Genomic DNA, 115,343 nt, shown 5'->3' with positions numbered 1-115,343 from the left:
ATAAAGTTCAGTTTGTATTAAGTATCAATAATGTCCAGCAGAAACTGGCTTCTACTACTGCATTGAATACCAATACCTGGTATCATGTGGCCGCTACCTATGACGGTGCTGCTATGAAAATTTACATTAACGGTGTATTGGATGCCAGTAAATCACAGACAGGAAGCGTAAGTTCAAACGGTGCATTCAGTGTAGGATATTTATACAATACCTCCAGAAATTTCAATGGCAAAGTAGATGAGGTAAGAGTCTGGAAACGAACATTGAGTCAAACGGAGATCAGCCAGAATATGTGTAATGTATCAGTTCCGGCAACTTCGCTTGCCGCTTACTGGAAGTTTAACGAGGGCAGCGGTTCATCTGTTCAGGATACTTCAGGAAACGGAGTGACACTCACTTTAACTGGGGTTGATGCTTCCAATTGGGGAACAGATATACCATGTACAACAGGAACTTCAAAACTTGCAAGAAATACTGCGGTTCAGAAAGCAATTGGCTCAGCAGAGACCAGTAGTAAAAACCAGATTAAAATGTACCCGAATCCTGCGAGCAAATCTTCATCACTGACGGTTTCAGCTCCGGAAGGATACAGCAGAGGAAAAATGACGGTTTATGATTTTAACGGAAGAATGGTAGACAGCCAGACAATGAAAGGCGGAAACGATCAATATAATGTGTCTGCACTTTCCTCAGGAAACTATATTGTACAGTTTGAATCCCAGGACGGAAGTCTGAAACACACAGAGAAATTAATTGTAAAATAACCAACCAATCACCGGGTCTCGGCCCGGTGGTTTTTCTATTGATAAAAATTAATATATATGAAAAAAAAATCCTTTTTTATTCCCTTTATCGCTATGATGCTTCAGGGAACCCCTTTGTTCAAAGCCCAGCAGCTTAATCCTTTGGGAGTATGCTATGTGGAAGTGAACAATAATAATATGTTGAATGCAGGGTCTTATACTTTGCAGAATACCAACAGACAGCTTTTTGATGTTGCCATTATCTTTGCTGCGAATATCAACTACGATGTTTCCAAAAGCAGGGCTTATATTTCAAGCAATAATAATGTTACCAAAGTACTCAACGATGTCAATACCTATGTAAAACCTTTACAGCAGAAGGGAATCAAGGTATTGTTGGATATTCTTGGAAATCATCAGGGAGCCGGAATTTCCAATTTCCCTAACCGTGAAGCCGCTAAAGATTTTGCCTTACAGGTTGCCAATACGGTTTATACCTATGGATTGGATGGCGTAGACTTGGATGATGAATATGCAGGTTATGGAAATAACGGAACAGGACAGCCGAATAACAGCTCTTTTGTCATGCTTTTGCAGGAATTGAAAGCTGCTATGCCAGATAAACTGGTTACATTCTACTACTATGGTCCGGCAACATCAAGGCAAAGTTATAACGGAGATCAGGCCGGAAATTACATTGATTACAGCTGGAATGCGATGTACGGAACATACGTTGCTCCGAATGTGCCACCGCTTACAAAAACAAAACTTTCTGCTGCGGCAACCTGGATACAAAACAGTAATTCCGGGTCAACTTCCGCTTCTACGCTATCCAGCCTGGCTACCAGTAGCAAAAATGATGGTTATGGAGTATTCATGTGGTATGATCTTGGCGGAACCGATGTGGCGAATTACCTGAGCACGGGATCAAATATTCTTTATAACGAAAATACACTTCTAAGCGGGCAATTGTATTCATGGTCGCAGGGACAGAGCTGTGATCCGCCGCTAGGGCTGGACGTCTCCAATGTAACGGGAACGTCTGCCAAACTGAACTGGACTTCCAATGCATCCCAGACTTATAATATTGATTACAAACCAGCCAATTCAACAACCTGGACGAATGTAGCAAGTAATTATTCAGGAAACAATGTTATCATCAATAATCTGACGATGAATACCGATTATGACTGGAGAATACAGTCTAATTGTTCATCTACATTGACCAGTACCTACTTATTTGCTCCAAGGTTTAATTCAGGAAACGGATGTACAACACCTTCAGGATTAGTATCAGGAAGCTACCTTGGAAACTCCACCCAGCTATCATGGGATGCAGGAACAGCGACCTCTTATACATTGCAGTACAAAACAACGGCTGCCACTGCATGGAATGAAATTCCGAATATTACAACCAATACATATTCACTTCAGAACCTGACACCGAATACCAATTATGTTTGGAAAATACAGGCTGCATGTACCGGAGGAACCACAAGTACCTATTCAGGAGAAGGAGCATTTAACAGCGGTTTCGCTCCTGTTACCAGTCCTGGTCCAAGATCCCTGTCTTTCAACGGAAGTACACAATATCTGAATGCAGGACAGTTTAACCTCAGTGGGAATGCCCTTACATTTGAAGGTTGGGTAAAAGTAAACGCATTCAAAGGAAACTTCCCTTATATTTCATCAATCATCGGAATTGAAGTAGGAGACAGTAATTCTGCAATCCTGAGATTTGGAGATGGAAACCTGGCTAACAACAAACTTCAGTTTACTTTGAGCTTTGGATCATCTCAGGTGAAACTTAATACCAGTACTGCTTTTAACCCAAATACCTGGTATCATGTGGCAGCAACCTACGATGGTGCTGCAATGAAACTCTATGTGAACGGAAGCCTTGATGCCAGTACTCCTGTTACCGGTAATTTTACCGCAAACGGAATTCTTTATTTAGCAAGAAACTATGATAATTCCCGTACCCTTAATGGCTCTCTGGATGAATTCAGAGTATGGAAAAGAGCATTGACTGCACAGGAAATCCTGGATAATAAATGTAATGTAGCCCCGAACGCATCCAATCTTGAAGCTAACTGGAAAATGGATGAAGGAAGCGGCATAGGAGCACTTGATGCAACACCTAACACCCATGCTGCAACGCTTGTGAGCATGACGGATGCCAACTGGAAAACAGAGGTGCCTTGCCCGGCTTCTTTATCAGTAAAAGATACTGAGCTGGTAAAAGAAAGCCACGTTTATCCTAACCCTGTTAAAAGAGGAAACGATATTTATTTCAGAATAGATGACAGCTCGGCAAGTGAAATTTCATTGTATGATGTTTCAGGAAAATTATCCAAAAAACAGCAGATTAATAAAAATAATAATGTAGTGAATACGCAAGATTTGACCACTGGTACTTATCTTTACAAAATTACCGCAGCAGGTAATAAGATCATATCATCCGGAAAAATTATTGTGAAATAAATATAAAATAACAGGATCCTTATCTGGAAAAAGATAAAGTATCAGACCGAAAGCAGGCAGACGGATGACTTCATTGGTTTGCCTGTTTTCCCGGTCATAGAACGGTTTGAAAATTAAATTTAAAGTAAAAAGCTCATGCAAAATATAGTAGGAATAGATATTGGAGGTTCGCATATTACAATGGCTCAGGTAGATCCTGAAAAACGGGAAATCATTTCTTCAACGTATGTAAGAGAACATGTCAATTCATTTGATGATAAAGAAACCATTTTTTCAGCATGGATTTCGGCAATCAGTAAAGTGGTCCATGATCTGGCTAAAGAAGATCTGCTGATAGGCATTGCGATGCCTGGTCCTTTCGATTATGAGAACGGAATATCACTGATGCTTCACGGAAAGTTTCTGGATATATACAATGTGAATATCAAAGAAGACCTGGCGAAAAGATTATCGGTTTCTACACATCAGATTCATTTTGTAAATGATGCGGCTGCCTTTATGGAAGGGGAAGTTTTCGGGGGCTGTGTTCAGGAGTTTAAAAAGGTTTTCGGAGTGACGCTGGGAACAGGATTGGGAACTACGTTCTATGATGGTGAGTTGGCAACCGATGAAGACCTGTGGGATTCTCCGTTTAAAGATTCTATTAGTGAAGACTATCTGGCAACACGCTGGTTTGTGAACCGTTATCAGGAGTTAACTGGCGAGCAGATTTCCGGAACCAAGGATCTGTTGGACAAACCGGCTGAAATACAGACTCAGATATTTGATGAATATGCAGATTCATTTGCAGAGTTTATCGTAAAGTATGTGGATCATTATAAACCGGAAGTTTTAGTTATAGGAGGGAATATTGCGAAAGCCTATCCTCATTTTGAAACACGATTTATTCAGAATTTAACAAAGAATAATATTAACTTGCCGGTTAAAATCTCTGCCATCTTTGAAGATGCTGCCATTTTGGGAGCCGCCAGCTATGCATTAAAAAAGCTTACATAAAATTAATAAACGAAACGATACAATGAAGTCTCTATTTTCTACTTTTTTTCTTGTAGTACAGGCCTGGGCTTTCGGGCAGAGTTTATCTCCGGTGGATTATGTAAATCCGTTGATGGGAACCCAGTCAAAACCTTCACTGTCGAATGGAAATACCTATCCGGCCGTCGGGCTTCCCTGGGGAATGAATATCTGGACTCCACAGACAGGAAAAATGGGTGACGGATGGGCGTATACCTATGATGCAGACAAGATAAAAGGATTCAAACAGACCCATCAGCCTTCTCCATGGATGAATGACTATGGTGCATTTGCCATCATGCCGGGAGTGGGAAAAGTAAAATTTAAAGAAGACGACAGGGCAAGCTGGTTCAGCCATAAAGCTGAGGTTTCTACCCCTTATTTCTATAGCGTATACCTGGCGGATATTAATGTAACCACAGAATTGACCCCTACAGAGAGAGCTTCTTTCTTTAAATTCGATTTCCCGAAGACGGATAGTGCCTATGTAGTGATTGATGCCCTGAACAAAGGGTCTTACGTTAAAATACTTCCTAAGGAAAGAAAAATTTTCGGGTATACCACAAGATATTCTACCGGGAAATATGAAAACTTTAAAAACTATTTTGTCATTCAGTTCGACAAAGATTTTGAACTGACAAAAACCTGGAAAGATGATAAACTGATTAATGATCAATTGGAAATTACCAGTGATCATACGGGAGCTGTAGTTGGTTTTAAACTTAAAAATAAAGAAGCGGTTTATGCAAAAGTAGCCTCTTCATTCATCAGCTTTGAACAGGCAGAACTGAATCTTAAAAGAGAGATCGGAAACAGAAATTTTGACCAAGTAAAAACAGAAGCTAAAAATATCTGGAACAAAACCCTGGGAAAACTGGAGGTAAAAGGAGGAACTGATCAACAGATGCGAACTTTTTATTCCTCTCTATACAGAACATTATTTTTTCCACAGAAATTATACGAAATTGATGCTCAGAACAAAATAAAACACTGGAGTCCTTACAACGGTAAAATTGCAGACGGAAGAATGTTTGCCGGAACAGGTTTCTGGGATACTTTCCGCGCTTTGTATCCGTTCCTGAACCTTGTGTATCCGGGCATCAATGTTGAAATGCAGGAAGGACTGGCCAATGCTTACAAAGAAGGAGGTTTCTTACCGGAATGGAGCAGCCCGGGATATTCTGATATTATGATCGGAAACAATTCCGCATCCGTAGTGGCAGATGCTTATATCAAAGGACTTCGCGGATATGATGTGGAAACGCTTTGGCAGGCTGTAAAACACGGAGCCAATAATGAAGGCCCGATTGAAGCGGTAGGCCGTGCAGGAGTAGAGTATTACAACAAGTTAGGGTATGTGCCTTACGATGTGAAAATTAATGAAAATGCAGCGAGAACGCTAGAATATGCCTATGATGATTTCTCTATCTATCAGCTTGGGAAAGCCTTAGGAAAACCTGCTTCAGAAATTGATATTTACAAAAAAAGAGCGTATAATTACAAAAATCTGTTTGATAAAGAAACAGGTCTTATGCGTGGTAAGAATAAAGACGGGAACTTTCAGAAACCTTTCAATCCGTTCAAATGGGGAGATGCTTTTACAGAAGGAAATAGCTGGCATTATACCTGGTCGGTGTTCCAGGATGTGAATGGTCTGGCAGAGTTGATGGGAGGAAAGAAGAAGTTTGAAGCTAAACTGGATGAGGTGTTTTCGCTTCCACCGGTTTTTGACGACAGTTATTACGGAGGAGTGATCCATGAGATCAGAGAAATGCAGATCATGAATATGGGGCAGTATGCTCACGGAAATCAGCCGATTCAGCATATGATCTATCTGTATAATTATGCCGGAGCACCTTATAAAACGCAGTATTGGGCAAGACAGGTAATGGATAAATTATACCATGCCACTCCTGACGGTTATTGCGGTGATGAAGATAACGGGCAGACTTCCGCCTGGTATATTTTCTCCGCTTTAGGGTTCTATCCGGTAACACCTGCAACGGATCAGTATGTGTTGGGAGCACCATTGTTTAAAGAAGCTACCATTCATCTTGAAAACGGTAAGAAAATTGAAATAAAAGCACCGGAAAACAGTGCTGACAATGTATATGTAAAATCACTGAATGTAAATCAGCAGCCTTACTCCAAAAACTGGTTGAGTCATCAGGAACTTATAAAAGGAGCGGTTTTAGATTTTAAAATGGACAGCAAACCGAATAAGGAAAGAGGTTCACAGGAAAAAGATTTTCCATATTCAATGTCAAAAGAATAATCAGATAATAAAGTTTAATTCAGAAATACAAACTGTATGAGTACAGAAAAAAAAGAAATATTCGATAGAGTAGAGAAGATGCTGCAGACCCAGGGATTTACGATTGCAGCAAAAGATGAAACAAGACCTTGGGGAGGTTTTTTTGTGATTGATGAAACCCAGGCACAGGATTTTGCCAACCAGTATTTTGACGGGATCGATGTGGAAAACCTGAGAATAGGAGGGAAGCTGAGCCCTAAAATTCTTATTGTAGCTCCGGAAGCGAGATTAAGCTGGCAGTATCACCACAGGAGAGCAGAAATCTGGCAGGTAGTGGAAGGAACAGTAGGAATCAAAAGAAGCAGTACCGATGAAGAAGGCGAATTAGCAGAATACAATCCGAAAGATCAGGTAAAACTTCAGCAAGGCGAAAGACACAGATTAATTGGTTTGTCAGGCTGGGGTATCGTTGCAGAAATCTGGCAGCATACCGATGCATCCAATCCTTCAGACGAAGACGATATTGTAAGAGTACAGGATGATTTTGGAAGATAAATAAAAAAATCGGCTTTAATATTAAAGCCGATTTTTTATTGTTAAAAGGATGCTAGAGGCTGGAAGAATGAAGTTTATGTAGGTTACTAGAAGCACTGAATATCATCATTAAAACAATTTTGTTTATTTAGAATTTTTATGCCAGAGGTTTTCCCCATAATAAATTCACTGGCTAATAGCACTTCCGGCTTCATTTTTCCAGCTTCCAGCCTTTAAAATGTCACATCCAGTCCTACGTAGAAATTCGCTTTCATAATTGGTGCATACACCATTCCGCCATCAAAATAATTTCCAAAAGGATTTCTGAAATCAACGATTGCGTTTTTCTGGTAATAAGAAGTAAGGTTCTCTCCACCTACATACGCTCTGATCTTTTTGTTGAAATTTCTTGAAACCTGTGCATTCAATACAGCATATGAATTGGAATAGGTTGGTAATTGAAATTCTGCAGGATTGCTCGAAGTATCAGGAAGCCTTTGTTTCCCTACCCAGTTTAAAGTGGTATCAAAACTCCAGAATCCACCGTTATTATTCTTATTGGTAGAGTAGGCCAGGTTGACAAAACCTCTGTGTTTAGCCATAAAAGGAACCTCTCTTCTTCCACCGATATAATCGGCCTGTACATCATAATATTTATAAGCCATTCTTACCTCAAAGTTTTTAAACGGCATAAAGTCCCACTGGGTCTGGAAAGAGTTGGCAAATGATTTTCCTTCCAGATTATAGAATGTGAGCTGCTGAGGAGATCGGTCTAGATCTACCAGAACCTGATCCTGGAAATCTGTTCTGAAGAAGTCGGCAACAATGCTTGATTTTCTTCCGAATAATTTGAATTCCTGCTGTAAGCTTGCCCCGTAGTTCCATGCAATTTCAGGCTTTAATCCATAAATATTTCCATTGTTGGGAATAATATTAATCGCTCTGTTGGAGGCAAAATACTGCTGGCTTTCAGCAAACACATTCGCTGTTCTGAATCCTCTTCCGGCAGAAAGTCTTAAAATAGTCTGCGGCGTGAAGTCATATTTAAAATTAACCCTTGGGGTAAACTGAGTACCAGCCAGATTATGGAAATCTACCCTTGTACCTGCTACCAATGTATATTTTAAACCTGTTAAAGTATATTCGGCAAAAATACCCGGAACGATTTCATTTCTTCTGAAGTCGTTCGTAAGATAAGTTTCTTGATAACCGTCATATAAAAAGCTTGCCCCTGCTTTATACTTATGGTTGGTATTCCCGATGATGCTCTCAAAAATTAAGTTGGAATAATAGGTATGTTGCTGCCCCGCATAATTTCTCAACCCGAAAAAGCTGTCCTGCTGATGATACACATACTGATTCATCCAGCCAATACTCTGATAAGGTTTTCCTTTGAAAACATAACCGGTCTTATTCCACACCTGAAATCTTGAAATGTCAATTCCTACTCCATAGGCAGGCTGCTTATCCTGAGCCAGTTTTTTATCAAAACCAATCTGTCCCGCTGTTCTCTCATCCCTGATAAAATTAATGCCGAAGTGAGACCCAAACCCGGATTTTTCCAGATCATTATAATTCAGTAAATAAGCTGCATTGATCTGAGTTCCTTTCGGTCTGTCAAGAAAACCGTCATGGTTCATATCGGTGTTCCCGAAAGTTCCGTTCCCGTGAAGAAGGAAAGTCTGTGACCATTTATCGTTGATAGGAGAAACGTTGGTAATGTTAATTTCGGCTCTTCCATTGAAATCAGAAAAAAGATTCAATGAAGTTTCAGGAGTCTTTGCATTTTTCAGAAGCTCAGTGTTGATCTGTCCGGTAATACTTTCGTAGCCATTAGTTACAGTACTTCCCCCTTTCGTCAGCTGAATGCTTTCAATCCATCTTCCGGGAATGAAATTCAGTCCGTATGCCGAAGCCAATCCTCGGATTTCAGGCAATTGTTCCTTGGTCAGGCTCGTATATTTCTGATCCAGACCAAGCATTTTCAATTGTTTTGTTCCTGTAACGGCATTGCTGAAAGAAACGTCAACAGTTGCGTTGGTTTCAAAACTTTCAGACAGATTACAACAGGCTGCTTTTAATAATTCTTTTTTATCAATATTAAAGACAAGCCCGGTTTCTTTTTTACTTAAAGCTGTCGCCGCTTTAGAACCTGTTACAACTACACCTTCAATATTTTTTTCATGTGTAGTGTGGGCTTCATCAGAAGCAGAGGTAGAGGTCTGATGTTCTTTATGTTTGGTCTCTTCCTCATAATGAACTTTTGGATTAGGTTCTCCGAAAGTAAAATCTCTGTCATATAAGCAACACCCTGGAAGACCGTTATAAACAGCATCAGAAGCTTTATATTTTTCATTGTCATGGCCTGCATCAGCAATGGCCTTTAAAATTTTATCTGATGAAGTTTTTGATGCATCGAAATGCAAAGTAACAGTCTGTGTTTCCGCGCTCCACTCTGCTGTATCGGCACCGGCTCCTTTTGCTGCTTTTTCAATTCTGGCTTTACATGAAGCACAGTTTCCTCTTACATAGAATTCGTTTTCTTTTTTAGGGGAAACCTTAGCATCCATATGATGTTCATGATGGGTTTCTGCCTGTGAAGGCTGAAGATCCCTATCGTAGTGACAACATCCGGGAAGTCCTTCATAGGTCGTATCCGAAGCTTTGAATTTCTCATTATCATGACCTGCTTCCGCTACTTTTTTTAGAATGTCATCAGAAGAAACTTTGTCACTTTCTATAGTGAGTGTTTGTAAATCAATAGAGTAAACAGCAGTTTTCGCTCCTGCTTTTTTAGCCGCACTTTCAATTCTGGTTTTGCACATTTCGCAGTTCCCTTTTACTTTGAACTGGTTTTTTGAAAGATTCTGAGCGGCTATAAATTGTGTAAATAAGAATAATGTACCAAGTATGAACCTGGAAATATATAATTTCATTTCGTTTAAAAATTTAGATTAATTAAATAACGGTTCACTACAAGTGTAATGAACTTAGCATGTTTTAATTAACCTATCTTAGGCGGTTGCCAGATCTCCTTTAAACGGTCTGAAAGATGTGGATCTGAGTATTGAAACTGAGCATTCTTATTCGCTTTGTAATAAGAGAGTTCCAGACGCAGATTTTTTGAAAATGGGGTTTCTATAAAAGAATAGCAGGCAACACATGATGAGCAGCAGTCATCACTGCATGATTTTGTCTTGTCATGTTTGCTGTCTTTTTTTGAAGAATGATTTTTGCAGCAGTCGCTTTTTTTCGAAGATTCTGCTTTACAGCATGTTTCCTGCATTGCTTGCGCATAGAAATTATCCTTGGGAATCAAAAAGACACCCAGGCAAAATACTATAGCAAGTAGATGAAACAGCTTCATATCTGCAAAAATAAGAAATTTATGGCAAAGGATCACCAACTTTTAATGAACAGCTGTGCCATGGCTCTCCATGTGCAGGGTTTGTTTTCGGTTTTTCTCCCATTGCAAGATTCTGTGATGCAGGAGCAGGGGTAGGAGGAGGTGTAACCTGTACCGTATTCTGAGCAGGCTGTTGAGCAGGTGCCGGTTTACTGTTTAAAGGTTGTCCTACCGGAATGTCACATCGGTGTCCCGGCTGCCCGTGCGGAGGGTTCATGCCCGGAGCTGTCTTAACCTGTTTTCCGTTATTGTCAATGGTGATTTTCCCTGGAGATACTGCATTGGGATCAATCTGAACGACATTGTTGTTGCCTACATTGATGTTTTGGGTTGCCGGAGCAGCAGCTGGCTGACCGTTTAGCGGTTGTCCTACCGGAATATCACATCGGTGACCCGGCTGTCCGTGAGGTGGGTTCATCCCTGGAGCTGTGGCCATAGGAGCCGGGCTGGGAGACGATTGAACGCCTGCCTGATCCATCAGAGTGGTTTTGGAAGTAGCGCTGGTAAGAGCCACATTAGGTTGTGCAGCTCCTGCTTCTTCTTTCAGATAAGTGGCTTTTTCATCCTTTTTGCAGGATGTCGCTAAAATTGATACGGCAATAAAACCTATAAATGTATTCTTCATGTTCATGGGTATAAAACAAAATTAGCAAAACATTTTTAATTGTTTTGCTAATTTTACATTTATAATAAGATTTTCACCTTAATTTTTTACTAAAAGCCTGAACCCTTCTCCGTGAACGTTGATGATTTCCAATCCTTCGTCATCTTTTAATAATTTACGAAGCTTGGCAATATATACGTCCATACTTCTTGCGGTAAAGTAATTCTCTTTTTTCCAGATCTTTCTCAAAGCCAGATCTCTTGGCATAAAATCGTTTCTGTGGATGCAAAGAAGTTTCAATAATTCGTTTTCTTTTGGAGAAAGTTTGTATTCTTTGTCGCCTACTTTCAGCTGTCTCAGCATAGAATCGAAGAAGATGTTGCTGATCTTGAACTGCTCCTGTTCTTCGTTTTCCAGTGTAGAGCTTCTCTGAAGAATCGCTTTGATCTTATATAAAAGAAGTTCAGTATCAAAAGGTTTGGTGATATAATCATCAGCTCCCAGTTGGTATCCTTTCAGAATATCTTCCCTCATATTTCTTGCGGTAAGGAAAATGATCGGTGTATTTTTATCAATTTTCTTTACGTCTTCAGCCAATGAAAACCCGTCTTTTTTAGGCATCATTACGTCAAATATGCAGATGTCGAATTCATTTTCCGTAAATTCTTTTAAACCCTGCTCTCCATCAGTGGCAAGAGTCACTTCAAAATTATTGATCGTCAAATAATCTTTAAGCACCGCTCCAAAACTCTGATCGTCCTCTACTAATAATATTCTGTTGCTCATAATTTTACTAATTAATAATTAACAATTAAGAATGAACTTCCTCACTCTCTCTTCTATATTTTGATATTTGGTTTTACTTTTATAATTAATAAATGATCGTTGATGTGAAATCTTTTTTTTCTCAGTGATCACTCATTATCCCATCGGCAGCTTGATCGTAAACGTACTTCCTTTTCCTTTATGAGAGTCTACGATGATCTGTCCTTTGTGGAGTTCTACAATCTTTTTTACATACGAAAGACCCAATCCCTGTCCTTTTACGTTGTGAATATTTCCGGTTTCCTCTCTGAAGAATTTTTCGAAAATTTTGGTTTTATTCTGAGTCTCCATTCCCATTCCTTTGTCAGAGATCTCAATCACATACCAGTGTCCTTCATTTCTTGTTTCCACATGAATTTCCGGTGCTTCAGGAGAATATTTGTTGGCATTATCCAGTAAGTTGACCAGCATATTCGAAATATGGAACTCATCTATTTTAAAATTATAATGAGTGGCATTAAATTTCTGGGTAAGTGTTCCGTTTCTCTGCTGAACAATCAGGTTGAAAGACTCTGTTGTTTTCTTGATCAGTTCTCTTACATTGGCTTCTTTTAAAAACAGCTCAACCTCATTTCTTTCAAGCTTCGACATGTTCAGAACATTCTCTACCTGTTTTTTCATCCTTAAATTCTCCTGCTTGATCAGTTCTGAATAATACTTTACTTTATCAGGATTGGTTGCAATTTTATCATTGGCTAAGGAATCTGTAGCTACAGAAATGGTTGCCAGTGGTGTCTTGAATTCATGAGACATATTGTTGATGAAGTCTGTTTTCACCTCTGCAAGTTTCTTCTGCCTCATCATATAATTGATGGAAATGATATAAATTCCCAGAATGGTAAGCAGGGAAAGGAATGTTCCTAAAAGCATCGGCCAGTTATTCATGGCCAGGGAATATTCTTTCTTAGGGAAAACCAGGGCAAGGCTGTATAATGTATTCTTTTTATCAGTAAAAAGAGGGTAGGTGTACGTATTGTTGTCCTTTTTCTCTTTATAGGCCTTATTGGCAATGCTTGTAAGTTTACTGTTTTTATCCACCACTCCATAGCCGAACTTGGCAGTTATGCCTCTTATTTTAAGCTCTTTGGCAATAACGGAGTCAAGGGTTTTAGGATCTACTCTCTGAGTGATGGGAAGGTTGTTTCCATAGATCTTCACAAACTCTTTCATGGAGTAGTCGCCTGTTTCAATATCCTGATTAATGTCGGTCGTCAGAAGTTCACGGTTGGTGGTATCCCGTTTTACCTTGTATGCAGCTTCGTCCGTATATAAGGTGGTCAGCTTTATAGAGTCTCCTTTTTTAGAAATAGGAAGCTGTGTTTTCTCGATAATGTTTTTAGAATAAATAATCTGTCTCTGGCTGCCGGAGTCTTCCACCTGTTGAATGGTAGTGAGGGAAGGCTGTTTGCTGTTGGCAATAATATTTTTTCTGAAATCTTTATAGTCCTGATTCAGGTATTTGTCAACCTCAATTTCTTCAATACTTTTTGAAGTACTTTCCAAAACCGCATACACTTTGTTTGAAAAATCCTGTTCCAGTACGCCGTAATAGCCTTTCAACCAATAAAATTGGAGCGTCACGAAGACAATCAGTGAGATCGTCATAAACACCGAAATTATTGGGATGAATTTGTTATTCATTATTTAATTATATATGTTTTGGAAAAATGAATGTTAAAATTAATTGTTTTAAGACTACATAAACAAAAAACGAGCCAAAAAATTGTTTTTTTTTTCTTAAAAGAGTGTTTTTTAACAATTATTTATGAATTATTGTTTACTTGTCATATGGAAAGTCCGATCAATAAATAAAGACTTAACTTTATTAAAAATAATTATTTATGGAATCTAATATCATTTTCAACAAAGATTTTGACGCAAACAGCGCTTATGTCATGAAAATTTATGATGCGGATGTTTCAACCGTTTGGAAGTATTTTACCCAGTCTGAATTACTGGATCAGTGGTGGGGCCCAAAACCCTGGAGATGTGAAACCCTGAAACAGGAATTCAAAGAAGGCGAAATCTGGCTGTATACTATGATTGGCCCTAATGGAGAAAAAGCAGGATATTCCCGTGCCCGGTATGGTGAAATCATGGAGCACAGAAGTTTTGACTGGATGAGCGCATTCTGTGATGAAAACGGAAATGTAGATGAAGGGGCACCCCAATCCAAATGGCTGTTTGGCTTTACCGGAGTTGAAGAAGGAACCAAAGTTACCATTAATATCCACTACCAGTCTCAGGAAATCATGCAGAAAATGATGGATATGGGATTTGAAGGCGGTTTTACAATGGGGCTGAATCAGCTTGAAGAGATTCTCGTCAACCTGAAAGTGTGATGATTTGAAAATGAAAAAATAATGAGGTTAATGATGCATAAAACCCCAGGATTTTTCTTAGAAAAATCCTGAGGTTTATTTTTCAGATCCTGTTATAATTTTTCAATACTGATAAAAGTTCCGTCGGTAGGAACTATTTTGTAGGTATCTGCTACTGTCAGAATAGAAACGCCTGCTGAAACCTGAACTTTGAGTTTATCGCCTTTGTCAAACATAGAAAGGAACTCCATGGTTCCAACCCTGTTGGCTCCGGCAGTGATAAGGATCGCTTCATTCAAAGGAATGTCATTTCTTGCCAATACATTGCCATTTTTTAATGCTCTGAAAGATAGAGTAGGCGGGCTTACATGGATCCCGGAAGTTTTTACTTTTAAGCTGACCAATACCCTGTAAAAGCCTGATTCTTTAAATGTAAAATTGTTGAAGTCGCTATTCACGGCACCTTGAGGATCAAGAATACCCAGTCTGTCTCCATCCTGAATACTGTCATAGGCTCCGAAAGCAACATCTTTTTCTCCACACCCGATCAGTACGCACGTTACGGTTGGAAACTCTGCTTCAGGTGTAGCCGGATTCATACTGACACGGGTGGTTCTTCCTCCGCTTTCATAAAAAGTAGGTTTCCATTTTTCTCCATCGTAGACCACTACTCGTTTGATGTCTTTTCTGTATAAAATCATTCCCTGCATACTGGGGTCATCATTGAAATGATCAGCCTGGCTGGCGTCATACAGAGGAAGTTCAGATTCATTATTCACCAGAGGAATTATCATTCCTCTGGATTTGGCCGCATTGTCTTCTTTATTCACTACACTGAATATGGAATTGGGGCTTGGGTTGGTATGATGACCTGAGAAAAAGCCATTGTAGCAGAAACTAAAAGTGCTGTGATGTATATTTTCTTTATCATATCAGTTCAATTTTTCTATATATAAAAAAGTATCCTTATCATTCATTTTAAAATTGACGCCGGCTCCTACATTCAGTCCCGAGTCTGCCTGTATTCCTCCTCTTAAACGGATCTGATCCCCGGCATGCAGGTATTTGGTGGTAGAAAAGCTGTTGACAGAATTAGCACTTCCGGCAGTGACAAGCAATCCGGACAATAGGAAGCTGTTTTCATGAATTTTTTGCCATCCGTCTCCTGAAGCCTGTGCATAAAGAGCCTGCAGGGAAATAATAGTTGCGGCATTTCCCACAGAAAGACCTCCGGCACTGCTTGTTTTTACAGAAGGATTGATCCTGTAAAATCCGTCAGAAGGAATGGTGATTTCTCCGTTAGAATTAACAGTAACGCCTAAATTATTGATGATATTTCTGTCTATATCATTTAAAACATTGAACTGAAGGGTAGGGCGTCCTGTAATTCCCAGAACATTGGCTACAGCCTGATCGGCAGTATTAGAACCAAGAATAGTCAGGTTTTTATAGTTTTTTATACTTTTTTCTGTTGCTGCAATCCATTTGTAGCCGTCATATTTCACAACATCCTTGATTTCTTTGCTGTAAAATAACAATCCGTTGTCTTCCGGTTTATTTTCATAGAGATCAGGATGAGCAGCATTATAATTGGGAAGTTCTGTATGGTTTTCCACAACGGGAAGCATGATTCCTTTGGTATTGTGCTCTACCTGCAAAACAGCTCTCGGATGTACTGTTTCAGGATTATTGCCCATTTTTACCTGAGCAGATCCCAGGTTGCCTATGGCTGTTAAAATAAAGAGCTTGAGGGTAATTGTTTTTCTAATCATCTTAATCACTTACTTTGGTAAACATTATTTCTCTTGGATAGTATTTTGCAGTATTGGCATCTGCAGAAGCGGTTAAAGTAACCACTAAAGAGACTGTTGCTAGGGGAGAATGTATCCTTGGGACTATATAATCTCCCGGATTCAGTCGAATTCTGGTGGTGGTAAATGCAGCCGTGTTGGTGTCTCCGCCAATTCCCAGGATTCCATAATAATCAGGGTAGAAGGTGGTCAGCTTTACTTCATTATAACTTCCGTTATCCTGTTTCAGATAAGCTCTCAGCTGGTATTGAGGTCCGCTGGTTAATGAGACGGCTCCGCCGGTTTTTGATGGAATATTCAGGTAGATCTCATAAACACCAGGTTCATTAATCACGAACTTGGCATTATCATAACTTTTATCACCATAGATTCCACCTCCCGGAACGATGGCAGCTTCTCTTGTGATATTAAGATTATTGTAGGATTGTGATCCGTCAACGGGGGCACTGAAGCCTATTCCTGTATGTCGGCCACATCCAAGGAGGACACATACAACACTCGATTCTTCATCTGCGTTAGATAAAAACCGGGCTTGTTTCATTTTAAAATCGGCAGCGGTAGGTTCGTTATTCCATTTTGCTCCGTCGTAAGAATAAAAGGTGGCGTGTGTTTTCTCGAACAGTATCATTCCTGTCATGGCAGGGTCTGTAGGTGAATTGTACAGCGGGAGATTTTCCGGTGAAGAGACTTCAGGAAGCATCATGCCGAAGCTTTTTCCTTCATATTTCCCATCGATCTGTAAAATGGCCTTGTTGTGAATTTCGACAGTCTGATTTTTTGAAATACCTACTTGCGAAAAAGCCAAATTAAGAATGAGCAACATCAAAGAAGTGTTGATTTTTTTCATGGTTTGATTTCTATTTAAATTTTAATCTGTTTATCCAGAAGAATATTCTTTTTCGAAATACATAGTTTTTTCAGTTTTAGTTTTTTTTGTGTTAAGTTTTATGCAAATTCTTATCCTTCCCGGTTCGTATGGTGAACGGGTTTATCATTTGTCGTGTCGTTTTGTTCAGGTGCTCTGCCTGAAGAAATTGACCAAAATATTCTGAGGGAAATTGACTCTGGTATCAGGTCAAAAGAATGTGGTCTGTGTGTGACTAAAATACAAATCTAATGTGGTATCAGCCAATCAAAACATGAAATATTATGTGTATTACATTTGATATTCATGAAATAAATTGATAATGCTTTGGTTGTGATTGGTTTAAAATTTTAATTAGAATGCTATTTTTAAATTATATTTTTAATATCAACCTTTATTTTATTTAAAAAAAATAGAGACAAGTTTTAGCTTGTCTCTATTTTGTTATCGAAATGTTGCTTTCCGGGTGATATTGATAATTTTTACAATGTTTTATTGTTGAATTTTCAAATTATCATATTTTTTAATCAAATCAGTTCTTCTTCCTGAAAATACTGAATAATCGCCTTTTTCATGAGTAAGGTCTGCTCATTGGGCTTTAATTCCGGAAGATCTTCTAATTTTTCAAACTGCGGCCACCCATCTTCATAGTGGGTGAATTTGTAATATCCAAATGGCTCCAGCAATCTGCAAACGGCGATGTGAATAAGATTCACTTTGTCATCTTTCGTATATTTCTGTTGACCGCTTCCCAGTTCCTGCAGCCCTATCAGAAACAGCAGGGTTTCAATGGGTGGGTTCTTTTCGGTCTGGAAGTTGTCTTCAAAGAACTGTTCTATTTTTTTCCAATATTCGGACTCGTTGATCATAATTTATAATTGATTGGGTGAGCGTTTTAATTTGTCACCTGTTTTTTTATAAGATGAAATTGATTTAAAATTTCATCAGTCTTCTTCAGAAGGTTAATTTTTTTCTTTATTCATTTATCTTTAGAAGGAATGCATATTCCAATGCGTCTTCTTTCAAAGATTCAAATCTTCCGCTGGCCCCGCCGTGTCCTGAGCTCATATCTGTTTTAAAAACTAAAATATTATGATCTGTCTTTAGTTCTCTCAGTTTTGCCGTCCATTTTGCAGGTTCCCAATACTGTACCTGAGAATCATGAAATCCTGTGGTAATCAGCATGTGCGGATAGTCTTTAGCTTCTACATTATCATATGGAGAGTAGTCTTTCATATAATGATAATATTCTTCATCGTTTGGATTTCCCCATTCGTCATATTCTCCGGTAGTTAAAGGGATCGTGTCATCCAGCATTGTCGTAACAACATCTACAAACGGAACCTGTGCTACAATTCCGTGGAATAATTGAGGCTCATAATTCACTACGGCACCTACCAGTAATCCTCCGGCACTTCCACCCATTGCATACATATGCTTTGATGAAGTATAGTTTTCCTTGATTAGGTATTTTCCTGCATCAATAAAGTCGAAGAAAGTATTTTTCTTAAAGAGCATTTTTCCGTCTTCATACCATTCTCTTCCCAGGTATTCTCCACCACGGATATGAGCGATAGCATAAATAAAACCTCTGTCCAGGATAGATAACCTTACATTTGAAAAGCTGGCATCAACCGTATGGCCATAGCTTCCGTATCCATAAAGAAGAAGTGGGGTGTCAGCAGATTTTTTTGTATCCTTATGATAAACCAGGGAAATCGGGATTTTGGTTTCTCCGTCTCTGGAGTCTGCCCAGATTCTTTCGGAAATATAGTTTTCTGAGAAGAATTTTCCACCCAAGACTTCCTGTTGTTTCAGAAGCGTGGTTGTTTTTTCTTTCATATTATATTCGTAGGTTGAACTTGGCTGTGTAAGCGAAGTGTAACCGTAGCGTAAAACCTCAGTGTCAAATTCAAGGTTGATACCGATATAAGCAGTATAAGTAGGATCAGAAAAAGGGAGATAGTGAGACTCCTGCGTTTTCTCGTCAATTATTTTGATCTGAAGAAGCCCTCTTTCTCTTTCCTCAAGGACAAGATAATCTTTGAAGATTTCAAACCCTTCCAGCAAAACTTCGGCACGGTGTGGGATCACGTCAACCCAGTTTTCCATACCGCAATTATTGATCTTGGTTTTTACGATTTTGAAATTGATGGCGTCATCTGCATTGGTGATGATGTAGAATTCGTCTTCATAATGTTCTACAGAATATTCAAGATCATCTATTCTCTGTTGTATGATGGTCCAGTCTGCAAAAACATCATCAGAAGGGATGAATCGGTGTTCATCAGAAATAGTGCTTGAGCTGGCAATGAAAATGTACTTTAATGATTTTGTTTTAAAAACATTCACATCAAAAGTATCATCCTCTTCATGGAAGATCAGAACATCTTCAGAAGAATCCGTTCCCAATTGGTGTCGGTACACCTGGAAGGCACGCAGGCTGGAGTCTTTTCGGATGTAGAAGACATGTTGATTATCATTAGCCCAAACAGCTTTTCCCGTTGTATTTGGAATGGTGTCCGGAAGAATTTCTCCGGTTTTTAAATTCTTGAAATTTAAGGTATAAATTCTTCTTCCTACATTATCTGAAGAAAAAGAAGTAAGTTCATTATTCGGGCTTACGGCAACGCTTCCTACTTCAAAGAAGTTCTCTCCTTCAGCTAAGATATTGACGTCAAGTACAATTTCTTCCGGGTTGTCCAGGCTTTTATACTTTCTTGTGAAGATAGGGTATTCTTTCCCTTCTTCATATCTTACGATGTACCAATATTCATTAAAGATGTAAGGCAGAGATTCATCATCTTTTTTATATCGGGCCTTCATTTCTTCGAAAAGCTCTTCCTGAAGAGTTTCGGTATCTTTCATGATGAATTCTTCGTAAGCATTTTCTTCCTCAAGGTACTGTATTACTTCAGGATTTTCTCTTTCATTGAGCCAAAAGTAATTGTCAGTTCTTCGGTCGCCATGAGTTTCTAATATTTTTTCTATTTTTTTTGCCTGTGGAGCTTTCATCTATATTTTAATTTTTGACGGTCTGTATACTTTTTACAGAAACGTTGCATTCAATGTTAATTCTTGTTCAAATATAAGAAAGGCTACCAAATTTTTGATAGCCTTTTCATTAATATTGGATAGCAGGGTTATTTTTTTATGGTTTTAAAGGTTTTTAAGTTTCCGTCTTTCATTTTTAAAGTGATGAAATAAAGTCCTGCTTTTAGATCCCTCAGATGAAGAGAAGGAGAAGGTTTTTCAATGGTTTTGATGAGTCTGCCAGAAATATCCGTAATAGAAACTGATGTTACGTCAGATATATTGGAGAGGGTAAGGATGTCGCTGAATGGATTAGGATATACTTCAATGTTCTTTTTATTATTTGTCGTTTCATGCGTAGACAAGGCTGTATCAGTATAGGCTGAAATCTGGAATGCTCCGTTTTTTGTATTGGAATCATATTTCCATACACTCACATGCAATATATCCCCCGGAGTTTGTCCGGTTAAAGAAACTTTAGAGAAAGCAAGACCCTGATCATCATCGTTACAGCCAATTTCATTCAGCGATCCACATGTTCCGTTATAAACAGTAAGGACGCTGTCGCCAAAATCTGAACCGGAAGTCTCCTTGGTTTCTAGGGTAAGATTTCCACTTGGGGGTACTACCACTGTAAACCATACATTTTCTAAAGCATTGTTATTACAGATAGGTGCAGGTCCATCAGTTGTAGCTTCCTCATTAGTGGAGGTGATTGCTCCTGAAGCAAAATCGGTACCTACTGTTAAAGGAGTCGCTTGGGAGCAGTCATTATTAGCCGGTGGAAAAGGGTCATAGGCTGATATTTGGAATTCTCCGTTGATTACAAGGGGATCGTATTTCCATACACTGATATAGACTGTATTCCCTGGGGTTTGCCCGGTTAAAGTGATTGGTGAAAAACCATTTTCATGACACTCAATTTCATTTAATGATCCACATGTTCCACTATAAACACTAAGTACCGGATAACCAAACAATGATCCGGGAGCTCCTTTAATTTGTATTTTAAGATTTCCACTTTGTGGGATTACTGCTTTAAACCATACATTTTCAACTGAATCCGTATGGCAGGATGCTAAAGGCCCGTCAGTAGTAGCTCTAATATTAGTGGAAATGATTGCTCCTGAAGCAAAATTGGTGCCTACCGTTAAAGAGGTAGCCTGTGAGCAGTCATCATTAGCCGGAGGAAGAGGGTCATAGGCGGATATTTGGAATTCTCCGTTGTCTGTATTGGAATCGTATTTCCATACACTGATATAGACTGTATCCCCTGGATTTTGCCCGGTTAAAGTTATTGGTAACAAACCATCGTAATTACACTTAATTTCAGCTAACGATCCGCATGTTCCACTGTATACGGTAATTGCAGGATATTGAAAAGATGACCCGTTAATTTTTTTAATCCGTATTTCAAGATTTCCACTTTGAGGAATTACTGCCTTAAACCATACGTTTTCAACGGCATCCGGATCGCAGGGAGGTATAGAGCCATCAGTAGTAGCTCCATTATTATGAGCTGTGATTGCCCCTGATGCGAAATCTGTTCCAACAGTTAAGGAGGTAGCTCCTGTGCAATCGTCATTCTGTGCTTTGACCAATGCAATTGCTGATAAAAATAGACAAAATAATAGTTTTTTCATACACAATTTTTTTAATGATTAAGATATTTGGACATGGTTTAAATGTAATCAATTAATCGGTGCGTGATGGAAAATGAAAATATCTTAATTGATTGATTATAAGTAGTTAATGAAGGTTGTTGAAATACTTTTCTTTGTATAAATAAATAGGTTTGAACATCAATAAAGGTTAATTTTTTTTACGAACATTTGTAAGTTTTTAATGTGAAAAATGCTCAAAACAGAAAAAAAGAGCTGTTTTTATGGAATACGAAATGTGAAATATATAAAAGTCAGTATACTTGTTCAGGTATAAGAAAGGCTACCAAATTTTTGATAGCCTTTTCATTAATATTGGATAGCAGGGTTATTTTTTTATGGTTTTAAAGGTTTTTACGTTTCCGTCTTTCATTTTTAAAGTGATGAAATAAAGTCCTGCTTTTAAATCCTTCAGATGAAGAGATGGAGATGGTTTTTCAATGGTTTTGATGAGTCTGCCAGAAATATCCGTAATAGAAACTGATGTTACCTCAGATATATTGGAGAGGGTAAGAATGTCGCTGAATGGATTAGGATATACTTCAATGTTCTTTTTATTATTTGTCGTTTCATGCGTAGACAAGGTAGTATCATTATAGGCTGAAATCTGGAATGCTCCGTTTTTTGTATAAGTACCATATTTCCATACACTCACATGCAATATATCCCCCGGAGTTTGTCCCGTTAAAGAAACTTTAGAGAAAGTAAGGCCCTGATCATCATCGTTGCAGCCAATTTCATTCAGTGATCCACATGTTCCGTTATAAACAGTAAGGACGCTGTCGTCAAAATCTGAACCGGAAGCCTCCTTGGTTTCTAGGGTAAGATTTCCACTTGGGGGTACTGCCACTGTAAACCATACATTTTCTAAAGCACTGTTATTACAGGTAGGTGCAGGTCCATCAGTTGTAGCTTGCTCATTAGTGGAGGTGATTGCTCCTGAAGCAAAATCGGTACCTACTGTTAAAGGAGTCGCTTGGGAGCAGTCATTATTAGCCGGTGGAATAGGGTCATAGGCGGATATTTGGAATGTCCCGTTGTCTTCATTGTTATATTTCCATACACTGATATAGACTGTATTCCCTGGGGTTTGTCCGGTTAAAGTGATTGGTGAAAAACCATCTTCATGACACTCAATTTCAGTTAATGATCCACATGTTCCACTGTAAACACTAAATACCGGATAGCCAAACAATGATCCGGGAGCTAGTTTAATTTGTATTTTAAGATTTCCACTTTGTGGGACTTCTGCTTGAAACCATACATTTTCAGCGGCATCCGTATGGCAGGATGGTAAAGGTCCGTCCGTAGTAGCACTAATATTAGTGGAAGTAATTACTCCTGATGCGAAATCTGTTCCTACTGTTAAAGGAGTCGCCTGTGAGCAGTCATCATTAGCTGGAGGAAGAGGATCATAGGCAGATATTTGGAATTCTCCGTTGCCTGTATTGGAGTCGTATTTCCATACACTGATATAGACTGTATCTCCTGGATTCTGCCCGGTTAAAGTTATTGGTAACAAACCATAATTACATTTAATTTCAGTTAACGATCCGCATGTTCCACCGTAAACGGTAATTGCAGGATATTGAAAAGATGACCCGTTAATTTCTTTAAACTGTATTTTAAGATTTCCGCTTTGAGGAACTACAGCCTTAAACCATACATTTTCAGCGGCATCCGGATCGCAGGATGGCATAGAGCCGTCAGTAGTAGCTCCATTATTATTGGTGGTGATTACTCCTGATGCGAAATCTGTTCCAACAGTTAAGGAGGTAGCTCCTGTGCAATCGTCATTCTGTGCTTTGACCAATGCAATTGCTGATAAAAATAGACAAAATAATAGTTTTTTCATACACAATTTTTTTTAATGATTAAGATATTTGGACATGGTTTAAATGTAATCAATTAATCGTTGCATGATGGAAAATGAAAATATCTTAATTGATTGATTATAAGTAGTTAATGAAGGTTGTTGAAATGCTTTTCTTTGTATAAATAAATAGGTTTGAACATCAATAAAGGTTAATTTTTTTTACGAACATTTGTAAGTTTTTAATGTGAAAAATGCTCAAAACAGAAAAAAAGAGCTGTTTTTATGGAATACGAAATGTGAAATATATAAAAGTCAGTATACTTGTTCAGGTATAAGAAAGGCTACCAAATTTTTGATAGCCTTTTCATTAATATTGGATAGTAGGGTTATTTTTTTATGGTTTTAAAGGTTTTTAAGTTTCCGTCTTTCATTTTTAAAGTGATGAAATAAAGTCCTGCTTTTAAATCCTTCAGATGAAGAGAAGGAGTTGGTTTTTCAATGGTTTTGATGAGTCTGCCAGAAATATCCGTGATAGAAACGGATGTTACCTCAGATATATTGGAGAGGGTAAGGATGTCGCTGAATGGATTAGGATATACTTCAATATTCTTTTTATTATCTGTCGTTTCATGCGTAGACAAGGCTGTATCAGTATAGGCTGAAATCTGGAATTCTCCGTTGCTTGTATAGAGACTATATTTCCATACACTCACATGCAATACATCTCCCGGAGTTTGTCCGGTTAAAGAAACTTTAGAGAAAGTAAGCCCCTGATCATCATCGTTACAGCCAATTTCATTCAGTGATCCACACGTTCCGCTATAAACAGTAAGGACGCTGTCGTTAAAATCAGAACCGGAAATCTCCTTAGTTTCTAGGGTAAGGTTTCCACTTGGGGGTACTACCACTGTAAACCATACATTTTCTAGGGCCCCGTTATTACAGGTAGGTACAGACCCATCAGTTGTAGCTTCCTCATTAGTGGAGGTGATTGCTCCTGAATCGAAATCGGTACCTATTGTTAAAGGAACCGCTTGGGAGCAGTCATTATTAGGCGGTGGAATAGGGTCATAGGCGGATATTTGGAATTCCCCGTTGTCAATATCGGAAGTATATTTCCATACACTGATATAGACTGTATTCCCTGGGGTTTGCCCGGTTAAAGTGATTGGTAAAAAACCATTTTCATGACACTCAATTTCATTTAATGATCCACATGTTCCACTGTAAACACTAAATACCGGATAGCCAAACAATGATCCGGGAGCTAGTTTAATTTGTATTTTAAGATTTCCACTTTGAGGGATTACTGCTTGAAACCATACATTTTCAACGGCATCCGTATGGCAGGATGCTAAAGGCCCGTCCGTAGTAGCGCCAATATTAGTGGAAGTGATTGCTCCTGAAGCAAAATTGGTTCCTACTATTAAAGGAGTTGCCTGTGCGCAGTTATCATCAGCTGGAGGAAGAGGATCATAGGCCGATATTTGGAATTCTCCGTTGCTTGAATTGGAGTCGTATTTCCATACACTGATATAGATTGTATCCCCTGGATTTTGCCCGGTTAAACTTATCGGTAGAAAACCATAATTACATTTAATTTCAGTTAACGATCCGCATGTTCCATTGTAAATGGTAAATAGGCCATAGAATGATGACCCGGAAATTTCTTTCATTTGTATTTTAAGATTTCCGCTTTGAGGAACTACAGCCTTAAACCATACATTTTCAACGGCATTCGGATCGCAGGAAGGTACAGGCCCGTCCGTAGTAGCTCCATTATTATTGGTAGTGATTACTCCTGATGCGAAATCTGTTCCTACGGTTAAAGGAACCGCCTGTGAGCAGTCATCATTAGCCGGAGGAATAGGGTCATAGGCAAATATTTGGAATTCTCCGTTGCTTGTATTGGAATCGTATTTCCATACACTGATATAGATTGTATCCCCTGGATTTTGCCCGGTTAAAGTTGTCGGTAAAAAACCATAATTACATTTAATTTCAGTTAACGATCCGCATGTTCCATTGTAAACGGTAAGTAGGCCATAGAATGATGACCCGGAAATTTCTTTCATTTGTATTTTAAGATTTCCGCTTTGAGGAACTACAGTCTTAAACCATACATTTTCAACGGCATTCGGATTGCAGGAAGGTATAGAGCCATCAGTAGTAGCTGCATTATTATGAGCTGTGATTGCACTTGATGCGAAATCTGTTCCAACAGTTAAGGTGGTTGCCCCTGTGCAATCGTCATTCTGTGCTTTGACCAATGCAATTGCTGATAAAAATAGACAAAATAATAATTTTTTCATACACAATTTTTTTAATGATTAAGATATTTGGACATGGTTTAAATGTAATCAATTAATCGTTGCACGATGGAAAATGAAAATATCTTAATCAATTGATTATAAGCGGTTAATGAAGGTTGTTGGAATATTTTTCTTTGAATAAATAAATGTGTTTGAATATCAATAAAGGTTAATTTTTTTTATAAACATTTTTGGTTTTTTAGTGATAAAAATGCTCAAAAACAGAATAAAAGGAGCTTTTTTATGGGATACTGAAAGGTGAAATATATAAAAGCAGTACACTTTGCTCAAGTATAAGAAAGGCTATCAAATTTTTGATAGCCTTTTCATTAATATTGGATAGCAGAGTTATTTTTTTATGGTTTTAAAGGTTTTTATGTTTCCGTCTTTCATTTTTAAAGTGATGAAATAAAGTCCTGCTTTTAGATCCTTCAGATGAAGAGAAGGAGATGGTTTTTCAATCGTTTTGATGAGTCTGCCAGAAATATCCGTGATAGAAACTGATGTTACATCAGATATATTGGAGAGGGTAAGGATGTCGCTGAATGGATTAGGATATACTTCAATGTTCTTTTTATTATCTGTCGTTTCATGCGTAGACAAAGCAGTATCATTATAGGCTGAAATCTGGAATTCTCCGTTGCCTATATAGGAAGAATATTTCCATACACTGATATAAAGGGTGTCCCCTGGATTTTGCCCGGTTAAAGTTATTGATGAAAAAGCAAAGTCATTACATTTAATTTCATTTAGTGAGCCACATGTTCCTTTATAAATATTAACAATACTGTCGTTAAAATTAGAACCGGTAACCTGCTTTGTTGCTATCTTAAGATTTCCATTGGGAGGTACTACCACTTTAAACCATACATTTTCAATGGCATTGGCGTCGCAGGATGGTATAGGCCCGTCCGTAGTAGCTCCATCATTATTGGAAGTGATTGCCCCTGAAGCAAAATCGGTACCTACCGTTAAAGGGATGGCTTGTAGGCAGTTGTCATTAGCAAGAGGAATAGGGTCATAGGCCGATATTTGAAATTCTCCGCTGTTTGTATAGGACGCATATTTCCATACGCTGATATAGACCGTATTCCCGGGAGTTTGTCCGGTTAAAGTGATTGATGAAAAACTATTTTCAAGACATCCAATTTCATTTAACGATCCACATGTTCCACTGTAAACACTAAATACCGGAGAAACAAGCAATGACCCGAAATCCTTTTTAAGTTGTATTTTAAGATTTCCGCTTTGGGGGATTACAGCTTTAAACCATACATTTTCAATGGCATTGGCGTCGCAGGATGGTGCAGGCCCGTCCGTAGTAGCTCCACTATTAGTAGCAGTGATTGCTCCTGAAGCAAAATCTGTTCCTACCGTTAAAGGAGTTGCTTGTGAGCAGTCATCATTAGCCGGGGAAATAGGATCATAGGCTGATATTTGGAATTCTCCGTTGCCTACAAAGGAATCGTATTTCCATACACTGATATAGAGGGCAGCCCCTGGAGTTTGTCCGGTTAAGATGATCAGTGAAGTACCATAGCCATTACATTGAATTTCATTTAACGATCCACATGTTCCACTGTAAACGTTAAAGATAGGATCATAAAACGGGGATCCGGTAATTTGTTTAACTTGTATTTTAAGATTTCCGCTTTGAGGAACGATTACCTTAAACCATACATTTTCAATGGCATTTGCGTCGCAGGATGGTACAGGCCCGTCCGTAGTAGCTCCACTATTACTGGAAGTGATTGCCCCTGAGGCAAAGTCGGTACCTACCGTTAAAGGGCTAGCCTGTAAGCAATTGTTATTAGCCGGAGGAAGAGAGTCATAAGCAGATATTTGGAATTCTCCATTGCCTGTAAAGGACTCATATTTCCATACACTGATATAGAGGGTGGCCCCTGGAGTTTGCCCGGTTAAGTTGATCAGTGAAAAGCCAGTGATCTTACATTCAATTTCAGTTAATGATCCACATGTTCCACTGTAAACAGTAAGTACAGGATCATAAAACAATGACCCGGAAACTTCTTTCATTTGTATTTTAAGATTTCCGCTTTGAGGAACTACTACCTTAAACCATACATTTTCAACGGCATCCGGATCGCAGGATGGTATAGAGGTATCAGTAGTCGCTCCATTATTATTAGCCGTGATTGCCCCTGATGCGAAATCTGTTCCAACACTTAAAGAGATTGCTTCTGTACAATCGTCATTCTGGGCCTTGACCAATGCAATTGCTGATAAAAATAAACAAAATAATAATTTTTTCATACACAATTTTTTAATGATTAAAATATTTGGACACGGGTTTAAATGTAATCAATTAATCGATGGATGATGAAAAACTAAAATATCTTAATTGATTGATTGTAAGGGGTTAATGAAGGTTGTTGAAATGTTTTTCTTTGAATAAATAAATATGTTTAAATGTTAATAAAAGTTAATTTTTTTTATGAACATTTATGGTTTTTTGTTGGTAGAAATGCTTAAAACAGAAAGAAAATCGCTTTTTTTATGGAATGTTTAAATATAAAACACGTAAAAGCGAGTACTCCTGTTCAAGTATAAAAAAGGCTATCAAAAATTTGATAGCCTTTTCATTAACATGATATCGTAGGGTTATTTTTTTATGGTTTTAATTGTTTTCACACTTCCGTCTTTCATTTTTAAAGAGATGAAGTAAAGTCCTGCTTTTAAATCCTTCATATGAAGAGAAGGAGAAGGTTTTTCAATCGTTTTAATGAGTCTGCCGGAAGTATCTGTAATGGAAACTGATGTTACATCTGATACTTCGGAGAGGGTAAGGGTATCACTGAAAGGATTGGGATGTACTGTGAGCTTCTTGTTGTGGGCAGTTGTCTCTTGAGTCGATAATGTTGTGCTGTTATCATATGCTGAAATCTGGAATTCTCCGCTGCTTGTATAGGAATCATATTTCCAAACGCTTACATAAAGAGTCTTACCTGGAGTTTGTCCTGTTAAAGAAAGTAACGAGAAATAACCCTCACCGCTGTCTTCATCACAGGCAATTGCAGTTAAAGAACCACATGCTCCACTGTATACGGTAAGTACAGAGTCATCAAAAGAAGATCCTGGAACTTCCTTTGTTTCTATTTTAAGGTTGCCACTTTGTGGGACTACCACTTTAAACCATACATTTTCTATAGCTTCGTCATTGCATGTAGGCAAAGTACTATCGGTAGTTGCGTCTGTATTGTTTGAAGTAATTGCCCCGGAAGCGAAATCTGTCCCCACTGTTAATGGAGTTGCACCTGCACAGTTATCATTACCTGGTGGAATAAAGGTATACGCTGAAATCTGGAACTCTCCATTGTCTATGAATGATCTGTATTTCCAAACGCTTATATATAAAGTGTTAAAGAAACTAATGAAAAATAACCTGAGCCATTATCATCATTGCAACCAATTTCAGTTAATGTCCCACATGCTCCACTATATACGGTAAGGGCTGAATCATCAAATAAAGAACCGGCGACTTCCTTGGTTTCTATTTTAATATTTCCACTTTGTGGTACTACCACTTTAAACCAGACGTTTTCTACAGCTTGGTTATTACAGGTAGGCAGATTGCCGTCGGTAGTTGCGCCTGTATTATTTGAAATAAGTGCTCCTGAAGCAAAATCAGTTCCCACAGTTAATGGTATAGCTCCTGAACAGTTGTCGTTTTGGGCATAGATAAAGGAGGCCGTTAATAACAGTAAACAGAATAATAGTTTTTTCATAGGTGTTTTTTTAGTTGTTAGAAATAGATCGAATAATTGTCTTTTTCTAAATATAGTGAATTATTTCTGTTTTAAAGAGTATTTGAAATAATTTAACTATTTGATTGTGAGTGGATAATTTTGTTTTTAGGAATGTGTGATTTTTTGAAAATAACAAGGTTTATAATTGAGAAAAGTGGAAAAAAATTATGAGAAAATCAAAGATTTTCCATCATTATCTTGCTAAAAGAAATACGAAAGAGGATCGTTTTAGGAATTGGGTTAGAAAAATGGAGGATGTCTGAGCTAAAATGTCAGTAAACAAAAAAGCCCCTTTTCATCTGGAAAAAGGGGCTTTTTAATATTGTATTTATAGGAAGGCTTATTTATGAAGAGCCTTAATATATTTTTCAAGAGCCATTGTCATAGAAGGGGTTTCCTTCGTAGGGGCCATTAAATCTACTTTTAATCCTGCTTCTTCTGCGGCAGCTAAAGTGGTGTTTCCAAAAACTCCAATTTTTGTTTCCTCCTGCTTGAAGTCCGGGAAGTTTTGTTGTAACGACTTGATTCCTTGCGGGCTGAAGAAAATCAGCATGTCATAATCTTTAATGGTTATATCTGTAAGATCACTGCATACCGTGCGGTACATAATTGCTCTTGTCCAGTCTACATTAGATGCATCCATGGTTTTCACAATATCCGGACTTAGAACATCTGAAGACGGCAACAGATATTTTTCAGTTGGGAATTTTTTGAAAAGAGGCAACAGGTCTGAGAAGTTTTTCTCCCCAAAGCTGATTTTTCTTTTTCTGTACACAATATGCTTTTGAAGATAGTTAGCGATTGCTTCTGACTGACAGATGTATCTCATTGTATCCGGAACAGCAAAACGCAATTCCTCTGCTAGTCTGAAGTAGTGGTCAATCGCATTCTTACTGGTAAAAATAATACCGGTATACTGCGTCAGATCTATTTTCTGTGTTCTGAGCTCTTTATTGTCAACTCCTTCGACGTGGATAAATGGACGGAAATCAATCTTTATTTTTTCCTTCTTCGCTATATCCAGATATGGAGAAGACTCACTAGGCGCTGGTTGAGAAACCAATATAGACTTTATTCTCATCATTGACATTTATTAAAAAAATAACAGCTTCCAAAGCAATAATAATGGTGCGATTTGGAGGGTGCAAATATACAAAAATTTATAATACCATTTCTCCGGAAGAATCTTGTTCTTGTGAAATAAATAGAAAAAAACTTTGAAAATGAACACAAAAGCGAAGAATAAGAAATAATATACAAACATTTTATTTCTGTCTATTGGGAAGTAATAATGGGCTACACACAGAATTATCAGCAAAAAAGACAGAATAAAATAAAATTTGGTGGAGGTGAAATAAAAAATAGACCATTTTCTTCCATCTCCTATACTTTGATAAAATAAAAACCCTAAAGTAGATTTTGTCAGATAAAAAAACAGAACCGACAGCAGGGTATACCCGAACTTATTCAGCTGGTATCCCAAAAGCTGCAGATCGGCAATGTATTTCGGTACTATAGGAATATACTGTGAGATCAGCACAGATAGGGTAAGGGTCGTTACACAGGAGGTAATGATCCAGCTGGGCAGGTTATTGCTCGCATCAAAATATTTCTGAAGCAGAAAATCCTTAAGGCTGGCATCTCTTTCTATAATGTTCATCATAAAAACATATAAAAATATACAGCCTACGAGTATAAAGATTACCCAGTCGTTGTTCTCAGGTATTCTTACATGATTAAGATAGTTTGATGGTGCCGGCAAAATTTATTTTTTTTATATTTTATTTAACTTCAAAAAAACACAGACTGGCATAGATTTCTTTATCATCTGAGCTGTGAAAATGCAGTTCATTTACTTTACTTCTTTCGATTTTGTAGATGAGTCTGATCTTTTCAATAAAAGTTTCAGCATCATATACTTAATCCCTGAGAAATATTTTTGCAAAATTATAGATTATTTTGTATAAAATAAAAAGGTTAAATAAACTATCTTTGCAAACTGAAATGAAAAAACTCGTCATTATCCCGACCTATAACGAAAAGGAAAATATTGAAAATATTATTTCCGCAGTTTTTGCATTGGAGGACGACTTTCATATTTTAGTAGTGGATGATTCTTCTCCGGATGGTACTGCAGACCTTGTAAGAGAACTGCAGAAGAAATACCCGCATTACCTGCATCTGTCAGTAAGGCATATAAAGGACGGGCTGGGGAAAGCTTACATTCATGGATTCAAATGGGCAATCGAAAACAAATATGATTACATTTTTGAAATGGATGCCGATTTTTCACATAACCCGAATGATTTGCCCAAGCTCTTTGAAGCCTGCAAAGAAGGGGATATGGCGATAGGATCCAGATATTCAAAAGGAGTAAATGTGGTCAATTGGCCTATGGGAAGAGTATTGCTGTCCTATTTTGCCTCGAAATATGTAAGATTCGTATTAGGACTTCCAATTCATGACACAACTGCAGGATTTGTTTGCTTTTCAAGAAAGGTGCTGGAAGAAATAGGATTGGATAATGTGAAACTGAAAGGCTACGGATTTCAGATCGAAATGAAATTCAGAGCCTATAAAAAAGGCTTCAGAATTATAGAAGTACCGATCATATTTACCAACAGGATTTTAGGCGAGAGTAAAATGAACGGTGGTATTATTCATGAGGCCGTGTTTGGAGTTTTAAATTTAAAATGGAAATCTATCATTAACAGATTATGAAACAGCGCATAACCTATTCTTCTCGCCAGGAGGAACATTTATATGCCAAGTTCCATCAGTCCATCAAAAAATATAAAAATAAACTGGTGAAAAAACTGATCTTCATTTTCGTTTTACTGGGACTGTTTTCGTGCGGCGATTACATTGATCAGCCTAAAAATCTGGTTGACGAAGATACGATGGCGGAAATCATTGCAGACCTTGCAATCAACGACCAGGCTGTCTTTACCTATCAGGACAAGAATCTGGAAGCCGGTACACGATTTGTTCTCAACTCCCATCATGTAAAACCTAATGACTTTGCAGAGAGTTTCAAATACTATGTGATCAAAGAAAAAATGGAGGGGATTGCTAACCATGCCCAAGAAATATTATTGAAAAAAGATCCCAAAGCAGAACAATACATAAAGGAAAAAGCAAAACAGAACGGAGTGGTGCCACCTATGGTAAGATAATCATGGTAAAAGGCTATGTTCCGTTCCACAAGAATCACTGGTTATGCAGTGAATAAATAAAGTATACAGATGAAATTTTTTAATATAGAAAAAACCTCTGAGGGAAAAGCAAGAGCAGGGGAGATTACTACAGACCACGGGAAGATACAGACACCTATCTTTATGCCTGTAGGAACTGTGGCCAGTGTAAAGACCGTTCATCAGAGAGAATTAAAAGAAGACATTAAAGCTCAGATTATTCTGGGAAATACCTACCATCTTTACCTTCGTCCGGGAATGGAAACCATGCAGGATGCAGGCGGATTGCACAAATTCATGAACTGGGATCTTCCTATCCTTACCGATTCAGGAGGTTTTCAGGTATTTTCTTTGGCCAGCAACAGAAAGATGACTGAAGAAGGAGCAAGATTCAAATCCCATATCGACGGGAGCTATCACATGTTCTCTCCGGAAAGATCAATGGAGATCCAGAGACAGATCGGAGCTGACATTTTCATGGCTTTTGACGAATGTACTCCTTACCCTTGTGACTACAACCAGGCAAAATCATCAATGGAACTTACGCACCGTTGGTTGAAAAGATGTATTGACTGGACGAATGATAATCCCGAGCTATACGGACATAAGCAAAGACTTTTCCCGATCGTTCAGGGATCTACATACTCAGACTTAAGAAAAATTTCTGCAGAAGTGATTTCTGAAGCAGGAGCTGAAGGAAACGCCATCGGAGGACTTTCCGTTGGAGAACCTGAAGAGGAAATGTACAGAATCACTGATGAAGTGACAGACATCCTTCCGAAAGAAAAACCAAGATACCTGATGGGAGTAGGTACTCCGTGGAATATTCTGGAATCTATCGGTTTGGGAATCGACATGATGGACTGTGTAATGCCTACCAGAAATGCTAGAAATGCAATGCTTTTCACATGGCAGGGGGTGATGAACCTTAAAAATGAAAAATGGAAGCGCGATTTTTCGCCTTTGGACGAATTCGGGACCAGTTTTGTAGATCGTGAATATTCAAAAGCGTATCTTCGTCACTTGTTTGTATCTAAAGAATATCTGGCAAAACAGATTGCTTCTATCCATAACCTGGCTTTCTATCTGGATTTGGTAAAAGTAGCCAGAGAACATATTATTGCAGGAGATTTCTATGAATGGAAAAACTCTGTAGTACCGGTTCTTAGACAAAGACTATAAGAGATTATGCTTAAAATTGTAGACAGATATATCATCAAAAAATACCTTGGAACATTCAGTTTCATGTTGGTACTGTTGTCTATAGTGGTGCTTGTGATTGATGTTCAGCAAAAGATACCAAGGATAGAAAATGCAAAAGCCATAGATCCGAAGCTTGATCTGGTGTATTTCCTGATCCATTTTTATCCTTTCTGGATCATCAATCTTGTAGTGACCTTTCTTTCCATTCTGGTGTTTATTTCGGTGATTTATTTTACATCCCGGATGGCAAACAACACAGAGATTGTTGCCATTATCAGTAGTGGAGCCAGTTTTTACAGATTTTCAAAACCTTACCTGTATACCTCAATTCTCATTGCGCTGGTGTCCATGCTGGTCTATCATATGATACTTCCGTGGGCTAATATCAAAAAGAATGAGCTTGAAGCTTATACCTATAATGCGGCCAATAAAGAAAAGATCTTAGGAACCGCTCCGGCCTCTTCACAGCTGAGTAAAACAGAATACATTTTCGTGGACTCCTGGAATAAAAGAGAAAAAAGAGGCTCCAGCTTTGTTTATCAGAAGTTTGATAAAGACAGAAGGATGGTCTATGAGCTGAAAGCCAGTGATGTATATTGGGATAAAGAAAAAAAGCAATTCGTTTTAAATAACTATTTCGAAAAAACAATCAATAAAGACAATTCTGAAAAACTCAATAACGGAATTGAATTAAGGAAAAACTATGGGCACTCGCCGGAAGAGCTTTTCCCTAACGAGTTATTGGGACAAAATAAAACAACACCGGAACTTTTAAAATTCATCGAAAGAGAAAAAGCAAGAGGAAACAGCAACCTGAATTCTTATCTGAACGAGCTTCACCAAAGAACTTCAATGCCCGTTTCTATCATTATTCTTACTTTTCTGGCACTTTCACTGTCTTCTCAAAAGAAAAGGGGAGGACTGGGAATAAACCTGGCAATAGGAATCTCGCTGGCCTTTCTTTTCGTGTTCTCGTTTGAGGCTTTAAAGGTAGTTTCAGAAAACAAAAGTTTGCCTCCGGCGTTGGCTATGTGGCTTCCTAATCTGGTGTTTCTGCCACTTACCCTTTATTTGTACATCAAAAGAGCCAATCAGTAAAGCAATTTCACTTCTTTATGGTAAAAACGGCGTAGTCCGTCGTTTTCCAGCTCTATCCAGAGCTCACCCAGGTCGTCTGCTTTTCGGATGATGCCATTTTGTCTCTCTTTTTCAATTTCAAAGACGGAGATCTGATCTTTTCTGAAAAGATGCTGGTTGAACCTGTCCAGAATTTCCTGGTCGGAAGGAATGCTTTTCAAATGTTCGGACAAAAAATCATGCAGACCGGATGCGAGTTCTTCCAGGTCAAATGCTCTGCCTGTCTGGGTCAGAAGCGAGCCTGCGTTGGATATTTCATCAAACTTCTCCTGAAGAATATTGATGCCGGTTCCTATGATGAAATAATTATTTTGATTAATTTTTTTCTTTTCTATTAAAATTCCAACGATTTTTTTACCTTTAAGGATAATATCATTCGGCCATTTGATCTTTACCTCTGATTCAGCCAATTTGGCAAGGAAATCCCGGACAAGAATTGCGGTATAATAATTGAATATAAAGTCGGAACACCCAATGTCTTGAGTATTCACTGCCAGCGTATAGGCCAGATTTTTTCCGGCAGTCGGAATCCATACATTTCCATATTGACCACGGCCTTTTGTCTGGTTGAAAGTATGCAAACCTATAAAATCTGAATTTTCGTAAAGTAAAAACTTTGCTATTTCGTCATTAGTAGAAGAACATTCTTTCAGATAGAACAGTTGGCTCATTTAAGAAAAATTTAAGACATTAAGGGGGTAAAAGTAAGGTTAAAGTAAAGAAAAAACAATAAATTTGCAGATTATAGTATTTTTTTAATGAATAAAACAGCAGAAAAACAAGCGTTAATAGATAAAATCGTTGAAGCTATCCAGGATGTAAAAGGAGAAGACATTATGATCTTCGATCTTTCGAACATTGAAAACTCCGTAGCAGAAACGTTCGTGATATGTAGTGGAAACTCAAATACACAGGTGGCTGCATTGGCAGGAAGTGTTGAGAAAAAAGTAAGAAACGAACTGCAGGACAGACCTTGGCACGTAGAAGGTACTGAAAATGCTATGTGGGTATTGGTAGACTACGTTTCAGTGGTTGTTCACATATTCCAGAAACAGGTACGTGAGTACTATGACATAGAAGAGCTTTGGGGTGACGCAGTCATTACCAGAATTGAAAATGAATAATAAAATTTTAAAAAGTATCAATGAATAATAAAGGATTCAACTGGTTCTTTCCTGTTATAATCATAGCTCTTTTGCTGTTCTTTGGCTCCAATTTCCTTGGAGGGGATACAGCAAAAACTATTGATGAAGATGGTTTCTTCAGAGAAATGCAGGCGGGAAAAGTCCAGAATATAATTATATACAAAGACATAGAGAAAGCTGATGTTTTTCTTACCAAAGAGGCAAAGTCAGCGATGGTAAACAAAACAGCCAAAGAGAATAACCCTCTTTCAGCATTCGAAATGGCTCCTAAAGCAGATTATTCTGTGAAGTACGGAGATCTTCAGCTTTTCCTTCAGAAATTTGAACAGATCAAAGCTACGAATCCGGCTATTAAAACAGCTAAAGACTATGGAACCGGAAAAAGTCCTTTCGCTGATATTTTAATATCTGCACTGATCTGGATTGCCATTCTGGGATTATTCTACTTCCTTCTTTTCAGAAAGATGGGTGGTGGCGGAGGTCCTGGCGGACAAATCTTCTCTATCGGAAAATCTAAAGCGAAACTTTTCGACGAAAAAGAAAGAATTCAGGTGACATTTAAAGATGTTGCAGGATTGGAAGGTGCTAAAGAAGAGGTACAGGAAGTTGTGGATTTCTTGAAAAACTCTGAAAAATATACCAAACTGGGAGGTAAAATTCCTAAAGGAGTTCTTTTAGTAGGGCCTCCGGGAACAGGTAAAACTTTGTTGGCAAAAGCAGTTGCCGGTGAAGCTAAAGTACCATTCTTCTCATTGTCAGGTTCTGATTTCGTAGAAATGTTCGTTGGGGTAGGAGCTTCAAGAGTAAGAGACCTTTTTGCCCAGGCAAAAGCAAAATCTCCTGCAATTATCTTTATCGATGAGATCGATGCCATCGGTCGTGCAAGAGGAAAGAACAACTTCTCAGGCGGAAACGATGAAAGAGAAAATACATTGAACCAACTTCTTACCGAGATGGATGGTTTCGGAACAGATGTCAATGTCATTGTAATGGCAGCTACCAACAGAGCAGATATTCTTGATAAGGCCTTAATGAGAGCCGGACGTTTTGACCGTTCGATCTATGTAGACCTTCCGGAATTGCACGAAAGAAGACAAATCTTTGATGTTCATTTGAAGAAGATCAAACTTGATGATAATGTAGACAGAGATTTCCTGGCAAAACAGACTCCGGGATTCAGTGGGGCAGATATTGCAAACGTTTGTAACGAAGCAGCATTGATCGCGGCAAGAAACAGTCATACTTCAGTAACAAAACAGGATTTCCTTGACGCTGTAGACAGAATCATTGGTGGTCTTGAAAAGAAAAATATGGCGATTAAGCCGTCAGAAAAAAGAAGAGTAGCGTTCCACGAAGCAGGACATGCAACGGTAAGCTGGTTGGTAGAGCACGCAGCACCACTTCTGAAAGTAACCATTGTTCCGAGAGGACAGTCTCTAGGGGCAGCGTGGTACTTACCGGAAGAAAGACAGTTGACGACTACCCAGCAAATGCTTGATGAAATGTGTGCTACTTTAGGAGGTAGAGCCGCTGAGCAGGTAATTTTCAACAATATCTCAACAGGAGCATTATCTGACCTTGAAAAAGTAACTAAACGTGCTCAGGCAATGGTAACCATCTATGGACTAAGCGAAAATATAGGAAACATTTCTTATTATGACAGCTCTGGCCAGTCGGAATATAATTTCGGAAAACCTTATTCTGAAGAAACGGCTACCAAGATTGATGCAGAGATCAAAGCGATCATCGAAGATCAATACGAAAGAGCGATCAGAATTCTGACAGAGAATAAGGATAAGCTGGATGCTCTTGCGAACAAGCTTTTGGAGAAAGAAGTAATCTTCCGTGAAGACTTAGAAGAAATCTTCGGAAAAAGAGCTTGGGATCCTGAATTGACAGAGAAACCTGTAACCAATACAATCCCTGAAAAGGATCAGCCGGAAGTATTGGATGTTCCTCAGATCAAAGAGAAAGAGGAAGAAAGTGAAATACAAGCGCCGGAAAGCCCTACACAGCTTTAAAACGCTAAAAAATATAAGATCAATAAAAACCTGACAACCGCAAAATTGTCAGGTTTTTTCATATTTAAACAGATATATTGGACTCGATTGTAATTTATTTTCTATTTTTGTATAAAGTTGACTAAAAATAGATTAAGTTGAATTTATTCAAGAGGATTGTAAGCAAACTTACCAACCAGCCTGAAGAAGAGGAAAAACAGAGCCTGGAGAAGCTTGGGGATTCGCTGAAAAATGCGGATCTTGACTATAAGTTTGCGCAATTATTTACGCATTCGGGGGGATTTTTTAATTATTGTGCAGATGAAGCGGAAGCTCTACAAACTTTAAATCAAATTATCAAAATAGAAGGGATTGGAAACCTTTTCTGTTGGGATAAAGAACTTCAGAACTTTTTGAATGTTGTGAAGACTTCTTATACCTCAGAGCTGGAACCGTCTAATGATGCAGCATTCATTACCTGTGAATATCTGATTGCCTATGACGGCAGAATCATGCTTTCACATAACAATATTCTTCATTATCATTCTTCAAGGCTTCCGGATAGGATTATTATCATTGCCAATGTTTCGCAGATCGTGAATAACCTGAATGATGCCATGGGGAAAATAAAAAGAAACGGAAATATCAAGAACCTTACTTCCATCAGCGGAAGCCAGTCTAAAATGGACAGTTCTTCCAATTCCAATACAAAACTGTTTTTATTGCTGCTTGAAGATTAAGCACCCACTTCTAAATTTTAAATTTTGGACAAAAATCTCATTCAAAGAACCCTTTCAGGTATAGTCTATGTAGCTATCATTATTCTTTGTTCCACTCCGCTGGGAGCTCAACTGATCAACAATATTGCTCCTGGTCTTATCAAACAACAATATCTTTATCATGCACTCATGAGTTTGCTGCTTATCGTAGGAACCTGGGAGTGTGTAAAGATCATGAAATTCGGAAACGGATATGAAAAATGGGTGGTATATCCATTGGTCATTTTTATATTCTATATTTTTTCCAAACGATACTTTAATCACGATTTCTTTTTCGATTTCAGGCTGAGCGAGATTCTTGCGCTGGCGCTTATCGGAATTGCTGTGGTTACCCTATTCAAATATCCTAATGAATTATATTTCGACAGTGGGAAACTGATTTTCACTGTTATTTATGTAGCATTGCCTTTCAGCTTTGCTTTAGGACTGCCTAAGTTTTCCAGCTATAATGATACTTTCTCTCTGGAAGTTCTTTTCCTGTTTATCCTGATCTGGAGTAGTGATACTTTTGCCTATTTGGTAGGGAAATTTTTCGGAAAACATAAAATGGCCCCTAAGATTTCTCCTAAAAAAACCTGGGAAGGCTATATAGGAGGAGTTGTTTTAACATTGGTGCTGTCTTATTTTATAGAACATTATCAGCCAGAGCTCAGAGGAAACTGGATGGTTGTAGGATTTTTGGTGGCTGCTTTTGCTCCGCTGGGAGATTTGGTGGAAAGCCAGCTGAAAAGAAATTTCGGCGTAAAAGACAGTGGGAACATCATTCCCGGGCATGGTGGCGTATTAGACAGGCTGGATAGTTTTATTATCTGTGTTCCTGTCGTATATTTGTACTTTATTTTAGAAAAATTTATTTAGTCTCATGAAATTACATAGAGAATCAAAAGGAACAATTACCGTAGCAACGATACTTTTCCTGGTATTGGGAGCGTTAGCTATTTATTTCCTTAAAATATGGTCCCTGCTGATCATTGTACCTTTGTTGGTTATTTACTGTCTTGTATTCTGGTTTTTCAGAGTGCCTAACCGTACTATTCTTGACCACAAAGAAAACGTAATCGCTCCTGTGGACGGAAAAGTGGTAATGATCAAAGAAGTGGAAGAAAATGAATTTATAAAAGGAAAAGCCATCCAGGTTTCCATTTTCATGTCCCCACTGAACGTACACATCTGCCGTTATCCGGTTTCAGGAAAAGTGATCTATAAAAAATATCACCCTGGAAAGTACCTTGTAGCATGGCATGAAAAGTCTTCAACAGAAAATGAAAGAACAACGGTAGCCGTAGAAACTTTGACTAACCATAAAGTGGTTTTCAGACAAATTGCAGGATATGTAGCCAGAAGGATCGTATTCTACTGTAATGAGGGAGATCAGGCAAAAGCCGGGCATGAGTTCGGATTTATTAAATTCGGGTCCAGAATGGACGTTTTCCTGCCTCTGGATACTGAGATCGTTTGTAAGATCGGAGATATTACGAAAGGAGGTCTGGATGTGATTGCCAAACTGAAACAGAACTAGAGAATAGTTTTTAAATACATACAGAAGAGAGCCGTTATGGTTCTCTTTTTTTTATTAAATATATTGCTGGCTCGTTCCAGGTATAATTTCTAGGATTCATATCCGATGCTCTTATAGAAAAATATTTTCTTTTTAAACCCTATTTTAAGTTAATAATTATAAATCATTAATTAACATAGGAACATTTTTCGAAAACATTCCTTATCTGTTTTTTGAACTCTATACAACGCTGTAATTCGATATTTGCAAAGAAATACTTTATCAGTTATCTGTTTAAAAGTTAAAAAAAACTGCAAAAAACTACAAAATGATTTATAAACTTTTCTTTGGAACAGCGAGTAATAAGTGTGAGGATATAAATGGTGATTTCGAAACAAGTGATCTGAATTTTATGAATAGGAATTGGGTTTTAATATTTTCCTTTTTTCTTATTTATCCTGTTTTTATTATTGTTTCGCATGAAGATGTTTTGACTTCTTTATTTCTTACGCTTATCAATATTCTTTGGTTGTTGCTAATTGGGATTAGAGAAAAGGCTGGACCTTCTGATAATAGGCTGAAGATTACGATTGTTTCAGTATTTATTGTATTGACTTTTATAGTGAGTCTTTTTTCCATTTATACTTATAAAAGCGCCGGTGTAGAGTATTTTTATTTCTGTCTGTTGTTTGCCCTTCCTTTCTTTATGCAATACCGGCAAGATGCTTTCTCTATGATTATTACGGCTTTTATAATCATTATCAGTTGTATAGTATTTCTGCACTTTGACTTTGATTTTTTACCTAGAAGCAGATTTTTAGAGAATAAAGATTTTAAAATAATAAGGATATGGAATATTTTATTTATAATCATTTCTTTTCTGATGGGTATTGCTTTTGTGAGGCAAAAAGATGAGTTGATTAATGGGTTGATGAATGACAGAAAAGTGAAAGATTCCACGATAAGGGATTTGGTCAAAACAAATAATGAACTGATGAAACAGAAAATTCTTATCAATGATCTTTCAGAAGAGAATATTCAGGAGATCTTCACCCTGGCAGAGAACAATTCGCCTTTGTTTTTTGAAAAGTTTCAACTTCTTTTTCCCCATTTTATTCCTGAAATTTTAAATATCAATTCAGATATGATTCATTCTGAGCTGTATTTCTGCGCCTTAATGAAACTTGATTTTGATACGAAAAGAATTGCCCAATGTACCAATGTCAGTACTCGTGCCGTGGAAAGTAAGAAATACAGGATACGGAAAAAACTAGGGATCCCTTCCGAAATCAGCATTAACAGTTTCCTTATTAAAATTTAAAAATATCCAATTCTGAGTTTTACTACTTATACGTAGTGTTGAGTAGTGAAATATACAGGGTATTTATGTGCACGTCTCTATTTTTACCGCAAAAAAAAATACAATAAATGAACATTAAGAATATTCATATTGGAAGTCTGATACAAAACAAAGTAGAAGAATATCAGATTCCTTTGGAAAGAATTTCCAGATTTTTAGAAAAAACCGAACATGATATTGAAAATATGTACGGTGAGAAAAGTATCGATAGTGAAATGCTGTTGAGATGGTGTAAGCTGCTGAAGTTTGATTTCTTTCGTTTTTACAGCGGGCATCTCATTTTATATGCTCCACAGACAAAGTTGGATAATACTTTAAAGCGAAAAGGAGATATAATGATTTTCAGGAAAAATGTTTATACACAGGAAGTAAAAGATTTTGTGCTGGGTAGGATAGAGATGGGGATACTGACCACCAGTGAGGCGGTTCTGAAGTATAAAATTCCGAAAACAACACTTTATAAATGGATGAAAAAAGTTTAGTATGACACCAGATTATAAACAAATTTATACAGATCTTCTTACTGAAAAATTCCCTGAAAAGCTGGCTGAAGATCATATCATCAATAAGCTTGATAACCTGCATTCAGCGATTGATGTTCTGAAACTGAACCAATTGATTTTCGGAGAACAGGAATATAGAGAACAGGTGAATAACCGGAGGCTTCGCTCTTATGATGAAGATTCTATAATCAAAATTCTAAGGTATCAGAGAGAAAACAATCTTTCCAATATTCAGTTGAGTAATCATTTTAAAATGAGCCGGAATACGATTACAAAATGGAAGCTGCTCTTTAAAATATAAAACTCTTTCAAAAATATCATTTTCCCATATGCTGCTCATATATATTGAGTTTTACTACGCATGAGTAGTATTGTGTAGGTGAAATTTCTTTATGATTTTTTGCGAATGATAACTTTGCAACGGTTAAAATTTTAATCATTAAACAATTTAATTTAATAAATGATGAATACAAAATTGACAATGCCACCAATCAAATTTTTGCTGATCGCAATGATCTTTACTTTTGGAAAATTCTATTCTCAGGCTAATAACGGAGCTGTAGGCATTAATACCACTACACCGAATACCAATTCCGTTTTGGATGTAGTTTCAGGAAATAATAATAAAGGAGTTCTTATTCCCCGGCTGACTGAAGTGCAAAGAAATGCAATTGTAATAAACCCTGCCAAGGATAATGGTTTAACGGTATACAATACCACAGAAGACTGTTTAAACTATTGGAGCGTTACCAGTAATGAGTGGAAAAGTATCTGTGGACAGCTAGGGAAGGCCGTTTTTACAGTCGACTGCTCTTCTGCAAAAGCTATGGGAAGCTATTTAAAAGGTAAAGAGCTTAACAGCTCCAACTATTTAAGCATGAATGTCAATATAACAAAGCCAGGCAACTATATTATTTCAGGAACCACCTCAAACGGATACAATTTCTACGGAACCGGAGCTTTTCTGAATACCGGAATACAAACCATACAGATTCCGGGGCAGGGAACTCCTCAGAATGTACAGATCGATAATATCGTATTTAATATTAACGGAATAGAAGTAACCTGTACACCAGCTGTTTCTGTTGCTGTACTTAATCATTCGGGTTCTTACGTGATGAGTTGTGGAAATGCTACGGTAAATGGAGTGTACAAAGTTGGAACCGCTCTAAATGCCTCAAATACCATTACTCTGCCAGTTAATGTTTCTGCGTTGGGAAGTTATACTATTGCCACCAATACTGTGGATGGAATATCCTTCAGCGGTTCAGGAACTTTTACTTCCACAGGAAATCAGAATATAATCTTAAACGGAACAGGCACTCCTTCTTCTACATCTGTGAAAACAATAAATATTACTTCTGACAGCCAGGGAGGCGTAGCAACAACATGTTCTGTGAATATAACCATTGTCATTCCTAAAAAGACGGTAGTGCATATTGGGTATGAAACAGCGTATGGATATAGTGCTTATACCGGACCCTCAAGAAGTCTTATGGATTCTCCGTCTAATTTTGGAACAACGGCTTCAAGTATTGTTAAATATGAAGGATTTACACATATTTCTCTGGGAAATGCTCCTTCATTATCAGCTCTTCAGACGGCGCTTAATAATAAACCTGATATTGTGATTATGGGTTACAATTATACACCCAATGGGGCAGAAATAAATGCTATTTCGTCTTATCTTAATAAAAAAGGAGTTGTCATTGCTTTCACAGATGATGCCAATGTTGCCCAAAATCTATTCAGAGGAATATTTTCTGATCCTGCCATTTCAGCAGGTAACGGAGGTGGAGGGGGATCTGTTTACGCACTTTCCAATTCCGACGATCCGATTCTTAACGGGCCTTTTGGAGATGTAAGAGGAAAGAACTGGGGTGAGGATGCTTCTGCTACTGTCAATATTTCAGGGCTTACCAGCGGCTTTATTCCCTACAGTTATGCGCAGCCAATCAACAGTACAACGGCCAGAACAGGAATTTCAGGGATGAGAAATACCAGCCTGCATTTTATCTGGTTTGGAGACGGAGGTTTTGTGAGTAATGAGAACGCCAATGGAAATCAATATACAAGTAATACTATTGAGCCTTTTGTTGCACCAGGTTCAGGAGGATATTTTCCGGTTCAGAAATCCGCTTACGGATACGCAGGAAACGGATATGCTGCAGGATCAATGCAGGTTCAGAACTCCATACTTTTTGCCAATATGATTGCCTGGGCAGTCAAACAGGCAGAATTCAACGGGATAAACACACAATGATAATAGTTTTTAAGGAGGGCTCCGGTATGATATTCATGCCGGGGTTTTTTATTTTTAAAGGGGAGAGGATTTTAGTACATCATCAATATTGTCGAAAAGAGATTATCTAATTGAACTCATGAAGATGATCGCCGAATTAAAAGATGAAGTAAGATAATAAGGAGAAAATTAAGTTTCTCTTTTTTTTGTTTTTTTAAAACAATGATTGAAAAATATTTTCTATTCTTTATAAATCAATGATTGACATATTGGATTTTTGTATTTTTTAAAAATGATTTAAATTTTATGCTTTTGATTGTCAGTATTTTAAATTATTAAATTTTATCAAAAATATTTTTTTGTCTTAAAAAAAATGCAATCTTTAAGTAGTTTTAAAGAATCAGAAATGAGGGAAATCTTTTTTGTTTTATGTTTGAGTTTATTATTTTGTAATGTGTTTTCACAGAACATATCATTTATATATGATGCAAAATATAAACTCAATTCAAATAAAGCGGATTATAAAAATGAACTTTTTTATCTTGATGTATCGGATAAAGAATCATTATTTCGATCTGAACGGGATCGGTCTTCAGATTCTTTGATAGAAAAGACGGGGTATGGATTAGGTTTTAAGCTATTATATAATCATCAGTACTACACTCAAAAGAAATTGGCGGAAAAAAAAGTTAATAGAATTATCTCAACACCAATTTTTAGTGACCTATATGCTTTGCCGATAGAAAACCTTGCCTGGAAAATACTTCAGAATAAATTGAAAATTGGGGATTTTGACTGCCAGAGAGCAGAACTGGTATATGGAGGAAGAAAGTGGATTGCCTGGTTTACACAGGAAATTCCATTACAGGATGGCCCTTATGTATTCAATGGCTTGCCGGGACTGATTATTAAAATTTCAGATGAGCTGTCAGACTATCGTTTTGAATTGATCAAAATCAAAAAAGATACCCATCAAATAACTCATTTAATCCCCAAAAAAGAAATTACCTGGGATATATTAAAGCAATTGGAGCTCAGCTATTACAAAGACCCTTATGCAGAAGTTAAGACCAGAAATATAGGGTATGTAAATGCTAATGAAAAAGGGGAAAGAATAGAGATGAGTATGAAACAAATGACAGAAAATATGCGGAAAAATATCAGAGATACCTATAATCCGATCGAATTGGATCAGGCGGTGAAATATGATTAGAAAATAAACATATTATTTTATATACTTTTTCACCTCGTCTGTTAATTTCAGAATAAACTCCACAGGCAAATCCTCTTTAGCATCAATGAGTAAAATTTTAAACTTCTTTCGCCCATCCTGAATCAATTCCGGATACTCTAACCTGTCACCATGATAAAAGCTCAGATAGTGCTTTTTGTATTTCTTGCTGTAATAAAAATAGCACAGCATTTTCTTTTTATACTTAAAAAACGGAAGACCGAAGCTTAACGTTTCCGTGATGTTTTCTGGGTCGGAAGCCAGGATCTTTTCCCGTAAAAAAAGAAGAGTACTTCTTTCAGGCTCTTCGATTCTGTAGAAATACTCTTGTATAGGATTCATATTTTAAAATGAATTAAAAAAGATTTAGTCAAAATTTTGAAGCTCAACAAGCTTGTTGTACATCCCTTTTTTGGCAATAAGGTCATGGTGTGTTCCCTGCTCTACAATATCACCTTTTTCCATCACTACAATCCAGTCTGCTTTCTGAATAGTTGAAAGACGGTGGGCAATCACTAGAGACGTTCTGTTTTCCATCATTTTTTCCAGGGCATCCTGTACAAATCTTTCAGATTCTGTATCCAGTGCAGAGGTGGCCTCATCCAGAATCATGATCGGTGGGTTCTTCAATACCGCTCTGGCAATAGAGACCCTTTGTTTCTGTCCTCCGGAAAGCTTATTTCCGTCATCTCCGATGTTGGTGTCATATCCTTCAGAAAGGTTGGATATAAAGTCGTCTGCATTAGCAATTTTAGCAGCAGCAATCACTTCTTCTCTGGTGGCATCGGGTTTACCCATCAGGATATTGTTATACACAGAATCGTTGAATAATACGGATTCCTGTGTTACCATTCCCAGAAGCTGGCGGTATTCCTTTAATTTTAAATGTTTAATATTGGTTCCGTCAATCAGGATTTCTCCTTCCGAAACATCATAGAATCTTGCTAAAAGATTGGCAATCGTTGTTTTTCCGCTTCCACTCTGTCCAACCAGTGCAACGGTTTTTCCTTTTGGAATCGTTAAGTTGAAGTTTTTAAGGATCAGATTGGCTTTATCATAATAAAATCCGATGTCTTTAAATTCAATATTGTTCTGAAGGGATGAAATAGAAACAGGTTCTGCTATTTCTTCGATTTTCACATCAGCTTCCAGAATTTCCAATACTCTTTTCAGAGAAGCTTCACCTTTCTGTACATTAGAAATAGAGGAGGATAAAGTTTTTGCCGGCGGTAAGATCTGGAAGAACATTCCCAGAAATACCAGAAAACCTGCAGGAGATAAACTGTGTTCTACAATAATCTGTTTCCCACCATACCATGCAATAATAAGGAAGGTAATAGATCCTAAAAATTCGCTCATTGGAGATGCCAGTTCTTTTTTTCTTCCTAAACTCATTGAGCTTGAAATCCATTTGTTCATAGATCGCATGAAGCGGTTATCCATGATCTTTTCAGCATTAAATATTTTAATGACTTTGGATGATTTTAGGGTTTCATCTACAATAGAGAAAATGGTCCCCAGCTCATTTTGTGCTTCATGAGAGTCTTTTTTCAGGCTTTTTCCGATCAAAGCAATCATTGTTCCCATAACCGGCAGTACCAATAATGAGAAAAGAGTCATTTCAGGACTTACAATAAATAGAGAGACCAAAGTACTGATCAGCATAAAGGGAGCATTGATTAATTCAACTAAGCTACCCAGAATATTTCCTTCCACTTCTCCTACATCATTAGACATACGGGACATCATATCTCCCTTTCGGCTGTCTGTAAAAAAGGAAACAGGCAACGATAATATTTTTCTATACATCGCACCACGCAGATCTTTGGTAACACCTACCCGGTAATTGATCAAAAGTAATGCTCCTAAATATCTGAAAACATTTCTTAACAGGAACATAAATGCGGTGATGATACAGAGCCATGCAAGTACAGTAAGTGCACCATGTTGATCAACTAAAGTTTGTACATAATAATTGGAATATTCTTTTAGGTAAGGAAAAAAATCAATAATCTCTCCTGAATAAACAGGAGGAGTTTCATATTTCTCGGTTTCAATAGTGCCAAAAAGCATTGCTAAAACCGGAAGAATCGCCCCAAGAGATGCGATCTGAAATACGGAATACAAAATATTGAAAAATAAACTTCCGTAGATATATTTTTGATGGGGCCTTGCGAACCTCAGAATTTTCTTATACTCGTTCATTCAATGAAAAAATTGGATAGCAAAATTACGTAAAATTAAAAGATAAGACGTGCTTAATCCGGTTTTACTTTAATAGATATGTTTTAAAAACTCTGTATTTGTTACAAAACTCTGGCTTTTAAATTCATATTGTAAAAAATGAGAGGAATCTGTGCTATAGAAAAATTTGAAGCATACTGTCTTAATAATAGAATGATGCCACGAATGCAGTAATAAAAATTAGTGCATTCGTGGCCATTAAAATAACTCAAAAAAGCTTTCGGGTATTTTATAAATAGGATGAATTAGAACCTTACCTGATCATTGTATTTCGGTGCAAAATTCTTCGGATTCAGTTTTTCCAGAGTCTTTCCAAAGTTATTGATGATCTGAGTCATATTGTCAACGTCAACGATGTTGATGTCGTCATTTTCATGATGATAATGATTAGCTTTCGTCATATCAACAGTTGAAAAAGAATGGGCAATGATTTTTTTCTTGACAAAGCTTACATTATCTGAACGATAGAACAGCTGTTGCTTTGAGTAAGGATCAGCATTGATCTTTAATCCGTTTACAGCATACTGATTAAAGAGCTCATCCAGATCCGAGAATCCGTCTCCGGTCATGTATAATGAATTTTTACCCCATTGAGATTCTGTGGCTACCATTTCAAAATTGAAAAGAGCCGTCATATTGTTGTAGATTTTATCCAGGCTTTTATCTTCTGATATTGCTTTTGACCCCAGCATTCCTTTTTCTTCACCGTTGAAGGCCATGAAAACCATTGAAAACTCAGGTTTTTTGTTTTTAAAATAGTCAGCAATTCCTACCAGAGTGGTAATGCCGCTGGCATCATCATCTGCTCCATTATAAATATTGTCACCGCTTTTATCACTGGTACCTATGTGGTCGAAGTGGCCGGAGAATCCAAGGTATTTATCCGCTTTTCCTCTTTTTACACCACATACGTTGTAAGCCTTTTTACCTTTATATTCAAAAGGGATCAGATAAGAATTTCCTGTACAGTAATCGAGTTTATTTTCTTTGAAAAGAGAAGCGATATAGTTCGCTGCATTTTCATTTTCGGGAGTCCAGATCTCACGTCCTTTCATTTCGTCTGAGGCAAGAGTGGAAATTACTGTTTTTACTCTTTCTTTTGAAACTTCCTGTGCAAAGGTAAATATTGAGAAAAGTGATAAAGTAAGATAAGTTAGCTTTTTCATTGTCTTTTATTAAAATTATAAGATCTGTCGTTACTTTCATTGAAAAGTTGCAGGAAGTTACATAAATTAATTTTAATTGTCTGTGATAGCCATGTATAGAAAAACTGACTGAGGTTAAACGGTTCTGTCGCCACATTTGTACGGAGCAGGTTCAAAAATTTGGGAAACATTATAGAACAACACTATTTGTTGAATGAAACAATACATTTTAAAAAACGCAAAGAAAGTTCATTTGAATGTTTTATTTTAGGGAGCAAAGAAGAGTGACTTTGTCGCCGAAGAAGCTTAATGGATATGCATTCGCTTAGAAAGAATCAATGAAATTGATTCCATTCTTTGCTTCCTTAAGAATATGGGATAAGATGCTAAAAAACCTTTGCGTCAATTAAATTCCATAAACACAAACAATATTATCCCGCAGCTTTTGCACTTGATCCATGTTATGGTCTTTCTTATTTAATATTTAAGATAAAAAAAACAGCTCCTAAAAAGAAGCTGTTCTCACTCAAAAAATCGTTGTAAGGCTATCGAAGTCTGTCTACAGATTTCACGAGCCTCTCATCTTTACGGATGTAAATGTTTGCTATAAGCAGACAGATGACCGCAATCAATGGGAAAATCGGCTCAATACCCTTCTCAGGAAAATGAATTCCTCCGGATAAGTTTAGTAACCAGTACGCCAATACACCAATCAACAAAGCGTTTATAATGATGCTGATGGTATTCAGCAAAATTTGTCTTTTTCTGTTTTTAAAACTGAAAATACTTAATGCTCCAGTGATGACAAGTACGATGCACCCGATATTAAGTACCGGAATAGCGTCGGAAATGACAACATCCTGTCCCGTTATAAAAAGGAAAACAGCAGCTAAAACTGCTAATAAAGTCCATATAGTTTGTATTCTCTGTAGCATTGAATATTAAATTCTTGGCAAAAATAATATAAATTTTGCACAATTCAAAAATAAGTGTAGATTTGCATTATACAATGTACTTGAAAACCAAAGTCACCGGACTTACTTTTCTTACTCACAATTAATTACATTTTTACATTAAATATGTTTAACATAGAAACGTTAAGGTCAAAATCCGTAACGGAACTGACTAAAATCTTAAAAGATTTGGGCGTTAAAGTTGCAAGAAACAGCAATGAAAATGACAAGATCTTTGCTATTCTTGACTTTCAGGCTTCTAACCCTAAAGTTGCAAAAGATTATTTCAACGCCACAGAAACCACCAGTGTAAATACTGAAGAGGCTCCAGCAGAAAAACCTGCTAAAGCCCCGGCAAAAAAGCCTGCTCCAAAGAAAACGGCAGCAAAGCCAAAAGCAAATACCAAAGCAGCAGCAGAACCAAAAGTAGAGGAAAAAGTAGAAGAAAAGACACCGGTTACTGAAGAAATAAAGCCGGAAGAACCCAAAGCTGAAGTTGTTGCAGTAACAGAAGAAGCTCCAGCCTCTGCCTCAGCTCAGGCCAAAAAGAAAAGAAAAAGGGTTCCTACCAATGCTGCTACTACCGAAGCAACCCAGGAGAAAACAGAAACTCCTAAAAACACAGAATCTCAAGAGCCTGCTCAGGCTGAAGAAAAGCCTAACAACCCTCAACAACAACCTCAGGCTAACAGACCTCAAAAGGGACACAACCATCCACAGAACAGTGGAAACCAACATAAAAACCAAAACCAGAACCAACATCAGCACCAAAATCAAAATCAGAACAGACATTCTGAAAAGACAGAGGAGCAGAACGACCATAAAAAAGAATTCAATTTCGATGGATTGGTAAGTATTGAAGGGGTTTTGGAAATCTTACCGGATAACTACGGATTCTTACGTTCGTCAGACTTTAGTTATATTTCTTCTCCTGATGACGTGTATGTATCTACAGCACAAATCAGAAATTATGGATTAAAAACCGGAGATACTGTAAAAGGTATTGTAAGGCTTCCAAAAGAAGGTGAGAAATATTTTTCATTATTAAAACCTACAGAAGTAAACGGACGTGACCTTGCATTCATCAAGGACCGTGTAGCTTTTGAATATCTTACTCCACTTTTCCCTGAAGAGAAATTCAACCTTGCAGGAAGCGGATCTACAGTATCCACAAGAATTGTAGATTTATTCGCACCTATCGGAAAAGGACAGAGAGCAATGATTGTTGCACAGCCTAAAACAGGTAAGACAATGTTGCTTAAAGATATTGCCAACTCTATTGCAGCCAATCACCCGGAAGTATATATGATGGTTCTTCTTATCGATGAACGTCCGGAAGAGGTTACTGACATGGAAAGAAGCGTAAATGCAGAAGTTATAGCTTCTACATTTGATGAAGCAGCGGAAAAACATGTAAAAGTAGCCAACCTTGTTCTTGCAAAAGCACAGAGAATGGTTGAGTGCGGACATGACGTTGTGATCTTATTAGACTCCATCACGAGACTGGCAAGAGCATACAACACCGTAACCCCTGCATCAGGAAAAGTTCTTTCCGGTGGGGTAGATGCTAATGCTCTTCACAAGCCGAAAAGATTCTTTGGGGCTGCAAGAAAGATTGAAGGGGGCGGATCTCTTACCATTATTGCAACCGCACTTATCGATACAGGTTCTAAAATGGACGAAGTTATCTTTGAGGAATTCAAAGGTACGGGTAACATGGAACTTCAGTTAGACAGAAAGATTGCCAACAGAAGAATTTATCCTGCTATTGACCTGATTTCTTCAAGCACGCGTAGAGATGATCTTCTTCTGGATGAAGTCACTTCTCAGAGAATGTGGATCTTCAGAAAATACCTTTCTGAAATGAATCCTGTAGAAGCTATGGAATTTGTTAATAAAAACATCAAAGGAACTCTTAATAACGAAGAATTCCTGATGTCTATGAATAAATAATAAATTAAATTGTTAATAGCCCGGGCTTCTATATTTTGAAATAAGGATGCAGCAGATCCTCAAATTTATAGAAGCCCGGTTTTTTATTGGCCAGATGTTCCGCCGCAAACAAAGCGCCGTTGCCAAAAGCATCCCGTGATATAGATTCATGAATGAGCCTTACCGTCTGAAACGGAAAACCGAAAATAACTTCATGTTTTCCCACAATCCCACCGGCTCTGATGGTATTTATTTTTTCATCTTTTACCTCTAGAACATCCGCAATACGAATCGCCGTTCCGGAAGTTCCCTGTTTATCCTTAAAATGTTCCTCTACAATTTCAATATCCACTGAAGGAGCAATCTTTTTCAAAAACTGAGCCGCATACAGGAGATAATTAATTCCTAACGTAATATTAGGTGACCAAAATACAGTAGCTTTCTGAGCCAATTTATTAAGGAAACGAACTTCCTTGTCTGAATAATGTGATATAGCAGAGATAATCTTTATTTTCTTGTGGGCTGCCTGTTCTCCATAAGTATAAATTCCTTCCTGAGATGAAAAGTCAATAATGGCATCTACAGGGTGCTCTTCTAATAATTCTTCCACACTTAGTTTTTTCTCTGAATAAAAATGACCCGGATCATCACTTTCCACTCCTAAAAAATCCGCAGCATCTCTGGCTGTTGATTTGTTTGATCTTCTGTAAATCCACTGCAGTGAATGTTCCTTATGCTGAAGAATAACCGATGCTACGGCTTTTCCCGCTTTTCCAAATCCAAATAGTCCAATTTTCATGATAAAAAATATTTAAAGTTAAACATTCAGTGAATGAAGTGTTTTTAGAAATAATTTACTTCATAATGTGTAAGTTACGAAATTGAAAATAAACTATACTTTGAAAAAGATATGGGTAGGTAATGTCGAAGATTATGTTTACTTTTATCAGAATTAAAAATATTTAAAATTTAATTCATTCTAAATCAATATGTCAATGTTAAAGATTTATTAAAGTAATCCCCAATCTTTGATAATACCTTAAATATTGGCTAATTTTGAAGTATAACATTAAAAATAAAGATTATGTCATTTGAATTACCAAAATTAGGATATGCATATGATGCATTAGAGCCAACTATTGATGCAAGAACTATGGAAATCCACTATACGAAGCACCACCAGGCATACATTGACAATTTAAATAAAGCCATTGAAGGAACTGATTTAGCAGGAAAAACGATTGAAGAGATCTGCCAGACAGGAACTGACAAACCAGCAGTAAGAAATAACGGTGGTGGACACTTCAACCACTCTTTATTCTGGGAAATTTTGACTCCAGGCGGAAGCAAAGAGCCTGTAGGAAATGTAAAAGCTGCTATCGAAAACTACGGTGGTCTTGAAAAATTCAAAGCTGATTTTTCTGATGCTGCAAAAACAAGATTCGGTTCAGGATGGGCTTGGTTGGTAAAAAATGCTGACGGTTCTGTATCTGTATCTTCCACTCCAAACCAGGACAACCCATTAATGCCTGTAGCAGACGTTAAAGGAACACCTGTTTTAGGATTAGACGTTTGGGAGCACGCTTATTATTTGAACTACCAGAACAGAAGACCTGACTACGTTTCTGCATTCTTCGATGTAGTAAACTGGGATAAAGTAGAGGAATTATTCAACAAATAATTTTCAGCTATTATAAAAATGAAAGGTTCAGAACATTCTGAACCTTTTTTATTTTGGTCAAGTGATGTTACCGGATGGCATCGCTCCCGGATAGCCCATTCATCTTTAATTTGTACTTCCATTTTACATACACGAAAACCTGGTATAGTTTGTACTCAAACTTGATCCCATAGTTTTCTTTCGGATCATAATCGATGCCGGATTCTATGATGCTCGGGTATTTTCCTGAACGATAATAGCTATTCCATTCGTTAACTAAAAATGTATTTTTGGTCTTCAGGTAAGATTCTGTATACTGGCTGATAGGTCTGGCAACAGCGCTCATAAAGTAATCAAACTGAGTGTCTATGACAGTAAGGTCCCATTCTCCGTCTTCATTTTTAGAAGGTTTCATTTCCTGTTGCTCTTTATCTTTCTTTGTTGTATCCTGAGAAAAACAACTGAAAGGAATGCATGCAATCAATGTGATTAAAACTATATTTTTCATGATTTCGGGTATTGATATAAAAAAAGCACTCAAAATGAGTGCCTAAATTTTTTATGGTTCTTTCTGGAGAACTACAAATGCGGGAAAGTGGTCACTATAGCCGCCTGTGAACTGATCTCCGTTCCAGGATCTGAAAGGGTATCCTTTGTAATTTCCTTCTTTATTCACCAGATAAGCCGGTGCAAAAATTTCTGTCTTGTATATTGAATACTCTTTTGTTACCTGATCAGAAACTACGTTTTTGGAAACGATGATCTGGTCAAACAAGTTAGGAGCATCCTGATAAGCTAATGAAGCTACTCCTTTCTTATATAAAGGATACATCAGGTTAAGATAAGGAGTTTCTTCACTTAAATCTTTAGGACTAGCCTGAGCTTTCAGGTGGTTTTTTAAACTTGGGCTGATAGGATCGTCGTTGAAGTCACCCATTGCAAAAAGTTTTGTGGTAGGATCTGCTGCTCTTACGCTGTCCATTTGTTGCTTCAATAATGCTGCTGCTGCATTTCTTTTAGGTAAAGAAATAGCTTCACCTCCTCTTCTTGAAGGCCAGTGGTTCATAAAGAACGCCACTTTTTCATTATCTAAAAATCCTGTTACTACAAGGATATCTCTCGTATATTCTCTTCTTCCGTTGTCACCGTAGATCTTCAGTTCTTTTTTCAATGAATTGGTAGGGGTAAATCTTCTTTTCTGATAGATCAGTGCCACATCAATTCCTCTGTAATCATAAGAGTTATAATGGATGATTCCGTAATCGTATTTCTTTAAAGCTGGTTCATTGATAAGATCCTGAATAACCTGTCTGTTTTCCACTTCTATCAAACCTACTACTGCAGGAGCTGTCTTCGTATACTGTGCTCCCATTTCGGAAATTACTTTTGCTTCATTAGCCAGTTTAGCCTTATAGATTTTGGTACCATAGTTTTTTGCACTCTTTGGTGTAAATTCTTCAGAGCCGCTTTGTTCTCTTACTACTTTTTTACCGATTAAAGCACCATCACTCCATGGTCCGTCATATTTTTCAGCTTCCAGAAATTTGATAGAATCAATAGGAATGCTTCTGTGGAAAGCAGGATTCTTAATATCCTTGGTCCCATCAATATAATCTGCTGAACGAATCGTATCCCAAAGGTTTTCTACATTCAAAAAACCTACTGTAGCTACTTTTCTCAGTTTTCCCTGTTGTTGTGAGAATGCCATGATCGATAAAATGATGGCAAACAGACTCGAAAATCTCTTCATCCTCTTTAGAGTTATTATTAATATTATTTAATCTGCAAATTTACTTTTATTTTAATTCACTGCATTTTAAATATTTGTAAATTTATATACAGTAATCTGAACATTTTTTATATAATGATTCTTAAAAGTTTGCAATGTTAAGAAAAAATAATGTTAAAAAAGTTGTTAATTACAAAATTTGACTAAATTTGTGCCCCCAACTTTTAAACTGTTGAGAATTAACAAGAAAAGTATTTAAAAAAATAAATATACTCATGATTAAAAAACTATCATTAATCTCTTTATTCACTTTGCTGCCTGCGTCCTATTATTTTGCGCAGACAACTGTGTTTGCGTATCTTAAGGATGCGGACGGGAAACCTGTTGAGCAGGCAAATGTGGATTTAAAAGGAGCAGGAAATGATGTAAAGGCGGACAAAATCGGTTACTTCCAGTTTGCTGATTTGATGCCGGGACATTATCAGATTATGGTTACAAAATCAAATTTTGAAACTAAAATTTTTGAATTTGATGTAACTACTAATGAGAAAAGAAAAGATCTTGGAGTAATCACTCTTTATTCTGCATTGAATGGTGCAGATCAGGGTTTAGCTATCGTTGAAGATTCCGGCGAAAGCGATAGTGGAGGTGCACAGCAGACTGCTACAGTAGGATTGCTTCAGTCTTCACAGGATGTCTTCAACAGAATTGCCAGTTTTGATTTAGGACCATACTGGTTCCGTCCAAGAGGAATTGACAGCAGAACCGGTGAGAACATGATCAACGGGGTTTCTATGGCCGGTGCAGACAATGGAGACGTAGACTTCAGCACATGGGGCGGTTTGAACGAAATTACCCGTTACCCGGAAATCGCTACTAATCATGCCCCTTCCGAATATGCTTTCGGGGGAGCTACTGGTGTATTTTATAAAAATACGAAAGCCAGTGAGTATAGAAAAGGAAGTCAGTTGACTTACTCTCTTACCAACAGAAATTATACCAACAGATTATCTTACAGATTCTCTTCCGGAATGAATAAGAACGGATGGGCATTTACAGGGATGATCGCCAGAAGATGGGCTCAGGAAGGAATCCAGGATGGTACGGCATACGATGCATACAGCGGATACCTTGGAATTGAGAAGAAATTCAGTGACAGACACACAATGACATTCAATGCTATTGGGTCTAAATATGCAAGAAGTTCTTCCAGCCCGAGCACTCAGGAAGTATATGACTTCAGAGGTGTTCATTACAACTCATACTGGGGATGGCAAAACGGAGATAAGAGAAATGAAAGGGTAAAAAGAGGATTCCAGCCAATGTTCCAATTACAGGACTTCTGGAAAATCAATAAAAACTCTCAATTGTGGACCTCTGTTTCTTACCAGTTCGGTAAAGAATACAGCTCAAGGTTAGATTGGTACAGAGCGCCTAACCCGTCACCTACTTATTACCGTAACCTGCCAAGCTGGTTCAAAAATAATCCTAATACACAGGGAGATTTAGACCTACTTACGAATTGGTGGACTAATAATGACCAGGCTCACACTCAGATTAACTGGGATAATCTTTATACAGCCAACAGAAGTGAAAACCTTTACAGACCGGAATTCGGTGGAAAAAGAGCAGCTTACTTCCTTGTGGATGATGTAAAAGATGATAAAGTATTGAATGTAGCAACACATTATACTTATAACTTCAGCGATACTTCGCGTTTTATTTTAAATTTATCTTACCAGAACTACAGATCTGAGCAGTACAGAGAGGTAAATGACCTGTTAGGAGCTGATTTTGCTCTGAACATGGACCCTTTTGCCAATAATCTGACTGGTGGAAACACTTGGGGTAAATTCAATACCAGAGAAAGCGATGCTGATGTAGCGAAAAGAAAAGGAGATAAAATCGGATATGATTATATTTTCAGAAGACAGGAGTTCAAAGTAAATCCTGCGTTCAAATTCTCTACAGGTAAATTTGATGTTTTTGTTTCCGGATTATTCGGATATACAAACAACAATAGAGAAGGTAAGTTCCAACACTATCTGTATGAGTCATCTTACGGAAAAGGTGAAGACAAAAACTTCTGGAATGTTGGGGTTAAAGGTCAGGTTACTTATAGAATCAACGGTAGAAACTTCCTTGTTTATAACGGGGCATACTTCTCACAGTCTCCATTCCTGAATGATATTTATTTCAACACAAGAGTAAGTGGTGTTACCACTCCGGGAATCAAGAATGTAGTGATTGATGCTAATGATTTGAGTTATGTAATCTCAACGCCAATCATTAAACTTAGATTGACGGGATACCTTGTAAATACTCAAAACGAAACCAGCGTACAGAGATATTTTGCACAAGGTGTGAAATTGACAACTCTTGACGAAAACGGTGGCCAGGCTCCTGTTCAGGACGGTGCTTTCATTACTCAGGTATTGGCTGGTGCCAACAAGAGAAATATGGGTGTGGAACTTGGTGCTCAGGTAAAACTGACTCCTACGTTGACGGCTAGTGGATTATTAAGTGTAGGTCAATATACTTATACCAACAACCCTACGGTTTATTTCGCATCTGATGCTGTTGGAACCTTCAGAGAACTTGACGGTAACGGAAATATCGTATCAAGATCTTACACCAACATGGGTGAGGCTACTCTGAAAAACTACAGACAGGGAGGTACTCCTCAGGAAGCATATACTTTAGGTCTTCGATACAGCAGCCCTAAATACTGGTGGTTGGGAGCAACCTGGAACTATTTCGGACACTCATTCTTAGATCCGTCTCCGGTAACCAGAACAGCTAGATTCTATACCAACCCAACTACACCTGGAGTTCCTTATGACGGAGTATCACCAGAAGAATTGGCAAGAGTTCTTACCCCTACAAAACTTCCTAGTGCATTCTTCCTGAATGTAAATGCTGGAAAATCTTGGATGATCGGTAAGTACTATGTATTGGTATCAGGTTCTGTGAATAACCTTCTTAACAACAGAAACTATATCACAGGAGGATTCGAGCAGACCAGAAACGTTAATTATAATGATTACACAAAAGATTATGACAGCGGTAATATGGTATTTGCTCCTAAATACTGGTATAACCAGGGAAGATCTTATTTTGTTAACCTTCAGTTCAGATTCTAATAAATAAATTTAAAAATTGAAAACAATGAAAAATATATATTTTAAAGCGGCTATATTCACAGCCCTGTCCATGCTGACATTTTCGTCTTGTGTAAAGACGGATGATTACGATGTTCCGGAAATCAAATGTACCAACAGATTTGCTGCTGCAAACCATAAATTATCAGACCTTGCAACGATCGCTAAAGCTAAGCCTACTGCAGCTGATATTATTACAGAAGATTACATCGTTGAAGCTTATGTGTCTTCAAGTGATGAATCAGGAAACATCTATAAGATCATGTTCCTTCAGGATAAGCCTGAAAACCCTACACAGGGTATCGAATTGGATATTGATGCTGGAAGCCAGTATTTATCTTTCCCAACAGGAGCTTTACTAAGAATAAACCTTAAAGGGCTTATTGTTCAGGCTTCCAATGGAAATATTAAAGTAGGATCTTATGACCCGAACTATGTAATTGGTAGAATCAGCCAAAATAAAGTTTCTGATTATGTAGCAAGAGTTTGTGACGGGCAGAAGCCGATTGTTGCTGTTATGAAGCCATTAGAATTCAACTCAGTTGCAGACGCTCTTAAAGATGGTGCTCACATCAACCAACTTGTAAAAATTAAAAATGTTCAGTTTGAAGATGCTGAGTTAACGAAAAACTTTGCTGATGATAATGGTACAGGTGACCGTTATATCGTAGATAAAAAAGCAGCAAGATTAGACCTTCGTTTCAGTAACTTTGCAACATTTGCTAAGTCTCCGATCGCTCCTAAATATGAGAAGAGTGGTGATATTGTACTTATTTTGAGCCGTTATACGAGCCCAAGTAACCCAACGACTCCAACGTTTACAGAGCAGGCTTATATCAGAGATCTTTATGACCTGAACTTCCCTAATCCAAGATTCAACCCAGGTGAGCCGGAAGCTCCTTCTGCTTCTGCAGTAAACCTTTTCGCAGGATCTGATTTTGAAGATTGGGCATCTTTCTTATCAAGTGTAAACAGTTTCGGACTTAAGCCTTATGCAACGCAAGGAGTTGGTCTGGGATATAACAATTCAAACTCTCTTCAGATTAAAGGAATACCAGCAGGTAATGATTATGTATTTACATCAAGTGCAGCTACAGGAATTCCAGCTACTCCGAAGAGAATCACAATGCGTATCAAAGGTACTGCAACAGGAAAAACTCTTTCTTTCAACGTGTATAAAGCTGGAGGAGGTTTCTATGTATTCAATTTAGGAACATTCTCTACAGGTGCTACTTTAGGAGTAGAGTCTGCTAACTCATATACAGGATCTATCAACACGAACGGACAATGGAGACTGGTTGAGCTTACTCTTACAGGTCTTCCTGATGTAAACGTTACAGCTGGAAAAGATATGTTTGCTATCAAAACAGGTAGTGGAGGTACTTACGATCTTCAGATTGACAACATCAAAATTGAGTAATCCTTAAACAGATATTGTTAATTTCACTATAACAAAAAAGTTGGCTCATATGGGCCAACTTTTTTGTTGTAAATAATCATTGTTCAGCCAGGAAAAAATATATATCTTTCGAAATAACTATGAAAAATCTTAAAGAAGAACATTATCTGTTAATCATGGGTCTTATCGGGCTTGTTGTGGCAATGGTCTATAAGGGATATGACAACAGGAATGAGCCGAATGAAAAAATGCTTAAAAATACCAAGTATACGGTAGTCAAAATTATATCTGATTTTTATGGCAATAGAGGAGTCAGAAATGGGTATGATTACAGATTTCTATATGAAAACGGATTTAAAGAAGGGCATATAGACGGCGAATTTGTTTTTGGAAGAAAATACCTTGTCGCTTATGATTCCACCAATATTAGAAACGGATATATTCTACTGGATAAGTTTGATGTGACGGACTCATTGTCGAAATATCATATTGAATATACCCAGGGAGGTTATCGTGATGGTTGGTCGCTAGAGAAAATGCCTTTCCAGTATGATAAAAGCGATATTGAATATGCTGTGAGAACGGCTGTACTGGGTTTCCAATAGATCCATAAAAACAAAAACCACCGCATCAGCAGTGGTTTTATTATTTTTAAAATTATTCTTTGTTAAAAAGATACCTCGTTCACTTCTTTTCCCCGTTGAAAATTCATCATTTTCTGGTTGCCTTTGTATCCGATACTCACCAGATTGATCTGCTTAGGAAAAGCGCTTAAAAGGATCGTATTTTTAATCTTTAAGGTGTTGATGTCCGTAATGCCTCCGGTTTCAAAATACACCCATACAGTTTCTCCGCTGACCTGGCTTCCTGTGAAAGTAATCGTCTTGGGAGCCCCATTTACAAATACATCAAAATTATTGTTCACATATTTTTTTACTTCTGCTTCAAATCCGGCTGTATTCGGGTTGATCTTTATAGCATCAGAGATATGGGCTGTATTCATTTTTGTAGTAAACTTCAATGTCTTGCTTCCATCAATATACTCTACTTTGGTCATTGAAGAGAAAAAGTCTACATACATAAAACTCATTAACACAAAAAGTGTTAAAATTCCTGATATATATAAAAGTTTTTTCATCTTAATTAATAGATTTACAATCATGCTTGCTAGTTATAGTTCACAAATAATATGCCAATTAGAAATTTACATTCACAGAATACTTATCATAAAAAGCTTTAATATGAGCCACAGCCTCATCAGCTGTATCTACCACACGATAAAGATCAAGGTCGTCTTCTGCAATCATTCCTTCTTTCAGTAAGGTTGCTTTAAACCAATCCAGCAATCCTCCCCAAAATTCGCTTCCTACTAATACAATCGGAAATTTACCGATTTTATTGGTTTGAATAAGGGTCAATGCTTCAGTAAGCTCATCCAGCGTTCCGAAACCTCCGGGCATTACTACAAATCCCTGAGAATATTTTACAAACATTACTTTTCTCACGAAAAAGTAATCGAAATTCATAGAGTAGGACTTGTTGATGTAAGGATTGAAATGCTGTTCAAAAGGAAGGTCGATGTTAAGGCCTATAGATTTTCCTTTGGCATTGAACGCTCCTTTATTTCCGGCTTCCATGATCCCGGGACCGCCTCCGGTAATGATTCCGAAGCCCAGTTTGGTGATCTTTTCAGCAATTTCCACTGCCATTTCGTAGTACTTGTTCTCCGGTTTCAGCCGTGCCGAGCCAAATATAGATACACATGGGCCGATCTTAGCCAGTTTTTCGTAGCCATCTACAAATTCAGCCATGACCTTGAAGACCATCCAGCTGTCTTTTGTGATTGTTTCATCCCATGTTTTTTGTCTGAAACTGTTGTGCAGTTTTGTTTCGTTAATGTCAAGTTCCGGATTTACTAAACTTTCATCCCTAGTTCCATCAATTTCCATTGCAAAAATTATTTAAAATATTTTTCGGCTTCTATTACAGATTCCGGTCGCCCTACATCTATAAGAATATCCTGATGTAAAAAGCCGTGAATATGCTCGGTTTGCATCAGAGCCAGATACTCTTCCATAATAGAAAATTTGCCTGTTCTTTTTATTTTTTCGAAGATCACAGGATTGATACAATGAACACCGCTGAATGCAAGAGCTTTAAACCCCTTGTTGAACTCAGCCAGTCGCTGTTCTCCCGTCTGTACATTCAGCCAGCCCCTCAAAACACTATCATCATTGAAAAGAAGTTTTCTTGAACTTTCTCTGTCTGAAACTGCTAAAGTAGCAAAATCTTTTATCTTTTTATGATATTCTACTAAAGCATTGATATTTATATTGGTTAAAATATCAGCATTCATGATCAGAAAATCTTCTCCGTGATCAAGAAACTTTCTTGCAAAAATCAAGCCGCCGCCGGTTTCCAGCAATTCATTGGTTTCATCAGAGATCTCGATCTTACATCCGAAATTATCATTTTTATTGAGAAAATCAACGATCTGATCCCCAAAATGATGGATGTTGATGACAAAATCTTTTATTCCGAAGCCTTTCAGATAATTGATATTTCTTTCCAAAAGGGGAACATCATTTACTTTTGCCAGAGCTTTTGGATGATGATCTGTAAACGGTTTAAGCCTGGTGCCTTTTCCTGCTGCGAAAATTAGAGCCTTCATATGGTGATAAATAAGAGATGATAAATAATGAGTGATATAATAAGGATAAGAAATTACTTACCACTCATTACTGATTATCGATGTTGAGTTGGGGTTGTTCATCGTGATGGATGCTTACTTCCGTTCCTTCCGGATATTTTTCTTTGATGAATTCAGCGATTTTTATTGCAGAATATACCGATCTGTGCTGGCCGCCCGTACATCCGAAATTGATCTGCAGATGTTCGAATCCTCTTGCCAGATAATCCTCAATATTGATGGATACCAGAGACTTTATCAATTCAAGAAATGTAGGCATTTCCGTTTTCGTTTCAAGGTATTCCTGAACGCCAATGTCATTTCCGGTCTGGCTTTTATATTCTTCAATTCTTCCGGGATTTAAAATTCCTCTGCAGTCAAAGGCAAAACCTCCGCCGTTTCCTGATGGGTCTTTGGGTATTCCTCCTTTCTTGTACGAAAAACTGTGTATGTCGATGTGTAGCATTTTCTTCTTTTTTTATTTTTTACTATAAGGTATTGTAATTTTTTTAACAGCTTAAAGAATCTTAACGGTTTGAATTTACTATTTCTTCAATTTTTATTTTTGTCTGTTCTAAAGTCAGCTGCCTGATCACTTTATTCAGCTCCGGATAGTCTTTCATCTGCTCCCATGAAGCTGCAAAATCTGTGATATTCTGAATTCCTTTTTCAAGACTTGCCAGGAAGTGCTGTTTTCTCTGGATCAGCCCTCTGAAGCCATAGGCTCCCAGTACCTGAAGGAATCTCATCATCTGAATTGGCTTTACCGAATCTTTTAGTTTATTCCTGGTTTCCTGATCATCAGACAATTGGATATAGTAGTCGAGCATCTCATTTTTAAAATCTTCAGGAAAGTTGGCCTTAGCCTGGAAAAGAAAAGAAATGACATCATACATCAAAGGTCCTTCCATCGCTGACTGATAATCGATAAATGAAACTTCATTTTTTTCATTCACCATAATGTTTCTTGCCTGGAAATCCCGGATCATCATTCCCTTAGGTTCCAGCCCTTCAACAAAGGTTGCAATCCGTTTGAATTCTTTCAGTAAGGTAGATTTGTTGTATTCAAGTTCCAAAACATCGGCAACGAAATTTTTAAAATAATAAAGATCATGAATCACCGGAAGTTCATCATAAGCTTCATATTCAAATGTTCTGGAAAAATCTATTTTCCCCAGAGTCTTCGTCTGGAGCTGGAAAAGTTTCTCTAAAGTTTGTTTTACCAGCAGTCTTACCTTCTGAGAGCCTTTTTCTTCAGCAATAACCTCTGAAAGAGTATGAGCCCCCAAAAATTCCTGTACATACATCTTTCTGTCATCAGAAACAGCCAGTATGTGAGGGGTATTCAGGTTGAGATCAGAAAACAGTCCGGAATAGTAAAGAAAACTTTCATTCTCGGGAATATTTTCATTGTAAGTGATAATGTATTTTTCAGAACCGGCAGAGGCAAGGAAATTTACCCTCGCAGAGCCGCTTTGAGCCAATGTGATGAATTCGGTCGATTCCTTACCTAAATGGTTTTCAAAAAATCGTTTTGCGTTTTCAGAAGTCATAATATGGAAACAAATATACTAATTTAACATGAGTTGGAAACAGGACCGTTTTATTGTTTGGAAATGCAGAACAGAAGCGGAAGGATGAACTGTTTTAATCGATTCTAAAGAGATTCTCTTTCTGTTTTTTGGGATGGAAAATCAGTTAATCAACAGGAAACATTCTTTAAATGGATTACTACACTTATTTGTGATTTAAAATGAAGCTTTCTTCACTCAAAATCAGTGTAGTTTACGGCTAATTTTTATCTTTGTACTATGTTTAAGGATTTTAAGCCTGTTTTAGGAATTTTGCTTCGTTTCATCATCATCTATCTGGTGCTGTTGCTGATTTACCAGTTTTATCTTAATAATGGGAAAGATCTGGGATTAGATCCTTTTTCAAGATGGATTGCCAATCAAGTGAGTTCCCTGCAAAATAGCATAGGCTACCCAACGAAACTTTATAATGATGTAAAGAACGGACAGGTATGGTTCTATGTGAAAAACAATTATGTAACAAGAATGGTGGAAGGGTGTAATGCCATTTCTGTGATGATCCTGTTTGTATCTTTTGTTTTCGCTTTCTACAAAGGGCCAAAAACATTCCTTTTTGTACTAGCCGGGCTTGTTTTACTTTACATCATGAACCTTCTGAGGATTACAGGGCTGAATATCGTGATGGCAGATTATAAGGAATATGGTAAAACATTTCATGATTATATTTTTCCTGCAGTGATTTATGGAAGCGTGGTTTTGCTTTGGATGATCTGGATTAAATTTTTTGCTTTACAACATGAAAATTCTTAATGGGTTATTGGTGATCGCAGGAATTTGTGGTCTGGTAAGTGTCAGGATCTTTGAAGATACGCTTTTCTATGATCCTTTTCTGAATTATTTCCACGAAGCGAATCAGAATATTGCTTTTCCGCCTTTTGAGTGGGGAAAGCTGATGGGAGGGTATCTGTTTAGGTTTGTCTTGAATCTTTTGTGCTCCTGCCTGATCATATACGGCTTATTTAAGAGTAAAGAATGGACGATCCAGGGAGCTGTGATGATGGTTATTGTTTTTGCCATTGCGTTTCCGATCTATTTATACTGTATTCACAATAAATTTGAGATAGGATACCTCTTTTCCTTTTATATGAGGCGGTTTGTGATTCAGCCGCTGATCATTTTGCTGATTGTTCCTATGTTTTATTACAGGAAAAAGATTTCTCAAAAAAACAGTTTTCAATAAAAAATACTGGATATTCTACATTAAGAAACTTGTATTATATAATTTTTTTATCGGAATTTGTTTTTGTGTTTAATGGTTTGGTTTTAAATGGTTTGAAGCGTTTGTGCTTTAGTGTTTAATTCATAGGTTTGTGATAAGTTCTGGGAGGAATTCTGAATTAAAAATTATTAAAATTCTACATACATGGGAAAAGGAATCATTGTATTTATATTGATGATCAATTTGTTTTACAGCCAGAATATAACTTGTTTATATGAATTGAAATTTAAGCCAGATCATCATAAGGATAGTACAACGGTCAATAAATTTTATCTGGATATTTATGGAAAACAGTCTATTTTCAGATCAGAACTGGAGAGGAGATCAGACTCATTAATAACAAAAACGAATTTAGGATTAGGGAGAAATGTATATTTCATTACAGAATTATTTGCTAAAAAAAATTTAGAAACAGGAGATATTCAAAAAGTGATGATTACTCCCACGATGAAAACCCGATTTTTCATAGCTATAGATAAGCTGAACTGGAAAATTGTTGACGAAAAGCAGAAAATTGGGGATCTTTACTGCCAAAAAGCAGAATTAGATTACGGAGGAAGACGTTGGGTAGCATGGTTCACAGAATCAATAAATTTACAGGAAGGACCTTATATTTTTAATGGCCTACCAGGTTTAATCGTTAAAATATCAGATTCGGATTTAGATTATGATTTTAATCTGATACAGCTTAAAAATGTGAAAAATAGTGATTTTTTTGTTCCCCAAAAAGGAAAGCAGATCAGTTGGGCTGATTTTCAAAAGATGATGGAAAATTATTATAATGATCCTTTTTATGAAATGAAAAGCAGTGGAATGAAGTATGTAGTGGGAGATGATAAAGGAAATGTTTCTATTTTGAGCCCTGCGGTTATAGTAAAGAAATTTCAAGCCAAGATGAAAAACTCTGGAAATAATCTTATAGAACTTGATAAAGCACTAATCTTAAAATAAAAAACAAAAGCCTTAGAGAAAATCTGTAAAGCTTTTGTTTTAAGTTCTTGAAATCCGAATTTTGAAAAATTATTCCTGATTACAATTACTTTCTTTGTTATTCAGCTGTATGTTTATCTACACTCGTAACATTCTCAGGAGTCCATTCTACACGTTTAACGAAATCTTTTTCCCGGACCGGGCAGTTTTTGATCTGGCAAACCGGGCATGAAATAGGTTTGCAGTCATCCATGTGGAAATTGAATTCTATATTTCTCTTGATGTTTTTGGCAAGAAGAAGGATTACTTTTTCCATCTCACCATGGGCGTCACGGAGGTCATAATACCAGGGAAGGGTGATATGGGCATCAATATGAAGGTTGGCACCGAACTGCTGTATTTTCATATTGTGTACATCGATCCATTCTGTATGTCTGTTTTCTTCCAGAATCCTGATGACCTGATTGAGTATTTCAGGGTCCTGCTCATCCATAATACCGCTTAATGATTTACGGATGATCTTATAGCCTACAAAGATGATATAAAGCCCGAAAATCAAGGCAACCACAGAATCCAGCCAATAGATTTTAGTAAAATAAACGACCACTAAACTGGCTACTACACCAAGAGTGGTGATGGTGTCGGATTGCAGATGTTTTCCGGATGAGATAAGGACCAGAGAATTCTCTCTTTCGCCCTTTCTGATAGAAATATACCCGAGAAGATAATTAACGACCGCCGTAGCTGCGATGATCCATATTCCGAGATCAATCTTACTTAAGGTTTTCCCCACAATAAGACTGTGAATTCCCTCATAGATAATCATTACCCCTGCAATAGCGATCAGGGCTCCTTCAATCCCCGAAGTAACAAATTCCACTTTCCCATGACCGTAAGGATGGTCTTCATCTTTAGGTTTGGCTGCAAGATGCAGGGAATAAAGTCCCATGAATGCACTGATGACATTCACAATACTTTCCATAGCATCGGAGAATACAGCATCGGAATTGGTAAGTTTCCAGGCAATAATCTTTCCGATGAATAGAATGACTCCAAAGATGGCGATGATCTTTTGGAATCCTATTTTATCTTTGTGGGCGTTTTTCCGGGTATTCATATTTGAGTTTGATAAAAAAAAGAATCTCAATTCTGAGACTCTTTTTTATTTTGTTAGTTTATACTAAGTTGTTTGCTACAAGGTATTCTGCGATTTGTACAGCGTTGGTTGCTGCTCCTTTCCTCAGGTTGTCTGCTACGATCCAGAGGTTGAGCGTTTTGGGCTGTGACAGATCCCGTCTGATTCTTCCTACAAAAACTTCATCTTTCCCTTCGGAATACAGAGGCATAGGGTAGTGGTTGTTTTTCACATCATCCATTACGACTACTCCCGGAGTTTCAGATAAGATTTTTCTTACTTCATCCAGCTCGAATTCATTTTCAAATTCAATGTTTACACTTTCAGAGTGACCTCCCTGTACCGGAACCCTTACAGCAGTTGCTGTTAAGTTGAAGGTATCGTCTCCTAAAATTTTCTTAGGCTCCTTCATCAGTTTGATCTCTTCTTTTGTGTAGTCATCATCAGCAAATACATCACAGTGTGGCAATGCATTTTTGAAGATCTGGTAAGGATATACTTTAGCAGCAGAATCATCACCGCTGATTTCTCCATTTAATTGGTCAACGGCAGCCTTACCTGTTCCTGTTACAGATTGGTAAGTAGAAACAATTACTCTTTTTAAATCATATTTTTTGTTCAAAGGTCCCAGAACCATTACCAACTGAATGGTAGAACAATTCGGGTTTGCAATGATCTTGTCTTCTTTAGTCAATACATCAGCATTGATTTCCGGAACTACCAGTTTTTTATCAGGATCCATTCTCCATGCAGAAGAATTGTCGATTACTGTTACTCCTGCTTCTGCAAATAATGGAGCAAACTCAAGAGAAGTAGAACCTCCGGCAGAGAAGATCGCAATATCCGGTTTGGCAGCTATAGCGTCCTTCATGCTTACAATCGTAAATTCCTTCTGTTTATACTTCACCTTCTTGCCTACAGATTTTTCGGATGCTACCGGAATTAATTCTGTTACAGGGAAGTTTCTCTCCTCCAAAACTTTCAGCATAACTTGTCCAACCATTCCTGTTGAACCTACTACAGCTACTTTCATTGATTTAATTAAAAATTTTAAGATTAAACTATTTATAAATTATAACGCATAATGTATAATTTCTTTTTTCTGTTTTTATGCCCCGAAGACTCTTGTCCAAGGGAAAGCAAAAGCAAATAGACCTACCGCGATCAATCCCATAATGGTAATTCCAAGGGAAATGGTATCGTTTGATTTTACTTTTTTGTTGACGATGGTCATTAATACCGCTGCGATCAGCATAGAAAATGGATGTTCAACATATTGAAATCTTAATGCTGCGTTTTTCATTACTTCCCCCATGTTTAATCCTTTAGAAAAAGTTGTTACCAGCATGATAATTCCTAATAAGAACTGAACGTGGAAAAAGATCATTGTGAATAAAGTTGTTTTCTTTAAAAACTTATTCACTTTTCCACTGAAACCAAACATGGTAGCCAAAAGTGCAATGATAAATAATGCAACCAAAAGAAGTTCAAGATACCCGAATCCTTTGTGGGCATGCAGCAAAATGTTGTAAAAATCCATAATCCTATTTTTTTGTACACAAAGATAACAAAAATCCCGGCTCAAAGCCGGGATTCATATTGAGAATATCTAATATTATGATAGTATTAGAAGTTGAATGATAAGGTTGTAGACCAAGTTCTTCCGAATCCGAAGAATACTCTGTTTCCGTCAGCGATACCTTTGTAAGTTCTTCCTGCTTCCAGGTAAGTTTTACCGTTATCCGGATCTTTAGCGTCTTTAATTTTATCAGTTGCTTTGATATTCGTTACACCATCCTGGATGTAAGTAGTATCAAACAGGTTGTTTACGTTAACTCCAAGCGTGAAATACTGATTTGGGTTTTTAAGCTTAAGTTTATAAGATGCACCAATGTTGAATAGGTTGAAATCTGGTAATTTTAAAGCTTCGTTACCTGGCGTCATGAAGTCAGTCATATTCATTGCAGAATAGATTTTTCCAACATATTGCCAGTTACCATATACTCTTAAATCTGTAACAGGAGTCACTGTAAATCCTAATGATGATGTCATTTGCGGAATACTGTTGTTAGTACCTCCTACTTTTACTTTATCTAAATAAAGGGTAGATGTGTTAGATCCGTTTGTTGCAATTGGAGTATTGTCATCCTGGAAGTTAGACCCTGATGCATTTCCTTTGTATTGGTAATCACCCCAAGAGAACATCCCTTGTAATTCTAAGAATTTGTTTAATCTGTAAGTTGCTTCAGCTTCTACTCCCTGGTGAAGTTGAGTAATTCCACTGATCTCTGAGTAACCTCTTACGTTGTTGTCGAAAATTACACTTCCTCTTCTGTACCATCTGTCTTTCCACTCAGTTCTGTATAAGTTAACTTTCGCGTTGAAGTTAGATGTTTTGAATCCATACCCTAATTCTACAGAGAAGATTTTCTCATTTGTTAAGTTAGGATTTACAACCTGTTGGTTACTTGGATATACGGAGTTCATCAAAGGCTGCTTGCTATAGTATCCAACATTAGCAAATACGTTATGGTTGCTGTTGATGTTATAGTTAGCTCCCCCTTTAATATTGAATCCAAATAGGTTTTTAAATCCTGTTTTTCTGTCAACAGTTTGACCTTGTTGAGTTGATCCTGGTTTTACAAAGTCATCAATTCTCTGATATGCCTGGTTGGATACGGATCCCTGTACATAAGCAGTTAATTTCTCAGTAGAATATTCTACTTGTCCGAAACCACTGTACCAAAGTACCTCACCATCATTACTGAATGAAACTCTGTCCTCCATTGGTGCATTTGAACCACCGAAAGGATTCCAGTTCAGCTTTTGATAATCATAAGTGTTACGAACGATATTATTTGTTGGAAGATTTTTATTGGATCCATCTGTGTAACCAGAAGCTCCATATAAATCAGAAAGTACCTGATAGTGGTATCCATAGTAGTATCTGTCATCAGTACCTATGGAGAAATTCCAGTTGTCATTGATTTTGTGCTGGAAGTTCATCAAGATTCCGTACCAGTTGTGTGAGTTTACACTTGAAGTACGTACCAAAGTGTTTCCTGCTACCCCTAAAGTAGGAGTTACAGCTGCGTTTGCTGCAAAGATTCCATTATAATCGTAATGACCTTCTGCGTCATAGAAGTCAGCCATTCCTTTAGTTCCTAGTTTACCAAGGTTTCTGGCTCCACCACCACGTCCGTTAGACATATAAGCAACTGTACTTAAAGTAGATTTGTCACTGATTGTCCAATCCCAGTTCAACATCATTACAGGCTTAGAATAGTAGTTCATAGCATTCGCTATGTTGGTTCTTCTTCCGTCTGGAGATGTATAGTATCCGTAATCAGAGTTGTATGGTCTGTATGGAGTACCATCGTGATCCGGATTGTATTTGATATAGTTACCCACTGTTGGAGCATAAGATCTCTGATCGTGCCATTGTGGAGAAGAAGTCATCATAAACTGTAAGTTATGCTTCTTGTTTGGCTGGTAACCTAATGCGAAGAAATAAGTATATGATTCGTAGTCTGTATTTTGTACATAAGTAGCTCCTGCTTGTCTTGCCATTAAGAATGAAGCGGCCCATCCATTAGCAGATTTACCAGTATTGTAAGCAAAAGAGGTTTTCAAGAAATCGTTATTACCGATACCTAATCTTACTGCTCCACCTTGCTTCATATCAGCAGCTCGGGTAAGGAAGTTCATTGTACCTCCTACGGAAGCAATGGCTAACTTAGAAGAACCAAGTCCTCTTTGTACCTGCATAGTACTTGTTACATCTGATAAACCAGTCCAGTTAGACATGTATACAGTACCTCCTTCCATGTCATTAACAGGCATACCGTTTACCATTACTGCAATGTTTCTGGATTCGAAACCACGCATGGTAAGCTGGGAGTCTCCAAAACCACCTCCACCTTTTGTTGCATAAACAGAAGGAGTTGTGTTCAATAGTTCAACAAGCTCCTGGTTTCCTTGTCTTTCAAGAATTTGAGCTGCTTTGATTGTAGAGACTGCCACTGGTGTCTTTCTATCTTTAGCGATATCGGTTACACCTCTTAGGATTACCTCTTCAATGTCTTTAGACTTGGTTTTAACCGTGTCTTGAGTTTGTTGAGCATAATAGATACTAGCTGTAGATAAAGTAATTACTGCAGTTAGCATCGTTTTGTTGATTAATTTCATAATCGTTAGTAATAATTAGATTTAATTTTCTGCAAAATTCGCAAAATATATTTTAACTATTATTAACTCAATGTTAATTTTTAATCAGTCTTAATAACGTTAATCTTTTGATTGTCAGTAAAATGGTGAAAAAATGAATTTTTGTATGAAAAAAGTCATGTTATTGAGTTTTTAACAAAGTGGGGGTGTTTTTATTAAAAATATAATGCTATTTCACTGCTTTGAGACTCAAATCGATATTCTCAGCCGAGTGTGTAAGGGCTCCTACAGAGATATATGTAACTCCTGTAGATGCAATTTCTTTGAGCATATCTCGGGTAATTCCTCCTGAAGCTTCAGATTCACATGCACCGTTGATCATCTCTACAGCCTGCTTCATCGTTTTTACATCCATATTATCCAGCATGATTCTGTCCACTTTGGCGTTGATGGCCTCCTGAACTTCCTCCAGATTTCTGGTTTCTACTTCTATTTTTAACTTTTTTTTGTTCTTCTTAACATAGTCCTTTGCCATTTTCACCGCGTTGGTAATGCTTCCGTTGTAGTCAATATGGTTATCCTTCAGCATAATCATATCATAAAGACCATATCTGTGGTTGGTGCCACCGCCTATGGCTACCGCCCATTTTTCACATACCCTGAAGTTGGGGGTCGTTTTTCTTGTATCTAAAAGTTTGGTTTTTGTACCCACCAGTCTTGAATCCCAGTCGTGCGTAAGAGTAGCAATCCCACTCATTCTCTGCATACAGTTGAGAACAAGTCTTTCCGTAGAAAGAATAGATCTCGCGCTTCCGGTTACGATAAGAGCAATATCTCCCACTTTTGCCAGGTCACCGTCTTTTAGAAATCTTTCTATCTTTAAGTTTTTATCAAAAGTTTTGAAAATAATCTCAGCAAGCTCTACACCCGCAAGAATACAGTCCTGCTTTACCAAAAGTTTGGCACTTTGCTCAAGGTCCTCCGGAATGGTAGAAAGCGTAGAGTGATCTCCATCCTGAATGTCTTCTTCAAGAGCAGTTTTTATAAATGTTTTTAATACTTTATCTGTAACGTATGCTGGCCTTTTCATATTTTTGACTTTAGTAATAATAAGATGATCTTTTTCCGAATAATAAATCGTGAATGATGAATAACAAAATTACTTCATTTTCTTTAGCTTTTACTTTTTCAAATTCTATTTTATTTTTTATTCGATTGTTATCCGGATCTGTACCTTCAAACTCTATAACATATTTTCCCTCGCTTTTTCCAGATTTAAAAGTGGGATCAAGAAAATATTTCCAATTGAGATCCTCCCAGCGATATTCGCGATTGTGAAACAAAAGTTTATTTTTTCTGAACTCTAAAATAGGATATTGTGGATTGTTAATATAATAAAGCGTCAGATTCAATTGGTTATCAGTAATAATTTCATCCAGATCAAATTTCTTATTTCCGAAATAGTAAGGTATTCCCAACTTAATAATATTGCATAATAAATTTATTGGTAGTGGGTGTTTCGCTCTGGAAATAACCTTCTTTTTAAAAAATCCAAATATATATTGTGTTAGAAATAGAGAAACACCTAATGCAGTAAGAAATATTAAGTATGAAAGATTATGGAGTTTGAAAAGGAAAAGAATAGACATGGGAATTACTATCATTATTGAGAATATGAATATTCGTAAAAAATATAGAATATTAACAATAGTAAGAATCCTCAGGCTAAATATTTCCATTCCTTTAATTCTGAAATATTTTATGCTAAATCTTTATTGTAAAACGCTCCTTTATTTTCTGTCATTTCCATAGATTGGGTAATGATAAGGTGGGCAACAGTTGTTAAATTCCTTAATTCTGAAAGCTGCGGCGAAAGAATAGAGTAGTGGTATATTTCATCCACGGCTGCTGCAATTTCCTGGTGTTTCTGTAATGCCATATTCAGACGTCTGTTGCTTCTTACAATCCCTACAAGGTCGCTCATCATTTCCTGAAGTTGTTTTCTCAGGTAGCTGACGATAACCATTTCATCCATAATCTTCATTCCTTCTTCATTCCATTCCGGAACGGCTTTAAGATCATCAAAATTGAAATTATTTTCGTTCAGAAGTTCTACTGTTTTCATAGCAGCATTGTGACCGAATACCAGACCTTCAAGCAAAGAGTTTGAAGCAAGTCTATTGGCTCCGTGAAGTCCTGAATTGGTACATTCACCCACGGCAAAAAGATTTTTAATAGAAGATTGGCCGTCTCTGTCTACTTCAATTCCTCCCATTAAGTAATGGCATGCTGGAACAACAGGGATCAATTGGGTGAAAGGATCAATACCTTCGTCTTTACATTTTTTATAGATATTCGGGAAGTGCTCCAGGAATTTTTCATGATTCATTTCCTTGCAATCTAAGCCTACAAATTCATCACCGGTAATTTTCATTTCGGCGTCTATCGCTCTTGCGACAATATCTCTTGATGCAAGTTCTTCACGCTCATCATACTTATGCATGAATTTTTCGCCTCTTTTGGTTCTTAATTTCGCTCCGTCTCCACGTACTGCTTCTGAAATTAAAAACAACATTCCATCCATTTTGCTATACAAAGCTGTAGGATGAAACTGGTAATACTGCATATTGGAAACCTTTCCTTTGGCACGGGCTACGAAAGCAATTCCGTCTCCGGTGGCAATAGTTGGGTTGGTTGTATTTTTATAAACATGTCCAGCGCCTCCTGTGGCAGCCAGTGTTATTTTAGACGTAATCTTTTTAATGGTTTTGGATTTTTCATCCAGAATATAAGCTCCGTAGCAGTGGATGTCCCCTTCGTTCAGTTCCTTGCCGGGAACGTGGTGCTGAGTGATAATGTCGATCACATAATGATGATCCAGGATTTCAATGTTCGGACTGCTGTTGGCAGTTTCAAGCAAAGCTCTTTCAATTTCAAAACCTGTGATGTCTTTATGATGAACAATCCTGTTTTCTGTATGGCCACCTTCTCTTCCCAAAGCAAATTTACCATTCTTCATATCGAACTGGGCTCCCCATTCTACAATCTCATTGAATCTTGCAGGAGCTTCTTTCACCACCATTTCTACAACGTCACGCTGGTTTTCTCCATCTCCGGCACGCATGGTGTCTTCGATATGTTTTTCGAAATTGTCTTTCTGGAAATCAGTGACTACAGCGAGCCCGCCCTGAGCATATTTGGTGTTACTTTCGTCTTCATCAGATTTTGTTACGATGATGATTTTGGCATCAGGGTGCTGTTCAGACACTTTAATGGCATAGGAAAGTCCGGAAATGCCGGAACCAATTACTAATACATCCGCTTTTATCATATGCTTGCTTTAGGTACAATCGTTTAAATAATTAAATAAATTTAAACAATTTTTCGTTTGGTTTTCTTACTTTTTTCATGTGCTGGAAGGGATCTTCCTCAGAGCGGTAGCCTAAAGCGAGGGTAACGGTTACTTTTTCTGTTTCGGGATTGATGTTCAGAATCTCTTCTATCACATCCTGCCTGAATCCTTCCATTGGGCATGAATCTATATTTTCTATAGCAGCAGCGTACATCAGATTGGCTAATACGATATAAGACTGTTTTTCTGCCCAATTGAAAATCTCATCCTGTGTTTTTTGATGAATATGCTGGCTTATACTGTTTTTGAATGGGTCCAGCGTTTCAAGAGGAACTTCTCTTACTTCCGAAATATGCTTAAAATACCCACGGATATAGCTTTCCTCAATGGTTTTCTTTGAGATAATAACGATAAGATGGGAACAGGTGGATATCTGAGAAGGGTTATAAAAAGCAGGAATCATTTTCTGCTTCATCTCTTCACTTTCAACAATCACAATTTTGTACGGCTGAAGTCCCTGTGAACTAGCAGATAATTTTCCTGACTCAAGAATATTATGAAGAGTTTCCTGAGGAATAATTTGATGATTAAATTTCTTTACAGAATATCTTCTGCTTAAAGCTTCCAAATAATTCATAGCACAAATTTAAGCATTGAATATGAATAAAGAGCCTTTAAAATGAAATATCTCGGGCAGGATTATACAAAAAAATCACCCCGTCAGGCGGAGTGATTTCTGTAATGAAATATGGAATGTATGGTTAATCTCTGTTCTTTACAACGATCCAGCCTGAGAACTGTATCGGGGTGCTGTTTCTGTTATTCTCGTTCCATGAAACAGAATACCAGTAATTGCCTGTAGGAACTTTTCTGTTGGTATTGTTGGTTCCTTTCCATTTGTAGCCATTGCTTTTGTCTGCCTGGAATATTTTGTAACCATACCGGTCGAAGATTCCTATTTCAAGATTCTTTTTACCGGCCAATGCGGAATAGTCAACAAAATCATTGATTCCATCGTCATTCGGGGTGATCACATTGATCAGGTTAGGCACAGTGATATTGATTTCGATAGGAGCACAATTGTAGCTGTCTTTTACAAATATTTTAGCTTCACCTCTTGCTACATTGGTGAATGTGTTGGAGTCCTGCCAGTTTACATTATCCATAGAATATTGATAAGGTGGAGTACCGCCGTTAACGTTTACCGTTACAGTGTTGCCTGATATGTCAACATTGGTTACTACCGGGTTTTCGGCAGGATATACCGTTACGGTCTGCGTTGCTGTACAGTCTCCGGTCTTCAGTTTTACCCAATAGGTTCCTACTCCTACATTTTGGATAGATTGTGTTGTAGCTCCGGTACTCCATAAGTAGCTTTTGAAGCCGGCTCCTGCATCTAATGTAGTCTTACTTTCTATACAGATCGTTTTATCGATAAGTATTCTGGATAATACCGGCTGGATTACTGTAAGAGTTACTTTTGCGATTGCATAACAGTTATTTCCATTGAATACTTTTATATAAGCGACTCCATTAGGAGCAATATAAGCTGCCGGGGTAGAGATCTCATTGGTGCCGTTGATAGCGTCAGTTAGAGAAGGATAGTATTTCTTAATGGTTCCATTCTGGGAAACAACAGCTCCTGTCAGATTAAACGATGCTACTGATGGGTTGCTTTCAATGAAGCAGGATTTTATTTCGGTGTCATTTACGGTGACTACCGGATAAATGTTCAGGGTTATTTTTGCGGTACTTAAACATCCCTGGGCAGTGGTTACTTTTACATAAATTGTTGCTGCCCCCGATGCATAATTGTAAGGATTCGTGATCTGGTTTGTTCCGTTGTTCAGATCGTAAAGAGTCGGGTAGAATTCCTTGGTTACCCCTGTAAGTGTTGTGACTGTAGCAGAATTAAGATCAAATGTCCCCGTTCCTGCATTGTTGTTATTACAGGCGGTGAGGCTTGCATTGGTTGCTGCGAATGGAGTAGGGTTGAGCTTGATGATCCCGTCGCCATTGTCGCAAAGAGTTGATGTAGGATCTTTGATGACTACTTTGATGGTGGTATTTCCTGAATATTGAAAACTTGCTGGGTTGGCAATAGGAGTAGAGCTTCCCAATACATAATAGGTGAAGATATAATTTCCAGGATTATTCACAAATTGAGAAGCAAAAGAAGTAAGATCTACGACTCCGGTTCCGGTAGTTGGATTTGTACAGACAAACGGAGTGATCGTTGCATTCAAAATAGGAACTTTATCTACAAATACCTTAGCGTTTTTAATAGAATGTCTTGCGCTGGCTCCTCCCGTTGCTGCAGAAAAACCAAAGTATCCCTGAGACATTCCCACTGCACCGCCGGAAGGAGCAAAAGATTGATCAACAATCAATACTCCGTCTATTTTTACTTTGATGATCCAGTTCGTTGGATTAGAAAGATCGGTTTCTCCATTTACTTCTACGTGTCTGAACGTATCTCCCACAAATGGCTGGGTAGGGTTGAGATCCGGAGAATGGAATGTGCTTCCCGGGGTGTTGTTGAATTCAATATTGTTTCCTGCCGTATTGTTGGTACCATACAGGATATGTACTTTACTCATCTGACCTTCGGTAGTATTGTTGAAAATATCAAATCCTACCATTAATCCTGAGGCGTTAGCAGGAATTCCTAATCCGCCTCCCGATACGAAACCTGTTGGAGGGTTGGCAAGGTACCAGAACGTAAAGCCGTCTCCTCTCCCGAATTGGGTAGTTCCGTTTCCGTCAATTCTGAAATCGAATTCCACTTTCCATTTATCACAATAGCTGAGCGTAATGGGAGTGGCTAATTTTATTGCTCCGTATTTGCTTGTCTGGTCGGTGGTAAGTCTTATAAAGTCTGTACTTACTATAGCATCGGAAACAAGATCCCAGCCCGTTGTGTTGACTGGATTTCCAGCGAGCTGATAGGTTTGGGAAAATAATTTTCCGGGTAAGCAGACTAAGACGGCAAATAAGAAAATGAGTATATGTTTTTTCATAGTGGTTGATTGTGATGTTAATTATTTTACAATTTACGACATTTTATATTTGTAAGTATTTGATTATTAATAAAAAAAGTAGTGAATGTTGTTTTTTGTGAGCCATTGATCAATGGAAGTAGCAGTTGTTTCTATTCCATCGAAAGTATATTTGTTTTTAACCATCAAAACTACCCCATGCGAAGAGGTAGTTTTGAGGTAAGGTGTTTATTCTCTGTTTTTTACAAGTACCCAGCCTGAATATTTGGTTTCGGTATTGTTTTTATTGTCTTCGTTCCATGAGATGGTGTACCAATACGTTCCTGTATGTACTTTTTTGCCAGAGGAGGTTCCGTCCCAAATGAAGTTTCTCATTCTGTTCGCTTCGTAAAGCTTGTTTCCATATCTGTCATACACAATGAATATCAGATTTTTCTTATATGCTAAAGCAGAATAATCGATAACGTCATTCACATTGTCTCCATTAGGGGTGATCGCGTTGATCAGGTTTGGAACAGTGATCTGAACTTCAACAGGAGGGCAGTTATAGAAATCTTTTACAAAAACTCTCACTTCTCCTCTTGCAAGGCCTGTGAAAATATTGGAAGTCTGCCAGTTGTGACCATCCAGAGAATACTGATATGGAGATGTTCCTCCAGATATATTTACCGTAATGGTATTGTTGTCAATATCAATGCTTGAAATAACCGGATTAGGAGATGCTTTTACCTGTACGGTCTGAGTGGTAATACAATTTCCTGTTTTAAGCTTTACCCAATATAAGCCAACTCCCACATCTTTAATAGAGGGTGTAGTCGCTCCGGTGCTCCATTCATAGCCATCAAAGCCAGGTCCTGCATCCAGGTCTGTCTTGTCTCCTATGCATATCGTTTTATCTTTCAGAATAGAAGATGGAGTAGGTGGAAGAACGATGAGGTTGATTTTGGCAATGGCAAAACATCCGTTAGCGTCCGTTACTTTTGCATATACAACAGTGTTTGTTGAAGGGTATTGCAGGAAGTTGACAATTTCATTGGTTCCGTCTAATGCATTGTTAATGGTTGTATAATATTTTTTGGTGGCTCCTGTAAGAGAAGTGACATCAGCAGTAGTCAAATTAAATATTGCGCTGGTAACATTGTTTTCAATGAAACAAGATCTGAGAGTGGCTTCCTTAACGGGGGTGTCCGGATAAAAAGCCAGAGTGATTTTGGCGTTGCCGGTACATCCCTGCGGAGTGGTTACTTTTACATAAACGACCCCAGGCGCAGACAGGTAGGTGTTTGGATTCAGAATTTCGTTGGTGCCTGCATTCAGATCAGTAAGTGTTTTGTAGTATTTTTTTTCAACTCCCGGAACGGTGGTTACGTTGGCGGCATTCAGATTGAATATTGCCGTTCCTATTTTATTATTGTTGCATTCTGTCAGAGTTTTGTCTTGTGCTACAAAAGGCGCCAGTACAAGCTGGATCTTAGCATCAGGATTATCACACAGAACCCCTGCGTTGTCCTTAACGACTACCGTAACCGTTGTGTTGGCATTAAATTGATAATTTGTAGGATTGGCAATAGGGGTGGAGCTTCCAAAAGGGTAATACGTAAAAGTATAGCCGGATGTATTGCTTACAAACTGAGAATTAAATGTCGTCAGATTTACACTTCCATATCCGGTAGATGGATTAGGGCAAAAAGATTGAGTTGCCGAATCTTTTAAAATAGGAACCTTATCCGTATAAATTTTTACATTTTTAATGGAGTGTCTTGATCTCGCTCCGCCTGTAGATGCGGAAAATCCGAAATATCCTACCGTCATTGCAGCAGCAGTTCCTGAAGGGGCAAAAGACTGGTTACAGATGAGATTTCCGTCAATAGTAATTTTTACAATCCAGTTGGTGGGCGCTGCAGGATCAACCTGAGCGGTAACTTCTACATGTTTATAGGTGGTCCCCTGAAAAGGCTGTGTGGTATTAAGATCAGGAGAATGGAATGAGCTGTTGGGAACATTGAAAAACTCAACATTGTTGGTGTCTGTTGTGTTCTGGACCTGTCCGTAAGCCACATGCACTTTGCTCATGGTGGCGGCAGTCGTATTATTATAGGTATCGAACCCTACAATAAAACCAACCGCATTTTGAGAAACTCCCAGCCCGGAACCGAGTACACTCGCAACCGGTGGATTGGCCAGATACCAGAAGGCAATACCATCACCATTGGAAGTTTGGTTGGAATCCATTCTGAAATCAAATTCCACTCTCCATTTGTCGCAATATTTTAAATTGATGGGGTCATTCAGTCTGATGGAACCCGATTGGTTGTTGGTATCCGGGGTGAGCTGAATGAAATCCGTATTTACTTGTGTGGGCGACACCATTGTCCATCCGGTGGTGTTTACCGGGTTTCCGGCAAGCTGATAAGTCTGGGCAAGGGACTTCCCTGCGATACACAATAAAAGAACGGAAAAATAAAACAGTAATTTTTTATTCATTTAACTGGGACTTAGATTAATAAGTAAAGATATTAAATCCCAATCAATAAATATGTATTTAATGTTAATTTTGTTAAAAATTTCAATTATTATTCAGAATATATTATTTCTTATGATAGAATAATGAATCTTGTGCTTGAAATTATATATTAGTGTTAATGGGTTTAGAAAAGAGAATTGTTTTCAATTCCTTCAAAATAAGTATCGATTTCAAGGTCTGAAGATGCGGCGGCAGCTACGGCAAGTTTGTCACAGAGCTCATTTTCGAAATGTCCTGCATGCCCTTTTATCCAGTGCATTTTAGGAGTATGTTTATTGTATAGTTCAACAAATTTTTTCCAAAGATCCGGATTTTTTACATTTTTCCACCCTCTTTTGATCCATCCGGCGATCCACTTTTGATTAATCGCGTCAGATACATATTTGCTGTCTGTATAGACATGGATGTCGTTGTCTGTAGACTTCAGTTTTTCCAATGCTGTAATGACAGCCAGAAGTTCCATCCTGTTGTTGGTGGTTTTTCGAAAGCCTTTGGAAAATGTTTTCTGATAGTTTTTTTCAGGAACACGCATGAGAATTCCATATCCGCCTTTTCCGGGATTTCCGCTGCAAGCTCCGTCTGTATAAATGTCGATCCTCAAATCTGTTTGGGTAAAAGGGTGTTATTTATTTTAAATGAAAAGAAGTCTGAGTTTAAAAAAAATTCTGCGCTCACAATTTAAAATGGAAAATCATCATCGTCGTCAAAATCATTCATCGATGAACCTGAAAGTTTTGAACTGTCCGGAAGGTCAAATGCCGCGCCTGGCTGGATGGTCGTTTTGATCTTGTCGAATCCGCTCTGTTCACCAAAGTTGTATCCACCTCCTCCTGAACCTCCATCCAATGCAGCTTCAATATCCCCGAATTTTGCAAAGTGTTTCAAGAAAGATAATCTTACGTCTGCTGTAGCACCATTCCTGTGCTTGGCAATGATCAGCTCGGCCTGGTTTTCTGTAGAAGTTTCCTGCCCTTCTTCGTCATTATCCCAAACGGTGATTTTATAATATTCCGGTCTGAAGATGAAAGATACAATATCCGCATCCTGCTCAATCGCTCCGGATTCCCTAAGGTCAGAAAGCTGAGGCCTTTTTCCCGGACGGGTTTCCACACTTCGGGAAAGCTGGGAAAGAGCAATTACCGGAACATTAAGTTCTTTAGCAATAGCTTTTAATGAACGAGAAATCATAGAGATCTCCTGTTCACGGTTTCCAACCCCTTTTCCGCCTCCACCTGCTGTCATCAGCTGAAGGTAGTCGACCATGATAAGTCTTACCCCATGTTGCATTACCAGTCTTCGGCATTTGGCCCGGAAGTCGAATATCGAAAGGGAAGGAGTTTCGTCAATATATAAAGGAGCGTTTTCTAATTCCGATACATTGGAGAATAGTCTTTGCCATTCTTCGTCGTCTAGTGTTCCTTTTCTTAGTTTTTCGGACGAAATTCTGGTTTCAGAAGCAATCATCCTGGTGATAAGCTGTACGGAGGCCATCTCGAGAGAGAATAGTGCCATAGGGATTTTGTGGCCCACAGCAATATTTCTTGCCATGGAAAGAAGGAATGCTGTTTTACCCATCGCCGGACGGGCTGCAATAATGATGAGGTCGGAATTCTGCCAGCCCCCTGTTTCCTTATCCACATCTCTGAATCCAGAAGGTACCCCGGAAAGTCCCTGCTTATCTTTTAGAGATTTAATCGTATCAATAGCTTGTTTTACCAATGAGTTGGCGGTATCGAATCCCTTCTTAATCGTTCCGTTGGTGATTTCGAAGAAGGATTGCTCTGCCTTATCCAATAGTTCAAATACATCTGTCGATTCCTTATATGAAGAATCGATTACATTGGCAGAAACATTGATCAGGCTTCTTAAAATATATTTTTCAAGAATGACACGTACATGATATTCAATATGGGCAGATGAACTTACCCCCATGGTAAGGTCAATGATATAATGATCACCACCAGCCTGACTCAGTTTGTCTTCTTTTTTCAGCTCCTGGATGATTGTCATAAGATCCACAGGATGGTTACCTTCATAAAGCTTTAAGATGGTAGAAAAGATGATCTGGTGTCTGGGATCATAAAATACTTCCGAAGTAAGGAGGTCAATAGAGTGGTCCAGACCTTTTTTATCAATTAAAAAAGTTCCGATAACAAGCCTTTCGAAATCCACTGCATTGGGAGGCATTTTTCCATCCGCAATAGACAATTCTTTTGCAAAGTTTCCGTGTGTCAGGGATGATAATGTTTCTTTCTGCGCCATGGTGCAAAGATAGTTTATTTAAAAAATATTTAAAAAATAGTATTCAACAAATTATTAGTAGTCTTTCAGAAAGTCCTGTAAACAGGAGGTTGAGATTGTTGATAAAAAAACACCCCTTATTGAGGTGGTTTTTAAAATGATACGAAAAAGAGTCTTATGTCTGATTATTCGTGGAGAAGGTAAGGTTGAAATGTTATCAATAAATAGTATGTTTCTAAAAAGAAAAAAGCCGCTATTCAGCGGCTTTCAGTATGATGAGAGGTTATTCTCTGTTTTTTACAACGATCCAACCTGAGAATTTGAATGGAGTATTCTTTTTATCATTCTCATTCCATGTTACGGTATACCAGTAAGTACCTGTTGGTATGTTTTTACCGGCTATTTTTCCGTCCCATTTATAACCGTTGGTCTTGTCTCCCTGGTGGATTTTTGTTCCGTATCGGTCAAAGATAGTCAATACAAGATTCTGCTTATCTGCGATTGCGGAATAATCAACCACATCATTCACGCCATCACCATTTGGAGTGATCAGGTTGATTAGGTTAGGAACCACTACGGTCACTGCAATAGGTTCGCAGTCGTAAGCATCTTTTACATATACTTTATAAGTACCTCTGGCGATATTATTGAATACGTTAGAAGGTTGCCATATAATTTTATCTAAAGAGTATTGGTAATCAGGAGTTCCTCCTATAACATTTACGGTAAGTGTAGTGTTGGTAACGTCAATGTTGGTTACAACAGGTTGCTCAGAAGGATATACTGTTACTTTTTGAGTGGCAACACATTCTCCTGTTTTTAGTTTTACCCAGTACGTTCCTACTCCTACATTCTGAATAGATTGTGTTGTAGCTCCAGTGCTCCATTCGTAGCTCTTGAATCCTGGTCCTGCATCCAGAGTAGTCGTGTCTTCTATACAAATAATCTTGTCTACAAGGACGCTTGATGTTACCGGAGCAATTACAGTTAGATTTATTTTTACAATAACATAACATCCTCTGTTATCAGTTACCCTTACATATACTACACCGGTTGGAGCGATATATGTTTTTGGAGCTAAAATTTCATTGGTGCCATCTTTGGCGTCCGTTAATGAAGGGAAATATCTTTTAGTCGTTGTTGCTGTTGGTAAAGTAACACCGGCATTCGTAAGATTGAATAATCCTGTAGATGGATTGGATTCTATAAAGCACGCTCTTATGTCAGCGTCTGTTGCAATTACCTGTCCATAGAACTTTAGGGTAATTTCAGCAATGTCAGAACATCCGAAAGGAGAAGTTACTTTCGCATAAATTTTTCCTTCAGCAGAAACAAACTGATAGATATTCGTGATTTCATTGATCCCGTTATTCAGATCATAAAGCGTGTAATAAAACTTCTTGGTAGCCGTAGGATCTGCAATAATATCAGCTGTGCTGAGATCATAGGTTGCTGTTCCGGCATTGTTGTTATTACACATGGTCAATGTAACGTTCGTGGCCTTAATTTTCCCGTCTTTAAATTTAAACTTACCAGTCTGTTTACACTTGTTGATAGGGTTATTAGGATTGGTAGGGTCAGTATAGCTTATACTGTAATAATAAATACCTGTTGTTGTTACTGTTTGAGGAAGAGTAATAGGGTTATTTGATGTTAAGGCATCATTCTGACTGGTATGATAAGTAACGTTAAAGTTAGGATTACCATTGATTATCCCTGCTGATAATGATGAAAAGTCAAAAGTAGCAGGATTTGAACAGATGATTACCTCTCTTGGGTCCTGTGGATTAGCCGCCGGTTGTCCTGGTGGGTTGAAAGGGTGTGGCTGTACGTTAGGATCAGAGAATGGTGAAGATAGGGAAGAAGTTCCGCCCCATGCCAGTCTGAATCCGTTGGCAGATTCACTCCAGTTGTTTACGCAAAGGTAATACGTTTCACCTGGTAATACATCAATATATTTTGCCCATTTGTCTCCGGTAGCCGGGTCGCAAAGAACGGTAGTGGTCATGTTGAGACCAGTATTTCCTTTTTTGGATGAAAAGGATCCTCGAAGCGGTGTTCCTCTGTTGGCACAGGTTTTATTAGGACCATATACTGAGAAGTCATAGTCATCTTTTACCTGGTCATTTGGGATGATCTCAAAAGTAAGAGTTCCTGCGGTTGCAATGGTGAAAGTGTACCATACTGAATATTTTTCGTCAGATAGACATCCGCCCATATTTTCCAGGGTGTTACCGTAGCCGTTCGGAGTATATGAAATGTCTGAGTTACCACAAACAGCCATAGCCGTTGCGCAGTCAGACTGGGCATAGAAAATATGCGAAAATATAAGTAGAAAAACAAGTAGTGTTTTTTTCATAGGAGGAGATTTAAAAAACATATGTTAAAACGATGATGTCTGAAAGAATACTGATCATGTTTTATGATTTCCGGAAGTATAATGGATATGCTATTGGAACACATTATACAAAATCCTTGTGTATTCTTTCGTTTTTATTGATTAACTAATTGCTTTCCCCAGCTTGGAGAACCGGATGAAAGGTCAGTAGCATTAAATTCATTTACGGCTTTCGAGTGAAACTCTACGGCTTCAGCTTTCTTACTGGAAAGGGCTGCTATTTCAGCTTTCAAAAAGGTAAGTCTTGGATTGTTCTTAGGCTGAGAAGCTGCTTTTGTTGCATACTCATTGGCTGTTTTCAAATCCTTCTGATAATCCGTAGAAGTTACCGTTCTGATTCTTTGGGCATAAATAAGTCCTAGAAGAGTGTTGATTTCTCCATTGTTTTTGTCAGAAGCAAGTGCCTGGGTAGCCAGTTTTTTGGCAAGGTTATTAGACTCGGCCATGGGGCGGTCTGTCGTGTACTGTAATAAGTACTGAGTCTTAAGGTACATCGCTACTGCTGCATAATAATCAGCCTTCCACTTTTCTGAAGTTTTAGCTTCCGAAAATACCTTGTAAAGAGTATCGTAGTCACCGTCTGTTTTAGCATTGTTGAACTGCTGTACAGACTGCTGTAAAGCCTGATCTGAAAAAGTCTGGGCACTTGCCCAAAAACCGGTCACGAAAAAGCTTAAAATAAATAAAAGTTTATTCATAAAGGGGATATTTTGTAGCAAATATATGAAATTATTAACGTTAAATTGAATGTTTTAGTATCTATTTAATGAAAGCATGGAATTGTTTTTTAATATGGTATTTTTTTATTTAACTCTAATTATATGGGATTGTAAATATATAAGTGGTTTGAGTGAATATTTGAAATAAAATTCAGGAAAAAAAAATTGATAAGCAGGTATAAAATTAAAATCAGAATAGAAAACATTCTATTCTGATTTTAAGTATTTCGAATTCTTGTTTTGTTAGGTACTGTTTGAAAGTATTTGGTATATAATGGCTTAGTATTGCATTTTTCTTAATTTAGGATTGGTACTTCCTACAAGAAGTGCAACCAGGACAGTCATGCATCCCCCAAAGACGACAGAAGGTACTACTCCCATGAGTCTCGCCATTCCGCCGCTTTCAAATTGTCCCATTTCGTTGCTGGACATGATGAAGATCGAGTTGACACTAAGAACACGGCCTCTTATATGATCCGGAGTTTTCAGCTGTACAATTGTTCCTCTGATCACGACCGAAATTCCGTCAAGCATTCCGCTCATGACAAGGAAAATAAAAGAGAGCCAGTATAATTTGGAAAGCCCGAATCCAATGATGCAGAGTCCGAATCCGGTCACTACGACAAGAAGTATTTTTCCCTGATTTTTTCTAAGCGGAACAATAGAAAGAATGGTGATGATGAACATGGCTCCTATGTCTGAAGCAGCATTCAGAAGTCCGAATCCTTCGGCTCCCGAGTTGAGAATATCCGTAGCAAATACTGGGATCATCGCAACAGCCCCTCCGAAAAGTACGGCAAACATATCAAGACATAGCGCTCCTAAAATCTCTTTGGTTTTAAAAATATAAGAAATCCCTTCACGCATACTTTCCACAACATTTACCATTTCCTTTTTATGCTCGGAATGTTGTTTCTTAAGCTGCCAGAAAAACAAAGAAGCGAGAAATATTAAGGATAAGATGACTACCAATGTCCATTTTACCCCAACATATCCGATAAGAAGACCACCTATGGCATGGCCACATACTGAAGAGATCAGGAACGTTGCCTGGTTTAGGGTAATGGCATTCGGAAGGTTTTCTTTTTTTACAATCTTAGGGATCATTGATGGTACAATAGGCCCGATAAAAGCTCTTGCAATCCCTGTTAAAAATATAACTCCATAAATGAAATAAGTAATCTGGTATCCTGTAAAATGCATTTCTACATTCAGGAAGGCGGGAATCAGAAGAAGCCCGATCAGGAAAATATAGGCGTAATTACAAATAAGCAGTAATCTCTTTTTTTCGTTCATATCAATGACATGTCCGGCATACAATGCGCAGCTTACAGCAGGAATTACCTCCGAAAATCCGATAAGCCCTATCGAAAAAGGATCTTTTGTCAATTGATACACCCACCATCCTAATAACGTGGCCAGCATTCTGAAAGCTAAAACAATAAAAAATCTCCCGGTAAGAAGATTTCTGAACTCAACATTTTGTAATGTTTGTAACGGGGTCAAGGAAATCATGAACAAAAATAGCCCTAAAAATTTATTTAGGGCTATTCATATGTTGATTTTTAAAAGATATATTAAATATACCTTAAAAGATAAAATCTATTTTAGTCAGCTCTTGATGAACTGATCACGATGGCAGCAACACCCGCAGCTCCAATGATCGTGGCTCCGGTTGCAATTCTTGCTTTTCTGCTGTCTTTTACAGCGGCTACATTAGATTTAGGAATGATTACTTCTGTACTGTCTTTCTTGCCTGCTGTTCCTACCAGGTTGTCTCCAACAATGTTTCTGAAGAAGATTTTCTGTTTTGGTGATCCGTCTCTCATGGTAACCTTATACATTTTTCCGGCTTCCAGATTAGAATAGTTGTTTTTTGAAACATCCTCACTGTATTTTGTAGTGGCACAAGAGGTAATAACAAATAAAGACGTTAATAGTGATGATTTCAACAGTACAGGTGCTTTCATTATTTTCTTTTAGTTTTTCAAATTTATAATTTTTTTCGAATATACGTTTTTGGAATTGAAAAAATGTGATTAAAGTTTGTAAACTTCTAACAAATCTGCAATTTTTCTGTCATTGGCCAATCTTGGGATCTTATTTTGTCCCCCCAATTTCCCTTGAGACCTGGCATATTCCTGAAACGCATTTTTCGCTAGTTTTATTATATGCAGCTTCTGGAGAATATTTCCGGAGATCAGATCATCATAATAGGTGTTTCTGGCTCTGAGCTGCTGGTCCAGCTCATTTCGGAATAATTCAGAATCTGCAGGTTCCTTTTCAAATTCGATCAGCCATTCGTGATAAGGGAGTCCTTCTTCCGGATTCACCTGTGGCGCAAGATGGAATTCCGTAATCTGTGCAGGATACTTTTCAAGCGTTGCCTTCATAGCCTCTTCCACTTCAAAAGCGATCACATGCTCGCCAAAAGCCGAAGTGAAATGCTTGGTTCTGCCGCTTACCAAAACCCTGTACGGATCTTTGCTGATAAACCTGACAACATCCCCGATGGAATAAGCCCATAACCCTGAATTGGTGGTAAGGATCAGTGCATAATCTTTATTGAGTTCAATTTCCTTTAAAGTTAACCTTCTTGCTCCGGGTTTCCCATACTCTTCCAATGGAATGAATTCGTAAAAAATTCCATGATTGGTCAATAATAAGAGACCTTCTTTGGTGTAATCATCCTGAAAAGCGAAAAAGCCTTCAGAAGCAGGAAAGGTCTGGATAATGTCTACGCTGCCGCCAAGAAGATCTTCCATTTTGTCACGATACGGCTCGTAATTGACGCCTCCGGTAACAATAAGCTGCAGGTTCGGAAACAATTGTTTGATTTTTTTACCATGCTTTTCTGTAAGTTTTTCAAAATACATGATCAGCCATGGCGGGATCCCTGAGATCAGGGTCATATTTTCCCGTTCAGTTTCTTCGATGACTTTGTCTACTTTGGCCTCCCAGTCTTCCATGATGTTGGTTTCCCAGCTTGGTAAACGGTTTTTTTGAAGATAATTGGGGATATGATGGGCTACAATGCCGGATAATCTTCCTGTTTTTATTCCGAAAACTTCTTCCAGTTCAGGGCTCCCCTGCAGAAAAATCATTTTTCCGTTCACGAAATCTGCATTGTTCTTTTTGCTGATGTAGTGAAACAGGGCACTTTGAGCACCGGCAATCTGAAAAGGCATTCCTTCCTTAGAAATCGGGATGTATTTCGATCCGGAAGTGGTTCCGGAAGTTTTGGCAAAATACTCAGGAGTTTCTGTCCAGAGAATATTGGCCTGCCCTTTCTTTACCCTTTCGATATAAGGTTTCAGATCTTCATAGTCTGATACAGCAACTTTGTCCTGAAAATCCTTTACAGACCGGATGTTTTCAAAATCGTGTTCCCGGCCGAAAAGGGTCTTTTGAGCCGTATTGACAAGAGAAAGTAATAATTTCTCCTGATCTTTTTCCGCATTTTTTTTGAATTCCTCTGCTTTCTGAACATGTTTCTTAGCCCAGATAAGTGCTGCATTTTTCTTGAAGAAGTTTAACATGGCTCAAATTTATAAATAAGTAAAGAAACTGGAACCATTTTTAGAAAACCTGACATAAAAAAACCGATGAAACAAGTTTCACCGGCTTTTCGAAATTTGATTATGAAAATAACAACTATATGTTAATGTTGTGCTTATTTGTTCTCCTTGTATCTTTTATCCGGAGTTCCGTCTTTTTTCAGATGTTTGTTGTCTTTATATCTTTTGTCCGGAGTGCCATCTTTTTTCATTTTGGCTGCGGGTTGAGCTGGTTTTACCTCTGCCGGCTTGGCTGTTTTTGCTGGTGCAGGTTTAGCCGCCTTTACCTCCATAGGTTTAGTAGCTTTTGTTGCAGTTTTTACAGGTGCATGATTTGCGCTTGTAGCGGGAGCAGTCTGCTGGGCAGTTGCAAGTCCTAATCCTAAGATCAATGACATTGCAGATAATAATTTTTTCATAGGGATTACTGTTTGTTTTTGTTGAATAAAGATATACAAAAAGCAGGCTAGAAAAATGACATTTTTAAACTTAACTAAAGTTTATTACAGCTTAAAAAAAACTTAAAGGCCTGTGCTGTATATAAAAAAGCCTGCTTCCGAAAATGAAAACAGGCTTACTTATTATATGAATTAGAATGTTTACCGTGTACAGTTGGCAGTCCACGTTTTACCGTCTTTTATAAATAGGATTTTCAGTTCATTATTATCAATTCTGATATAAGAAGTCCCTGAAGAACCGATCATGACAAGACTGTGGTCTCCTTTCTGTTCAAACTCAATCCCGTTAAGGTCCGGAATGCTGTTGGAGAATGCGAAATTATATTTGGTACCACTGGCAATCTTTGTTACAAATACACTTCCGTTATCAGTACTGATGTTGGTAGAGCCGCCGTCATTATAGGAAATTTTTCCTTTATACGTTCCTGCAAAAAAATCGTTGTTTACAGGATCATCATCTCTGCTGCACGACGAAAAAGAAAATGCTGTAATCAACAGCATTAAAACGCTTAAAATTTTAATTGCTTTTTTCATAATATTATTTCTTAATGTTTGGTAGAGTAGAAAACCCAAACACTATGCCATGTGGGAATAATAGAATTTTTTTAACGGGTTCTTAAATAAATTTGTAAAAAATTAAGATTTTAAATGCTAAGTTGTTCATTTTAAATTTCTAACTCCTTCAGTTTTTTATCTGAAGAAAAAATATCCGTACCTTTGTATAACATAAAACGGTTTCGGAAAACTCCCGAAATCGCTTTTGTCGTTTATACCATTACTATTTATGCAGTTAAAATCCATCAACGAAAAGTTTCTTCCTGACCTTCTGCAAAAAGAATTTGGGAAAGAAATTTTTACCCGTTTAGAAGACAGTCAGCACATTGCCGTAAAAGGAAGTGCCGGATCTTCGGTTTCCATTTTTGTTGCTGAACTCTTTTTGGTTCAGAAGAAGAATATCCTTTATCTGGTAGATGATAAAGAAGATGCGCTGTATGCGAATACAGAAATGGAAGATCTGCTGGGGAAAGATAAAGTATTGTATTTCCCGGCTACGCATCTGGAACCGTATCAGGTAGAAAAAACACAGAATGCCAATCTGGTTTTAAGAACTGAGGTACTGAATAAGATCAATTCCGGGAGATCTCCGAAGGTGATTGTGGCCTATGCCGGAGCTTTGTCAGAAAAAGTACTGAAGAAAGAAGACTTTAAAGCGATTTCACATCATATAAAAGTAGGTGATCAGCTGGATTTTGATTTTGTAGATGAGCTGCTCAATCATTACCACTTCCAGCAGGCAGATTTCGTTTCGGAACCGGGTGAATTTTCTGTTCGGGGAGGAATTGTAGATGTGTTTTCATATTCTTACGAAAAGCCTTACAGAATCACATTTTTCGGGAATGAGGTAGAAAGCATTAAGACTTTTGATATAGAAACACAGCTTTCGGTAGAGAAGGTAAAAGAATTTCAGCTCGTTTCCAATATGAATTTTTCCGTGACGGGAAGCAGGGTTTCTCTGTTGCAGCTGTTGCCTAAAGAAAGTTATGTGATTTCCAGAAACGGAATGGTGGGAATGCAGAAGATCAGAACGTTCTACGAGAAATCTCTGGAGAAGTACGATACATTAAATAAAGATATTGCCCACAGAACGCCACAGGAGCTTTTCATTTCCGATCAGGAATTTCTGTTCGATTATAAAAAATTCAAAACGGTTGACTTTGCAGGAGTTTTGATTGAGGGATTGAAAGAAATTACCGAAATTAAAATGGAGCAGTTACCACAGCCTTCATTTCATAAGAACTTTGAGCTGCTGATTGAGGATATTGAAGAAAAACAAAATGCAGGATATGATACCTGGATCTCTTTCTCAACAGAAAAGCAAAAAGAAAGACTGGAATCTATTTTTGAAGAACTGGAACATGAGCTTCCTTTTAAAAGCTTTAAATCTGAACTTCATGAAGGCTTTGTAGACAATGGACACAAGCTGCTGGTCTATACGGATCACCAGATTTTTGACCGTTACCAGAGGTATAAAGCAAAAAATACTTTTGCCAAATCTGAACAACTGACCCTGAAGGACCTGATGTCTCTGAAAATTGGAGACTATATTGCCCATATTGATCATGGAATCGGAAAGTTTATGGGATTGGTGAAGGTGAATAATGATGGAAAGATTCAGGAATGCTTTAAGCTGACGTATAAAAACGGAGATCTGCTGTATGTGAGTATTCATTCACTTCATAAGATCTCAAAATATAACGGTCCGGATGGAAGAGAGATTGTTCTGAGCAAACTTGGATCTCCAACCTGGAAGTCATTGAAGCAGAAAACCAAAGCTAAAGTAAAACAGATTGCTTTTGACCTTATTAAATTATATGCTCAGCGGAAAACAGCAAAAGGCTTTGCCTATACTCCGGATTCTTATCTGCAGAATGAGCTGGAGGCGAGCTTTATCTATGAAGACACTCCGGATCAGGAAAAAGCAACGCTAGATGTAAAAAAGGATATGGAAGCCGATACAGTGATGGATAGGCTGGTTTGCGGAGATGTAGGATTTGGAAAAACAGAAGTGGCTATCCGTGCTGCATTTAAAGCGGCAACAGATGGGAAACAGGTGGCTGTACTGGTGCCAACGACTATTCTTGCTTTCCAGCATTACAGAAGTTTTAAAGAGAGGCTTAAAGATTTCCCGGTGAATGTTGGCTATGTCAACCGTTTCAGAACGGCAAAACAAAAATCGGAAACTCTGGAAGATCTTAAGAATGGGAAGGTAGATATTATTATCGGTACCCATCAGCTGGCAAGCAGTTCCGTAAAATTCAAAGATCTGGGATTGCTGATTATTGATGAAGAACACAAGTTCGGGGTTTCGGTGAAAGATAAGCTGAAGACTCTGAAAAGTAATGTTGATACGCTTACTCTGACGGCAACTCCAATTCCTAGAACATTACAGTTCTCGTTAATGGCTGCAAGGGATTTATCCGTTATTAAAACACCACCGCCGAACAGACAGCCGGTAGATACGCAACTGATCGGTTTCAACGAGGAAATCTTGAGGGATGCCGTTTCTTATGAGCTGCAAAGAGACGGGCAGGTGTATTTTATCAATAACAGGATTGAAAACCTTAAAGATATTGCCGGGCTTATCCAGCGTTTGGTGCCGGATGCAAGAGTGATTACAGGGCATGGACAGATGGAAGGAAAACAGCTGGAAAAAAATGTGCTGGATTTCATGGAAGGAAAATATGATGTACTGGTTTCTACTACCATCGTAGAAAGTGGGGTAGATGTTCCCAATGCCAATACCATTTTCATCAATGATGCTCAAAGATTCGGAATGGCTGATCTTCACCAGATGCGGGGAAGAGTAGGGCGTAGCAATAGAAAAGCGTTTTGTTACCTGATTACGCCACCTTATGATATGATGACTTCTGATGCCAGGAAGCGTCTTGAAGCGATTGAACAATTTTCAGATCTTGGGAGTGGGTTCCAGATTGCTATGAAAGACCTGGAAATACGTGGAGCAGGAGATTTGTTGGGAGCTGAGCAAAGCGGGTTTATTAATGAGATGGGATTTGAAACCTATCAGAAGCTGATGCAGGAGGCTCTTGAGGAATTGAAAGATGATGCTGATTTTGAGAGCTTATTTGAAAATGAAGAAGACAGACAGAAACTTTTCAAATCTGTAAAAGATGTTAATATCGATACGGATCTGGAATTGATGCTGCCGGATTTCTATATCTCCAATACCGAAGAAAGGCTGTTATTATACCAAAAGATTGCCGAAATCAATAATGAGGCGGAACTTCATCAGTTTGAACTTGAATTGATTGACCGTTTCGGTGCGCTGCCAAAAGAAGCAGTTAACTTATTGAAAAGTGTATCCTTAAAATGGCTGGCTGCTGACATCGGTTTTGAAAAGATCGTGATGAAGAACGGTGTATTTTTAGGATATTTCCCGGGTAATCCTCAGGATAAATTCTATCAGACCGATAGATTCAGACATATTATTAATTATTTAACCAGAAATCCTGCGGAAGCTCAATTGAAAGAAAAATCAGGAAAAGAAGGGAATCAGCTTATGATGAGAAAAGAGAAAGTGAAGAATGTAGATGAGGTCAATATGCTGTTGAAAGCGATTATTGAACATAATTAAAACATAGCCTTTATAAATCGAATAATTTCCTATAAAACCATTATAAAACATGTAAAAAATTAATTTTTTACATGTTTTTTTTGTGATTATTATCAGGTTTTTTTCTTCAAATATTCCTTATAAAGAGAATTAAGGACCTTTTATAAGAGGTGAAATCACTTTTAGTTGAGTAAAAATATTCTGTAATGTTCGGCCCAGTAAGGGTTTGGGGCCCTATATATTTTTTTTTAGATATAAAAATTAGAGTTATGTAGAAATAATTCTACTTTTATGTGTGATTAATTCTAGGTTGTAATATGTTTATTTCTATGGGTTTATAGATATATAACTGGAATTTTATGGGCTTCAATTTGTACCTTTGTCGTCCTTATTATGAAAAAAATTATATATTCTTGCGTGGCTGGTTTTCTTTCATTCTATGCCAACGCACAAGTGGGAATCGGTACTTCAAAGCCAAAAACGACGCTTGATGTAAACGGTAAGACCACTTTACGAAAAGAGCTTAGAGTAGGCGGAACTTCAACTGATGTGGGTAACGCAGGGTTGAACGGCCAGGTATTGGTTTCTCAGGGGGAAGGTTTACCTCCCGTATGGAAATCATTAACGATTCCTTTTATGGAAGAGGGGCAATATAAATTGATCAATTCATATTTGTCTTCAGATCAGGTAGGTGTCAGTGGATTATCCAATGGTGTTGATGGAGATGGAGTTAATAAAAACAGCGTTGGTGATCTTATTACGGATGCTGCCAAAGGGAAGTGGAAGAAGATTGACGGTCTTATGACTAATTTTACGATCAAGAACGGGAAAAACAGGTTGACTTACCAATTCCAGACAGGAATTGAAATGAAAGCACCTACAGCTACCACTTCAGAGACGGTGAGGTTTACATGTGGGGTTTTCAGAAACGATGTACTGGTTGCCGTACGCCCGGATAGAATTGCTTCTAATAATAATAACTTAAAAGCAGGGATTCAGGATTATATCTTTACTCTTAATTATACTGAGCAAAACGTTCCTGTAGGACCTCAGAAAATTGAAATTGCCTGCCGGAAGATCGATACTTCCAATTTACAGTCACAGTTCGCAATAGGACGGGATGTGCAGTCTTCCAATGGGGCGTCAAACGCTTTTACCCTGGAGTCTACAATGAAAATAGATGTAATCGAATACGTGACTTATAAAAACTAATGATGAAAAAAATTATATCAACACTTTTTCTTACAACAGGGTTGCTACTGTCGGCTCAGGTAGGAATCAATACAAATTCTCCAAAGGCACAGCTAGACGTCAACGGAGATCTGAGTTTCAGAGGGAAGATTGCAGTTCTTGATGCTGCCGGTACAGCTTTTGAAGGGAACAATGATCAACTATTGGTTTCCCGTGGAGAAGGATTTGCTCCTGTCTGGAAATCACTTCGTATTCCAGAATATGAGTCGAATAAATTTTACCTGATTTATAATAATTCATTTTCAGATAATGTAGGTATTACCTTTACTACTGCTGATGAACCTAATTTGGGGCAGGCCTCCAGAGGGGCTACTTTTACGAAAGGGAAAACTTTCAGCAGTCTGCAGAATTTCAAGAAAATAAATAATCTTACACAGAAAATCGAAGTATTCAGTCTTCAAAGTAAAGCTTATTTCCAGTTTGAGACGGTTGTGCATACTGATTTTTCTCAAAACGGCTCTCCTGATACCTCAGTAGACTATGCCTGTGGTATTTTTGTAGATGATCAGCTGATCAACCTTAGACAAAGAAATATAAAGGCAAGTAGTGCTTCCAGTACTTTCTTTACCCATACTCAGATCGGAATTGTAGAAAACCTTTCTAAGGGAGAACATACGGTGAGTGTGGCTTGTACAAGATTAGCCTCTTATGGAGAAACAGGAAGAAAAATAACTATCGGTACCTATGCATCTGATAACCTTAATGGTTTTATCACACAATCCTCTCTTAAAGTAGATGTATTTGAAATTCCAGAGGTATTTAAAACGATTATTAACTAAAGCAGATTATGAAAAAAATATTATTTATAGGATCTGTCCTGTTAGCAGTTTTTGGAAATGCTCAGGTGGGTATCAATACTCCTACTCCGACCAATACATTGGATGTTAACGGAGATCTGAATGTCAGAAAAGAAGTAAGAACCGGAGGTACAGATCTTTTGAAAGGCTCAGCAGGGGCACCCGGAGATATTCTGCACAACAATTCAGGATTAGGAGGCAATGACTGGAAGAGTATTAAAATTGCTGACGGACAGGGTAGTATGTCGGTGTTTTCAATGAATACTGTAGAAGATAAGACGGGATTGTCCTTCTCCGGAGGCAACGGGTCTACTTCTCCATATAATGCAGGAGAATCTCTTACGGGGGGCTGGACAGTAATTCCGGGAGCGGTAGATACTTTCTCAATAACAAGTGGTATCAATAAAGTGACTTTTTCATTTCAGACCACAGTTCAGAAGGTCGGGACGAGTTCCACCGGGTATGCTTGCGGGGTATTTGTAGATAATACGCTCAGAGCAGTGCGAACAGATGTAATATTGGGAGAGACGGGAGCTTATAAGATTTTTAATCTGAATGCCACATTGACTAATCTTGGTCAGAAAAATAACTATACAGTGAAAGTAGCCTGTAATAAAAGAAATCTGAACGGAGGAACGCTTGGGATAGGGAGAGCGGTGCATACCGACTTCCTGAATGCAGATATGTCACAATCTGTTCTTACGACTTCTGTATTGCAGCCGTATTAATTTTTGCGATCATACAATAATTGGAAATCTGAAAACGTTATGTTTTTAGATTTTCTTTGTTTAATAAGTCTATTCTTTGTGAATTTATTTAAATAAAGTACAGTATGTTATCGAAAATTAAATTATATTTGGGCAACTAAACAAAAAATTGCGTATGATATAAAACTATTTTCTTATGCTTGCCGGGATTGCTTTTGAAAATGCTGGCGGCATGCATTACCACACTGTATTTTACAGAATTTATCCCTGGCCTGATGGAGACGTTTTTGCTCCGGAAAACTCAGGCAAAGAGCAAACAGATGATATTTATAAGAAAGGATATTCATAATGATTCCTCATTGTTATGGCAATTTCTTTCTCAGTGAACATAGCTTGCTCGTTTTATATTGATGATCATCTGTATTCAAATTTCAGGGAAAATCAGAGTTTGACCTATACCTATAAATATCTATAGGATGATTATAATTGTTAATCTTATCAGAATGTGAATATTAATATAATTTTTAAGCAAAAAAAAAATTATATTTGTCAAAAAAATAATTAATTACCGGGAAATGAAACAAATTTTCTACTTTATTTTATTAATCGCAGGTTTTTCCTCAATACATTCCTGCAAAAGTTTATTAGATGAGGATGGGAATCCTTTATTGGATCTGAACAGTACGGAAGGTTTAAGCGGTCCCAGAGCGCTTTACAGAGAAGTTACAGACAAAGATACCCTGGCAGAATATCACTACAGCGGGCTTCTGGTGACTAAAGTGATCACAGACAGCGCCTCTATTACAGATGTGATGTACAGCGGTGACAAAATAAGCCAAATTAACTTTAACGGATTTTTGGATCTTGACGGAAACGGAAAACTGGATAAAGACAGTGTTTCATATACTCAGCTATTTACGTATGCCAATAATACACTGCAGACGATTTCTGAGAACCGTACGATCTTCAGAAGACCGCCACCAGTGCCACCAGCTACAAAACCTGGCCCACAGACCTTATTGAAAAAAGAAAAATCTCTTTACAGAGTGGTTTACAGTAAGGCTACAGGAAAACTGGATTCTATTATTATGAAGAACGGTCCGGATGTTCCTGGATCTACAGGTTTTACTGATTATTCCAAAACAGCTTATAAATATACAGGAGATAATGTTTCTAATGTAACCAGACATTACGGAACAATGACAGGAAATGCATTTGGAGCCGTTACCAACAAATACAGCTATGATTATTATGCATATGATGATCAGGTAAGCCCTTTCACATTGTTACCACATGTATATAAGATTTCAAGATTATTGTCTACAGTGATCAATGATAAAGAAAGTCTTATCTTGTCTCCGAACAACCCGAAGAGATGGTCGCTGACAGATCTTACCCCTGTGATTCCTACTCCGGTTGTAAAGAGTACCAATTATGTGTATGATCCGCAGACTTATATGACTAAAGGGTACGGAGTAAACTATATTTACAAACCACAATAGAATCATTTTTCAACAATATTTAAACTCAATCTTTATAAGGTTGAGTTTTTTATTTTTTATCTCTTAATTTTGCAAAAAATTTCTGATGAAATATCTGATCGTTGGGCTTGGAAATAAAGGCTCAGAATATGAAAATACACGACATAATATAGGATTTAAAGTAGCGGAAAAAATTGCTGAGGTGCTTGAAGTACCTTTTAACAGTTCCAATTTTGGCTGGCTGGCAGAAGGGAAGTACAAAGGCCGAAAAGTTTTTGTCCTAAAGCCGGATACCTATATGAATCTTTCCGGAAATGCAGTGAAATACTGGATGCAGAAAGAAAATATTCCTTTAGAGAATGTTCTTATTGTAACGGATGATCTGGCACTTCCGTTCGGGACATTAAGAATGAAAGGAAAAGGTTCTGATGCGGGGCACAATGGTCTGAAAAACATTAATGAAGTGTTGCAGACCCAAAACTATGCGAGACTCCGATTCGGAATCTCTGCAGACTTTGCAGCGGGCCGTCAGGTAGACTATGTATTGGGAACCTGGAACGAAGAGGAAACTGAAAAGCTTTCTGAGAGAATTGAAACTTTTTCTAAAGCAAGCCTTTCTTTTGTTTTTGCAGGAATCAATAATACGATGTCTGCGTTCAACGGAAAATAACCGTGAAATAGGAGATCTTTTCCTCTTGCTGAAATGTAAGATCATCATTGATATAGATAAAGGCCATCGGATTCCCGATGGCCTTTTCATGTACTTAGATAATTAATTTCCAATCAATTTATCTGAATTAGATTATATTTTAAATAGGTTTATAAGAGTATACATTTCTTATAACCAGGTTACAGCACCAGTTTCAACGTCGTAGTTAGCGCCTACAATCTTAATTTTACCTTCTTCTTCAAGCTTTTTAAGAGTTGAGCTCTGCTTACGGATGTCTTCAATCGCGCTTTTCACGTTCTGATGGTTAAGTCTTTCCAATAATGAGCTGTTTTTTGATGAACGCTCTTCATTTTCTTCGATCACGTCATTGATGATCGGGTTAAAATGATTGATCAGGTGGTTCAGGTTATCCATTCCCAGTCCTTCAATCTGCGCTGCATCAAGTCCGCCTTTTAAAGCTCCGCATTTGGTGTGTCCTAAAACAACAATAAGCTTGGAACCTGCTACGTTACAACCGAATTCCATAGATCCAAGAATGTCCTGGTTCACAAAGTTACCGGCAATTCTGATACTGAAAACATCTCCCAGTCCCTGGTCAAAGATCAGTTCTGCAGAAGTACGGCTGTCTATACAGCTTAGTACTACGGCAAAAGGCCATTGTCCTTCACGGGTTGCGTTTACCTGCTCCAGAAGGTCTCTGTTAGCTTTAAGGTTGTTCACGAACCTTTGGTTTCCTTCTTTTAAGAAGTCTAACGCTTTTTCAGGAGTAATGGTCGATTGGGTTTCGTATGTATGTGCTTTCATATGATTTACTTGTTTTGATTTTTAAAGTTAAAAAAATAATTGATACACTAAGAGCTTACATGGCTCTTTTGTGTGTGATTAAAATGTGAGAGTCCTGGCTTCTTTCATAATCTCTGTATGAAGTTTTAAAGCCCAGAAGCTCTACGTTGATGTCTTCTTCCTTTGCACGGATGTTGGCAAAATCCTGTATCATCTCCAGTACATCAGTTGCAATATAAGATGTTTCTCTGGCGTCGATGATCACAGTAGAATTCGACTTGATGTTTTTAAGTGTTTTTTTGATGGCTGCTTTATTTAAGAAGGATACTTCTTCAGCCAGCTTGATTTTAATTCCGTCTGCATCGTCCAGTTTTTCTCTGCTCAGATAATAAGCTCTTTTCATATTTCCCTGAAGAATATAGAAAATAGAGATCGCCAGACCAATTCCAACACCTTTTAATAAGTCTGTTGCTACTACGGCTACAACAGTAGCTACGAAAGGGACGAACTGGAATTTTCCAAGATGCCAGAAATGTTTGAATGTTGCAGGCTTAGCCAATTTATATCCTACCAGAATCAAAACAGCAGCAAGCGTTGCCAGAGGGATCAGGTTTAGGATAAAAGGAATCGAAAGTACACAGACTAATAGCAATACGCCATGAATCATGGCAGATAGTTTAGAGGTAGCTCCCGCATTGGCATTTGCCGAACTTCTTACCACTACTGAGGTCATAGGTAGTCCTCCAATGAATGAGCTGATCAGGTTTCCTATTCCCTGAGCTTTAAGTTCAAGGTTAGTATCCGTAATTCTTCTCTGTTTATCTAATCTGTCTGAAGCTTCGATACAAAGTAGGGTTTCAATAGATGCTACAATGGCAATAGTTGCTCCTACGATCCATACTTTAGGGTTGGTAAACCCTCCGAAATCAGGCATTATAATCAGATTTTTGAAATCGTCCAGAGATTGAGGCACCGGTAATGCTACCAGGTGTTCTTTGCCAATGGCCAGTGAGCTTCCTGATAATTTGAATGCTTCATTCAGAAGTATACCAATGACTACGGCTACCAACGCTCCCGGAAGCATTTTCATTCTTCTCAGGGCAGGCGTTTTATCCCATGCAATCAGAATTCCTACAGACACCAGTGTTACAATGATAGCCCCAGGGTGAATAGCTCCGAAGAGTTCTGTAAAATAATTAAAATTGATTCCGTTGCTGAAAAGAGACTGGTTTCCTTCGTAATCTTTATCGAATCCCAATGCATGAGGAATTTGTTTTAAAATAATAATGATACCGATAGCGGCAAGCATTCCTTCAATAACATTGTTGGGAAAATAATTGGAAATACTTCCTGCTCTTGCAAACCCCAGGATCAATTGAAGAAGTCCTGCAATAATCCCGGCACAAAGGAAAAGTTCAAATGCACCAAGATCCGTAATGGCAGTTAAAACAATTGCAGTAAGACCTGCGGCAGGCCCTGAGACGGATATATTTGAATTACTGAGACAGCCTACAACCAGTCCGCCCACAATTCCGGCAATAATCCCGGATAATGGTGGGGCACCGGAAGCTAAAGCGATTCCTAAGCACAAAGGGAGTGCTACTAAGAATACAACGAGCCCTGAAGGGAAATTCTCCTTGATTCCTCCTAATAGTGATGTTTTTTTCATGATTTCTTGAAAAATATTATAACCAGTCGGGTAATCCTTCAATAACCGATTATAAAAGATTGGAAAATTAATTTTAAAGTACATGCATGATATTCATTGCCGGAAATGGCATGAATACCGCAAAAAATAATCTAATTATACTTAAAATTAAGCTTCCGGAGGCGGAGAAAATATAGTGAGTAAAGGAGACAGATGATGAGAATCATCTACCAACACAAAAGATACGGCCTGAGGATCAGGCTCGGAAAACTTCAGATAATCAAAGACATCCAAAGGTTTCGGGATTGTTTTTTCGTATACAATGAATGAGGATGGGTGAGAATGAGGTTCTTCTTCATTGACTATTATATTCGTTCTCAGAATATCCCAGCCTGCAACCGCAGCAATGCTTGGCAGCGCTGTAAAATTCAGAAAAAACGTTAATACAATAATACTCCAGAATTTCATTTTACATTCTTTTTAGAAAGTCTATTTATCCTTTCTGCTCATTACCCAGTCAGAACCTGTAAGATTATAAATTTTCTGGATGTCTTTCAAGATTTTCTCAAAATCAATTTCCAGATCAATGATCTTTCCTGTTCTAAGGTCAAATACCCAGCCGTGTACAACAGGTTGTTCTTCAAGGATATACCTTTCCTGTACACAAGCCATTTTAATCACGTTGATGCATTGCTCCTGAACATTAAGTTCCACAAGCCTGTCATAACGTTTGTCCTCGTCTTCGATAGAATCAAGTTCAGCCTGGTGCAATCTGTAAACATCACGAATGTTTCTCAGCCACGGATTCAATAATCCTAAATCCTGAGGAGTCATCGCTGCTTTTACCCCACCGCAGTTGTAATGCCCACATACCACAATGTGCTTTACTTTCAGATGCTCTACTGCGTATTGGATAACCGCTGTGGAACTCATATCTAGAGTATTGACAACATTGGCAATATTTCTGTGAACGAAAACTTCTCCCGGTTTTGCTCCCATCAGCTCTTCAGCTGTAGCTCTACTGTCTGAACATCCGATGTAAAGATAGTCAGGATGCTGAGTTTTTGCCAGTTCGTGGAAGAAATTCGGATCCTCTGCAACTTTGGATTCTACCCATTTTCTATTGTTTTCAAAAATAACTTCGTACGATTGTGACATAATTTTAAATTTTAAAAGGTTTATAATTATTTATTTCGTTTAAATTATTTTCAAAATCAATAGACCGAATCAATAATCATGCAAAAATATACTTTTTGCTGAAGAATCAACCAGTTTTAACAAAGTTTAATATTAAAATATGCTTAAAATCATGTCTAATATCCCGGTATACTTTGCTTTACAAAAGGCTGCTTCTGTCTGATAATCCAAACGTTTAAAAAACTATGATAAAATTACGAAGTATAAATTATAATTTGAGGGTTGTGAATTAAAATATTTTTAATTTTTTTTGAATGAAATTCTATTGACAGGAAATAGTTGATAATCTGTCGTTTTGTATCAGTAAAAATGAATAAATTAAAACCTGGATTTTAAGCCGTCATTTCAAATGCAGAATGTTGATCTTCAGAGCCTGTCCCCTTTATTTTACTTAGCGGGAATTTTTATTGCCTGTTTTTCTGCCTTCCTGATTATGGGAAAACGCAGGAAAATAATGGCAGATTATCTGTTGGCAGGATGGTTTCTGATTATCGGAATTCATCTCAGCTTTTTTATGCTGTTTTTTTCCGGAAGCTATGTGAAATTTCCTTATTTCCTGGGATATGAAGTGCTTCTTCCTTTCATTCATGGGCCCATGTTGTATTTCTATGTTCTTTGTGTGACAGGAAGAAACCTCAGCAAAAAGATGGGGTTGTTGCATTTGATCCCTGTTTTTATTGTTTTCCTTGTTCTGCTTAAATTTTTGCTCCTGCAGTCTCCCTGGGATAGATTAATGATTTATCAGAAGGGCGCTGATGAGTATAAAACATTGAGTGATATCCTCAAATATCTGATGATCTTCTCCGGAATCCTGTATGTAGGATTAAGTCTTTTTGCTCTCATAAAATATAAGAAGGGACTTTCTGATCAGTATTCCAATACAGAGAAAATGAATATGAACTGGTTATACTGCCTCATTATCGGGATCGCACTGATATGGATTGCTGTCATCATAAGAAATGATATTTTGATTTTTTCTCTGGTTGTTCTGTTTATTCTGGTAGCTGCTTATTTTGGGATCAGCCGTGTCGGTATTCTGAATCTGGCTGTTGCTGAAACTGAAACGCTTGAAGAAAAGACGGTGAATGAGATTGCCGAAGTGATAAAATATCAGAAAACCTCACCTGGAGACGAAGCAATACAGGAGATTTATAAAAAGCTGACTTATAAAATGGAGTACGAAAAACTGTACAAAGATCCGGAACTGAATCTGAATCATGTGGCAAAGCTTCTGGATGTTCATCCCAATATCTTATCTCAGACGATCAATACAATAGAGCAGAAGAACTTTTATGACTACGTCAACAGACAAAGGATTGAAGAGTTCAAGAGGATAGCAGGTCTGCCGGAAAATCGAAAATTTACCATTCTTTCTTTAGCCTTTGAAAGTGGGTTCAATTCCAAAACATCTTTTAACAGGAATTTTAAAAAGTATATGAATTGTTCTCCAAGAGAATTTTTAAAAAGTGAAAGTATTGATCTGGAATAATTGGCTATGATTCAAAGTATTGATGATTACATGCTTATAAATAGGTTTCACCTTTCATTTTGGAACATTTAGAACTTCTGTAATCCTCATTTTTACAGCAAATTTATTGATACCTATGAAAAATCTGTTATTTGTGATCATGAGTGCTTTTGCTCTGCTTATCGGAATATATCCTTTGATCTATGCCTTTGTAGAACATCGTCATACCTTTCTGGGTTCTAAATCTCCTGAGCTCCTTCAGAATCTGATCTGGAAGACTGCATTTTTTGCACATATTATTTTTGGTGGGCTGGCTCTTCTTACAGGTTGGCGTCAGTTTGGAAACTCATTCCGGAATAAATATATCAGGGTGCACAGAAGTATTGGAAAAGTCTATGCAATTGCTGTCATCATAAGTTCTGTATCCGGAATATATTTAGGAATCTATGCGAATGGAGGATTGGTTTCTGCCACGGGATTTGTCTGTTTGGGGCTAATCTGGCTGGTGACTACTGTTCTGGCAGTGGTACAAATAAGAAAAGGGAACATCATATTTCATCAACAGTTAATGGTCTATAGCTATGCCTGTACTTTTGCTGCGGTAACACTCAGGCTATGGTTTCCTTTATTGAAAAACCTGACGCACGATCCTGCCAATTCCTACCTTGTGGTTGCATGGCTGTGCTGGGTTCCTAATGTATTGGTTGGCTATTGCATTAACAGGAATCTTAGACCTGGGAATTAAGATGTTATATAAAAAAGCGGCCCCGAATCGGGGCCGCTCTCATTTTTGAAATAACAGATTGTTATTCTTTGATAATTTTTACTAATGTTTCAGAATTATTGATTCTTACTAAATAAGCTCCGGATATTAAAGAAGATAAATCAGTCTTTTCATTTTCAAACTTACCGGATTTGATCATCTGGCCAGACATATTGTAGATCTGGTAATAATATTCTTTAACCTCATTCGGTTTGATGTAAAGCATATTTTTTACCGGGTTCGGATAAACGGTCAGTTTATCTTTTACCACCATTTCCTCTACTTTAGTTCTTGCCATAGGCGCTGCTGCTTTTTTAAGAGCATCCTTAGGAACTGCAACGGCGTTAGGATCGTATCTGCCTATTTCGTTACCGTTGGCATCGTACTTGATTTCAGCACAACGGCAGGACATAGCTGCCTGAGGACGGAAACCGAACGTAGGAGTTAAGAAATACAGCCCTGTGTTAGCATTAGCGGTTTGCTTGAATAGCATTCCTAAAGCACTTCCACCGGTTCCCTGGCTGGCAGAGGTCCAGATCCCTGAATACTGGAATGTTTTTAAACCTGAGCCGGCAGCGTATGGAAGAACAGATGCATCCATAGTATTGCCTCCGTTAAAACCTCTGATACCCATGTTCGGGAATAAACCAATGTTGTATTCCGGTTTATTTAATGTATATCCGTAAGCTACAGTTCCTCTTCCTGAAAAATAGGCATATAGAGTACCGCCGATATAATTGTATTTGGCCGGATCATAGTTTTCATATTTCACTACGGCATTAATGTCCCCAGGATCTATACCGTAAGCCGTATTAAATTGCTTGTTATAGAACCACGGTGTATTTCCTTTTGAAATAAAATTACCAAGGATAATTCCGGTGGAAACACTTTCAAGATCTACTATTCTCCATCCCGCAGGACATGGGTCATATGAAGATTTTTCGGTAGCGTGCCCCCATCTTTCCGGCATGTTTCCATTTTCGTCAGAAACCCAGTCTGATTTCGCAGCATCGGTCTGATACAGATAACTAAGCGGATTATTAACAGAGTATTTTACTATTTTCTTTAGCTTGTCTGCTTTTGAATCTCCACTTACAATACCTGCATTTGAAGCGTCTGAATAGGTAGCATATGGCTTGGTGAATGAGCTTAAATACTCAGTCTCAGACATACTTGCTGTATAAGGTATTGCTCCTGTAGAAGGATTGGCAGGGTTATTCTGTCTGAATACATTGTAGGTAGCGTAAGGCTTGGTTCCGTAATAATAATATGACCATCCCGGATTGTAGAACACAGGCAATGGATCTTTTCTTCCCCACTGATAGTGCAGACCGCCACTTTCACTGATTTGAGCTAATCTTGCCAATACAGCAGGATTTCCTGTAGGGAAGCTGCCTGTAGCAGGAGCAGCCAGACCTGATGCAAATACGGAACCGGATGGTTCAAAAATATGCTCATTCACTAACTTATCCTTAGCTCCCAGATCCCTGTCCATAAAGGTAGTTTTCAGAGGAACTCCGGCACTGGTCATAGGATCTACAAACTGCTCATTGGCGGGGATAACTCCTCCGTTACTTGCATTTTCAGGATCAAAAGTATATTTTTCAATCACTGATCTAGGTGCCCAGATATGCCAGCTCCAGATGACAGGATCATTATGTTTGTTGGCTGTCCAGCCTCCGTTACCTACATGAAGTGCAACTACAGCATTACCCGTCATATTTTGGTTTAATGTAACTTTTAAGATCGCAGTGTCAATAGAACCATCGATAATCTCCATTTTCTGAATTAAATCCTTATTGCTTGTCCAAACCACCGACGATGATTTTGTAGATTCTGCCGGGAAGCTGAAATCCGTGCTCAGATGAAGTTTATGCATTGCATACGCTTTTCTTAATGGTATTTCAATAATCCTGTCATTGTCTTTATTCGGATCAATGTTACTTCCGTTCGGGTTGGGAGTCACCAAAGTAGGATTGGTATATTCTACATAACTATTTGGAAGTTTAGTCCATGATTTTAATGTTTCAATAGAGTAGGACTCATTGGCAGAAGCAACGAATTCCGTTTCAAATGCTGCCGGCATGAAAGCATTGTTGGGATCCGCTATACAACGAACACCTCCGCCACCAAGATAAGGAGTGCTTGCGAACCTATGCCAGCCCGGTTTTGCATGAGTCGCACTCAATGGATCGGAAATCAGCGTTAATCCTGCTGCTCCATAGGATGGATAGCGTACCTGATTAATCACTTCCGTAGCCGTAGTAAATGTAGTGGTCAGTAATCCTCCGTCTGCACTCTGATCCTGGAACTCCATTACAGGAATAATCCATCCGGTACCGTATTTTACAGCGCTCGTTGTATTAGGATACATCTCATAATTACCGTTAATAGGGAATTTTCCTAAATTCATTCCGGCAACTCCCGCAAAATCAAATCCAAACTGCGGATAGATTTTTATTCCCGGATAACTTGTATTTAAAGCGTTTGCAACGAATTCTGGGTTTGTATTGTTGCCATTTCCGGTATGTTTACCCCAAGGGCTGTATTTGTTTTCATCAGGCATAGGCACTCCGGAATTTCTACCGCCGGAAAAATAGCTGGATGGTACTCTCCAGTTACAAGGACATGGATCGTACGGTGATTTCATGGCATAGCGTGAGCTTGCTTCTCCTACAGCCGGATCATCTATGTCAGAATAATTTCCCTGACGGGTATCTCCCCACAAATCCCATGTCACAATGTTTTCACGCAAAGGCGACGTATATTGTTTGAATTTCTGTTTAGAAAACCAGGTTGTAATTCCTACTGCGACCCAATTGTTATTGTTGTTTTGCTGTAAGAAGTCTTCACCATCATTCAAGAGTGGTTCCCCTTTTTTAGCAACATAAATAGGAGTAGCAATAAAGCTGAAAGGATTTTTTATGGAAAACCTTATATTTCCGTTAGGAGTATCCGTTCCTGTATTCAGTTGAGCGGAGTATTTGCTTCCTCTTACTTTTACAAATTTAGACTGGAAAGCAGGATCATTGTACGTAAGATTAATTTCTCCACTGATTGAGTAAAGGCTTAAATCTTTATGAGAAAACGGAGGAAAAGGATCTTTTCTACCCCATTGGTACTGTAAACCTGCAGATTTATGCCAGTTATTTCCTAAAAAGCTTTCATTAACGGCTCCCAGATTTCTGTCCATCCATTTCCAGTTGGTGACAAGATTGCCATCCTTATCTTTCTCGAAGCCATGATGATAAGTGCTTCCGTTGGTAGGATCATCAGTTGCCCAAATATGCCATGACCAATAAATCTGGTCATTGACTTTATAGGATACTACTGCATTTCCTTTTTTTATCCTGTCAACAAGCACCTTGATCTTAGCGTTTTCTCCTGTTCCCTCAAGGCTGACTGATTTTATCAGACCAGGTTCATCTTCCCAGTAAAGGCTTGCTTTAGCGATTCCTCCATCCGGAATTTTGGTGTAGTTTCCACTATCATCCTTCATGAATTCTCCTCCCTTAGACCACATTTCATAGGCCTTTTTCACAGGGATATAAAGGCCATCTGCATTGCCCCCGCTCTTATTTTTTCCTGTAAAAATATAGCTGTTCGGAGCCTTGGTCCAGTCTACCGGACTGTTGTCAGGAACAACTCCGTTTTTCAATGAGTAGCATGCATTCACGCAACCTTCAACATTGAGCTTTACATCCCCAAAAATACCCACATAGTTGATAAATTTGGCAATCTCAGACTCAATGTCAGGCATTGATCTTACGGTCTGAATACTTGCAGTAGCATCATTCCTCAAAGCTCCCATACCGTATAAGGTCATTTCAGGTGTGTTCGAAATGATTAAGTTTTCAGAACCGGGTCCTCTTCGTGCGCCACCCTGATCATTTCCGTAACCAAAAAATAATGCGCCGTAATTACTGTATCCCGTTGCATTTTTTATGGTGATAGATTGGCCGTTGCTCTTATATACTCTGAACCCTGTGGATAAACTGGATACAATCACAACCGGTTCCTGATCTGCAATGAAGTCAGACAGTTTCTCGGCGAGGGTATTGTATAGATTGAAATATCTGCTTTGAAGCTGATTAGGGTTTTTAAAATTATGATACCCAGGGCCATTTGGTTCGCCTGGCCATTGGCTGAATTTCAACAGCATTCCGCTGATGGAGAATTTTCCTGCAAACATATACACCGGATCATTATAGGTATACAGATAAGGGATGGGATGGCCGGGCATTTCGTGATAAATAAATTCCGGAGTAGCACCTATAGTATCATTAACTGCTCCCTGATTGATCATTTTTACAGATTTGATTCCGTTGTTGTCAAATAGGGTAGCAGGAGTCCTGGGAGAGAATACTACATCATCCTTTTTGTTGTTCATGATCACATTTCCAAGCTTGTTAAAGGCATGGGCAGAAGTTACTCTGTCCTTAATACCTGTAACTTTTCCGTTGGCATCTTTAATCAGAGTCCCTTCTTTTTTGGGTGTCAGAAGAATAGTGTATTCATTTTCATCCAGGTCACAACTGCTGCTGTTATAATCGCCAAATTTGTAGTGATTTACCGTTTTATCCCAGGTGATACTGTTGAAGTTGGTGAGATTGGTGTCTGAACTCAGTTCAACTTTCAGGTTGTAAGCACTTTGGGCTGAAGCAGGTAGCTCAAAAATGGCTTTCAGATCTTCATTATATCTGTTATAAGAATATAATGTTTTGCACCATCCCGTCACCCAATTTCCCTGAGCATCTTTGTACTTGACAGATAATTTTACGTGATCGCTGGTTACAGGCTTAGTGAGTTTTCCACTCATGATGACCAGTCCTTTCTCCTGTACATTCTGATTCATGACGATCAGAGGGTCCAGGTCATACACAAAGGGTGCTACAGGCTGGTGAAGTTTCGAAATAATAGCTTTCTCATGAAGTCCGGGGGTAGGTATTCCCCTTGGGAAAGCATGAACCGATGCAAGGCAGAGAACTGCTGCAAAAATCTTGTACGTCGATTTTCCTTTCATATTTTATGTTTAAAAAGTTTTCAATATTAGTTTTGTGATGGTTCCTAACCTGCTCAGTAAATTTAATGTTTCCTATTATTGAGGGAGAATAATAGGAAACAGTTTCTGTACAGGTATTCTGGTGTTATTCTGTCAGTTTTTCATAATCTATACTTTTCATGTCCAGATTTAAATACTTATTTTCTTCGTTTTTATAATGCTGAGGAGTTTCCAGTCCCATATATTTCATGATCAGCGGATAGATATAGGTGGTCTGGATCAGATTGGGATCTCTTCCTGTAGTTCTGTAGGCAGCAGGTACTTTGTCGCCATACCATACGAAGAAAGGAACCTGAGTAGATTCTTTGGAGTCTACATGCAGTAACTTATCTCCCTGCACCTTAAGGCCATGGTCAGAAGCATAGATCACAACTGAATTGGTATTTTTAAGGGTGCTGAAAATGTCCTTCATGACATAATCTGTATATTTTATAGAATTGTCGTAGCAATCCAGATCTCCGGACTTCCATGTTTCCGGTAGTCTGTTGCAGGGATTGGGGTGGCTTCCCATGATGTGGAAGACAATGAATTTGTTATCCTTGTTCTGAATGACATTCTTTAGTTCCGGGATAATCACTTCATCATAGCCATTCACCCATTTTTTGTTTTTAGCCATTGAAGCAATTGCGGTAATTCCTTTAGCACTTTGTTGTGTGCTGATCCAGAAAGAATTGTAGCCTGCCTGATTGGCAAGATTGATGATATTGTAGGATAATTTATCATAATGATACCTGAATTCGTCCGGATGTATGCTGGAAAGCATAAGCGGAACACTGAGGTTCGTAATCCCTGCGGGAGAAACAGCTTTGTCATAAATCATCATGTTTCCGGCTTCCTGATCAGTATAAGGAGTTGTTTTCTTAGAATAGCCATACAATGACATATTCTGCTTTCTTTCAGATTCTCCGATGATAAAAATAACGTTCTCTATCCCTGGCTGTACTTGTTTGATGTTGAAAACCGGGACATTTTTTTTGATCAGATTAATATCTTCCTGAATTTTCAGAGCCGTATTGAAATCTGACAGATGGTAATACACACTTTTGATCATTTTTCCGCCGCCTTTATTGCTTACATATTTATGTTTAAGGTGAAAAGCAAAGGGCATGATCAGCCATAGTAAGGCGATAATGATATATTTAAAATCAAATTTAACAGTATTTTTCAGGGAATTGACTGAATAAATCAACATCGCCATAAAGATGATGCACAGAATCCCCGGCAGAATAAACATATAAGACATGCTCATGGCTTCGTTCACATTCGACTCCAGTATGCTGATAGCCATTCCTACATTGAACCCCGAATGATAAATAAAATAACAGGATACGGATATAAGAAAGTTAATGCTTAAGAATAAACACAGAAGAACTGCAATGGCAGAGGTATATTTATTTTTAAAGAGAAGAGCATTAAAAACAAGAAATGAAGAAAACATGATTCCATATTCGAAAATATTCCTGATACTTTCAAATTTCTCTGCCCCGAATAGATTATCAAATATATAAGGGAAGGAAAGCAGAAAGCCAGTAATATAGATAATGGTAATAAGAATTGGAATTGTCTTTTTGAGCATGGCTAATAGAGTCTTTGCTGTTAGGATAAACTTTTTTACATGTAATCTGGTTCAGGAGTTTTCTGATCATGATCATCCTATATTGCTGAAAAGAGATTGATATTTCATCAAATAGTATAGATGCCAGTTCACGGAAGAAACTGCTGATAGATTGTTGTCAAAACTTGATGGCAGATCGTTATTTTCTTTCTGCCCGTATTTTCACAATGAAAATGTGTTTACAGAGATGACAGTGCAGGTAATAAAGTGGGGACAAAGAGGAGTGTTTTTTTCATCAAAAATTATTTTTTTAAATTAATAATAAGCTCGGGGTTGTGTTTTTAATATTGTGTGATTTTTTTTCAGAACAAACAGTGTTATAAAATGGTCTATATCCTAACATGAACAGTATCCGGGTCGATAAAAGATTATATCTTACACAGGCTGTGGTTATTGTCTCGATATATGATAATTAAATAATGCTATTTTTACAAATGTACACGAAATAACCAATACATGCAATAGATTTTTTACGATAACTGTTGGATTCACTATACTTTACGGTTGATATAGTCTTTGGTAGCATTGCTGGTAGGGATAATCTTGGCAGGATTCCCTATGACTACAGAGTTGGGAGGCACATCAAAATTGACATAAGAATTGGGAACAATCAATACATTATTACCGATGGTTATTCCTCCTACAACAACAGCATTGGTCCCTATCCATACCTCGTCACCTATGACAGGAGAGCCTTCGTTCTTCCCACGGTTTTGCTGGCCGATGGTGACGCCATGCGCAATATTACAGTTTTTTCCGATGATGGTTTTCGGGTTGATGACCAGACTTCCATAATGTCCCAGATAAAAACCTTCCCCGATTTGGGTCTCAGGATAAATCTGAAATCCGTATTTGATTTGAAAATGCCTTAAAACAACACGCCAGAAAACATTCAGTACAGGTTTCTTCTGATATTTCTGGGCCATCCTTAGAATATAGACAAAATGGAGATTGGGATTAATGCATTTTTTCCAGATTTCAAAGGTGGAAAGCCATTTTCCGCTTTCCCTGTAAAAGTCTTTCTGAATAATTGAGTAATCAGCCATGGTCGTTATTTTTTAAACTTCGTCAATTATTTTCTGAAGATGTTCCACAGACTTTTCTAAAACGAACGGAAGTTCAGTCTCTGCAATCTGTTTTTTATACTGTTCAGAAATATTTTTATCCGTAAGGAATTTTTTCATGCCTTCATAGATCCCTTCTTCAGAGTTCGCCGTGATATTTCCCAGCTTGCCATCCTGAAGAAGATCTCTGATTCCTGAAATATCCGTTGCAGAAATAGGCTTATTGAGAATAAGTGCCTCCGCTATGATTGTAGGAAATCCTTCATGTCGTGAAGACATAATGTAAAAATCGGCTTTCTTCATATAAGGATAAGGGTTGCTGCTGAAACCAAGCATTTTGGCCGTATCCTGAAGTCCTAATTTATTAAGCTGATCCTGAATATTGTTAAAATCATAGCCGTCTCCAATGATCAGAAGCTGATGTTTCAGTCCTTCATCGATCAGTTTTTTGTGAACATTCAATAGTCTGTCATATCCTTTTTGAGGATAAACCGTACCTACCGTCACAAAAGTAGGAAGGTCCTCCGTGAAAGGATAATCATCAACGATAACGTCTGCTTTCTTTAAAGTATCTGCTTTATCGATCGGATTATATATTTTGACAACCGATTGTTTTTCCGCTTCATTTTTGGCAAGGTTGTACATCCCTTCCTGAAGTTTATTCGAAATAACCAGTATTCTGTCGAATTTGAAAAACTGTCTGATCACTTCCGGAGTGTATTCTTTCAGATTGAAAATGTCGTTCTGTACCCAGATGATCTTTTTAGAATCTTTCTGAGGACTGGATAAAATCTCCTGGTGCATGGCATGAATGGCTGCAATCTCTACATCGTATTTTTTGTTTTTTAAAACGAAGCTATAGAGTAGGGAAGGAAACCAAAGAAACATTTTCTGATAAAGAACCCGGTAGGCTTTCACAGGAATATCCTGAGGCCTGTTGGTGGTGATCATTTCTCCTTTTGTTAAATAGTATAGATTGACCCAGGACGGAACCTCCTTGATGTATAACCCTGAATAAAGATTCACCAGAAGGTCTACTTCATACTTATCAGAGGGAAGGTTTTTCAGAAAGTTGATTAAAACTTTTTCAGCGCCGCCATGGCGTAGGGAGCCTATACGAATGAGGAGTTTTTTCTTTTTCAATTTGTCTGTTTTTTTTGCCTTTATAATTTTACAAGATTAAATTTATTTAATTTTTCTTGCTTTTTTATACTTGTGGGGAAGATTTTCTTTGATATAAGCATCCAGTTTTTTTCTGTCCTTTTCCAGCTCACGGGGATATTCCGGGTTGTTTTTCAGAACAATATCTCCATAATCTTCAATGGTACACAGGAACTGAGCAGGGTTTCCAATAAAAACCGTATTGTCCGGCATAGACTGTGATAATACAGAATTGGCTCCCAGAATACAGTTGTTACCGATCTGTACGTCCTGCATGATCACACAGTTCAGACCAATTGTACAGTTATTGCCTATTTTTATTCTTCCGAGAATTCTGGCATCTTCATATCCTGGAAGTCTTCTCAGCAGGGTAGTAGTTCCTCCGTGGTTGACGAATCTTACTCCGCCTGCAATATTCACATGATCTCCAATCTCAATAAGGTAAGGCTCTGTACCGAAATAAATCTTATCCGGCATATTGAAGCTTTTACCCACTTTCATGCCTCTATATTTTGCCACTTCAAGGCTGGCCCTATTCAAAAAAGAATGATAGAGGGAGTCTATTTTTAATAGGATTCTAAATATAAAAATCATCACAGTGTAAATTTGTTTTTCTTTACTTTTGCAAAGAAAGAGAATTTATTAATATGATGAAAATTTCAAAAATAGAATATTATCTTCCTCAGCAGGTACTTACGAATGAAGACCTGGAAAGAGCGTTCCCGGAGTGGAGTTCCGAAAGAATTAAGGAGAAAGTAGGCATCAGCCAGCGCCATATTTCTTCCGATAACGAAACGGTGCTGGATATGGCCGTACAGTCTTCAGAAAAGATTTTTGAAAACTACGACAGAAATAAAGTAGATTTTATCCTGTTCTGTACACAAAGTCCCGAATATTTCCTTCCTACAACGGCCTGTATTTTGCAGGACAGATTAGGGCTCAGAAAAAATATCGGAGCCATTGATTTTAACCTTGGATGCTCAGGTTTTGTATATGGATTAGCTTTTGCCAAAGGATTGATAGCCGCAGGAATTGCTCAAAGTATTCTTTTGGTCACTTCAGAAACATATACCAAACATATTCATCCCGATGATAAAGGAAACCGAAGCATATTCGGGGATGCATCCGCTTCGGCCATTGTTGAAAAAGCAGAAGGCAGAAATGATTATCAGTTCTGTTTAGGGACAGACGGAAGTGGTGCAGAGAATCTTATCGTAAAGAAGGGAGCTTTCAAAAAAGATTTTGAACTGAATCCTGACCATGAATTCAGCCCTGAAAATATATACATGAATGGTCCGGAGATCTTCAATTTCACGATTGAAAATATTCCGGGACTGGTAAGGGAAACCCTCGAAGTAAATGGGATGACGATGGATGATATTGATCATTTTGTGTTTCATCAGGCCAATTCTTTTATGCTGAACTATTTGAGAAAAAAAACGAAGATTCCGGCAGAAAAATTCTATATTGACATGGAAACTACCGGGAACACGGTTTCAGCAACAATTCCTATTGCTCTGAAAAATATGATGGATAAAGGAATGCTGAAAGAAGGAGATAAAGTTCTCATGGCCGGATTTGGAGTAGGATATTCCTGGG

97 protein-coding genes (2 of these 97 running past the window's edge) are annotated in these 115,343 nt (G+C 37.9%); 38 read left to right on the top strand and 59 right to left on the bottom strand.

What is annotated here, in order from left to right; translation table 11 throughout:
* The 5 genes from AC106K_RS16290 to AC106K_RS16270 form a co-directional block, all read left to right on the top strand.
* Window positions 1–764 carry the 3' portion of an endo-beta-N-acetylglucosaminidase H gene (locus AC106K_RS16290; RefSeq protein ID WP_482446523.1) on the top strand. 1,393 nt of this gene lie to the left of the window's left edge, so only the last 764 of its 2,157 coding nucleotides appear in the window; its start codon lies beyond the left edge, outside the window; it ends in the stop codon at window positions 762–764.
* A gap of 57 nt (window positions 765–821) precedes the next feature.
* Window positions 822–3,227 (top strand): endo-beta-N-acetylglucosaminidase H, encoded by a 2,406-nt coding sequence (locus AC106K_RS16285; RefSeq protein ID WP_482446522.1) that lies wholly within the window; start codon window positions 822–824, stop codon window positions 3,225–3,227.
* A gap of 135 nt (window positions 3,228–3,362) precedes the next feature.
* On the top strand, window positions 3,363–4,223 hold the full coding sequence (locus AC106K_RS16280; RefSeq protein ID WP_482446521.1) for an ROK family protein: 861 nt from the start codon (window positions 3,363–3,365) through the stop codon (window positions 4,221–4,223).
* Between the two features lie 22 nt (window positions 4,224–4,245).
* Window positions 4,246–6,516, top strand: coding sequence for a GH92 family glycosyl hydrolase (locus tag AC106K_RS16275; RefSeq protein ID WP_482446520.1), 2,271 nt, complete (start codon window positions 4,246–4,248; stop codon window positions 6,514–6,516).
* A gap of 36 nt (window positions 6,517–6,552) precedes the next feature.
* Window positions 6,553–7,050 (top strand): cupin domain-containing protein, encoded by a 498-nt coding sequence (locus AC106K_RS16270; protein WP_482446519.1) that lies wholly within the window; start codon window positions 6,553–6,555, stop codon window positions 7,048–7,050.
* Between the two features lie 212 nt (window positions 7,051–7,262).
* Here AC106K_RS16270 and AC106K_RS16265 read toward each other — a convergent pair whose 3' ends face one another.
* From AC106K_RS16265 to AC106K_RS16245, 5 genes are all read right to left on the bottom strand, one after another.
* The gene (locus AC106K_RS16265) at window positions 7,263–9,965 is read right to left on the bottom strand and encodes a TonB-dependent receptor domain-containing protein (protein ID WP_482446518.1); all 2,703 of its coding nucleotides are present in this window, start codon (window positions 9,963–9,965) and stop codon (window positions 7,263–7,265) included.
* A gap of 68 nt (window positions 9,966–10,033) precedes the next feature.
* Window positions 10,034–10,396, bottom strand: coding sequence for a hypothetical protein (locus AC106K_RS16260; RefSeq protein ID WP_482446517.1), 363 nt, complete (start codon window positions 10,394–10,396; stop codon window positions 10,034–10,036).
* A gap of 19 nt (window positions 10,397–10,415) precedes the next feature.
* Window positions 10,416–11,060, bottom strand: coding sequence for a hypothetical protein (locus tag AC106K_RS16255; protein WP_482446516.1), 645 nt, complete (start codon window positions 11,058–11,060; stop codon window positions 10,416–10,418).
* Between the two features lie 78 nt (window positions 11,061–11,138).
* Complete coding sequence (locus tag AC106K_RS16250) at window positions 11,139–11,825, bottom strand: response regulator transcription factor (protein WP_002982671.1); 687 nt, start codon at window positions 11,823–11,825, stop codon at window positions 11,139–11,141.
* Window positions 11,826–11,960: 135 nt separating this feature from the next.
* Window positions 11,961–13,505, bottom strand: a complete 1,545-nt coding sequence (locus tag AC106K_RS16245) for a sensor histidine kinase (protein WP_482446515.1) — start codon at window positions 13,503–13,505, stop codon at window positions 11,961–11,963.
* Window positions 13,506–13,705: 200 nt separating this feature from the next.
* Between AC106K_RS16245 and AC106K_RS16240 the strand changes: the two genes are divergently transcribed.
* On the top strand, window positions 13,706–14,206 hold the full coding sequence (locus AC106K_RS16240; protein WP_482446514.1) for an SRPBCC family protein: 501 nt from the start codon (window positions 13,706–13,708) through the stop codon (window positions 14,204–14,206).
* A gap of 92 nt (window positions 14,207–14,298) precedes the next feature.
* On the opposite strand, the gene AC106K_RS16235 is transcribed toward AC106K_RS16240, so the two are convergent.
* The 13 genes from AC106K_RS16235 to AC106K_RS16175 all read right to left on the bottom strand — a co-directional run bounded on the left by AC106K_RS16235 (window position 14,299) and on the right by AC106K_RS16175 (window position 31,212).
* Window positions 14,299–15,015 carry a hypothetical protein gene (locus tag AC106K_RS16235; RefSeq protein WP_482446513.1) on the bottom strand — a complete coding sequence of 239 codons (717 nt, stop codon included), beginning with the start codon at window positions 15,013–15,015 and terminating at the stop codon, window positions 14,299–14,301.
* Window positions 15,016–15,117: 102 nt separating this feature from the next.
* The gene (locus AC106K_RS16230) at window positions 15,118–15,957 is read right to left on the bottom strand and encodes a hypothetical protein (protein ID WP_482446512.1); all 840 of its coding nucleotides are present in this window, start codon (window positions 15,955–15,957) and stop codon (window positions 15,118–15,120) included.
* A 1-nt stretch (window position 15,958) separates the two neighbouring features.
* Window positions 15,959–16,843 (bottom strand): hypothetical protein, encoded by an 885-nt coding sequence (locus AC106K_RS16225; RefSeq protein WP_482446511.1) that lies wholly within the window; start codon window positions 16,841–16,843, stop codon window positions 15,959–15,961.
* 545 nt (window positions 16,844–17,388) lie between these two features.
* A complete protein-coding gene (locus tag AC106K_RS16220) occupies window positions 17,389–17,730 on the bottom strand; it encodes a hypothetical protein (RefSeq protein WP_047097439.1) in 342 nt (113 codons plus the stop codon).
* Between the two features lie 106 nt (window positions 17,731–17,836).
* A complete protein-coding gene (locus tag AC106K_RS16215) occupies window positions 17,837–19,876 on the bottom strand; it encodes a S9 family peptidase (RefSeq protein ID WP_482446510.1) in 2,040 nt (679 codons plus the stop codon).
* Between the two features lie 128 nt (window positions 19,877–20,004).
* Window positions 20,005–21,537: a T9SS type A sorting domain-containing protein gene (locus AC106K_RS16210; protein WP_482446509.1), complete on the bottom strand. Its 1,533-nt coding sequence runs from the start codon at window positions 21,535–21,537 to the stop codon at window positions 20,005–20,007.
* 346 nt (window positions 21,538–21,883) lie between these two features.
* Window positions 21,884–23,410 carry a T9SS type A sorting domain-containing protein gene (locus AC106K_RS16205; RefSeq protein ID WP_482446508.1) on the bottom strand — a complete coding sequence of 509 codons (1,527 nt, stop codon included), beginning with the start codon at window positions 23,408–23,410 and terminating at the stop codon, window positions 21,884–21,886.
* 347 nt (window positions 23,411–23,757) lie between these two features.
* Window positions 23,758–25,683 (bottom strand): T9SS type A sorting domain-containing protein, encoded by a 1,926-nt coding sequence (locus AC106K_RS16200; protein ID WP_482446507.1) that lies wholly within the window; start codon window positions 25,681–25,683, stop codon window positions 23,758–23,760.
* Between the two features lie 348 nt (window positions 25,684–26,031).
* Window positions 26,032–27,957, bottom strand: a complete 1,926-nt coding sequence (locus AC106K_RS16195; protein WP_482446506.1) for a T9SS type A sorting domain-containing protein — start codon at window positions 27,955–27,957, stop codon at window positions 26,032–26,034.
* Between the two features lie 348 nt (window positions 27,958–28,305).
* Window positions 28,306–28,986 (bottom strand): T9SS type A sorting domain-containing protein, encoded by a 681-nt coding sequence (locus tag AC106K_RS16190; RefSeq protein WP_482446597.1) that lies wholly within the window; start codon window positions 28,984–28,986, stop codon window positions 28,306–28,308.
* 62 nt (window positions 28,987–29,048) lie between these two features.
* Window positions 29,049–29,429 carry a hypothetical protein gene (locus tag AC106K_RS16185; protein WP_482446505.1) on the bottom strand — a complete coding sequence of 127 codons (381 nt, stop codon included), beginning with the start codon at window positions 29,427–29,429 and terminating at the stop codon, window positions 29,049–29,051.
* Window positions 29,430–29,790: 361 nt separating this feature from the next.
* A complete protein-coding gene (locus AC106K_RS16180; protein WP_482446596.1) occupies window positions 29,791–30,531 on the bottom strand; it encodes a uroporphyrinogen-III synthase in 741 nt (246 codons plus the stop codon).
* 12 nt (window positions 30,532–30,543) lie between these two features.
* A complete protein-coding gene (locus AC106K_RS16175) occupies window positions 30,544–31,212 on the bottom strand; it encodes a DUF4271 domain-containing protein (RefSeq protein ID WP_482446504.1) in 669 nt (222 codons plus the stop codon).
* A gap of 242 nt (window positions 31,213–31,454) precedes the next feature.
* Here AC106K_RS16175 and AC106K_RS16170 point away from each other — a divergent pair, with 242 nt between their 5' ends.
* The 4 genes from AC106K_RS16170 (at window position 31,455) to AC106K_RS16155 (ending at window position 34,945) form a co-directional block, all read left to right on the top strand.
* The gene (locus AC106K_RS16170; protein ID WP_047097444.1) at window positions 31,455–32,171 is read left to right on the top strand and encodes a polyprenol monophosphomannose synthase; all 717 of its coding nucleotides are present in this window, start codon (window positions 31,455–31,457) and stop codon (window positions 32,169–32,171) included.
* Complete coding sequence (locus tag AC106K_RS16165) at window positions 32,168–32,626, top strand: DUF4296 domain-containing protein (protein WP_482446503.1); 459 nt, start codon at window positions 32,168–32,170, stop codon at window positions 32,624–32,626. The genes AC106K_RS16170 and AC106K_RS16165 overlap by 4 nt, the downstream gene beginning before the upstream one ends.
* A 69-nt stretch (window positions 32,627–32,695) precedes the next feature.
* Entirely contained in the window at window positions 32,696–33,826 is a 1,131-nt protein-coding gene (tgt, locus tag AC106K_RS16160; RefSeq protein ID WP_047097445.1) for a tRNA guanosine(34) transglycosylase Tgt, read from the top strand.
* 6 nt (window positions 33,827–33,832) lie between these two features.
* The gene (locus AC106K_RS16155; RefSeq protein WP_482446502.1) at window positions 33,833–34,945 is read left to right on the top strand and encodes an LptF/LptG family permease; all 1,113 of its coding nucleotides are present in this window, start codon (window positions 33,833–33,835) and stop codon (window positions 34,943–34,945) included.
* Here AC106K_RS16155 and AC106K_RS16150 read toward each other — a convergent pair.
* A complete protein-coding gene (locus tag AC106K_RS16150; protein ID WP_482446501.1) occupies window positions 34,939–35,655 on the bottom strand; it encodes a biotin--[acetyl-CoA-carboxylase] ligase in 717 nt (238 codons plus the stop codon). The genes AC106K_RS16155 and AC106K_RS16150 overlap by 7 nt on opposite strands.
* Window positions 35,656–35,742: 87 nt before the next feature.
* Between AC106K_RS16150 and rsfS the strand changes: the two genes are divergently transcribed.
* From rsfS to AC106K_RS16100, 10 genes are all read left to right on the top strand, one after another.
* Window positions 35,743–36,108 carry a ribosome silencing factor gene (gene rsfS, locus AC106K_RS16145; protein WP_047097448.1) on the top strand — a complete coding sequence of 122 codons (366 nt, stop codon included), beginning with the start codon at window positions 35,743–35,745 and terminating at the stop codon, window positions 36,106–36,108.
* A 20-nt stretch (window positions 36,109–36,128) separates the two neighbouring features.
* Entirely contained in the window at window positions 36,129–38,150 is a 2,022-nt protein-coding gene (gene ftsH, locus AC106K_RS16140) for an ATP-dependent zinc metalloprotease FtsH (RefSeq protein WP_482446500.1), read from the top strand.
* A gap of 137 nt (window positions 38,151–38,287) precedes the next feature.
* Window positions 38,288–38,869 carry an LUD domain-containing protein gene (locus AC106K_RS16135; protein ID WP_047097450.1) on the top strand — a complete coding sequence of 194 codons (582 nt, stop codon included), beginning with the start codon at window positions 38,288–38,290 and terminating at the stop codon, window positions 38,867–38,869.
* A 24-nt stretch (window positions 38,870–38,893) separates the two neighbouring features.
* Complete coding sequence (locus tag AC106K_RS16130; RefSeq protein ID WP_482446499.1) at window positions 38,894–39,766, top strand: phosphatidate cytidylyltransferase; 873 nt, start codon at window positions 38,894–38,896, stop codon at window positions 39,764–39,766.
* Between the two features lie 4 nt (window positions 39,767–39,770).
* Window positions 39,771–40,427, top strand: coding sequence for a phosphatidylserine decarboxylase family protein (locus tag AC106K_RS16125; RefSeq protein WP_482446498.1), 657 nt, complete (start codon window positions 39,771–39,773; stop codon window positions 40,425–40,427).
* A 307-nt stretch (window positions 40,428–40,734) separates the two neighbouring features.
* Complete coding sequence (locus tag AC106K_RS16120) at window positions 40,735–41,727, top strand: helix-turn-helix transcriptional regulator (protein WP_482446497.1); 993 nt, start codon at window positions 40,735–40,737, stop codon at window positions 41,725–41,727.
* A gap of 107 nt (window positions 41,728–41,834) precedes the next feature.
* On the top strand, window positions 41,835–42,248 hold the full coding sequence (locus AC106K_RS16115; RefSeq protein WP_482446496.1) for a transposase: 414 nt from the start codon (window positions 41,835–41,837) through the stop codon (window positions 42,246–42,248).
* Between the two features lies 1 nt (window position 42,249).
* The gene (locus tag AC106K_RS16110) at window positions 42,250–42,570 is read left to right on the top strand and encodes a helix-turn-helix domain-containing protein (protein WP_482446495.1); all 321 of its coding nucleotides are present in this window, start codon (window positions 42,250–42,252) and stop codon (window positions 42,568–42,570) included.
* Window positions 42,571–42,729: 159 nt separating this feature from the next.
* Window positions 42,730–44,532: a hypothetical protein gene (locus AC106K_RS16105; protein ID WP_482446494.1), complete on the top strand. Its 1,803-nt coding sequence runs from the start codon at window positions 42,730–42,732 to the stop codon at window positions 44,530–44,532.
* Between the two features lie 352 nt (window positions 44,533–44,884).
* Window positions 44,885–45,724, top strand: a complete 840-nt coding sequence (locus AC106K_RS16100) for a GLPGLI family protein (protein ID WP_482446493.1) — start codon at window positions 44,885–44,887, stop codon at window positions 45,722–45,724.
* Window positions 45,725–45,736: 12 nt separating this feature from the next.
* Here the strand turns inward: AC106K_RS16100 and AC106K_RS16095 are convergent, their stop codons facing one another.
* From AC106K_RS16095 to AC106K_RS16080, 4 genes are all read right to left on the bottom strand, one after another.
* A complete protein-coding gene (locus tag AC106K_RS16095; protein WP_482446492.1) occupies window positions 45,737–46,084 on the bottom strand; it encodes a DUF1801 domain-containing protein in 348 nt (115 codons plus the stop codon).
* 24 nt (window positions 46,085–46,108) lie between these two features.
* Window positions 46,109–47,947 (bottom strand): ABC transporter ATP-binding protein, encoded by a 1,839-nt coding sequence (locus AC106K_RS16090; protein WP_482446491.1) that lies wholly within the window; start codon window positions 47,945–47,947, stop codon window positions 46,109–46,111.
* Window positions 47,948–48,231: 284 nt separating this feature from the next.
* Window positions 48,232–49,152 (bottom strand): M28 family metallopeptidase, encoded by a 921-nt coding sequence (locus AC106K_RS16085; protein WP_482446490.1) that lies wholly within the window; start codon window positions 49,150–49,152, stop codon window positions 48,232–48,234.
* 524 nt (window positions 49,153–49,676) lie between these two features.
* On the bottom strand, window positions 49,677–50,066 hold the full coding sequence (locus tag AC106K_RS16080; protein WP_482446489.1) for a DUF4293 family protein: 390 nt from the start codon (window positions 50,064–50,066) through the stop codon (window positions 49,677–49,679).
* Window positions 50,067–50,210: 144 nt separating this feature from the next.
* On the opposite strand from AC106K_RS16080, the gene rho reads away from it, so the two are divergent.
* On the top strand, window positions 50,211–52,037 hold the full coding sequence (gene rho, locus AC106K_RS16075; protein ID WP_482446488.1) for a transcription termination factor Rho: 1,827 nt from the start codon (window positions 50,211–50,213) through the stop codon (window positions 52,035–52,037).
* Window positions 52,038–52,065: 28 nt separating this feature from the next.
* Here the strand turns inward: rho and AC106K_RS16070 are convergent, their stop codons facing one another.
* Complete coding sequence (locus tag AC106K_RS16070; protein ID WP_482446487.1) at window positions 52,066–52,815, bottom strand: 4-hydroxy-tetrahydrodipicolinate reductase; 750 nt, start codon at window positions 52,813–52,815, stop codon at window positions 52,066–52,068.
* A gap of 285 nt (window positions 52,816–53,100) precedes the next feature.
* On the opposite strand from AC106K_RS16070, the gene AC106K_RS16065 reads away from it, so the two are divergent.
* The gene (locus tag AC106K_RS16065; protein ID WP_047097459.1) at window positions 53,101–53,697 is read left to right on the top strand and encodes a superoxide dismutase; all 597 of its coding nucleotides are present in this window, start codon (window positions 53,101–53,103) and stop codon (window positions 53,695–53,697) included.
* 67 nt (window positions 53,698–53,764) lie between these two features.
* Here the strand turns inward: AC106K_RS16065 and AC106K_RS16060 are convergent, their stop codons facing one another.
* Both AC106K_RS16060 and AC106K_RS16055 read right to left on the bottom strand, forming a co-directional pair.
* Entirely contained in the window at window positions 53,765–54,184 is a 420-nt protein-coding gene (locus AC106K_RS16060; protein ID WP_482446486.1) for a DUF6146 family protein, read from the bottom strand.
* A 51-nt stretch (window positions 54,185–54,235) separates the two neighbouring features.
* Window positions 54,236–55,426, bottom strand: a complete 1,191-nt coding sequence (locus tag AC106K_RS16055; protein ID WP_482446485.1) for an endonuclease/exonuclease/phosphatase family protein — start codon at window positions 55,424–55,426, stop codon at window positions 54,236–54,238.
* Window positions 55,427–55,680: 254 nt separating this feature from the next.
* Here AC106K_RS16055 and AC106K_RS16050 point away from each other — a divergent pair, with 254 nt between their 5' ends.
* The 3 genes from AC106K_RS16050 (at window position 55,681) to AC106K_RS16040 (ending at window position 60,570) form a co-directional block, all read left to right on the top strand.
* The gene (locus AC106K_RS16050) at window positions 55,681–58,548 is read left to right on the top strand and encodes a carboxypeptidase regulatory-like domain-containing protein (protein ID WP_482446484.1); all 2,868 of its coding nucleotides are present in this window, start codon (window positions 55,681–55,683) and stop codon (window positions 58,546–58,548) included.
* A 25-nt stretch (window positions 58,549–58,573) separates the two neighbouring features.
* The gene (locus tag AC106K_RS16045; RefSeq protein WP_482446483.1) at window positions 58,574–59,986 is read left to right on the top strand and encodes a DUF5689 domain-containing protein; all 1,413 of its coding nucleotides are present in this window, start codon (window positions 58,574–58,576) and stop codon (window positions 59,984–59,986) included.
* A 119-nt stretch (window positions 59,987–60,105) separates the two neighbouring features.
* Entirely contained in the window at window positions 60,106–60,570 is a 465-nt protein-coding gene (locus AC106K_RS16040; protein WP_482446482.1) for a hypothetical protein, read from the top strand.
* 62 nt (window positions 60,571–60,632) lie between these two features.
* Here the strand turns inward: AC106K_RS16040 and AC106K_RS16035 are convergent, their stop codons facing one another.
* The 5 genes from AC106K_RS16035 to AC106K_RS16015 form a co-directional block, all read right to left on the bottom strand.
* Window positions 60,633–61,103, bottom strand: a complete 471-nt coding sequence (locus AC106K_RS16035; RefSeq protein ID WP_482446481.1) for a DUF6702 family protein — start codon at window positions 61,101–61,103, stop codon at window positions 60,633–60,635.
* 58 nt (window positions 61,104–61,161) lie between these two features.
* Window positions 61,162–61,914 carry an LOG family protein gene (locus tag AC106K_RS16030; protein ID WP_047097466.1) on the bottom strand — a complete coding sequence of 251 codons (753 nt, stop codon included), beginning with the start codon at window positions 61,912–61,914 and terminating at the stop codon, window positions 61,162–61,164.
* Window positions 61,915–61,922: 8 nt separating this feature from the next.
* Window positions 61,923–62,636, bottom strand: a complete 714-nt coding sequence (locus AC106K_RS16025) for a nucleotidyltransferase family protein (protein ID WP_482446480.1) — start codon at window positions 62,634–62,636, stop codon at window positions 61,923–61,925.
* Window positions 62,637–62,703: 67 nt separating this feature from the next.
* The gene (locus AC106K_RS16020) at window positions 62,704–63,120 is read right to left on the bottom strand and encodes a RapZ C-terminal domain-containing protein (RefSeq protein WP_482446479.1); all 417 of its coding nucleotides are present in this window, start codon (window positions 63,118–63,120) and stop codon (window positions 62,704–62,706) included.
* 61 nt (window positions 63,121–63,181) lie between these two features.
* Window positions 63,182–64,207, bottom strand: a complete 1,026-nt coding sequence (locus AC106K_RS16015) for an aminoglycoside phosphotransferase family protein (RefSeq protein ID WP_482446478.1) — start codon at window positions 64,205–64,207, stop codon at window positions 63,182–63,184.
* 258 nt (window positions 64,208–64,465) lie between these two features.
* Between AC106K_RS16015 and xrtF the strand changes: the two genes are divergently transcribed.
* From xrtF to AC106K_RS16000, 3 genes are all read left to right on the top strand, one after another.
* Window positions 64,466–64,996, top strand: coding sequence for an exosortase family protein XrtF (gene xrtF, locus AC106K_RS16010; RefSeq protein ID WP_482446477.1), 531 nt, complete (start codon window positions 64,466–64,468; stop codon window positions 64,994–64,996).
* Window positions 64,983–65,426, top strand: coding sequence for an exosortase F system-associated membrane protein (locus tag AC106K_RS16005; protein ID WP_482446476.1), 444 nt, complete (start codon window positions 64,983–64,985; stop codon window positions 65,424–65,426). Before xrtF ends, AC106K_RS16005 begins: the two co-directional genes overlap by 14 nt.
* Window positions 65,427–65,609: 183 nt before the next feature.
* Window positions 65,610–66,416: a GLPGLI family protein gene (locus tag AC106K_RS16000; RefSeq protein ID WP_482446475.1), complete on the top strand. Its 807-nt coding sequence runs from the start codon at window positions 65,610–65,612 to the stop codon at window positions 66,414–66,416.
* 97 nt (window positions 66,417–66,513) lie between these two features.
* On the opposite strand, the gene AC106K_RS15995 is transcribed toward AC106K_RS16000, so the two are convergent.
* The 19 genes from AC106K_RS15995 to AC106K_RS15905 all read right to left on the bottom strand — a co-directional run bounded on the left by AC106K_RS15995 (window position 66,514) and on the right by AC106K_RS15905 (window position 90,479).
* Window positions 66,514–67,512 (bottom strand): cation diffusion facilitator family transporter, encoded by a 999-nt coding sequence (locus AC106K_RS15995; protein WP_482446474.1) that lies wholly within the window; start codon window positions 67,510–67,512, stop codon window positions 66,514–66,516.
* A gap of 58 nt (window positions 67,513–67,570) precedes the next feature.
* The gene (locus AC106K_RS15990; protein ID WP_047097475.1) at window positions 67,571–68,563 is read right to left on the bottom strand and encodes an aspartate-semialdehyde dehydrogenase; all 993 of its coding nucleotides are present in this window, start codon (window positions 68,561–68,563) and stop codon (window positions 67,571–67,573) included.
* Between the two features lie 75 nt (window positions 68,564–68,638).
* Window positions 68,639–69,070, bottom strand: coding sequence for a hypothetical protein (locus tag AC106K_RS15985; RefSeq protein WP_482446473.1), 432 nt, complete (start codon window positions 69,068–69,070; stop codon window positions 68,639–68,641).
* A gap of 86 nt (window positions 69,071–69,156) precedes the next feature.
* Window positions 69,157–71,718 (bottom strand): TonB-dependent receptor, encoded by a 2,562-nt coding sequence (locus tag AC106K_RS15980; RefSeq protein ID WP_482446472.1) that lies wholly within the window; start codon window positions 71,716–71,718, stop codon window positions 69,157–69,159.
* Window positions 71,719–71,926: 208 nt separating this feature from the next.
* A complete protein-coding gene (gene nadC, locus AC106K_RS15975; RefSeq protein WP_482446471.1) occupies window positions 71,927–72,787 on the bottom strand; it encodes a carboxylating nicotinate-nucleotide diphosphorylase in 861 nt (286 codons plus the stop codon).
* A gap of 10 nt (window positions 72,788–72,797) precedes the next feature.
* On the bottom strand, window positions 72,798–73,361 hold the full coding sequence (locus AC106K_RS15970; protein ID WP_482446470.1) for a hypothetical protein: 564 nt from the start codon (window positions 73,359–73,361) through the stop codon (window positions 72,798–72,800).
* Between the two features lie 95 nt (window positions 73,362–73,456).
* Window positions 73,457–75,028: an L-aspartate oxidase gene (gene nadB / locus AC106K_RS15965; RefSeq protein WP_482446469.1), complete on the bottom strand. Its 1,572-nt coding sequence runs from the start codon at window positions 75,026–75,028 to the stop codon at window positions 73,457–73,459.
* Between the two features lie 31 nt (window positions 75,029–75,059).
* A complete protein-coding gene (locus AC106K_RS15960) occupies window positions 75,060–75,686 on the bottom strand; it encodes an NAD(P)H-dependent oxidoreductase (RefSeq protein ID WP_482446468.1) in 627 nt (208 codons plus the stop codon).
* Window positions 75,687–75,810: 124 nt separating this feature from the next.
* A complete protein-coding gene (locus AC106K_RS15955; protein WP_482446467.1) occupies window positions 75,811–78,069 on the bottom strand; it encodes a T9SS type B sorting domain-containing protein in 2,259 nt (752 codons plus the stop codon).
* Window positions 78,070–78,276: 207 nt separating this feature from the next.
* Entirely contained in the window at window positions 78,277–80,532 is a 2,256-nt protein-coding gene (locus tag AC106K_RS15950; protein WP_482446466.1) for a T9SS type B sorting domain-containing protein, read from the bottom strand.
* A 164-nt stretch (window positions 80,533–80,696) separates the two neighbouring features.
* Complete coding sequence (gene rnhA, locus AC106K_RS15945) at window positions 80,697–81,173, bottom strand: ribonuclease HI (protein WP_482446465.1); 477 nt, start codon at window positions 81,171–81,173, stop codon at window positions 80,697–80,699.
* Between the two features lie 77 nt (window positions 81,174–81,250).
* Complete coding sequence (gene dnaB / locus AC106K_RS15940) at window positions 81,251–82,834, bottom strand: replicative DNA helicase (RefSeq protein ID WP_482446464.1); 1,584 nt, start codon at window positions 82,832–82,834, stop codon at window positions 81,251–81,253.
* A 262-nt stretch (window positions 82,835–83,096) separates the two neighbouring features.
* Window positions 83,097–85,172, bottom strand: coding sequence for a T9SS type B sorting domain-containing protein (locus tag AC106K_RS15935; RefSeq protein WP_482446463.1), 2,076 nt, complete (start codon window positions 85,170–85,172; stop codon window positions 83,097–83,099).
* Window positions 85,173–85,306: 134 nt separating this feature from the next.
* On the bottom strand, window positions 85,307–85,909 hold the full coding sequence (locus AC106K_RS15930) for a hypothetical protein (RefSeq protein ID WP_482446462.1): 603 nt from the start codon (window positions 85,907–85,909) through the stop codon (window positions 85,307–85,309).
* Between the two features lie 300 nt (window positions 85,910–86,209).
* The gene (locus AC106K_RS15925) at window positions 86,210–87,445 is read right to left on the bottom strand and encodes an MFS transporter (RefSeq protein ID WP_482446461.1); all 1,236 of its coding nucleotides are present in this window, start codon (window positions 87,443–87,445) and stop codon (window positions 86,210–86,212) included.
* A gap of 92 nt (window positions 87,446–87,537) precedes the next feature.
* Entirely contained in the window at window positions 87,538–87,900 is a 363-nt protein-coding gene (locus AC106K_RS15920) for a hypothetical protein (RefSeq protein ID WP_482446460.1), read from the bottom strand.
* 69 nt (window positions 87,901–87,969) lie between these two features.
* Window positions 87,970–89,469 (bottom strand): GH3 auxin-responsive promoter family protein, encoded by a 1,500-nt coding sequence (locus tag AC106K_RS15915; protein ID WP_482446459.1) that lies wholly within the window; start codon window positions 89,467–89,469, stop codon window positions 87,970–87,972.
* 134 nt (window positions 89,470–89,603) lie between these two features.
* A complete protein-coding gene (locus AC106K_RS15910) occupies window positions 89,604–89,906 on the bottom strand; it encodes a hypothetical protein (protein WP_047097488.1) in 303 nt (100 codons plus the stop codon).
* A gap of 180 nt (window positions 89,907–90,086) precedes the next feature.
* A complete protein-coding gene (locus AC106K_RS15905; RefSeq protein ID WP_482446458.1) occupies window positions 90,087–90,479 on the bottom strand; it encodes a hypothetical protein in 393 nt (130 codons plus the stop codon).
* A 250-nt stretch (window positions 90,480–90,729) separates the two neighbouring features.
* Here AC106K_RS15905 and mfd point away from each other — a divergent pair, with 250 nt between their 5' ends.
* The 7 genes from mfd to pth all read left to right on the top strand — a co-directional run bounded on the left by mfd (window position 90,730) and on the right by pth (window position 98,983).
* On the top strand, window positions 90,730–94,098 hold the full coding sequence (mfd, locus tag AC106K_RS15900; RefSeq protein ID WP_482446457.1) for a transcription-repair coupling factor: 3,369 nt from the start codon (window positions 90,730–90,732) through the stop codon (window positions 94,096–94,098).
* Between the two features lie 372 nt (window positions 94,099–94,470).
* Entirely contained in the window at window positions 94,471–95,289 is an 819-nt protein-coding gene (locus AC106K_RS15895; RefSeq protein ID WP_482446456.1) for a hypothetical protein, read from the top strand.
* On the top strand, window positions 95,289–96,107 hold the full coding sequence (locus tag AC106K_RS15890) for a hypothetical protein (RefSeq protein WP_482446455.1): 819 nt from the start codon (window positions 95,289–95,291) through the stop codon (window positions 96,105–96,107). Before AC106K_RS15895 ends, AC106K_RS15890 begins: the two co-directional genes overlap by 1 nt.
* 8 nt (window positions 96,108–96,115) lie before the next feature.
* The gene (locus AC106K_RS15885) at window positions 96,116–96,853 is read left to right on the top strand and encodes a hypothetical protein (protein ID WP_482446454.1); all 738 of its coding nucleotides are present in this window, start codon (window positions 96,116–96,118) and stop codon (window positions 96,851–96,853) included.
* A gap of 175 nt (window positions 96,854–97,028) precedes the next feature.
* Window positions 97,029–97,181 carry a hypothetical protein gene (locus tag AC106K_RS15880; RefSeq protein WP_482446453.1) on the top strand — a complete coding sequence of 51 codons (153 nt, stop codon included), beginning with the start codon at window positions 97,029–97,031 and terminating at the stop codon, window positions 97,179–97,181.
* Between the two features lie 226 nt (window positions 97,182–97,407).
* On the top strand, window positions 97,408–98,334 hold the full coding sequence (locus AC106K_RS15875) for a hypothetical protein (RefSeq protein WP_185289544.1): 927 nt from the start codon (window positions 97,408–97,410) through the stop codon (window positions 98,332–98,334).
* A gap of 85 nt (window positions 98,335–98,419) precedes the next feature.
* A complete protein-coding gene (gene pth, locus AC106K_RS15870; protein ID WP_047097494.1) occupies window positions 98,420–98,983 on the top strand; it encodes an aminoacyl-tRNA hydrolase in 564 nt (187 codons plus the stop codon).
* A 168-nt stretch (window positions 98,984–99,151) separates the two neighbouring features.
* On the opposite strand, the gene AC106K_RS15865 is transcribed toward pth, so the two are convergent.
* From AC106K_RS15865 to AC106K_RS15850, 4 genes are all read right to left on the bottom strand, one after another.
* Window positions 99,152–99,787 carry a carbonic anhydrase family protein gene (locus AC106K_RS15865; protein ID WP_047097495.1) on the bottom strand — a complete coding sequence of 212 codons (636 nt, stop codon included), beginning with the start codon at window positions 99,785–99,787 and terminating at the stop codon, window positions 99,152–99,154.
* Window positions 99,788–99,842: 55 nt separating this feature from the next.
* On the bottom strand, window positions 99,843–101,435 hold the full coding sequence (locus AC106K_RS15860; RefSeq protein ID WP_482446452.1) for a SulP family inorganic anion transporter: 1,593 nt from the start codon (window positions 101,433–101,435) through the stop codon (window positions 99,843–99,845).
* A 147-nt stretch (window positions 101,436–101,582) separates the two neighbouring features.
* A complete protein-coding gene (locus AC106K_RS15855; protein WP_047097496.1) occupies window positions 101,583–101,882 on the bottom strand; it encodes a hypothetical protein in 300 nt (99 codons plus the stop codon).
* Between the two features lie 21 nt (window positions 101,883–101,903).
* Window positions 101,904–102,572: a carbonic anhydrase gene (locus AC106K_RS15850; protein WP_482446451.1), complete on the bottom strand. Its 669-nt coding sequence runs from the start codon at window positions 102,570–102,572 to the stop codon at window positions 101,904–101,906.
* Between the two features lie 493 nt (window positions 102,573–103,065).
* Here AC106K_RS15850 and AC106K_RS15845 point away from each other — a divergent pair, with 493 nt between their 5' ends.
* On the top strand, window positions 103,066–104,100 hold the full coding sequence (locus AC106K_RS15845; protein WP_482446450.1) for a helix-turn-helix domain-containing protein: 1,035 nt from the start codon (window positions 103,066–103,068) through the stop codon (window positions 104,098–104,100).
* Window positions 104,101–104,215: 115 nt separating this feature from the next.
* On the top strand, window positions 104,216–104,824 hold the full coding sequence (locus tag AC106K_RS15840) for a DUF2306 domain-containing protein (RefSeq protein ID WP_482446449.1): 609 nt from the start codon (window positions 104,216–104,218) through the stop codon (window positions 104,822–104,824).
* A gap of 61 nt (window positions 104,825–104,885) precedes the next feature.
* Here AC106K_RS15840 and AC106K_RS15835 read toward each other — a convergent pair whose 3' ends face one another.
* The 5 genes from AC106K_RS15835 to AC106K_RS15815 all read right to left on the bottom strand — a co-directional run bounded on the left by AC106K_RS15835 (window position 104,886) and on the right by AC106K_RS15815 (window position 114,245).
* Window positions 104,886–109,865, bottom strand: coding sequence for a T9SS type A sorting domain-containing protein (locus AC106K_RS15835; protein ID WP_482446448.1), 4,980 nt, complete (start codon window positions 109,863–109,865; stop codon window positions 104,886–104,888).
* 124 nt (window positions 109,866–109,989) lie between these two features.
* Complete coding sequence (locus AC106K_RS15830; RefSeq protein ID WP_482446447.1) at window positions 109,990–111,480, bottom strand: phosphoethanolamine transferase family protein; 1,491 nt, start codon at window positions 111,478–111,480, stop codon at window positions 109,990–109,992.
* A gap of 530 nt (window positions 111,481–112,010) precedes the next feature.
* Entirely contained in the window at window positions 112,011–112,565 is a 555-nt protein-coding gene (locus AC106K_RS15825; RefSeq protein ID WP_482446446.1) for a serine O-acetyltransferase, read from the bottom strand.
* 12 nt (window positions 112,566–112,577) lie between these two features.
* The gene (locus tag AC106K_RS15820) at window positions 112,578–113,726 is read right to left on the bottom strand and encodes a glycosyltransferase (protein WP_482446445.1); all 1,149 of its coding nucleotides are present in this window, start codon (window positions 113,724–113,726) and stop codon (window positions 112,578–112,580) included.
* A gap of 42 nt (window positions 113,727–113,768) precedes the next feature.
* Window positions 113,769–114,245 (bottom strand): acyltransferase, encoded by a 477-nt coding sequence (locus AC106K_RS15815; RefSeq protein WP_482446444.1) that lies wholly within the window; start codon window positions 114,243–114,245, stop codon window positions 113,769–113,771.
* A 146-nt stretch (window positions 114,246–114,391) separates the two neighbouring features.
* Between AC106K_RS15815 and AC106K_RS15810 the strand changes: the two genes are divergently transcribed.
* A protein-coding gene (locus AC106K_RS15810) for a 3-oxoacyl-ACP synthase III family protein (protein ID WP_482446443.1) crosses the window boundary here: on the top strand, window positions 114,392–115,343 show its 5' portion. The gene runs 23 nt beyond the window's last position; only the first 952 of its 975 coding nucleotides appear in the window; it begins with the start codon at window positions 114,392–114,394; the stop codon falls past the right edge of the window.

Source organism: Chryseobacterium sp. FR048, assembly GCF_056844665.1.
Note: the sequence above shows the minus strand (reverse complement) of the source record. Positions and strands in the feature narration are given on the sequence as shown.

Coding starts and splice junctions, on each gene's coding strand:
- AC106K_RS16285 (WP_482446522.1), top strand. CDS start 822: ATGAAAAAAAAATCCTTTTTTATTCCCTTTATCGCTATGATGCTTCAG.
- AC106K_RS16280 (WP_482446521.1), top strand. CDS start 3,363: ATGCAAAATATAGTAGGAATAGATATTGGAGGTTCGCATATTACAATG.
- AC106K_RS16275 (WP_482446520.1), top strand. CDS start 4,246: ATGAAGTCTCTATTTTCTACTTTTTTTCTTGTAGTACAGGCCTGGGCT.
- AC106K_RS16270 (WP_482446519.1), top strand. CDS start 6,553: ATGAGTACAGAAAAAAAAGAAATATTCGATAGAGTAGAGAAGATGCTG.
- AC106K_RS16265 (WP_482446518.1), bottom strand. CDS start 9,965: ATGAAATTATATATTTCCAGGTTCATACTTGGTACATTATTCTTATTT.
- AC106K_RS16260 (WP_482446517.1), bottom strand. CDS start 10,396: ATGAAGCTGTTTCATCTACTTGCTATAGTATTTTGCCTGGGTGTCTTT.
- AC106K_RS16255 (WP_482446516.1), bottom strand. CDS start 11,060: ATGAAGAATACATTTATAGGTTTTATTGCCGTATCAATTTTAGCGACA.
- AC106K_RS16250 (WP_002982671.1), bottom strand. CDS start 11,825: ATGAGCAACAGAATATTATTAGTAGAGGACGATCAGAGTTTTGGAGCG.
- AC106K_RS16245 (WP_482446515.1), bottom strand. CDS start 13,505: ATGAATAACAAATTCATCCCAATAATTTCGGTGTTTATGACGATCTCA.
- AC106K_RS16240 (WP_482446514.1), top strand. CDS start 13,706: ATGGAATCTAATATCATTTTCAACAAAGATTTTGACGCAAACAGCGCT.
- AC106K_RS16230 (WP_482446512.1), bottom strand. CDS start 15,957: ATGATTAGAAAAACAATTACCCTCAAGCTCTTTATTTTAACAGCCATA.
- AC106K_RS16225 (WP_482446511.1), bottom strand. CDS start 16,843: ATGAAAAAAATCAACACTTCTTTGATGTTGCTCATTCTTAATTTGGCT.
- AC106K_RS16220 (WP_047097439.1), bottom strand. CDS start 17,730: ATGATCAACGAGTCCGAATATTGGAAAAAAATAGAACAGTTCTTTGAA.
- AC106K_RS16215 (WP_482446510.1), bottom strand. CDS start 19,876: ATGAAAGCTCCACAGGCAAAAAAAATAGAAAAAATATTAGAAACTCAT.
- AC106K_RS16210 (WP_482446509.1), bottom strand. CDS start 21,537: ATGAAAAAACTATTATTTTGTCTATTTTTATCAGCAATTGCATTGGTC.
- AC106K_RS16205 (WP_482446508.1), bottom strand. CDS start 23,410: ATGAAAAAACTATTATTTTGTCTATTTTTATCAGCAATTGCATTGGTC.
- AC106K_RS16200 (WP_482446507.1), bottom strand. CDS start 25,683: ATGAAAAAATTATTATTTTGTCTATTTTTATCAGCAATTGCATTGGTC.
- AC106K_RS16195 (WP_482446506.1), bottom strand. CDS start 27,957: ATGAAAAAATTATTATTTTGTTTATTTTTATCAGCAATTGCATTGGTC.
- AC106K_RS16185 (WP_482446505.1), bottom strand. CDS start 29,429: ATGAAAAAACTATTATTCTGTTTACTGTTATTAACGGCCTCCTTTATC.
- AC106K_RS16180 (WP_482446596.1), bottom strand. CDS start 30,531: ATGAGAATAAAGTCTATATTGGTTTCTCAACCAGCGCCTAGTGAGTCT.
- AC106K_RS16170 (WP_047097444.1), top strand. CDS start 31,455: ATGAAAAAACTCGTCATTATCCCGACCTATAACGAAAAGGAAAATATT.
- AC106K_RS16165 (WP_482446503.1), top strand. CDS start 32,168: ATGAAACAGCGCATAACCTATTCTTCTCGCCAGGAGGAACATTTATAT.
- tgt (WP_047097445.1), top strand. CDS start 32,696: ATGAAATTTTTTAATATAGAAAAAACCTCTGAGGGAAAAGCAAGAGCA.
- AC106K_RS16155 (WP_482446502.1), top strand. CDS start 33,833: ATGCTTAAAATTGTAGACAGATATATCATCAAAAAATACCTTGGAACA.
- AC106K_RS16150 (WP_482446501.1), bottom strand. CDS start 35,655: ATGAGCCAACTGTTCTATCTGAAAGAATGTTCTTCTACTAATGACGAA.
- rsfS (WP_047097448.1), top strand. CDS start 35,743: ATGAATAAAACAGCAGAAAAACAAGCGTTAATAGATAAAATCGTTGAA.
- ftsH (WP_482446500.1), top strand. CDS start 36,129: ATGAATAATAAAGGATTCAACTGGTTCTTTCCTGTTATAATCATAGCT.
- AC106K_RS16125 (WP_482446498.1), top strand. CDS start 39,771: ATGAAATTACATAGAGAATCAAAAGGAACAATTACCGTAGCAACGATA.
- AC106K_RS16120 (WP_482446497.1), top strand. CDS start 40,735: ATGATTTATAAACTTTTCTTTGGAACAGCGAGTAATAAGTGTGAGGAT.
- AC106K_RS16115 (WP_482446496.1), top strand. CDS start 41,835: ATGAACATTAAGAATATTCATATTGGAAGTCTGATACAAAACAAAGTA.
- AC106K_RS16110 (WP_482446495.1), top strand. CDS start 42,250: ATGACACCAGATTATAAACAAATTTATACAGATCTTCTTACTGAAAAA.
- AC106K_RS16105 (WP_482446494.1), top strand. CDS start 42,730: ATGATGAATACAAAATTGACAATGCCACCAATCAAATTTTTGCTGATC.
- AC106K_RS16100 (WP_482446493.1), top strand. CDS start 44,885: ATGCAATCTTTAAGTAGTTTTAAAGAATCAGAAATGAGGGAAATCTTT.
- AC106K_RS16095 (WP_482446492.1), bottom strand. CDS start 46,084: ATGAATCCTATACAAGAGTATTTCTACAGAATCGAAGAGCCTGAAAGA.
- AC106K_RS16090 (WP_482446491.1), bottom strand. CDS start 47,947: ATGAACGAGTATAAGAAAATTCTGAGGTTCGCAAGGCCCCATCAAAAA.
- AC106K_RS16085 (WP_482446490.1), bottom strand. CDS start 49,152: ATGAAAAAGCTAACTTATCTTACTTTATCACTTTTCTCAATATTTACC.
- AC106K_RS16080 (WP_482446489.1), bottom strand. CDS start 50,066: ATGCTACAGAGAATACAAACTATATGGACTTTATTAGCAGTTTTAGCT.
- rho (WP_482446488.1), top strand. CDS start 50,211: ATGTTTAACATAGAAACGTTAAGGTCAAAATCCGTAACGGAACTGACT.
- AC106K_RS16070 (WP_482446487.1), bottom strand. CDS start 52,815: ATGAAAATTGGACTATTTGGATTTGGAAAAGCGGGAAAAGCCGTAGCA.
- AC106K_RS16065 (WP_047097459.1), top strand. CDS start 53,101: ATGTCATTTGAATTACCAAAATTAGGATATGCATATGATGCATTAGAG.
- AC106K_RS16060 (WP_482446486.1), bottom strand. CDS start 54,184: ATGAAAAATATAGTTTTAATCACATTGATTGCATGCATTCCTTTCAGT.
- AC106K_RS16055 (WP_482446485.1), bottom strand. CDS start 55,426: ATGAAGAGATTTTCGAGTCTGTTTGCCATCATTTTATCGATCATGGCA.
- AC106K_RS16050 (WP_482446484.1), top strand. CDS start 55,681: ATGATTAAAAAACTATCATTAATCTCTTTATTCACTTTGCTGCCTGCG.
- AC106K_RS16045 (WP_482446483.1), top strand. CDS start 58,574: ATGAAAAATATATATTTTAAAGCGGCTATATTCACAGCCCTGTCCATG.
- AC106K_RS16040 (WP_482446482.1), top strand. CDS start 60,106: ATGAAAAATCTTAAAGAAGAACATTATCTGTTAATCATGGGTCTTATC.
- AC106K_RS16035 (WP_482446481.1), bottom strand. CDS start 61,103: ATGAAAAAACTTTTATATATATCAGGAATTTTAACACTTTTTGTGTTA.
- AC106K_RS16030 (WP_047097466.1), bottom strand. CDS start 61,914: ATGGAAATTGATGGAACTAGGGATGAAAGTTTAGTAAATCCGGAACTT.
- AC106K_RS16025 (WP_482446480.1), bottom strand. CDS start 62,636: ATGAAGGCTCTAATTTTCGCAGCAGGAAAAGGCACCAGGCTTAAACCG.
- AC106K_RS16020 (WP_482446479.1), bottom strand. CDS start 63,120: ATGCTACACATCGACATACACAGTTTTTCGTACAAGAAAGGAGGAATA.
- AC106K_RS16015 (WP_482446478.1), bottom strand. CDS start 64,207: ATGACTTCTGAAAACGCAAAACGATTTTTTGAAAACCATTTAGGTAAG.
- xrtF (WP_482446477.1), top strand. CDS start 64,466: ATGTTTAAGGATTTTAAGCCTGTTTTAGGAATTTTGCTTCGTTTCATC.
- AC106K_RS16005 (WP_482446476.1), top strand. CDS start 64,983: ATGAAAATTCTTAATGGGTTATTGGTGATCGCAGGAATTTGTGGTCTG.
- AC106K_RS16000 (WP_482446475.1), top strand. CDS start 65,610: ATGGGAAAAGGAATCATTGTATTTATATTGATGATCAATTTGTTTTAC.
- AC106K_RS15995 (WP_482446474.1), bottom strand. CDS start 67,512: ATGAATACCCGGAAAAACGCCCACAAAGATAAAATAGGATTCCAAAAG.
- AC106K_RS15990 (WP_047097475.1), bottom strand. CDS start 68,563: ATGAAAGTAGCTGTAGTAGGTTCAACAGGAATGGTTGGACAAGTTATG.
- AC106K_RS15985 (WP_482446473.1), bottom strand. CDS start 69,070: ATGGATTTTTACAACATTTTGCTGCATGCCCACAAAGGATTCGGGTAT.
- AC106K_RS15980 (WP_482446472.1), bottom strand. CDS start 71,718: ATGAAATTAATCAACAAAACGATGCTAACTGCAGTAATTACTTTATCT.
- nadC (WP_482446471.1), bottom strand. CDS start 72,787: ATGAAAAGGCCAGCATACGTTACAGATAAAGTATTAAAAACATTTATA.
- AC106K_RS15970 (WP_482446470.1), bottom strand. CDS start 73,361: ATGATAGTAATTCCCATGTCTATTCTTTTCCTTTTCAAACTCCATAAT.
- nadB (WP_482446469.1), bottom strand. CDS start 75,028: ATGATAAAAGCGGATGTATTAGTAATTGGTTCCGGCATTTCCGGACTT.
- AC106K_RS15960 (WP_482446468.1), bottom strand. CDS start 75,686: ATGAATTATTTGGAAGCTTTAAGCAGAAGATATTCTGTAAAGAAATTT.
- AC106K_RS15955 (WP_482446467.1), bottom strand. CDS start 78,069: ATGAAAAAACATATACTCATTTTCTTATTTGCCGTCTTAGTCTGCTTA.
- AC106K_RS15950 (WP_482446466.1), bottom strand. CDS start 80,532: ATGAATAAAAAATTACTGTTTTATTTTTCCGTTCTTTTATTGTGTATC.
- dnaB (WP_482446464.1), bottom strand. CDS start 82,834: ATGGCGCAGAAAGAAACATTATCATCCCTGACACACGGAAACTTTGCA.
- AC106K_RS15935 (WP_482446463.1), bottom strand. CDS start 85,172: ATGAAAAAAACACTACTTGTTTTTCTACTTATATTTTCGCATATTTTC.
- AC106K_RS15930 (WP_482446462.1), bottom strand. CDS start 85,909: ATGAATAAACTTTTATTTATTTTAAGCTTTTTCGTGACCGGTTTTTGG.
- AC106K_RS15925 (WP_482446461.1), bottom strand. CDS start 87,445: ATGATTTCCTTGACCCCGTTACAAACATTACAAAATGTTGAGTTCAGA.
- AC106K_RS15920 (WP_482446460.1), bottom strand. CDS start 87,900: ATGAAAGCACCTGTACTGTTGAAATCATCACTATTAACGTCTTTATTT.
- AC106K_RS15915 (WP_482446459.1), bottom strand. CDS start 89,469: ATGTTAAACTTCTTCAAGAAAAATGCAGCACTTATCTGGGCTAAGAAA.
- AC106K_RS15910 (WP_047097488.1), bottom strand. CDS start 89,906: ATGAAAAAATTATTATCTGCAATGTCATTGATCTTAGGATTAGGACTT.
- AC106K_RS15905 (WP_482446458.1), bottom strand. CDS start 90,479: ATGAAAAAAGCAATTAAAATTTTAAGCGTTTTAATGCTGTTGATTACA.
- mfd (WP_482446457.1), top strand. CDS start 90,730: ATGCAGTTAAAATCCATCAACGAAAAGTTTCTTCCTGACCTTCTGCAA.
- AC106K_RS15895 (WP_482446456.1), top strand. CDS start 94,471: ATGAAAAAAATTATATATTCTTGCGTGGCTGGTTTTCTTTCATTCTAT.
- AC106K_RS15890 (WP_482446455.1), top strand. CDS start 95,289: ATGATGAAAAAAATTATATCAACACTTTTTCTTACAACAGGGTTGCTA.
- AC106K_RS15885 (WP_482446454.1), top strand. CDS start 96,116: ATGAAAAAAATATTATTTATAGGATCTGTCCTGTTAGCAGTTTTTGGA.
- AC106K_RS15880 (WP_482446453.1), top strand. CDS start 97,029: ATGCTTGCCGGGATTGCTTTTGAAAATGCTGGCGGCATGCATTACCAC.
- AC106K_RS15875 (WP_185289544.1), top strand. CDS start 97,408: ATGAAACAAATTTTCTACTTTATTTTATTAATCGCAGGTTTTTCCTCA.
- pth (WP_047097494.1), top strand. CDS start 98,420: ATGAAATATCTGATCGTTGGGCTTGGAAATAAAGGCTCAGAATATGAA.
- AC106K_RS15865 (WP_047097495.1), bottom strand. CDS start 99,787: ATGAAAGCACATACATACGAAACCCAATCGACCATTACTCCTGAAAAA.
- AC106K_RS15860 (WP_482446452.1), bottom strand. CDS start 101,435: ATGAAAAAAACATCACTATTAGGAGGAATCAAGGAGAATTTCCCTTCA.
- AC106K_RS15855 (WP_047097496.1), bottom strand. CDS start 101,882: ATGAAATTCTGGAGTATTATTGTATTAACGTTTTTTCTGAATTTTACA.
- AC106K_RS15850 (WP_482446451.1), bottom strand. CDS start 102,572: ATGTCACAATCGTACGAAGTTATTTTTGAAAACAATAGAAAATGGGTA.
- AC106K_RS15845 (WP_482446450.1), top strand. CDS start 103,066: ATGGCAGATTATCTGTTGGCAGGATGGTTTCTGATTATCGGAATTCAT.
- AC106K_RS15840 (WP_482446449.1), top strand. CDS start 104,216: ATGAAAAATCTGTTATTTGTGATCATGAGTGCTTTTGCTCTGCTTATC.
- AC106K_RS15835 (WP_482446448.1), bottom strand. CDS start 109,865: ATGAAAGGAAAATCGACGTACAAGATTTTTGCAGCAGTTCTCTGCCTT.
- AC106K_RS15830 (WP_482446447.1), bottom strand. CDS start 111,480: ATGCTCAAAAAGACAATTCCAATTCTTATTACCATTATCTATATTACT.
- AC106K_RS15825 (WP_482446446.1), bottom strand. CDS start 112,565: ATGGCTGATTACTCAATTATTCAGAAAGACTTTTACAGGGAAAGCGGA.
- AC106K_RS15815 (WP_482446444.1), bottom strand. CDS start 114,245: ATGAAAGTGGGTAAAAGCTTCAATATGCCGGATAAGATTTATTTCGGT.